This is a genomic window from Arthrobacter sp. SAFR-023 (assembly GCF_051965295.1).
Lineage (GTDB): Bacteria > Actinomycetota > Actinomycetes > Actinomycetales > Micrococcaceae > Arthrobacter.
This window is the reverse complement of record NZ_JBQCMF010000011.1, coordinates 54,518-167,533: the sequence shown is the minus strand read 5'-3', so window position 1 is coordinate 167,533 and position 113,016 is coordinate 54,518. Positions and strand designations below refer to the sequence as shown.

Genomic DNA, 113,016 nt, shown 5'->3' with positions numbered 1-113,016 from the left:
GCGCCGTGTCCAGGGCCTCGGCAAGGATTTTTTCTCGGGTGTCGGTGTCTTCGGACTGCACGCCGAGCAGCACGTTGTCCCGTACTGAGCTGGAGAACAGGGTGGTGTCCTCGAAGGCAACGGCCACCAGGGTGCGGAGTTCCTCGACGCTGAAGTCCCGAAGGTCCACGCCGTCGAGCTCAATGGAACCCGCCGTGACATCGTAGAGCCGTGGCACCAGCTGCAGCAGGGCACTCTTGCCGCTGCCGGTGATGCCTACCAGCGCCATCGTTTCGCCCGGACAGATGTCCAGCCGGACGTCCTTCAGCACCGGTTTGTCCGGGGCGTCGTCGAAGGCGAACGTTACGTTGTTGAAGCTCAGCGCGCCTTTGACGTCGGCAGGGCGGCGGGGTTCGGCCGCGCCAGTGATGGAGTTTTCGGAATCCATGACCTCGAAGTGCCGGTCCAGGGCGGTTTTCGCCGTCAGGGCCATGGCCAGCAGCATGCCGGAGAACTCGACGGGCGCGGCGACGACGGCGGCGGTGGCGAAAAAGGCCACCAGGGAGCCGATGCTGAGCTGGCCACTGGCTGCAAGCATGATTCCAGTGACCAAGCCGGCGCCCAGCGCCAGCTCCGGCAGGAGCGTCACCACCATGCTGAAGACGGCCTGGTGCCGGGCCTTGGCAATCTCCGTCTGGCGCAGTTCCTCGGCCTGGCCGTTGAAGGTTTCCAGGGCTTCCCGGCTGCGGCCGAAGGCCTTCAGGACGCGGATGCCGTGGACGGACTCCTCAACCGTGGTGGCAAGGTCGCCGGCCTGGTCCTGGCTGCGCCGGGCCACTTTGCTGAAGCGGGTCCGGAACCGGAAACCGTAGACCATCACGGGCCCGGCTGCGGCCAGGAAGATCAGGGCCAGCTGCCAGCTCATGGTGAACATGACGACGACGCCGATCACCACCGTCAGGGTGGTCACCACCAGCATGATGGCCCCGAATGCCATCCAGCGCCGAATGAAGTTGAGGTCCGTCATGGCGCGGGAGAGGAGCTGGCCTGAGCCCCAGCGGTCATGGAAGGAGACGGGAAGGTTCTGCAGGTGGCCGTAGAGCGAGACCCTCATCCGGGTCTCCACGGTGGTGGCGGGGTTGATCACGAAGGTGCGGCGGAGGGCAACCAGCACGGCTTCGGCGACGCCCAGGGCCAGGATGAGGCCGGCCGAGCCCCAGACGGCGTCCACGGTGGCCCCGGGCCGGAGGGAATCGTTGATGAGCACGCGCAGCACCTGCGGGATGGCAAGGGCAACCACACTGGCTAGGAGAGCCGAGAGCAGGCCCATAAACAGGCGCAGCAGGACCGGCTTCACGTGCGGATAGAGACGGCTGACGGATCGAAAAAATGAACTCTGCTTGGCCATGCCCGCTTCTTGAAATCAACTGTGTGAAGGCTCTGGTGTAGTTTCCCGTAGCAACTACCCTATGCCATGGGTGGCACCCTTCACAGGTGGCTGATCAGGCGCGCGGGGTGAGCGTCAGCAGGACGGCCTCGGGCTTGCAGGCGATGCGGACCGGCGCAAAGCGCGAGGTGCCGATTCCGCCCGAGACGTTGACCGGCGTCGTACGCCCGTTGCTGCTCCAGTCGTTGAGGCCCTTGGCCCGCCAGGTGGGGATGTCGCAGTTCGCGACGACGGCGCCGTACCCCGGGATGCACAGTTGTCCGCCGTGCGTGTGGCCGGCCAGGAGCAGGTCCGCGCCGTCATCGGTGAAGTGGTCCAGGACCCGCTGGTAGGGGGCGTGGATGACGGCGACGCGCAGGTGGTCCTTTGCGTTCTGGCCCCGGGTACCGCGCGGCCAGCCGGCGTACCGTTCACGGTTGATGTGCGGATCATCCACGCCCGAGAAGTCGAACCGCATGCCGTTGAGGACGATGGACTGGTGCCGGTTGGTCAGGTCGATCCAGCCACCCATGCCGAAGCCGGACCGCAGGCGGGGCCAGTCAAGTTCCTCCCGGTCCGATGCTGCTTTGGAGGGGCCCAGCAGGTAGCGGGCGGGGTTTTTCAGCTTGGGCGCGTAGTAGTCATTGGAGCCTGGAACAAACACGCCCGGGAAGTCCATGAGCGGTGCCAGCGCGTTGAGCAGCGGGTCCACGGCCTTGGGGTGGCTCAGGTTGTCACCCGTGTTGACCACCAGGTCCGGCCTAAGCGCGGCGAGCGACTGCAGCCACTCCGCCTTGGCCTTCTGGCCCGGCACGAAGTGGATGTCGCTCAGGTGCAGGATCCGGAATGGGGCCCTGCCGGCCGGAAGGATCGGGACGGTCTCCTCGCGGAGGACGAACTGGTTCTTTTCCCAGAGCCCGTAGGCTGTGGCGGCCAAGGCGGCCGCGGTTCCGGCACCGGCGGTGACGGCAAAGCCGCGCCCGATGCTACGGACGCGGCTCGCCACCTGTGAAAGGTCAGTCACGGTCAGCCATTCTCCTTGGTGCTGTTGCCGTTTCCATTGCTCTTGTTGTCATTGTTGCCTGTGCCCCCGGTGTTCCCACCGCTGTTGCCGGTGTCCGTGTTTCCGCCGGTGTTTCCGCCCTGGGACGGGATGTTCGGAACGTTCGGGACCGTGGGCTGCTCGAACTGCGGTGTGCCGTACAGCAGGTTCGACGGCGGTTCCGGGAAGGGCTCCGTGCCGTAGCCCGGCGCAATCTGGGACATGAAGTTCGAGAACATCGGCCCGGCGATCATGTAGCCGTCGATCCCGGTGTAGAACTTGCCATTGACCGTCACGTTCTGGCCCGCACGCTGCTGGCTACCCAGTGGATCACCGAACCAGGCCGCCGTCGCGAGGCCCATGGTGTGGCCAACAACCCAGGTGGAGCCGTTGTTGTTGGACGTACCGGTCTTGGCAGCGATTGGGAAGTTGGTCTCGGTGGAGATCCTGGGCTGGATGAGTGAACCGGATCCCTCGTTGAGTACCTTCTGCAGGGCGTAGTTCACGCCGCGCGCCACCTCGGGCTTGAGGGCGTCCCTGCACGCAGGGGACTGGGCGGGCAGCTGGGCTCCGGTCTGGTCGGTCACCGACGTAATGGCGATCGGCGCGCAGTACTTGCCGTCGTTCGCAAAGGTGGCGAAGGCCGCGGCCATGGTCAGCGGAGCCGTCTGCCGGGAGCCCAGCAGGTTACCGATGGTGGTCATGGTGATCTTCGGGTTCGGGTCCACCACCGCGTTGGTTTCCTTGTCGCGGGTGGGCAGGCCTTCGTGCAGTCCGACGGCGTCCACAACCTTCTGGATGCCGCACAGGTCTACCTGCGAGGCCGAGGCGAACGTCGCCGTGTTGATCGAGTTCTTCAGGCCGTCGAGCACGCTCATGGGCCGGTAATAGTTTTCCTCGGCGTTCTGCAGGTCCTCGGTGCCGTTGGTGCTGTCATACCAGCCCACTGTGGGGGTGTCGCAAGTGTTCTGCCACGGGAAATTCTGCGGGTAGCGGCGCTGGGAGGCGTCGACGATGGTGTTCATCGACTTGCCCTCATTCAGCCATTCGGCAAACGTGAACGGCTTCATGGTGGAACCGGGCTGTGCACCGCCCAGGCCGTTCAGGTCGTTGCCCTGCTCGTCATACTGATCCACGCTGAAGTTGATCTGGGAGTCGAACTTGCCCTTGCCCGCAAACCAGGAGGTGTTCTGGGCCATGTTGGTGATCTTGCCCGTGCCCGGCTCCAGGGAAACCAGCGCGGCGCCCCACTTGTCCGGGTTCGAGCCCGCAGCGCCGTTCACCTGGTCCTGCGCGGCCTTCTGCGCCTTCGGGTCCAGGGTGGTCTTGATGGTCAGGCCGCCGCGGAACACCTTCTTCTCGCGTTCGGTGGCGTCCGCTCCGTAGGCCGGGTTGTTCAGCAGGAGGTGCAGGACGTAGTCGCAGAAGTACGGGGCAGTGGGCGAGTACGCGCAGCCCTGACGTGCCGGCGTCACCTTGGGCGCGACGGGGGTGGCAACGGCGGCGGTGTACTGGGCCTTGGTGATCTTGTTGTGCGTGAGCATTGCACTCAACACCAGGTCCCTGCGCTTCTTGGCATTGTCCGGGTTGGTGATCGGGTCAAAGGCCGAAGGGCTGTTCACCAGGCCGGCAAGCAGTGCCGCCTGGGGGAGGGTGAGGTTCTTAGCGGTGGTGCTGAAGAAGAACTTGGAGGCGGCCTCAATACCGTACGCGTCACGGTTGAAGAAGACGATGTTCAGGTAGCCCTCAAGGATCTGCTCCTTGGTGAATTTCTTCTCCAGGGCGATCGCGAGCTTCATTTCGCGGAGCTTGTCGCCGACGCCCTTGTTAACGCCGTTGAGCTTGATCTCGTCGGAGTTGCCTTCGGCTTCGAGGTTGGCGTTGAGGACGTTATTGACGTACTGCTGGGTGATGGTGGAGGCACCCTGTTTGTTGCCCCGCGCCGTGCTGACCAGGGCGCGGAGGATGCCTGTGGTGTCCACACCGCCGTGCTCGTAGAACCGGCTGTCCTCAATGGCGATCACCGCGTCCTTCATGTACGGGGAGATCTGGTCCAGCGGAACGCGGGTACGGTTTTCCGCGTACAGGTTGGCGATCACACTCCCGTCGGCGGCCAGGACCTTGGTGGACTGGCTCGGCGGGTCCACCTGGAGCTCAGCGGGCAGAGTGTCAAAGAATTCGATCGAGCCGCTGGCCGTGCTGCCCGAAACGGCGGCTGCGGGAACCAGCAGGCCGGCCACGAGGACGCCACAAATAGCGCTCACGCCAAGGAAGCCAAAAATCTTTCCGAGGGTGGTGGCCGTGTCGAATATGGGGTTCTTACGAGTCGCCATGTTCTCCAGTTTACCGGCAACGATTAGGCTTTATTTCATGACCAAATGGGAGTACGCCACAATTCCGCTCATCATCCACGCCACGAAGCAGATTCTGGACCAGTGGGGAGACGACGGCTGGGAGCTTGTTCAGGTAGTCCCCGGACCCGACGGCAACGGACTTGTCGCCTACCTCAAGAGGGAGAAGCACTAGCATGACCACCCCCCACGAAACAGCTTCCAGCACTGATCTGACGCCGTCGTCCGCCGTCGAACAGCGTCTTTCCGAGCTCGGACTGACCCTCCCGGAAGTTGCCGCCCCCGTGGCCGCTTACGTGCCGGCGGTCGTAACCGGCAACCACGTTTACACCTCGGGACAGCTGCCATTTATTAACGGCAAACTCGAAGCTACGGGCAAGGTGTCCGCAGGCACCGAGGGCGGGTCGGACGAACCGACTGTGTCCCCGGAAGACGCCAAGGCATACGCCGCCGTCTGTGCCGTGAACGCCCTGGCCGCCGTGAAGAGCGTCATCGGCGACCTCGACCGCATCACGCGCATCGTCAAGGTTGTGGGCTTCGTCTCCTCCGACCCGTCCTTCACCGGCCAGCCCGGCGTCATCAACGGCGCCTCCGAGCTCCTGGGCCGCGTCTTCGGTGACGCGGGACAGCACGCCCGTTCCGCCGTCGGCGTATCAGTCCTGCCGCTCGACTCTCCCGTGGAAGTCGAACTGATCGCGGAATTCAGCTAAGGAGCAGTAGGTTCCTTTGCCCCACCTAGCACGCCGGCTCTTTGTTCTTCCTCCCGATCTTGAAGGGGCGGCACAAAGCTGGCTCGAACACGGCGAGCGGACCCCGCGCAAACCCCGTTTCGCGTCCTCCGTGGTACTCCTGCGGGATTCGCCCACCGGCCTGGAAACCTGGCTCGGGTACCGTCCCGGCTCGTCCCCGCTGGGCGTCCTCGCCTTCCCGGGCGGCTCCTTGGACGCCTCCGACGACGACGCCGTCGGCTGGCTGGGGCCCTCGCCCCAGCACTGGGCCGAGCAGATGGGGACGGACGACGTCGGCCTGGCCCGCCGCCACGTGGTGGGTGCAGTCCGGGAATTGTTCGAGGAGACCGGCGTGCTGCTGGCAGGCCCGGACCTGTCCTCCACCGTGGAGGCAACGTCCACGGTGGAGTGGATGAAGGCCCGCGAAGCGGTTGCGTCGCAGGAAAAGTCGTTCACCGCGGAGCTGGCCAAGCGGGGCCTGTCCCTGCGCACCGACCTGCTCAAGCCGCTCGTGAACTGGCTGAGCCCGGACTTCGCACACCGGCGCTTCAACACCCGGTATTTCGCCGCCACCGTCCCCATGAACCAGCAGCCCTCCATCCTGGAGAGCAAAGGCGTCTGGGGCCGGTGGGTGTGCGCCACCAAAGCGATCGCCGAGCGCGACACGACCGTCCTGGGTGACGAGGTGGGCCAGGAGAACACCGTCGGCCTCACCCTCGGCCAGCTCATGGTCCCAGGCTCGGAGATCATGCTGGAGAAGATGGCCAAAGCCAACGGCTGCATCGCCTACCTCAGCTACAAGCGCACCCCGCACGTCTACCAGCCCCGGCTCGTCGACGAAAACGGGACACTCATGCTCGAAGTCGAGGCAGCCAAGACAGTAGCCGGAGAGCCCCAGCGCGAGCGCTAAGCCTTTGCCTGTGGTTCCGTCTGCTTTGGTCACCTCCGCCGGGCGGCCGGCCCTTCGCCGTTGCCTTGTTCCGTCCGCTTTTGGTTCCGTCCGCCGGGCGGCCGGCCCTTCGCCGTCGCTTAGACACGACGCATAGGGGCCCCTGCGGTCGCTGAGCGACCTCCGGACCCCGATGCGCCGCGATGCGCTCCTACCCGAAGGCCCGCAGCCCCGCTCGCGGTTAAGTCACCAACCCTCTCGCAGTTTCTACCGGTTTTCCTGCAACCCTCTCGCAGATCCCGTCGCCTTTTCGCTAACGCGTCCTCAGGTCTTGTCGACTGTTCCCCAACGCTTCCTCAGGTCCTGTCGAGGTTTGGGCGACCCTTCCTCAGGTCTTGTCGAAATCCGGGCGACCTGTGGTTTCGACAAGCTCAACCAACGACCTTTCCCGACCACCGGCCGAGGCGGATTGCGGTTCTTCGGAAAGGAGCGCATCGCGACGCATCGGACCCTGGAGGTCGTTCAGCGACCGGAGGGGTCCCTGTGCGCCGTAAGCGCCGTCCCGAGGGCCCCGACGCGAGCTTGCGAGTGTTGGGAAGGGACCTGCGCGCTAAGCGACGCCGAAGGGCCGCCTTCCGCCGGTGGTGCGTTAAACGCAAAGGCCGCCCTGATATGTGCGCAGGGCGGCCTTTCGCGGGTGGGCTAGCGGGAGCGCTGGCGGAGGCGCTGCATGTCCAAAATCACGACGGCGCGGGCTTCCAGGCGCAGCCAACCGCGCTGGACGAACTCGGCAAGGGCCTTGTTGACGGTTTCGCGGGATGCGCCGACGAGCTGGGCCAGCTCTTCCTGGGTGAGTTCGTGTGCCACGAGAACGCCGTCGGTGGCGGGGCGGCCGAAGCGGTCGGCGAGGTCGAGGAGGGCCTTGGCCACGCGGCCGGGCACGTCGGAGAAGACCAGGTCGGAGAGAGAGTCGTTGGTGCGGCGGAGGCGGCGGGCCAGCGCCTGCAGCAGCTGCGCCGAGACCTCGGGACGGGTCCGCAGCAGGGAGTTCAGGCTCTCGTTCTTGAGGCCGGCCAGGCGGGTCTCCGAGACGGCGGTGGCCGTGGCGGTTCGCGGACTCGGGTCGAACAGGGCCATCTCGCCGAAGAGCTCACCCGGGCCGAGGATGGCCAGCAGGGATTCGCGGCCGTCGGGGGAGGTGCGGCCGAGCTTCACCTTGCCGGAGACGATGAAGTAGAGCTGGTCACCCTGGTCGCCCTCACGGAAGACAGATGCACCGCGGGACAGGTCGACCTCGGTCAGCTCGTCCGTCAGCAGACGGAACGCGTCGTCGTCCAGCGTGGCGAAAAGGGGTGCGCGTCGCAATACCTCGATGTCCATGAATTCTCCTGAGTAAAAGTGTCGTCTGGGGCGCTTGTGCCATTGTTTCAGAATTTTCAACGTTCTGTGACGTACTTGGCAGCTGAAACGCCCTAAAAGACGCCGCGAGACCAGCGCAGGCTCCGCGCATCCACGGCAAATTGTCAGACTTCGCCAGTAGAATCGGGGCTTAGCTGCTTGTGAGGAGACCCGGTGTTTGGCCTGACCGTTCTGGACCTTGCGTTGATACTGACGCTTTTGTCCTATCTGATCTACGGCCTGCGCAACGGCTTCCTGGTGACCGTCGGCGGCCTGGCCGGTTTCACGGCGGGCGCCGTGGCCGCTTTCCTCTCCGTCCCGCTGGTCAGCGACTTCGTTGAGGACAGTGGGTGGCGCCTGACCGCCATCATCGGCACCGCAGTCCTCCTGGTGGTCCTCGGCAACGCGCTCGGAACCATGATCGGGCGCAGTATCCGCAGCGCCGTTCGCATGCGGCCGCTCCGGGCTATGGACAGACTCATTGGCGGGGCCGTCAATCTGGTCGTGTCCGCTCTGGTCATGTCCATGCTGGCGTTCAGTATCAGCGCACTTGGTGTGCCCTTCGTCTCGCAGCAACTGGCCGAGTCCAAGGTGATCCGTTTCATAGACGGGCTGACGCCCAACCCGGTCAAATCGGCGATGGCGCAGCTGCGCTCGGCGGTTATGGGTGACGGCATCCCCACGCTCATTGAGGGCATCGGCCAGGACCAGCAGCAGCTCCCGGTTCCGGACGCCAGCACGGACACGCCGGCCCTGAACAGGGCAGCCGGTTCGGTCCTGAAGATCGCGGGGACCGCGTTCCAGTGCGGGCAGAACCAGACCGGAACCGGCTTCGTGGTGTCATCAGGACGCGTGGTGACCAACGCGCACGTCGTTGCGGGGGTGTCGCAGCCTGTTGTGGAGATTCCCGGCGGGGGTGCCATGCCGGGCCGGGTGGTCTACTTCGACAGCAAGCGCGACCTCGCAGTCCTGGCCGTGGACGGACTGCCCACCGCGGCGCTGCCGCTGAGCTCTGACCTGCCCGCGGGAACCGCCGCCGCATTTGCCGGCTACCCGCACGGCGGCCCCTACCAGTCCAAGCCGGCCACTGTGCAGGGCATTTCGACAGTGCTGGTGCCGGACATCTACGGCAACAACCCTGTTCCGGACGAGGTGTACAAGCTTGCCGGCGACGTCCAGCCCGGCAACTCCGGCGGGCCGCTTCTCACCACCAACGGAGAGGTGGCAGGCGTAATCTTCGCAAAGACAACTTCCAGCGCGGCCCTGGGGTTCGCGATTCCGATGATCGATCTCCGTCCGGTGGCCGCAGAGGCACCGGGCCTGTCCAGCCCCGTGTCGTCCGGGCAATGCATCCAGCAATAGCGGCTTCCAGCAATAGCGGCATACAGCAGTAGCGGCCTCCGGCAATCAGGCACCCTGCGAGAGGATCAGCCGGTTACAGCCAATCCAGGCTCTGGCCGTGCGGGCCGCTGATGGCCACCGGCTGGCCGTTGTGCAGCAGCAGGAAGTTGCCGCGGAGCCGTCCGGGATCCATCTCCGGGACAACCACCGAGCCGTCCTGCTGGATGATCACGGTCTCGCCCTCGTTGGACAGCCAGTGGCAACTCCGGTCCCTCGCCAGGCTCTGCATGCTGGACCGGAACCTGGCGCGACCGTCGGCGCTGACATAACCCATGACGGCACTGTGGAACACCACCAGCGCGGCGTCGGGAGGGGCCTGGCCGGCCAGCGACAGCAGCTGTTCGTTGAGGTCGCCGGCCACGAGAAAAGGCGGATCCTGGCGCGCAACGGCGATGGCCCGGCGCAGCCGCTCACGGCGGAACTCCTGCTCCGGCCAGATCAGCGCCCCAAGCCAGGCGACGTCGTCGGGATTCCGTACGTCCAAGGGATTGAGGTCGATCCCGGCCCGCCACACCACAGGAGGCAAGCTGTCCGGTAGGGGAACCGGGCCTGCTGTCCTGCAGCGCAGGACGGGAGGCTCCGGCCGATGGGCGGGAGGCCCGGACCGAGCGCCGGACCCGGCCTGCAGTTCGCCGGACGCGCCGGGGTCCAGCCGCGTGACTGCCGCGCCGTCGTCGAACTCGTAGCTGTAGCGGTCCGGGAACAGTGCGAGGCCCGCGGAGGCGCCCACCTCGATCAGCGCAAGCGGCCGGCCTTCAGCGGCCGCGATGGCCGCGAGCGACGGCAGCAGGGTGGCGCAGCGGCCCACTTCGTTCGTCTGGGTGGCGCGGGACATGACGGTGCGCGAGACCTCGGCCCAGTGCTCGTCCAGGAAGGCGCGGAACTCCGGGTACGGGGAGACCTGGGCGCCGAGGAAACGGGCGGCGGCGAGCATCAGCAGGGGCTGCCGCTTGTTGTACGGCCAGCGGTCGATTCGGGCGATCAGCCCGGGATCCTCGGCGATGCGCAGCGACCAGTCGGCGTAGCAGGGCGAGGAACCGGGGGCATCAACCGTGCCGAAGTGACGGTACCACTCTGCGGTGCCGAGGGCCGCCGCCGCCATGGTCAGGCCTTGCCGGCATTCAGGTCGGCGAGATACTCCACGGCGAACCGGTAGCCCAGAACCCCGGCACCGGCGATCACGGCCTTGCTGATGTCGGAGAGGTACGAGTGGTGGCGGAACTCCTCGCGGGCGTGCACGTTGGTGATGTGGACTTCCACTGCGGGGACCTGGACTGCCGAGATCGCGTCCCGGATGGCCACCGAGGTGTGGGTGTAGGCCCCGGCATTCAGAACGATGCCGATGGCCTTGCCGCGGGCGGCGTGGATGGCGTCCACCAGCGCGCCCTCATGGTTGGACTGGAAGCACTCAACGTCGAGCCCGTGGGCGGCGGCGGTGTCCTTGGCGAGCTGCTCGACGTCGGCCAGCGTGGCCGTGCCGTACTTTTCCGGCTCGCGGGTGCCGAGGAGGTTCAGGTTGGGGCCATTCAGGACGAGGATGGTGCCGCGGCTGGCTTCGGTGGCGGAGGGGGCTTCAGTCATGCCTGCAAATCTATCGCGTCGGGTTGCCGGGCTCCGAGGGCGGGGCTTTTCGTTACGGAAAACGCGGCGTCCCGCACCGCCAGCTGGAGGGCCGGCGGTGCGGGACGGACATGGTGCAGGATGGAGAACGACGGCGGGCGGCAGGGCCAGCAGTCGGCTCAGCTCAGAGGGCCGTGACTTTCAACACCAGCGCGTGCTCCGGGTTGAGGCTGGGCATAGGGAGCCCCACCTCGGCCAGGAAGCGGCCGCTGGCCTCCGCGCCGGAAGCCAGCCATGCCGGCGGCTGGACCTGGGTGAAGGTGTGGCCGTAATCGGCGTCCACCGGGGCCGGGAAGATGGCCTCCACCCGGTAGCGGGAATCCGCCTCGAGCCCGGGCAGGGCTACCCGTCCCAGCTGCTCGGCGCACGAGGTGCGCGTGCTCACCAGGGCGAACAGCGCCGCCGTCGTGCCCGCAGCAACGGCACTGGAGCCGGAACCGGATCCGGAACCGCCCACCACACCGTGGAGCATGAGCGATTCGTCGGGCACGTCGGCCCGGACCATCTGGCCAGTGTCCTGTTCGAACCTGAGCTGGCCGACCTGGAGGCCGCGGAGATCCCGTCGGTGCTCCTGAGCCACAGCGGGAGCCCGGCCGGCGTCACCACGGTGGGCGTGGACCTGGCCAAGGGGGCCCGCACCGCCGTCGAGCATTTGATCGGACATGGCCACACCAACATTGGCCTGGCCATGGGCACCACCACCGGCAACGAAGCTGACGCCCGCGAAGAGGGCTGGGTGCAGGCGCTCCGGCATGCCGGCCTGCCGGAGGGCCCCATTGCGCGCAGCGCCTTCACCCGGGTTGGCGGCTACGCGGCTGGGCAACGGTTTCTGGCGTCGGGGCACCGGTTGGAGCGGACCGGGGCGAGCCGGCCCAGCACCGCGTCTTCCCGACGAAGCTTCTGGTCAGGCAGTCTTGCGGCTGCCCGTAAGGCTGGCCGAACCACACCACCGGTGCTGGCTTAGACCAGCCGGCGCCTAAACCAGTCTCAGCCGGCCCACCCGGTCGCGGAGGATCCGCTGGGCGTCGGGGGACAGGCCCGAATCGCAGATCACCTCGTCGGCTTCCTCGAGCTTGGCGATGGTGCTGATTCCCTGCGTGCCCCACTTGGTGTGGTCCGCCAGGACCACCACCTTGCGGGACGCGGCGATAAAGGCACGGTTGGTTTCCGCCTCCAGCAGGTTCGGCGTGGTGTAGCCGGCCTCCGCGTCCATGCCGTGCACCCCGAGGAACAACAGGTCCAGATGGAGCTGGCGGAGCGCCGCCGTCGCGATGGGACCCACGAGGGCGTCCGACGGCGTGCGCTCGCCGCCGATGAGGATCACGGTGGAGGCGTGGCGCCCGGATCCCGCCGCGGAGGCATGGTGGAAGAGGTCGGCGATCTTCACCGAGTTGGTCACGGCGGTGATCCGTGGGCCGTTGGCGAGTTCCTTGGCCAGCGCCCAGGTGGTGGTGCCCGCGCTCAGGGCCACGGCCATGCCCTCATGGACCAGTGCGGCGGCCTCCATGGCAATGGCGCGTTTCTGCGCGGTCAGCTGGGTGGACTTCAGCTCGAACCCGGGCTCGTGCGTGCTGGCATCCCCGGGCAGCTTGGCGCCGCCGTGGATCCGCTCGACCTGGCCGCTTTCCTCCAGCATCTCGATGTCACGGCGCACCGTCATCAGGGACACGCCCAGCTGCTGCGCGAGGTCGGACACGCGGACCACCCGCTCGCGCCGGACGGCGTCCACTATGGACTGGTGGCGGGCCGCGGGAAGCATTGGGATCCTTTCAGTAGGTGAAACCTGGTACTGCCCATCATCGCCTAGCCCTTGCTGGAACCAAGAGTCAGGCCCGCAACAAACTGCCGCTGTAGGAGCAGGTAAACAATCAGGGTGGGAATTACCGTGATGACGGCGCCGGCCGCCAGCAGGTTGTAGTTGTTCAGGAACTCGCCCTGGAGATTGTTGATCGCGGTGGTGACGGGCAGCCGGTCACCGCTCTGGATGAACAGCAGGGGCCAGAAGAAATCGTTGTAGATGAAGATGACTTCCAGGGTTGCAAGGGCGGCAAAGGCCGGGCGGCACAGCGGCATGATGATCTCCCGGTACTGGCGCCAGATCCCGGCACCGTCCACGAGCGCGGCCTCGGTCAGGTCCGCAGAGAGCGCCTTCATGTAGTTGGACAGCACGAACGTGCAGAATCCCATCTGAAACGCCATGTTCACCGCAATGACGATGATGTACGTGTTCAGCATGTTGCCCGAGTCGCTGAAGGAGTAGGGCACCTGGAAGTGTTTGGCCATCTCGAACAGCGGCGCCGCCAGCACCTGGGGCGGCAGCAGGTTCCCCGCCGTGAACATGATGAGCAGGGTGACGTTGAACTTCCAGCTCACCCGGCTGACTGCGAAGGCCATCATGGAAGCGAAAAAGAGCACCAGCAGTACCGCCGGGACGCAGATGATCACCGAGTTCCAGAGGTACTTGGCAAAGCCGCCCTGGGACCAGGCCTGGATGAAGTTATCGAAGTTGAAGTCGCCGGCCAGGCTGAAGTAGCCGTGCTCGTTGGTGGAGGCGATCGGCCGCAGGGCGGTGAACACGGCCCAGAGCAGGGGGATCAGCCACATGACCGCCATGGCCGTCAGGAAGATATGCGTGCCGTAGTGCCGCTTGGGCCTGCTGCCGGAGCGGGTTGCCGGCCGACTCGTGGCCATGCCGGGGGAGACCGCGGCGCTCATGCCCTGTTCTCCCTGCCGAAGGTGCGGCTGAGGTAGAACACGATGGGCACGAGGGAGATGACCAGCAGGACCACGGCAAGGGCGGATCCGACGCCGATCACCTGGCCTTCGCCCACGAGGTTCTGGATCACCAGGGCGCTGAGGAGCTCCAGGCCGTTGGTGCCGCGGTTGATGACGTAGACAACGTCGAACGCCCGCAGCGACTCGATGATGGTGATGACGACGATGACGATGTTGATGGGCCGCATGGCCGGGAACACCACGCGGAAAAAGGTCTGCACCGCGTTGGCCCCGTCGATCGCTGCTGCTTCCTTCAGGCTGGGGTCCACGCCCTTCAGGCCCGCCAGGTACAGGAGCATGACATAGCCCGCGTGGCGCCACGTGGCCGCGATCATGGCTGCCCAGATGTTGATCGAGGAATCCCCGAACCAGTCAACGGCCTGCGGCGTTCCCGAGGTTCCGAGCAGGAAGTTCAGCAGGCCGTTGTCACGCTGGTAGAACAGCTGCCAGATGATGCCGATCAGTGCCAGCGACAGCATCACCGGCGTGAAGAAAATGCTCTGGTAGATCCTGCTGCCGCGGATCTGCTGGTCCAGCAGCACTGCCAGCAGCAGGCCCAGCGGGGTTGCCACCAGGGCCAGGAACGCCAGCCACAGCATGTTGTGCTGGATGGCGGGCCAGAACGGCGGGTAGTCCTGCGAGATGTACTGATAATTGTCGCCGCCTGCCGGCCTGATGTCGCTCAGTGCCAGCCCGTTCCAACGCGTGAAGCTCAGCGCGACGGACATCACCGTGGGCAGCCAGATAAAAATCAACTGGATCAGGGTGGGAATGCCCACCATGAGGGACAGAACCATCTTGTCCCGTCTGGAGAGCCGGCGGACCTTTCCGCTGCGGACCCGCTTTGCCGGCGCCCCGGACGGGGCCCGGGACTCCGGCGGGACGAGGTCTCTTGCTGTTGCGCTCATGGGAGTCCCCGGCTGCTACTGGGCGGCGTACAGTGACTTGGCCTGCGCCTCAAGGTTCTTGACGTCCATCTTGCCGTTCTTGAGGAAGGTCTGCAGGGCCGGAATCATGACGTTGTTGGCCATGGCGGGCAGGGCGTCGCGGTCAAAGAACTGGCTGATGGACTTCGCCTGTGCGATGGCGTCTGCGCATTTCTTGTTCAGCGGCGTAAATTTGGAAGTGTCCGCGCCCTTGGCCGTGACGATGTTGGAGGCGTCCACGGAGGCGTAGGTGTCCTGGCCCTCGGGGGTGCCGATGAATTCCATGAACTGGTGCGCGGCCGCGTTCCCGCCGCCTTTGGTGGACAGCAACAGCCCGTCGATCGGTGCCTCCACCGCGTCCCGCCCCTCGGTGGCGATCTCCGGGAACGCGAAGAAATCGATGTCCTTCAACACCGCCGGATCGGTGAACTGCTGCGTGACGAACGAGCCGAGCAGGTACATGCCTGTCTTCTTGGCAGCCAGCGCCCTTGCGGCGTCCTGCCAGGTCTGGCCCAGCGCCGCAGGATCCTGGAAGGGCAGCAGGGCGGACCAAGTGTCGAAGACGTCTGTCACCTTCTTCTGGTCCCAGGACTCCTTGTGGGCACACAGGTCCACGTGGAACTGGTAGCCGTTGAGGCGCATGTTGATGTAGTCGAACGTGCCCATGGCGGGCCAGCCGTCCTTGTCCGCAAAACCGATCGGGATGATGCCGTCGGCCTTCATCCTGGCCGCCAGGGCCTTGAGGGCATCGAAGGTTTCCGGCACCTCGTAACCCTTGCCGGCCCACACGCTCTTCCGGTAGAAGAAACCCCACGGATAGTTGTAGTTGGGGACGAAATACATCTTCCCGTCCGGGCCGGTGGACGCCTTCTTCAGAGCGTCCGAGAAGTTGCCCCCGATCTTGGCCCAGACGTCGTCAACCGGTGCCAGAAGTCCCTTGCTGGCATAGAACTGCATCCTGTAGCCCGCGAACCAGGTAAAGGCGTCGTCCGGCGAGCCCTGCAGGTACGAGTTGATCTTGTTCTGGAAGTCGTTGTGCGGCACCACATTGGTGCGGACCGTCTTGCCCGTCTTCTGGGTGAAGGCATCGGTGACTGCCTGGTACGCCTTCTTGGGAACTTCGTCCGAGGAACCTGAGCCGAACGACAGGCCGGAGGATTCCGAGCCGCCGGCGGACGGTCCGCTGCCTCCGGTGCATGCCGCCAACAGTGGCACGCCTGCCAGGCCGGCGGCACTCACGCCGAAAGTTTTGAGGAGCGTCCGCCGGGCTGGCCCGGCGCTGATGGACGCTTCCGGATGTGCTGCCATGATCTCTCCCGGGGGATGAGGCTCTGTGACATCTGTCACATATCACTGACTATAACCTCGCAAAAGGGAACAGGAAAGATCGCAAAATAACACGGAACGACGACGGCGGGACCTGCCAGGGGCGCGCGAAAGGAAGGGCCCGTCCGGTGTTCCGGACGGGCCCTCAGTTGGCTCCGCTACTTCTTCAGGGACGCGGCGATCTGCTGCATGACGGTGTTGTCTGCGAGCGTGGTGGCGTCTCCGACGTCCCGCCCCTCGGCGACGTCCTTGAGGAGGCGGCGCATGATCTTGCCGGAGCGGGTCTTGGGCAGTTCGGGCACCACCAGGATGGTCTTCGGTTTGGCGATCGGGCCGATTTCCTTGCCCACGTGGTTGCGGAGGTCCTGGACGATTTCGTCGCCGGAATCCACCGCATCTCCGCGGAGGATGACGAACGCGACGACGGCCTGGCCGGTGGTTTCGTCGGTGGCGCCCACGACGGCGGCCTCCGCCACGGCCGGGTGGCTCACCAGGGCGGACTCGATTTCGGTGGTGGAGAGCCGGTGCCCGGAGACGTTCATGACGTCGTCCACGCGGCCCAGGAGCCAGATGTCGCCGTCCTCGTCCTTCTTGGCGCCGTCGCCGGCGAAGTACATGGTCTCGAAGCGGGACCAGTAGGTGTCCTTGAACCGTTCCGGGTCGCCCCAGATGCCGCGGAGCATGGCCGGCCAGGGTTCGCGAATCACCAGGAAGCCGCCGTGCCCGTCAGGGACGGAGGCACCGTTCTCGTCCACGACGTCCACGGCGATGCCGGGCAGCGGCACCTGCGCGGACCCGGGCTTGGTCTCCGTGACGCCGGGCAGCGGGGCGATCATCTGAGCGCCGGTTTCGGTCTGCCACCAGGTGTCCACGATCGGGGCCTTGTTGCCCCCGATCACGTCCCGGTACCACATCCAGGCTTCGGGGTTGATGGGTTCGCCCACCGAGCCCAGGACCCGGATGGAGGAGAGGTCGTACTTGTCCGGGATGTCCCGGCCCCACTTCATGAAGGTGCGGATCGCGGTGGGGGCGGTGTAAAGGATGGAGACCTTGTACTTCTCCACGATCTCCCACCAGCGGCCCTGGTGCGGGGAGTCCGGGGTGCCCTCGTACATGACCTGAGTGGCGCCGTTGATGAGCGGCGCGTAGGCGACGTAGGAGTGGCCGGTGACCCATCCGACGTCGGCCGTGCACCAGTACACGTCCGTTTCGGGGTGCAGGTCGAAGACGGCCTTGTGGGTGTAGGCGGTCTGGGTGAGGTACCCGCCGGTGGTGTGCAGGATGCCCTTGGGCTTACCGGTGGTGCCGGAGGTGTAGAGGATGAACAAAGGGTGTTCGGAGTCGTGCCCGACCGCGGTGTGCTCGGCGGAGGCTGCCCCGACGGTGTCCGCCCACCAGTGGTCCCGGCCCTCGTGCCAGTCCACGTCCTGGCCGTTGCGCTTGACCACCACGACGTTCTGCACGGTGTGGCCCGCCTGCTCGAGGGCGGCGTCGACTGCTGTTTTCAGGGCGCTGGGCTTGCCGCGCCGGTAGGTGCCGTCCGCGGTGACCACGAGCTTGGCCTCGGCGTCCTCGATCCGGGACCGGAGCGCGTCAGCGGAGAACCCGCCGAACACCACCGAGTGCACAGCGCCGATCCGGGCGCAGGCGAGCAGCGTGATGACGGCCTCGGGGATCATGGGCAGGTAGACGGCCACGCGGTCGCCCTTGGCCACGCCGAGGGACTCGAACGCGTTCGCGGCCTTCTTCACCTCGTCGGTGAGTTCCGCGTAGGTGTAGGAGCGGGAATCGCCCGGCTCACCCTCGAAGTGGATGGCTACCCGGTCGCCCAGGCCGTTCTCCACGTGCCGGTCCAGGGCGTTGTATGCGGCGTTGACCTCGCCGCCGACGAACCACTTGGCGAACGGCGGGTTGGACCAGTCGAGGGCCTCGGTGAAGTCCTTGTTCCAGTTCAGCAGTTCGCGGGCCTGCTTGGCCCAAAAGGCGGGCCGGTCGGCTGCTGCCTCTGCGTAAACGCCGGCGCCCACGACCGCGTTCGCCGCGAACTCCTCGGAAGGGGCAAACTTGCGGTTCTCATGCAGCAGGTTTTCAAGAGCATCGCCCTGCTGGCTGGTGGTGGCAGCGGTGGCCGTCGAGCCGGGGGTGTCCTGGGACATGGTGAACCTCATCATTCATCGATCTTTCCTGCGCGGTGCGCCGGTCCCGGCCACTGCCCCGCCGCTGCACGGCGCCGGGCAACGGCCCGTCACGGATACACCGCAAAGAGCTGTTCCGAGACCAGACTAGCGCGTCAGGCATCTGCGCGTGGGCCCCGTCACATTAGGAGCCGCGAGCGGTGCCCATTTAGCGGTGAATGGTTCTGTGGGAGGCCTGTGCCGCTTCTGTGAGCACGCCGCACCGCGGCCAGTCAGCTAGTGAAGCACCCTCTACTTGGCTAGGCTGAGATGGACTCGTGACAGGGGCCGGAAGCAGCCAGACCGCTTGTCGGTCAGGCTCCGGCCGTAGGGCGGAACCACGCAGCGGACACCCGTCCGGGCGCCGCCACGCTAAGGAGAACAGAATGAATCAGCAAAGCCAGGGCCAGCCGGGCCCGGCCCGGCAAGACCCAGCCCAGCCGGGGCAGGGCCAGGCACCGCTTGGGGCGGGACCGTCCGGGCGGCCGGAAGCGCACAACGCGGCGCCGACTTTCATGAAGCAGCAGGGCGTGCGGAACGAGGCCGTTGCCGGACCTTTCACCGTCCGGGACCTGACCGTCTTCGCGGCCGCCCTTGTCCTCTTTATCGCATCCCTGATTCCGATGTTCGCTGTGCGCTACAACCTGTGGAACCTCGGAAGCCTGTTCTTCCTGGGGCTCGGTGTGGTGCTGCCGCTCATTGTTGCGGCGTTGTTTGTGGCCCGCCGGCTCGCCCCCGACACGAAGGTCCGCATCGGATCGCTTTCGGTGGACCAGTTCGGTTCTGTAGTGGCCTCGTTTGCGGTAGCCTTCTTCTTCCTGTCCGTTGCCGGCGCCTACACGCCCAGCCTGCTCGTGGGCCTGATCGGCTCGCTCGTGCTGCTGGCCGCCACAGTGCTGGCCAGGTTCATCCCGTTCTTCGCCGGTGACTTCCTGGACCGCTCCGACGTCCCGGCCCACGTCATGGCGCGTGACTCGGCCGTTCCCGTGCGGAAGCCGAAAGCCCCCAAGGAACCGAAAGCAGCCGCTTCTACGCCGGCTGCTGCCAAGCCGGGTACTTCTTCCGCCGGCGCTTCCGCTGGAGCCGCTTCGGCCGCTGTCTTCCCCGGCAGCGTTACTGGCGCAAGCGCGGGGCCAGAATCCCGCGGCCATGTGTCGCACGGTGCGACGGCGGTCGGCCAGCAGGGGCAGGGTGCGGCCCAGGCGGGAACTGCCGGCGCGGTAATTCCCGGTGCTACAGCTCCCATTGCCGGAGCAGCCGGAGCAGCCGGAGCAGCTGGTGTAGCGCCGGCGGCCGGAACATGGCCCGCGGCCAACGCGGCCAGCAGTGCCGCGGCGTCCCCGGAAACGGGACAGGCCGCCGTCGTGCAGGCAGGCGCAGAGCCCTCCGCGCAGACCGGGGGCGTCGCCGCGCAGACCGGGGGCGTCGCCGCGCAGACCGGGGGCGTCGCCGCGCAAACCGCGGCAGTGCCGTCCGCCAAGGCAGCCGGCGCGGACGTCCAACCGGCCACCCCGGAGGCCGAGCAGACCCGGCCGGACGCAGCCACGGTGCCCCCGGCGGCTGGCGCAGGAGCGGCCAGCCAAAAAGCTCCTGCAGCGGATGCTCCCGTGGCCGAGGCCAAGCCCGACGCTACCGCGCGGCAAGCAGAGGCGGCACGTGCAGCGGAGGCGGCACGTGAAGCAGAGGCGGCGCGGGCTGCCTCTGCCACGCCAGCCACCGCCGTCCACCCGAGGGTGGATGTGCAGCAGCAGGTGCGGTCGCAGGAGCCGATCGGCGCCACCGTCGACCCGGCAAGCCGGCCGGAGGAATCCGAACAGGAGCAGGTCCACGAGGCCTTCTGGTTCGCCGTCGCCCAGCACCGCACGGCCGTTGATGAGCGCACCGGCGCACCGCTGTTCGGCATCGAGCCGGGTGGCTGGGTCCTGGCACTGGAGGACCGCGGGGATGAATTCCTGGTCCAGCACACGGACGGCCGGGTGGGCGTCCTGCGCGACCTCAGCAACATCGAGCGCGGCTAGCCGGCCGCCGTGGCCGATTCCGCTTCGCGCCGGCGCGGCACGCCGGGCATCCCGGTGGCACCTGCTTCCGGGGACGCTCCCGCGGACGTCTCTGCGGAGACCCCCGCGGGCGTCTCCGGGGAGGCCCCCACGGAAATCATCGCCGCCGAAAGCGGGCCCGCGGCGAGCCCGCGGGCCCGCTCCGGCGAGTCGGCCCTGGCCCTGAAGCGCCGGGCGCGCAGGATCAACCGGGCCCTCGCCGAGCAATACCCGTACGCCCACGCCGAGCTCGACTTCCGGAACCCCTTCGAGCTCCTCGTGGCCACGGTGCTGTCCGCGCAGACCACGGACGTGACGGTCAACCTGATCACGCCGCTGCTCTTTTCCCGCTTTCCGGACGCCCGCGCCATGGCGGAAGCGGACACCGCCGAGCTGGAGGCCATCATCAAGCCGACGGGGTTTTTCCGCGCCAAGACACGGAACCTCCTCGCGCTGGCCAACCGCGTGGTGGACGAGTTCGACGGCGTGGTGCCCGGGCGGCTGGAAGACCTGGTGACGCTGCCGGGCGTCGGAAGGAAAACGGCGAACGTGGTGCTGGGCAATGCGTTCGGCGTTCCGGGGATTACGGTGGACACCCACTTCGGGCGACTGGCACGGCGCTTCGGCTGGACGGAATCGGACGACCCGGTCCGGATCGAGTCCGATGTGGCGGAACTGTTTGAGCCCAGGGACTGGACCATGCTGTCCCACCGGGTGGTCTTTCACGGCCGGCGGGTGTGCCATGCCCGCAAGCCGGCCTGCGGGGCCTGTGCCGTGGCCAACTGGTGCCCCAGCTTTGGGTCGGGCGAGACGAACCCCGCCAAGGCCGCGAAACTGCTGAAATACGAGCTGGCGCCCGGAAGCGAGGAGCTTCTGGCGAGGCTGCTGGCCGAGACCCACCGCGCCGCCGAGATCCGGATGGAATCACAGCGGAGGACGCCATGACGGCGCGCGAGGACCTGGTGGACCTCGTCGATTCGATCAGGGCGGGGACCGGTCCTGCCCGCAATCCCTACTGGCGCAAGCTGACCGTTGACGAGTCCGTTGCCCGTAAGGCGGCCGTCCTGATCCTTTTCGGCGCCTTGGACGATGTGCCCGCGGCCTCCGGCAAGCCGCTCGTGGCTGCCGACTTGGACGTCCTGCTCCTGGAACGCGCCCATACCCTCGATGACCATCCAGGCCAAGTGGCCTTTCCCGGCGGCGGCATCCATGTGGGGGAGACTCCGGTGGAGGCCGCCCTGCGGGAAGCGGAGGAGGAAACCGGGGTGGACCCCTCAGGCGTCGAAGTGCTGGGTGCCCTGCCGGAACTGGCCCTTCCGCGCGGAAACTTTCTGGTGACCCCGGTCCTGGCCTGGTGGGCCTCACCGTCGCCGGTCCGGGTGGTGGACTACGGCGAGTCCGCCCAGGTCTTCCGGGTGCCGGTCCGCGACCTGCTCGATCCCGAAAACCGCACCATGGCTGCCGTGACGCGCATGAACCAGACGTTCCAGAGCCCGGCATTCAACGTGAACAGCCTGGTGGTCTGGGGCTTCACGGGAATGATCCTGAACGAGCTGTTCGACCAGCTCGGCTGGGCCGTGCCCTGGGACAGGACCAGGCTTCACCCGCTGGATCTGTAGGCGGTACTGCCGACTTTGGCCGTTCCGGGCCGGTGCTTCCGCCGGCTACTCCGCCGCTGTCAGTGCTGCGATTTCCGCAGATCCACCACCAGGCCGGTGGCGGCGTTTTCGCGCAATGCGTTGATGCCTGCCACTACTCCGGAAACGCTCTTGAAGCGCGGCGACTCTGCCACGATGTTTCCGTCCCCATCGATGAGACGGAATTTGTAAGACTGATCGCTGTCCTGGTGAACTTCAAACTTGCCCGCCATTGGCGTGGAAACCCCCTGCTGATGCTTCGTCGCACGTGCCGGGCCAACTTATTGCCACTGCCCGGCCACCATAGAGCTTAGTGGCCACACCACACGAAGCGAACTACTCGCCGGTACATTACTCAGTACAACCGCACGTTCCATCTGTGACGGATGTGACTTCTGTTTCCCCTGGGAAGGAGCTATTGTCCTGCCGTCAGGCGGGCCGGCGGTGCCGCCGTGGGGCACTTTGGCGGTCCCGCCGTCGTCTATTACGACGGCGGGCGGCCTGTCCCGTGTCAAAGCGCCCCCCGTTTCGCTTCGGCTGGCTTCTCCGGGCGGGTGTCTGCGGCTACTTCGCGTTGTCGTAGGAATCGACGATGGCCACGCTCACGGGGAATTCGACCGGAATGGGGCCAAAGAGCAGCTCCTTGGCGGCGTTGGCGGCGTCCTCGATGGCCCGGATGCAGGCGTCCACGGCGGAGTCGGGGGCGTGGACCATCACCTCGTCGTGCAGGAAAAACACGAGTTCCCCCGTGGCTGAACCGTCGGCACGCATGGTGCGCAGCCGCCGTCGTAGTTCAGCCAGCCAACAGGCCGCCCAGTCCGCCGCGGACCCCTGGACAACGAAGTTCCGGGTGAACCGTCCGCGGGAACGCGCGATTGAGTCGGCACGGCGCTGTTCCTCTGCCGAGGTGGAGCGCTGGCTGAAGAACCACCGTTCCGACGGCGGCGGGCTGCTGCGTCCAAGGCGCGAGGTGACGGTCTTGCCGGCTTCGCCGTCGCGGGCGGCGCGCTCGACGAAGCCCACCGCGCGCGGGTAGGTCTTGGCCAGCTGCGGCATCAGGCGGCCTGCCTCGCCTGAGGTAGCCCCGTACATGGCGCCCAGTAGAGCCATTTTTGCCTTGCCCCGGTCGCCGCCGAACCCCTTGGCGGCGATCCCCGCGTACAGATCCTGGTCCCGGGCGGCCTCGGCCATGGACGAATCCTGCGCGAGCGCGGCGAGAACACGGGGTTCCAGCTGGGACGCGTCGGCCACGATGAGCTTGTGTCCCGGGTCTGCGTGCACGGCGCCGCGGACCTGGCGGGGGATCTGCAGTGCTCCGCCGCCGCGTGACGCCCAGCGGCCGGACACCACCCCACCCACCACGTATTCGGGCCGGAACCTCCCGTTCCGCACCCAGGCGTCCAGCCACGCCCAGCCGTTGGCGGTGTGCAGCCGTGACAGTTTCTTGTAGGCCAGCAGGGGCGCGATGGCCGGATGGCTGGATCCCTTCAGCTCCCATTGCCGGGTGGACTTCACCTCGATGCCGTTGCGGTGCAGGGCACGCATCAGCTCCTGCGGCGAGTCCGGATTGAGGCTCGGAGCGTTCAGCAGGCCCCGAAGTTCGGTGTTCAGGGCCTCGAGCTTGGCGGGGCGGTGGCCAAGCGGCGGCCGCGGGCCCAGGTGCTCGGCCAGGATGTGCTCGTGCAGTTCCTCCCGCCAGGGCACGCCGGCATGCTGCATCTCGGCCGCAACCAGGGCGCTGGCCGACTCGGCGGCGAGGAGGAGCTGGAGCCGCTGCCGCCGGTTGCCGTCACCTGCGCCGGCTGGTCCTGCGGCAACCGGTCCGGCGGCGGCTGCGAGGGCCTCCTGCTGGGCAGCGTATTCGGCGCGCAGCTCGGCCAGGGTCTGCCGCGGTTGGGTTGCCGTGCCCGGGTCGTCGAAGAGGGCGCCCTGGTCCGCGGGCGGAGGGGGCGGCTGGAGCATCCGGGGCGGCTGCAGCTCGTCGTCCTGCGTGAGTTTCTCGGCGTTTTTGGCGTACCGGGTGTGGGCCGTGAACTCGGAATGGGCCAGGATGGCGCCGCACAGGGAGAGGTCGTAGCAGCGTTCCACGTCGACGCCCGCCGCCAGCAGCGACGGGTACCAGTCCTGGGTGCGGTGCCAGATCCAGCGCGGGCGCCGCTTCTCGAGCTCGCGGACGACGGCGGCCAGCCCGGTTCCGCTGCCGGGCGCGGTTGGCGCTCCGGTCTCGGGCGCCGTTTGGGACGCCACCGGTGGCGGGGCTTCCTCGAGGGCTCCCGGCGGGGTCAGGCTGACGATCCGTGGCTCCGGATTGGCGGGGTGGGGGCGGCCTGCTGCCGTGAGTTCCTGTATGGCTGCGCCGTCAGGGTGGGCGGCGAGCAACAGATACATAGGTCCAATTCTGCCCTGCCGCCACGCTGTTTGGCGTCGTGCACGGCGTCTCGTGCGCCACCGGATTGTCCGCATGGTCCCCGCACTGTCCTCTGCCTCTTGTCCTCCACAGGGGCCGGGCCTTCCTCGCTCGATGCGGGAGCCGGTTTTTCCACATACACCCATCCGTCTCTGACGGGCGGCCGGTCTTTTGGGCACAGTTACTGCATGAGCAGGCACCACGCCCGTAACCGGCGACTCCCATCAGACCCGGATACCGCGCTGCCGCATACCACGCTGCCGGATGCTGCGCCCCCGGAAGTCAGGCCGCCCGGTGCTGCGACGCCCGGTGCTGCGGCGCCCGGTGCCGACGGTGCCGGTGCAGGGCCGGCGCGCGGTTTCCCGGACGGACCCTCACCGGCGCTTCGGAGCAGCCGGCGGCCAGCGGCCCGGCCCAGGCCCGCGCAGGCGGAGTCACTGACCGGCACTGAACCCCGAACCTGGCTCCCCGCTGACGCCGGCGACGTCCTGCTGGTCACGGTATCTGAGTTCCTGCGGGGTGAAGTGGAACGGATTGTTGCAGCTGCCGGAGGGCGGCTGCGGGTGGTGGACGACGTGGCGGAGGCTGCGCCATTCTGGGATTCCGCCGCCGACGTCCTGGTAGGCAGCGACGTCCGTGAACTGCCGCCCCGGCGCCGTGCCCCTGCCGTCCTCGTCGGGCTGAGCGGGGAAGGGGATACTCTCTGGCATCTGGGCGCTGCGCTGGGGGCACAACGCGTCGCCGTTCTTCCCGACGCTGCCGCCTGGCTGGCCGAGTACCTCAGCCGGTCTCGTTCACCGGAGGCCGGAGGCCTGGTGCTGGGCATCACCGGGGGCTGCGGAGGGGCAGGCGCCACCACCGCGGCGGCGTGGCTCGCGCAGGCCGCAGCTGAACTGGGTGCCAGGGTCCTGCTCGTCGACGCCGATCCCTGGGGCGGCGGACTCGAACTGGCTCTGGCCGCGGAGGAGTCCCCGGGTCTGCGCTGGCCGGACCTGGCCGATGCCAGTGGCAGCATTGATCCGCAGCAGCTTGCGGACGCCTTACCCGTCGCCGGCGGGTTCTCATTTCTGTCCTGGCCCGGAAGCAGGGAACGGCCTCCGCTCGTGGACCCAGTTACCGTGGGAAACGTCCTCGACGCCGCGCGGCGGGGCTACGAGGTGGTGATTGTCGATATTGGCCGCAACGCTGAGCCGCTGCGCACGTTCGCCTGGGATTGCGACCGCCTCCTCGTCGTCGTACCGGCCCAGCTGAAGGCTGCAGTCGCCGCCGCCAGACTGCTGGAGGAGCTTCCGCCGGTCGAATCGGCCCTGGTCATCAGGGGAAAGGCCGGGGTTGCCCTTGACGCCACGCTGGTTGCCGAATCCGTGGGGCTCCCCCTGCACGGAGTGATGCCGGAAGTGCGGGGGACGGCCTCGGCCACGGAGCTGGGCCGCCTGCTCGACCAGGGCAGGCGGAAGTCTGTTCGGCGTTTCGCGTCGTCGGTGCTGGGCCTCCTCGCCGGCGACCTGCAGGCAGAGGACCTCAGGTGAGTGCCCATCTGGGTGTGCCCCTGGCCGGCGCCGATGGCGGGCGTGCCGCCCCCGGGCTTCGTGGTGCATCGGCTTCCCGTGCCGCGGAGGCAGCCGGGCGCCGTCGTGCCACCCGGGTCTTGGATGCAGGGCTTCTCGAGACGGTCCGCGAGTCGGTCATGGCCGACGCCGGGCCAGTGACTCCGTCACGGGTGGCGGCCGCGGTGCAGGCCACCGGGAAACTGCTCGGCACAGCCGGCTCCCTCGCCGCCGCTGAACGCATCAGCGCTGAGCTCAATGGCCTCGGGCCGCTGCAGCACCTGGTCCGGGACCCGACGGTCACGGACATCTTCGTGAACGCCCCGGACTCCGTCTGGCTGGACAGGGGCCGCGGCATCGAACGGACAACCGTGACCTTCGCAGGGGAGGCCCAGCTCAGGGCTCTTGCCGCCAGGCTGGTGGCATCGGGCGGCAGGCGGCTCGACGACGGATCGCCGTGCGTGGATGTGCGGCTTGAAGGCGGCTACCGGGTCCATGCCGTCCTGCCGCCCATCTCGGCGGCGGGGACGCTGCTCAGCATCAGGATCCGGCGGGAACAGGTCTTCACCGTGGACGAGCTCCGGGACGGGGGCATGTTTGGGCCCCTGGTTCAATGCGTACTGGAACGGATGGTGGAGCAGCGGCTGAGCTTCTTGGTCAGCGGAGCCACCGGCTCCGGAAAAACGACCCTCCTGTCCACCTTGCTGGGGCTCTGCCATCCCGGGGAGCGGCTGGTCCTGATTGAGGACGCCTCGGAGTTGAATCCGGTGCACCCGCACGTGGTTTCCCTGGAGTCGCGGCACGGCAACCTCGAGGGAGGCGGCGCCGTGGACCTCGGGGAACTGGTTCGCCAGGCCCTGAGGATGCGGCCGGACCGCCTGATCGTGGGAGAGTGCCGGGGTGCCGAGGTGCGCGAACTACTGACGGCCATGAACACGGGCCACACAGGAGGTGGCGGCACCATCCACGCCAACGCCGCAGGTGCGGTTCCGGCCCGGCTCACGGCTCTCGGAGCCCTGGCCGGGCTTGGGCAGGATGCGGTCCGGCTGCAGGTTGCCAGCGCCCTTGACGTGGTGGTGCATGTGGCCCGGTCGAGGCGCGGACGCTACGTAGCGTGCATCGGCGTCCTGGCCGAGCGGCCGGGTGGCCTCGACGTCGCCGTGGCCTTGGACGTTTCAGCCGGCAGGCCAGTTCCCGGGCCTGCGTGGGAGGTCCTTGCCCAGCGCCTGGCCCTCGATCCAGGCTTAGCCCTGGATCCGGCTCTGGCTCCTGAGGCAGGCGCCGTCCCCGTTGCCGGCCTGGCCCGCGACTCCGTCCCCGGTGCAGCATGACCGGGGTCTTTGTGGGTGTCCTTGCGCTTGCCGCGTGGCTGATCCTGAGCCCTGCGCGTGGGCCACTTCGGCGGGCACGCAGCGCCTTCGGCCTGGGTGGCGCAACCGGCGGCGGTGTTCGCCGCGGCGGTAGGCCCGTCACGACGGGCCGGGGCGGTTTCGGCCTCGCCCGGGGCCGCCGCAGGGAGTCAACCGTGTCCCTGACGGTTGTGGTTCAGCAGCTGGCTGCCCTGCTGAAGGGCGGCCGGTCTCCTTCTCGCCTGTGGGACGAACTGTGGCGGCTTTACGTGGAGCAGGGGTCTGCAGGTGACGACGCCCGCCAGCCACGGCTCAGCCCCGGCTCGGCAGCCGCACTGTCAGCCGCCCGGGGAGCGGCCCTGCGGGGAGCGCCGGTGGCGGACGCAATACGGTCAGCAAGTTCGCCCTCGCGGCCTGGAGCCGGAGGCCGAGAGTCGCGGATATGGGCTGAGTTGGCAGCCTGCTTCGACATAGCGGCCGCCAGCGGCTGTCCACTGGCTGACGTCCTGACGCGCTTTGCGGCCCAGCTGGAGGTGGAAGACGACGCTGAAGCAGCCCGGCAGACGGCGCTCGCCGGACCGAAGGCGACGGTGGCACTGCTCACCTGGCTCCCTCTGCTGGGACTGGGACTGGGTGTCTGCCTGGGCGTGGACCCGCTGGCGATGTTGCTGGGCACGCCGTTCGGGATGGCTGCGCTGGTTGCGGGGATAGGACTGACCGCTGCTGGCCGCATTTGGTCCGCGAGGCTCGTCCGGGCAGCGGCCGGCGAGGCTGCGTCATGATCACCCGACAGCCGGGCATCCGCTGCATGACCGGAACTGTGCAATGAGCGGATCGGTTCTGGCTGCTGCCCTTGTCTCCCTGGCACTGGCTGCCGCCGCGGGCCTCGCTTTCAGCCGAACCGTTCACGGGAGATCAGGGCTCCTCCGCCAACGCGGCGATGCGGCGGGCAACGGTATTGCAGATGGGGAGGAGGATCCCCAAGAGCGCGCAGGGCAGTCCCCGGGATTGCGGGATATTGCCATGATGCTCGAGCTGATTGCCGCCATGCTCCATGCAGGTGCGGGTATCGGACGAGCCTTGGAACTGGTGGCCGCTGCGGCCGCACCTGAGTTCGGCCGCACCCTGCGGCCGGTCGTGGGGGCCATGGCCATTGGTGCCGACTGGGAGACGGCATGGCGGAGTACAGACGTGCGCTCGCCGGAGATACTGGCCCTGCGCGACGCCTTGGGCTTCGCCGCGCTGACTGGTGCGCCGTCGTCGTCCATCCTTTATGCCCAGGCGGCCAGAATGAGGCGGGAAGGCTTCCGGGCCGCGGAGAAGCGCGCGGCCTCCCTTGGAGTCAAGCTGGTGGTGCCGCTGGGGCTTTGTTCGCTGCCGGCGTTCATATGCCTCGGAGTCGTTCCAGTGCTGCTCGCACTGATGCCATCGGGCGGCTGAGTCCACTCAGGAAGCTGAGGCTTTTCACGCAGCGAAGCCCGGTTGGTGCGTGAGACCGCGCCGCTGTCGCCTGCGCCCGCGCGTCCCGCGGGCGCTCGCATATTGCTTCGCGCCACATCGTCCCGCGGGACTGGCACATTCTTCCGCAGTCGGAACTGACGCCACAAGCCTTTTGCACTGCCACGTGCGTAGCGCTGCCATGCATTACCGCCCTCTCGAATGTCGACGTTGCCGCGCGTGCAGACTGCCCGTGCGGCCACCGCGGATCCACCGGTACTCTCCCTCCACATGCGGCCGATCCGGTCGCTTTTCCACTTAGGAAAGGTCAACCCTTACCGGTCCCGGCGGCGGACGGGAGAGTCGAATGCACCGGCAACCCGCCGGGACTCCAGAAAGGAAATTTCATGTCCCTCAACCACCACAGCACGGGTGAAGCCGCCCGGCCCTTGCGCCAGGACTCCGAAGAAGCCGATGTGCTGGAGATCTACCCGGGAGCCAGCATGGCGCCGCGGGTGAAGCCACGGCCACGCGGGCGTTTCTTGGGCTCGGAGGCCGGCATGGCGACTGCCGAATATGCCATCGCCACGCTGGCGGCGGTAGGCTTCGCCGGGATCCTCGTGTTTATCCTGCGAAGCGACGAAGTCCGTGGCTTCCTGCTCAACCTGATCCGTACGGCGCTGGCCCTGCCGTGACACCCGCTCCGCAGACCCCGCAGGCGGCCGGACTTGTGTCCTGCCGGCAGCACAGGAACGCAACCGGAGATGAGGCCGGCAGCCGCGGACAGGGGAAGGCCCCCGGCGCTGAGAGCGATCACGGGAACAGCCGCGGCGCGGTGACCGCTGAGTTTGCGGTGGCTCTTCCGGCGGTCCTGCTGCTTCTGGCGATGCTGCTGGCGGGGTCTGCGGCGGGGATCACCCAGCTGCGGCTGGAGGATGCGGCCCGGGCCGCTGCCAGGGCACTCGCCAGAGGGGAGGACCCCGCCGCCGTCGACGGTATTGTCCGGAAGCTGGCCGGCCCTTCGGCGTCGTTGGCCGTCGTGCCCGGCGGCGAATGGATGAGCGTCACAGTCTCCGACCGGGCGGCGGGGCCTGTGGGCCGGATGGTGCCGTGGACGCTGTCCGCCAGGGCCGAGGCGCGCAGCGAAACGGCATCATCGGCTCCGGCTCCGGAAACGGCTCCGAGAACCGTGCAGCTGGTGCGGGCGGTGCCGGCCGAGCTTGGATACGGCCTTCCTGTCGGGCGGCCCCTATGAACCGGCGGCGCAAACAGCCCCTCGGCCAGCATAGGAATCCGGTGCCGGGAGTCGGGTCCGAACGCGGATCGGGCACTGTGCTGGCCGCGGGGCTCGGCATGGTGCTTGTCATGGTCATGTCCCTGCTCCTCCTGCTGGCGCAGGCGTCGGCAGCGGCATCCAAGGCAGCCGCGGCGGCCGACCTCGCCGCGTTGGCCGCGGCTGACGCGCTCCGGGGTGTTTCAGCCGGGGAGCCCTGCCTCGTGGCGGCCGAGGTGGCTGCCCGCCACAAGGCAACGCTCACCAGCTGCACCGCGGGAGGCGACCAGTCTGTCGAAGTCAGCACCGAGCTGCCTGCCGGGCCCGTCCTGGGCGTCGCCACCGGCCGCGCCAGGGCGGGACCGCCGCCCTAACTTAGCCGCCGTTCGTCGCCCGGACAGTGTTTGTTTCCCTGGACCGTTCGTTCCCTAGACCGCGTTCGGCGCCGCCGCGTCCGCCCAGGAATCCTCTGGAGCTGCCGCGTCACGCGCGTCTTTCAGCAGGACATCGATCAGCGTGACGGCGGCGTCCTTGTCCAACGGGTTGTTCTTGTTCCCGCATTTGGGAGACTGCACGCAGGAAGGGCAACCTGATTCGCACTCGCAGGCCTCGATCGCGTCCCGCGTGGCCGAGAGCCACACTTTGGCTTTCTCGAAGCCCCGCTCGGCAAAGCCAGCGCCGCCGGGGTGCCCGTCGTACACGAAAATCGTCGGCACACCGGTGTCGGCATGGATTGCGGTCGAAACCCCGCCGATGTCCCAGCGGTCGCTCGAGGCAACCAGTGGCAGCAGGCCGATGGCGGCGTGCTCGGCCGCGTGGAGGGCTCCGGGGAACTGCGCTTCGATAAGGCCGGCGCCTGTGAGTGACCGGTTCTCCACCACAAACCACACGGCCTTCGTAAACAGGTCCCTGGCTCCCAGTTCGAGGGGTTCCTCGCCCAGGACTTCATTGGAAATCAGGGCCTTCCGCTGAAAGGAAACTACTTGCGTTGTGACCTTGACGTCCCCGAAGTGCACGGCGACATCGCCCCACTGCTCCGTCCGTTGGGTCTCGAGCACCTCGATCTGCGTGATGTCCCGGGCAGTCGTGTAGTAGTCGGGGTTGGCCCGCCGTACAACCACGCAGTGATCGTCCTCGTCCAGGTCCTCCACCACATAGCTGGCGCCCTGATGGACGTACACGGCCCCCGTGTGCGCCTGGTAGTGCGTCTGCGGCGAATCCATGGTTCCCAGCAGCGAACCCGTGTCGGCATCCACGATGCTCACCGGCCCGCCGCCGTCGGCCCGCAGGTTCACCATGGCGGCCGCGCTCTGCGGGTGGGTCCAGAACCAGCCGGCCGGGCGCCGCCGCAGATATCCCTGGGCTACCAGCTGCCCAAGGAGTTTCTCTGCTGTGGCGCCGAACAGCGGCAGCTCGGCCACGCCGAGCGGGAGCTCAGCGGCGGCGGCACAGAGGTGCGGCCCCAAAACATAGGGGTTGGACGGATCAATGACAGTCGCCTCAACGGACACATCGAAGATGGCTTCCGGATGGTTGACAAGGTAGGTGTCCAGCGGATCATCGCTGGCCACGAAGGCGGCGATGGCGTCCTGTCCGGCACGGCCCGCCCGGCCGATCTGCTGGAAAAGGGACGCCCTGGTGCCGGGCCAACCGGCCACGAGCACTGCGTCGAGCCCTGAGATGTCGATGCCCAGTTCGAGGGCGGAAGTACTCGAAATGCCCAGCAACTGCCCGGTCCGCAGCGCCCTTTCCAAGGCGCGGCGTTCCTCCGGGAGGTATCCGGAACGGTAGGCCGCCACGCGTTGCGGCAGGCTTGGGTCGACTTCGTCCAGGAGCCGCTTGGTGATGGAAGAGATGGTTTCGGCGCCGCGCCGGGATTTGATGAAAGCGATGGTCCGGATCCGGGACGAGACAAGGTTGGCGAGAAGGTCGGCGGTCTCGGCCACTGCCGTCCGGCGTTCCTTCGCCCCGTTTTCGCCGCGCACCTCGCTGAGCGCGGGTTCCCAGAACGCCACCGTCGTGGACCCGTGCGGCGATGAGTCTTCCGATACTGCCTGGACGCCGGCGCCAATGAGCCGGCCAAAGGACTTTTCCGGTTCGGAAGCGGTGGCGGACGCCGCAATGAACACCGGTCCGGCGGAGCTGCCATCGGCCGCGTAGTAAGCGCAGATACGGCGCAGCCGGCGCATCAGGTTGGCCACATGGGAGCCGAAGACACCACGGTAGCTGTGCGCCTCGTCCACGATCACGTAGCGCAGGCGGCGGAAGAACCCCGCCCACCAGGCATGGTTCGGCAGGATGCCGAAGTGCAGCATGTCGGGGTTGGCCAGAATGAAGTTGGCGTGGTCGCGGATCCAGCGGCGGGAGGCCTGATCGGTGTCGCCGTCGTAGGTTTCAGCCCGGACGGTGGGCAGATTCAGGGACCGGATGGCCGCGAGCTGGTCAGCAGCCAGCGCCTTGGTGGGGGATAGGTAGAGCGTCACTGCGCCATCGTCGTGGATTTTTCCGGGGTCCGACAGGACACGTAGTTCGGACCGGTGGATCGCATCCAGCGCCGGCAGCTGGTAGGCCAGGGATTTCCCGGACGCCGTCCCGGTTGCAATCACCACGTGTCCGCCGCCGTGGGCAATGTCCGCCGCCCGGATCTGATGCCGGTAGGGCTGGTGGATGCCGAGTTTGCCGTAGGCTGCGACAAGGTCCGGGTGTGCCCAGGCCGGCCACGGTTCATGCACGGCGTTGCGGGCCGAGATGGTCCGCACGTGCCGTAGCTGCTCCGGGTCCGGGCCGCGGCCCAGCAACGGAATCAGCGAGTCATGGGGGTTCACCCCAACATTGTTTCATCCGCGCAAAAATCGCCTGCACAGAACAGTGCAACGGCGCAGAACAGTGAACCGGCAGTGGGGAGGGTCAGACCACGGAGAGGTCGGAGCCCTCATCGGAGGCGGAGAGCATCAGGACGTGGCACACCGAGGACCAGCCCAGATGTGAATACAGCTTCTGCCCGTCCAGGGATGCCAGCAGAAGACCGTCCTCCACATCGTGCGAAAACGCCTGCGCCGCCAGCGCCTTCATGATGAAGCTGCCCAGGCCCCGGCGCTGGAAGGAGGGTTCGGTGACGATCTTGTCGAACACCGCGGTGCCGTTGATGACCACCACGCGGCCGCTCACGGCCAGCGTGTCGCCGGACCGTACTTCGGCAAAGTGGACGCCATCGGACTCCCACGTCTTCAGGGACAGGTCGTCGTCCGAGAGCCACGGGTCCTCGGAATCCTGCGTTTCCATGTCCACTACCATCATGGTCTGGGACGCTGACGTGGCGTTGAGGTTGTATCGTTCAGCCAGGAGCTTGTAGCGCCCCACATCATTGGTCAGGATGGTCAGGACCCGCTGAGGGGCCTCGGCAGTCTTCGCCGCCAGGTCCGCGAACTCGGCGTCCGTCGGGTCAGAAGCGAAGTACTCCCAGTCCCCGGTCGTGTCCGCACGCAGGGCGGCGGGGAACCGTCCCTCGGTGCGCGTCTCATAGCCCCGGCAACCAGCCCAACCGGCTACCCAGACTTCAAGCAGATGAGTGATGTCTCCAACCATGGCTTCTGGCGTCATGTGATGAGAGTATTCCAGCGCTGTCATAAGCAACAGGGCTTGGGCGCTTGCTTATGCAATTGTGATAGGACGCTCTTCCCGGGTCCGAATCCGTCCCCGGCGGCCACCAAGTACCCTTAAATACGTGGCTTTGAACCGAATCGTACTCTTTTACGGCTTTACTCCCCTCGCAGACCCGGACGCTGTTCGGCTCTGGCAGCGTGCCCTATGCGAAAAGCTCGGCCTGACCGGACGGATCCTCATCTCCAAGGACGGCATCAACGCCACCGTCGGCGGGGAGATCGGGGCCGTCAAGCAGTACGTGAAAACCACCCGTGAATACCGGGGCTTCCACGGTATCGACGTCAAGTGGTCCGACGGCGGTGCGGAGGACTTCCCCCGCCTGAGCGTCAAGGTCCGCGATGAAATTGTCTCGTTCGGTGCGCCCGGCGAACTGAAGGTGGACGATAACGGCGTCGTGGGAGGCGGGACGCATCTGCTGCCCGAGGAACTCCACGAACTCGTCGACGCGAGGAAGGCCAGCGGCCAGGACGTCGTGTTCTTTGACGGCCGCAACGCCTTTGAAGCACAGATCGGCAAGTTCAAGGACGCCGTTGTCCCTGACGTCGCCACCACCCACGACTTCATCACCGAGCTCGACTCCGGCAAGTACGACCATCTCAAGGACCAGCCCGTCGTCACGTACTGCACCGGAGGCATCCGCTGCGAGGTGCTGTCCAGCCTCATGGTGAACCGCGGCTTTAAAGAGGTGTACCAGCTGGACGGCGGCATCGTGCGCTACGGTGAAAAGTTCAAGGACCAGGGCCTCTGGGAAGGCTCCTTGTACGTCTTCGACAAACGCATGCACCTCGAATTCAGTGAGGATGCCAAGACCATCGGCGAGTGCGTCCGGTGCCAGACGCCCACGAGCAAGTTCGAGAACTGCTCGAACCCGAGCTGCCGCACGCTCACCCTTTACTGCGCCGCGTGCGCGGCCAACCCCGAGACGCTGCGCTGCCCGGACGGCTGCGCGGCCTGAACTGCCGGGACGGCTAAAGCCGTTGCATCAGATCCGGCTGATCCGGTAGGCGAAATTGGCGTCCGATCGCACCTCCACCGTCACCCGAAGCACGGAGTCCTTGGACAGGTGCACCACATTGACGCGGGACGAGCCGCAACGGAGGCTCAGGTCAACCAGGGCGAACTCGGAGTCGCGGACAGTGAATGAGACCCGCCGCTTGCTCCGGCAGGCGAGGGTAAGGGAGTACGTGCCGCTCGGCAGCTGGCCGGTGGATTCCGTCTTGCTGTGTCCCCTCTCAACGCTGCCGTAGTTCGTCTTGAAAACCTGTCCCTCGGCGTCAGGCATGACTTCCTTCGCCCATTCGGTGAGCTCCTCGCCCGACACCGGCACGTTCTCCAGCGGGTCCCGGGGCAACACGGGATCGGTCACCACAGGGGCCTCTGGAAGTTCGCCGCGGCCGTCATCATAGCTGTATTCACAGCCGCCCAGGACGGTGGCAACCAGCACAAAGAAAAGCACGACGGCGGCTGCCGGCGCCCGCAGCCAAAGCGTGCGTTGCGCCCGCCCCGGGAAACGATGCGCGGAGGCCATCCGCACCGTGGGCATACCCCGACTTTAGGCCTGCCGGAGGCGCCGGTACAGATGGCAATCCTCGGCGGAGCAAATTATGCCGGGCTGTCCCGGAGCGGCGGGTCCGTGCGGCCCGCTGCCGATTGCGGCCCGGATTAGCGCGCTGGAACCAGATGGTAGGCGTACAGGAGCGGGGCGTCCACGCTGGAGGCGCTGATTTCCATCCGCCCGGCCTTCGGTACCCTGATATCCGCGGTTTCTCTGCTGCCGTTGCAGGCCGCTCCGGCTTCCGCCAGCTCCTTGCCCGCGAGCGTCACCGCGAAGAACGCCTTCCCGCCGCCGTCGCAGGTAATGGTCAGTGTGTACTCGCCCGCCGGGACGCTGGCCGCCGTCTGGATGATCCGGTCCCGGTTGAGGATCTTGCCGGAGTCCTCCAGCACTGCCTGGCCGTCGGAGGGCAGGGCGGTGGCCCGCCACTGCGGAACATCGGCATTTTCGATCGACACCACGGGGGAGCAGGCAACAGTTGCCAGCAGTATGACGGCGGAGGCGGCCGCCCCGCCCAGGGCACTGGAAATCAGAGGAGAACGGTCAGGCATGACTTCAAACTTACCGGTTTGCGGTGCCGCCGGATTCCGGTCCTCTCCTCCCGCTCCGCTGCAAGGCCACAAAAGAGACAAGTCTGTCTGCCTCGGTCAGGACTTTGGCCATGCCCCCCGAGGTCACCATTACCCGTTCGCCCCGGGACTCCAGGGTCACGGGGATGACCGTGCGATGCCCCGAGCCGGTCGGCACTGCAGTCTCGTGGTGCGGGGGCGGTTCGGGCCGCTGCGGTTCCGCGGGTGGGGGTTTCGCGGCCTCGCGCCTGGCGCTCTCGCCGGACAGGGTTAGGGCATCGATCTTGGCGCCGCCGATCTTGTCCAGCATCTCGTAGTCCTCGTCGGTGCACAGATCGCTGGCCGCTAGGTGCTTCAGTGCGACGAGGCCCACGATGGCCCTGCTGAAATCCCGGTCCATCGCAAGGCCGATGGCCCACTGGGTGCGCTTCCACCACTGGTCCCGCCGGTCCGCCTCGCGGCGCTGGGCGAGCGTGCGCCAGGCGATCCAGCCGGCAATGACGGCGGCCAGCAGTGGTGCGAATGCCGCCGCGTATCGCAGCCAATCGGGATCGGCCGCCACTGCCTGGGTTCCGAGCATGGCCCAACTGTAGCTTCAGGCGCCGACAATAGTCAGGCGGGGACAATAACGCGGCACCACGCGCCGTGCCAGGGTCCTCGGACCGCTGCGCCCGGCGGAGCCGGAAGGGCATGACCGGCACACAGCCATGGCCGGGAAATAGACTTGGCCGGTGACCGAACCAATGCACTTCACCACCGGCAACACCCCCGACGCACCGCGAAGCGACCTGCCCGATCTCCTGCAGGCGCTGGCCTCGGACCTCCGCGCAGTGGGCTACACCCTCGAGGGTGTGGCGGATCTGCTGGGGGACTCGGCGTACGCGGCCCTGAACCGGGACCAGCTCATCCCGGCACTGATCGCGACTGAAGCAGCAGCCGACGGCGAGCCGGCCACCGCGGCGCTGGCCGCCGTCGTGCGTTTCTGGCTTCTGGCCGTTCCGCAGGAAGCGGAGGTGCTCGACGCCGCGCTGCCGCGGACGCGCGCCGAGGGCCTGGTGGCTCTTGGCCTGGCGAAAACCACCGGGACCGAGGTGGCCGCCGAAGCGGACCTGCGGCCGTACGGTTGGGAGTCGGGCGCGAACGGCGGCGTCGAAATCTGGGTGGCCAGCGACCTCGCCGCGCACCAGCGGCCCGGCGTCCTCCGGCACGACCACGTCCTGGGCATCGGGCAGGCATCCACTACCCTTGTCCAGACCACCATCCGCCGCCCTGCCGATAGAGCGCTGGATCTGGGCACCGGCTGCGGCATCCAGACCTTCCATCTCCTGCAGCACAGCGGCCACGTCACGGCCACTGACATCTCGGAGCGCGCCCTCGCATTCACGCGCTTCAACCTCCTGCTCAACGCAGAAGCCCTGGCCATTGATCCGGCACGGCCGGAGGAGCGGGTGAGCCTGCGGATCGGATCGCTCCTCGAGCCTGTTGCCGGCGAGGTCTTTGACCTCGTCGTGTCCAATCCGCCCTTCGTCATTACGCCGCGCACTGCGGGGGAGGCCGCGGCGGACCAGTTCACCTACCGCGACGGCGGCCTGCCGGGGGACGACATCGTCGCGTCGCTCGTCCGCTCCCTGCCCGAGGTGCTCGCCCCGGGCGGAACGGCCCAGCTTTTGGGTAACTGGGAAATCCCGGACGGCTCGGCATGGGATGAGCGGCCGCAAAGCTGGGCCGGTCCGGACACGGACGCCTGGTTCATCCAGCGCGAACAGTTGGGGCCGGAGCAGTACGCCGAGACCTGGCTGCAGGACGCCTCCGAAACCCGGGACCGCCGGCACTACCAGGAGGCCTATGCCGCGTACCTGGCGGACTTCGCGTCGCGGAATGTCGGCGGGATCGGCTTCGGCATGGTCTTCCTGCGCCGGCCGGCCGGTGAACGGCGGATCCGCCGGTTCGAGGAGATCACCTATCCGATAGAACAGCCCGTCGGCCCCCACCTGGCAGCAGCGGTGGAACGGGCCGACTGGCTGGCGGAGCACGACGTGTCCGCGGCCCACCTTCTTGTGGCCGAGGACGTCACCGAGGAGCGCCACCAGCGCCCCGGCGCGGAACACCCCGGCGTCATCCTGCTGCGCCAGGGAGCCGGCCTCCGCCGCACCAACCTGCTGAGCACCGAACTGGCGGGCTTTGTCTCCGCGTGCGACGGCGACCTGACCGCCGGGCAGATTATCGGCGCCCTTGAAGCGCTGCTGGGAGGAGCGGAAGGGTTCGACGGCGAGACGTTCCGGGCTGGTCTGCTCACCGAAGTGGCCAATCTGGTTGGGGACGGATTCCTGCTGCCCGCTTCTCCGGACTGACGCCGGCCCCCATAGCGCGAACGGACAGCTACGGCCCCGGATCCCACCGGATCCGGGGCCGCAACTGTCCGTTCGCGCTGGACTCTTCGCGCTGGGAGCGTGGAGGCGCTGTCAGTTAATCAGGGCGCGGCCCATCCCGGGAGCAGGGACGTCAATGGTGAAGCCGCACATGCACCGGTAGGTCACGGCGTCGGCGGTGCCCACGGCTTTCATGGAGCGGATGAGGCGCTGGCCTTCCACCCTGATCGCCATTTCCAGGGAGAATTCCTGATCCAGACGCTTCATGGACCGCCGGCAGTGCCGCGGGATGCCAGTTGCCGCCGGCAGGCTGTCGGTGGCCGCGCCCGCGTCCAGGCTGGCGCCTGTCGGTTCTCCGGCGGGCCGGGCTGCAGCCAGCAAAGCGTCTTCGTTGAGGGTAATCATGGTCATCCTTTGGGCTTCTCACGGGGCTGCCAACGTCGGCGGCCCCGCCGCGAACTGCTTGCGGGAGGTCTGTTTACGCATGTAAGCAAAGCATGCTTAGTATTTCCGGGGCAAGCCGGGCCGGCCATGGACCGTGGATATCAAGCATTTCTTTCAGAACTTCCTGGTGCTGCGTAAACTGATGAAGTGAGTACTGACACGCCGTCCCCGGGACCGGCGCCGGAAGCCGCGCCGCGCCGCAGGAACCGGCCGGAAAAGAAGGTGGAAATCACCGACCCCAAGGCGATCCGGGCCCTGGCCCATGCCGCCCGCCTGGAGGTCATCTCCGAGCTGTACTCCACCCAGTCCAGCCGCACCGCCACGGAACTTGCCCAGCAGACCGGGCTCACCCCCAGCGCGATGAGCTACCACCTGCGGGCACTGCAGAAGTGGGGCATCGTGGTCCCGGCCGAGGCGTCTGCGGACGCCCGCGAACGCCGGTGGAAGGCGGCGGGCACGGACTTTGCGATCAACTCCGGCGGGGCGGTGGCCGGTCCGGACTTCGCGGTGATCGACCTCGAACTGGACGCATTCCGGCGCCGCGCCAGTTCCTATGCCCGGGCCCGTGACGAACAGCGCAAACGCGGCGAGTCCGCCGAGCCGGCGTCGGCCGTGCTGCTCGCCAACAACCTTCTCTATTTGACCGCCGAGCAGTGCAGTGAACTGACGGAAAGGGTCTTTGAGCTGCTCCGGGACTACGAGCTGGAGGATCCTAACTGCATTCCGCCGGGCGCCGAGCGGATCGCCACCATGTGGTCGATGATTCCGGACGACCGTCCCCTGCCGGGTGCCTCCGGCGGCCAGGGCAGCACCTGACGGGCGCGGCGGACGGGCCTGTGCCGGCCGGCGGGGACCCGACCGGGCGGCAGGCTGCGGCGGCCGTGACGGGGGCCACCGTTTTCCACATGACAGCGCAGAATTCTGCAAAATATGGTGAACTAGGCCAGTATGGGCTGATCTGCCCGAGCAACCTTTTTCTGTAGGAGCACTGTGCCAAGCAAGGCCAAAACCGGCAAGAAACTCGTGATCGTGGAGTCTCCGGCCAAGAGCAAGACCATCGCCAAGTACCTGGGCGAGGGCTTCATCGTTGAGGCCTCCATCGGTCACATCCGCGACCTGCCGCAGCCGTCCGAGCTCCCCGCGGACCTGAAGAAAACCTCCCTGGGCAAGTTCGCCGTCGACGTCGAAAACGACTTCAAGCCGTATTACGTGGTGTCCCCGGACAAGAAGAAGAAGGTGGCCGAGCTCAAGGCCCAGCTCAAAGACGCCGACGCGCTCTATCTCGCAACCGATGGGGACCGCGAGGGCGAAGCCATCGCGTGGCACCTCCTGGAGGTCCTGAAGCCCAAGGTTCCCGTGTACCGGATGACCTTCGGTGAAATCACCAAGGAAGCCATCCACCGCGCCATGGACAACCTCCGCGACGTCGACGCCGCATTGGTTGATGCGCAGGAAACCCGCCGCATCCTTGACCGCCTCTACGGCTACGAGATCTCCCCGGTGCTGTGGCGCAAGGTGGCGCGCGGACTGTCCGCCGGCCGCGTGCAGTCCGTGGTCACGCGCATGGTGGTGGACCGCGAACGCGAGCGGATGGCGTTCAGGTCCGCGTCCTACTGGGACCTGACCGGGCAGTTCGGTGCCGACGCCGGCTCGTTCAAAGCGAAACTCGCCGCCGTTGACGGCGCCAAGGTTGCCACCGGCCGGGACTTTAGCGACGACGGCGAACTCACCTCGCGCAATGTTGCGCACCTCAACGAGGAACTCGCCACCTCGCTGGCCGCCGCCCTGCAGGACGCGGACTTCCGGGTCCGCTCGGTGGACACCAAGCCGTACACGCGCCGACCCGCCGCGCCCTTCACCACCTCCACGCTGCAGCAGGAGGCCGGCCGCAAGCTGCGGTTCTCGTCCAAGAGCACCATGCAGATCGCCCAGCGGCTGTATGAGAACGGCTACATCACCTATATGCGTACGGACTCCTCGGCGCTGAGCGACGAGGCCGTCACGGCCGCGCGCCGCCAGGCTGCCGAGCTGTACGGTCCCGAGTACGTTCCGCAGTCGCCCCGCGTCTACACCAGCAAGGCCGCCAACGCGCAGGAGGCCCACGAGGCCATCCGTCCCGCCGGTGACTCGTTCCGCACTCCGGCCCAGGTGGCCAAGCAGCTCAGCGGCGACGAATTCCGCCTGTATGAGCTGATCTGGAAGCGCACCGTCGCCTCCCAGATGGGTGACGCCAAGGGATCCACCGCCACCATCCGGCTGGGCGCAGTGGCCGCCGACGGCCGCGACGCCGAGTTCTCCGCCTCCGGTACGGTGATCACGTTCCCCGGCTTCCTGGCCGCCTATGAAGAGGGCAAGGACGAAAGCCGCGGCGACGACGACTCCGACGAGGCCCGCCGCCTTCCGAACGTCGCCAAGGGTGACGGCCTGACCGCCTCGGAGATCATCGCCGTCGGCCACGAGACCTCGCCGCCGCCGCGCTACACGGAAGCTTCCCTGACCGCCGAGCTGGAAAAGAAGGGCATCGGGCGCCCGTCCACCTATGCCTCCACCATCTCCACCATCCAGGACCGCGGCTACGTGCGGAAGCAGGGCTCGGCGCTGGTGCCGAGCTGGATCGCGTTCTCCGTGGTGCGGCTCCTTGAGCAGCACTTCACGGACTATGTGGACTACGAGTTCACGGCCGACATGGAAGGCGACCTGGACAAGATCGCCAACGGCCAGGCCGCCGGTGCTGCCTGGCTCAAGCACTTCTACTACGGTGAAGACGCCGACCCCGGCCTGCTGAGCATCGTGAACAACCTGGGCGAGATCGACGCCCGCGAGATCAACTCCGTGCCCATCGCGGAGGGCATCACGCTGCGCGTCGGCAAGTTCGGTCCGTACCTGGAGAGCTCGCTGCCCACGGTCGACCCCAAGACCGGCGAAGTGGTGGAGTCCGCCCGCGCCAACGTGCCGGAAGACCTCGCTCCGGATGAGCTCACTGCGCAGAAGGCAGTGGAGCTCATGGAAACGGCCGCCCCTGAGGAACGGGTCCTGGGCGCCGATCCCCACACCGGCCACACGGTTGTTGCCAAGAACGGCAGGTACGGCGCCTACGTCACCGAGATCATCCCGGAGATGACCGAGGAACAGCTGGCCAACCAGCCCGTGGAGTACTACAAGAACGGCAAGCCGAAGCCGCCGAAGAAGCCCGTCAAGGCCAAACCGCGCACCGGCTCGCTGTTCAAGTCCATGACCGTGGACGCTGTCACCCTGGACGAGGCGCTGCAGCTCATGAGCCTTCCCCGGGTGCTCGGCGAGGACGCCGAGGGCAATCCGATCACGGTGCAGAACGGCCGCTTCGGCCCGTACCTGAAGAAGGGCACGGACTCCCGGTCCATCGGCTCGGAAGAGGAGATCTTCACCATCACGCTGGAGCAGGCACTGGAGATCTACTCCCAGCCCAAGCAGCGCGGTGCCCGCGCGGCCGTGCCGCCGCTGGCCGAGTTCGGTCCGGACCCGGTGTCGGAGAAGAACATCGTGGTGAAGGAGGGCCGCTTCGGTCCGTACATCACCGACGGCATCACCAACATCACCGTGCCCCGCGACACGTCGCTGGAGGAACTGACCCGGGAACGCGCCGTCGAACTCCTTGCCGAAAAGCGGGCCAAGGGCCCGGTCAAGCGCACCACCACGCGCAAGGCCCCGGCGAAGAAGGCCACAGCGAAAAAGTAGTCGGACCTGCGGGAATTGCGCCGTGCCGTGCAACGTGGTCGAGTAGATGCATGACTGAACAGCCGGAACCCGCAGACACCACGCCGCTGAACGACCTTGAGGAGAAGCTGGCCCTGGGCGGCCAGCCGGACGCCGATCCGGTGGACGTCATCCTGTCTTTCCTCAACAACGAGGTCTACATCATCAGTTCCGACGCTCTCGAGGGCGAGGATTCCCAGGTGGAGCCGCTGGTGCTGGGCAATGCCGACGGGCAGCCTGTCCTTGCGGTGTTCTCGCACCCCAGCCGGGTTGATTCCCAGTACCTGGAGGCCGCTCCGAACGTGCTGGGCACGCAGGGCGCGGCCATCATCGCCAACATCGGCGATGAGCTGGGAATGGTCATCAATCCGGGTGCGGCCTACGGCTTCGAGATCAATCCCGAGGGCATCGCCAACATCAAGCGCGACTTCAAGCGCGCCGATGAAGTGGACCCCAACCCGGCGGGCCTCGAGGGCGAGTAACCCCGCGCGGCCGTCCGCGCACCAAAGCCCGCAATGTAAGCGCCAGGTTGCGTCCGCTGCGCCGGCGGGAGGAATAATGGCAGGATGCGGCTAGGCGTCCTCGATATCGGTTCAAACACTGTCCACCTCCTGCTGGTGGATGCCCACCCCGGCGCGCGGCCTGTGCCTTTCGCCTCGCACAAGCGACCCCTCTCGCTGGTGCAGTACCTCGACGGGGACGGCAACATCACCGACGCCGGCCAGCATGAGCTCACGGAGTTCGTGCTCGAGGCCTGGGAGTTCGCGGCGCGCCACAAGGCCGATGACCTGCTGGCTTTCTGTACGTCAGCCATTCGCGAGGCCACCAACGGACCCGCGGTGCTGGCGCGGGTGAAGCACGAAACCACAGTGACGCTGCAGGAACTCACGGGCAGCGAGGAGGCGTCCATGACGTTCTTCGCCGTCCGCCGCTGGTATGGCTGGGGAGCCGGCACCGTCCTAAACTTCGACATTGGCGGCGGTTCCTTCGAAATGGCCCTGGGCCAGGATGAATTGCCGGAACTGGCAACCTCCGTGCCCCTCGGCGCGAGCCGGCTGACCCGGGACTGGCTGCACGAGGATCCGCCCTCCGCGAAGAGTGTCAAGGAACTGCGCCGCTACATCAGGGCCACCCTCAAACCGGTGGTGCGCAACTTCAACGAGGTGGGGAGGGCGAACGTCCTGGCCGGCACCTCGAAGACCTTCCGCTCCCTGGCGCGGATTGCCGGGGCCGCACCCAGCGACGCCGGCCCGTATGTGAAGCGCGACCTCAACCGCACGGACCTCGGCATCTGGGCGCAGCGCATTTCTGCCATGAAGACCGAAGACCGGCTGCACCTGCCGGGCGTCTCCGAGGCCCGCGCCAACCAGCTGCTCGCCGGTGCGCTGGTGGCCGAAGCGGCCATGGAGCTCTTTGAGTACAAGAAGATCAAGATATGCCCTTGGGCGCTGCGCGAGGGCCTCATCCTCCGCCGGCTCGACCAGCTGGTCGTCGACGGCCCGCTTGAACCTGCACCGCACGTGGGCGTCCAGCGGGCCTCCGCGCTGCCTGCGCTCTAGGGTTCGCCTCGCCACCGCCGCCTTCGCCGGCCGCTTTAAACGAGTAAGCGCCAGCCGGTTACGCAGAAGAAGCTGGGGGGAACTCTTCTGCAACCGACCGGCGCCGCGCCGGTCCCGAAGGAACCGGCTCCATCACTCGCACCTGTGAGGCGTTTCCTACTCTAACGGGGGAGTATGGGTGTTCTGGGGGAGTTACCTGAAAGCAGGCTGGGAATCCGCCAGCCGCCGGGCGGGATTGCAAAGCGCACGGGTTTAAAGCAAAGACACCGACGGCCTGCTGCAGAAAAATGGGCAAAACCGCTGCAGTCCGTCGGTGCCTGACAAGCATCCCCATGCTTGCTTCATCACTCGCACCCTCAATGAGGTATTACCCAAGTTAGGGGCCGAAGGTGTGTGAATGCTTCAACCAACATGTGAGCTTCCTGTGAATAGCCCCCGGCCTGCATCCGGCACGATGAACTGCAATGATGGAGCAATGAGCAACCGAATCGCATTTCTTGGCTGTGGATCAATGAACGAGGCCATCCTGGGCGGCCTGCTGGAGAGCGGCACGGATCCCATGGAGATCGTGGCCACCGTCCGGCGCGCGGAACGGGCTGCCGAGCTGGCCGAACGGCACTCCGGCATCACGGCCATCGCCGGCAGCGAAGAACCCGACAACAACAAGCAGGCGGCAAAGGGGGCCGGCATCGTGATTCTCGGCGTGAAGCCCGTGGGGATCGCCGAACTGGCCCGCGAAGTCAGTGGCTCACTTTCCCCGGACACGATCGTCATCAGCGTTGCTGCGGCCGTTTCCATCGCCCAGCTCGAAGCTGCCCTGCCCGCGGGCCAGCCGGTGATCAGGACGATGCCCAACACTCCGGCGAAGCTTGGCCGCGGCGTGGTCTCGGTGTCTGCGGGCACCCACTGCTCGCCGGAGCAGCTCCAGCGGGCGAAAGACATACTCGGCGCGGTGGGAACCGTCGTTGAAATCCCGGAGGAGCAGGTGGACGCTCTCGGCGCCATCAGCGGTTCCGGTCCGGCTTACGCGTTCTACCTGGCCGAGGCCATGGCCGCCGCCGGCGTTGAACTGGGCCTTGACGGGGAGCTGGCGCTGCTGCTGGCCCGCGAAACCGTGGCGGGAGCCGGCCTCATGCTGGCGGAACCCGGCGCCGAACCGGCGGCCCTGCGCAAAGCCGTGACGAGCCCGAACGGCACCACTGAGCGGGCCATCGCCACGTTCGATGACCGCGGCCTGCCGGCCATCATCGCCGCGGGCGCCCGCGCCGCGGCGGACCGCTCCGCCGAGATCACCAAGCAGCTCGGCTAGTCCCCACCCGCCCCCTTACCTCGCAAGCTCGGCCAGGGAACCCTGCGGGCGTGGGCCCACCACCCGCACCTCTTGCATTGGAGTTTTTGTCCAGATACCGCGACCTAAAGGCCCTTTTGGGCCCACTATCTGGACAAAAACTCACGACGGCGGGTGGTGCGTTGGGCACGACGGCGGGCCGCGCCGTCGTCGGGCGTGTTACTTGCCTCGCCGCCGCTACGGCCGGGCGGCGAACCGCTCCAGCAGGTCCACATGGCCGGACACGATCAGCATGTCGCGGGCGGACACCTTGGTCTCGGGGCGGGCGTACGTAAAGTCTTCGCCCGGGGACTTCACGCCCACGATGGTCACACCGTACTTGGACCGGACCTTGGACTCGTCCAGCGTGAAACCGACCGTTTCGCGCGGGGGATACATCTTCACGATCGCAAAGTCGTCGTCGAACTCGATGAAGTCCAGCATGCGCCCGGAGACCAGGTGCGCCGCGCGGACGCCGGCGTCGGCCTCCGGGTAGATGACGTGGTTGGCGCCGATGCGGGTGAGGATCTTGCCGTGCGAGGGCGTGATGGCCTTGACCCACAAGTGCTCGATGCCCAGGTCCACCAGGTTCACGGTGATGAGCACCGAGGACTCGATGGACGTCCCCACACCCACCACGGCCGAGCTGAACTCCTGTGCGCCCAGCTGGCGCAGCGCGTCGATGTTGGTGGCGTCCGCCTCCACCACATGGGTCAGAACGGGTGACCATTTCTGGACCAGGGACCTGTCGCGTTCGATGGCCAGCACCTCACGGCCCTGCTTGACCAGCTGCTCGGCCGTGGAGGAACCGAAGCGGCCCAGCCCGATCACCAGTACCGGCGCGTTGTGGGCGGGGCGGTTGGGAGCGCCTGACGAATTAGCCAATGATTGGCCTCTCTTCCGGGTAGTGGTACAGCTGGCTGCGCTGGCGCAGGGCCAGGGCAGCGGCCAGCGTGACGGTGCCGACGCGGCCTGCGAACATCAGGGCCGACAGCACATACACGCCCTCCGGCGGCAGTTCGGCGCTGAGGTTTGTACTGAGGCCGACCGTGGCGAAGGCTGAGATCGTTTCGAACAGCACCCGGTCCAGGGATGCGCCGCTGATGTGCAGGAGCAGGAAGGCAGACGCGGACACCAGCGTTGCGCCGGCCACGATCACGGAGATGGCCACGCGCATGGTGCCCTCCGGGATGGTCCGGCCGTAGACCTTGACGTCGGCGTCGCCGCGGGCTTCGGCGATGATGGCCAGGAACATGACGGCGATGGTGGTGACCTTGATGCCGCCGGCCGTTGAAGCGGAGCCGCCGCCGGCGAACATGAGGGCGTCCGTGAGCAGCATGGTGGTGGATTCCATCTGGTTCTGGTCCACCAGGTTGAAGCCGCCGGAGCGCGTCATGACGGAGGCGAAGAGCGAGTGCGCGATCTTGTCGCCGAGATCCATGCCGCCGATGGTCCGGGCGTTGTCCCACTCCATGAGCGCCCACAGCACGGTTCCGGCCGCGAGCAGGATGAACGAGACCTGAATGGTGAGCTTCGTGTGGAGGTTCCACTTTTTCCAGTTCAGCCCGTTTTGCTGCAGCACCATGACGACCGGGAAGCCGAGGCTGCCCAGGAACACGCCGAGCATGAGCGGGATGAGGATCCAGAGGTCTGTTTCGTAGGGGACGATGCCGTCCGAATGCGGGGTGAATCCGGCGTTGTTGAAGGACGAGATCGAATAGAAGACGCCGTGCCAGACGGACTGCCAGAAAGGCTCGCCGAGCACCATGAAGCGCGGGATCAGGGCGATGGCGAGGGCGGCCTCGATGACCACCGAGGTGGTGATGACGATCCGCAGCAGCGTACCCACCTCACCCAGGCGGCCGGCGTTGTTCATGGCCTCCTGGGCGATGAGCTTGCCCCTGACCCCCAGCTTCTTGCTCACCATGAGGGCCAGCAGCGAGGCCAGCGTCAGCGTGCCGAGGCCGCCGACGAAAATGCCGACCAGGATGATCAGTTGGCCGAAGAAGGACCAGTGCACGGCGGTGGACACCACGGTCAGGCCCGTGACACAGACGGCCGAGACGGCGGTGAAGAGGGCCTGGTGGAGTGGCGTGAAGTCACCGGTTGCTGAGGAGGCCGGCAGCGACAGGAGAGCGGTGAAGAGGACGATGACCACCACGAAGGCGCTCAGGGCAAGGCGGGCCGGCGATGTGTTGGCAATGTCATCGATGAAGTCACGGATGCCCGTGAATATCCACAGGCCCTCACGCTCCGGCGCTGCGGGTTGCCAGCTGGCCGGGCTCTTGGACCTCGACTGGCTTTGGGTCATGTGCGGCTGTTCCTCGATTGGCTCTGCTTCCTCCAGTAGTAAACCACTAAACACCTTGCCGTGGCCGGGCTTGGGAACAGACGGGGCTCCGGTAGCCTGTGAGTGATGACACTCCAGCCCGGACTCAGCCTCCCCGCACTGCCAACGACGGTGGTGTGGGACGCCGCCATGACGGCGTACAACTTTGGCCTGGGCCACCCCATGGCGCCCGAGCGCCTGGACCTGACCGCGCGGCTGGCCGGGAGCCTGGGCCTGCTCGACCTAAAGCACGTCACCTTGGTTGCCCCGGACGTGGCCGACGACGGCGAGCTCACCACCGTGCATAGCCCCGACTTCGTGGCCGCGGTGCGCCAGGCCAGCGACAACCCCGCCGCCGCGGACGAGTCCTACGGGCTGGGCACCGAGGACGACCCCGCGTTCGCCGGGATGCACGAGGCTGCGGCGCGCCTGGCCGGCGGCTCCCTCCTCGCGGCGAGCTCCATCCTGGACGGATCGGCGGTGCGGGCCGTGAACTTCGGCGGCGGCCTCCATCACGCGTCACGGGACCGGGCCAGCGGCTTCTGCGTCTACAACGACGCCGCTTTGGCCGTCCGGAAACTGCTCGACGGCGGTGTACAGCGGGTGGCATATATCGACGTCGACGCCCATCACGGGGACGGGACGCAGAGCATCTTTTGGGACGACCCCCGCGTCCTCACCATCTCGCTGCACGAAACCGGCATGTCCCTGTTCCCCGGCACCGGCTTCGCCAACGAGATCGGCGGCCCCGAGGCCCTGGGCAGCGCGGTGAACGTGGCACTGCCTGCGGGAACGGGTGACGCCGGCTGGCTGCGGGCGTTCCACGCCGTGGTCCCGCAGCTGGTGGGCGCGTTCGCGCCCGAGGTCATCGTCAGCCAGCACGGCTGCGACTCGCACCGGCTAGATCCCCTGACCCATTTGAACGTGAGTGTGGACGGACAGCGCGAGGCCGCCACCGCCGTCGCAAGCCTGGCCGCCCGGTACTGCGGGAACCGCTGGATCGCCACCGGCGGCGGCGGGTACCACATCACGGGCGTGGTGCCGCGGACGTGGAGCCACCTGATCGGCATCGCTGCCAACCGTCCTGTGCCGCTGCGTACCCCCGTGCCGGAGGCGTGGCGGACGTACGTGCAGGAGCGCTACGGCGTGGACACGCCGGAGAGCATGGGCGACGACGCCGACGTCTGGTGGCGGTCGTGGGAGGTGGGCTTCGATCCCAACGACGACATCGACCGCACCGTGATGGCCACGCGCAAGGAAGTCTTCCCGCTGTATGGCCTGGACCCCTGGTTCGACTAGTCCCTGGTTCGACCGGTTCCTTGGTTTGGTTGGCTCAGTTTCTTCACGGACCAGCCTCGGGCGAAATAGTAGATGCCATTCGGCGTATATGTCGCTAGGGTGGGTCTCATGGTGACAGACGACGTATTTGCCGTCATTGCGGAGGCAACGCGGCGCGACATTCTCGTGTCCCTCCAAGCGGGGGACAAAGCAGTGGGGGAGCTGGTCGAGGAGCTCGCCGCCAGCCAGCCCACCATCTCAAAACACCTAAAGGTGCTCCGCGAAGCCGATCTGGTGAGCATGCGCGCGCAGGGCCAGAAGCGCTACTACGCGCTCAATCGGAAACCGCTGGCGGGCGTGGCCAGCTGGCTGGAGACGTTCGACGTCGGACGCGCGGCTTCCGCCGCAGCGACAAGGGACGCCGCACATCAGGAGGCCGCGGATGCCCAGGCGGGTACTGCACGTGCGGCCTCAGCCGGAACATCGACCGGAAGTCTCACGCCCGCCGCGGGCAGCCCTTCCGCGGACGTCCCGGACGCCTTCGCTGCAGCCGCCGCGGCACATGCTGGCACGGCGGACGACGCGACCCACGCACCCGGGCGGCCGGCGAGCGGCCAGCTGAGTCCCGCCGTCGTGGTTCCCGGCGGACAGGTGCCAAGCGGTCAGATCCCAGGCACCGCCGGCCAGGACGACACCGTCCCGCAGCAGATCGGCCGCACCGTGGGCCGCGCCGCGACGAAGGCCGCCGACCTGCTGGCCAACCTGCCCAAGTTCGGCCGCAAGAAGTAGCCCGGCACCCAACTAACTCGCAGTTGTTGTCGTTTTGAAGCCCCAAAACGACAACAACTGCGAGTCAGTGAGTAGAGCAGGCTACTTGCGCAGGATCCGCACGTGGTCCGGGGTCAGCTCGGAAATGCTGCTGACGCCGAGGAGCGCCATGGTGCGTGCCATGTCCTTTTCGAGGATCTGCAGGACGCGGTCGACGCCAGCCCGGCCGCCGGCCATGAGCCCGTACAGGTAGGCGCGGCCGATGAGCGTGAAGTCGGCGCCGAGGGCCAGCGCGGCGATGATGTCTGCACCGCTCATGATGCCCGTGTCCAGCATGACCGCGGCCTTGCTGTTGTCCGCCTTGAGCGCCTGGGAAACTTCCGGGAGCAGGTGGAAGGGAATGGGCGCGCGGTCCAGCTGGCGGCCGCCGTGGTTGGACAGCACGATGCCGTCGGCGCCGTGGTCCACCACCTTGCGGGCGTCGTCCACGGTCTGGATGCCCTTGACCACGAGCTTGCCCTTCCAGGTCTCGCGCAGCCAGTCCAGGTCCTCGAAGGTGAGGGTCGGGTCGAACATCGAGTTGATGAGGTCGGCCACCGTGCCCGTGTACCGGGAAAGCGAGGCGAAGGTGAGGGGCTCGTGGGTGAGGAAGTTGAACCACCAGGCCGGCCGGTAGGATGCGTCCAGGACCGTCTTCAGCGTCAGTGCCGGCGGGATGGTCATGCCGTTGCGGACATCGCGCAGGCGTGCGCCGGCGACGGCGGTGTCCACCGTGACCATGAGGGTGTCGTTCCCGGCCTTGGCTGCCCGCTCGATCAGTTCGAGGGAGCGGTCCCGGTCCGTCCAGAGGTACAGCTGGAACCAGTTCCGACCGTTGGGTGCCGCCGCGGCCACGTCCTCGATGGAGGCCGTGCCCATGGTGGAGAGCGTGTAGGGGATGCCGGCGGCCTCGGCGGCCTGCGAGCCCGCGTATTCACCCTCGGACTGCATCATCCGGGTGAAGCCGGTGGGCGCGATGCCCACGGGAAGCCGGGAGGACCGGCCCAGGATGTCGGTGCTCAGGTCGATGCTGGACACATTCCGCAGGATGCCCGGGCGGAACTCGATGTCCAGGAACGCTTCGCGGGCGCGCCGCAGGGTGATCTCTTCCTCCGCCGCGCCGTCGGTGTAGTCAAACGGGGCCTGGGGTGTGCGGCGCTTGGCGATGTCGCGCAGTTCCCAGACGGTGCTGGCGCGCTTGAGCCGTGCTTCCTTGCTGAACTCGGGCTTCTTGAACTGCATCAGCGGGGCGAGGTCCGAGTACTTCGGGATGCGGCGCTTCAGGGCGGCCGGAACGGCTGCTGCGGCGACGCCGGTGGCGGGCCGCGTGGCAGGAATGTCCGTCGCGTCCGGGGCCGGGGTGGTCTCGGGGTTGCTCGGCTGGATGGTGTGGGTCATGGCTTTCCTCCGTGGGCATGCCGGGAGATGCTGAACAGGAGCCTCCCCGCTGTGGTCTAACCACACTCTAAAGCATGTGGTCCAACCACATCAAGTACCATGGGCTCATGCGCACGCACCAACTTGTCCTGCGGTGGATCGAGGACCAGCTCTCCGGCGGCCAGCTCGCCGTCGGCGGCCGACTTCCGGCCGAGAGGACGCTGGCCGAACAGCTCGGGGTTTCCCGCACCTCGGTCCGCGAGGCCATCCGTGTCCTCGAGGCCATGGGTGTGGTCCGGGCCGGCGTGGGTTCCGGGCCCGAAGCGGGAACGGTCGTGATCTCGGATCCGACGGCGGCCCTCGGCTCAGCGCTGCGGCTGCACGTGGCCACGCAGCACCTGCCGGTGGAGGACGTCGTGGAGACCCGCGTTCTGCTCGAGTCCTGGGCGGCCGCCCGGGCAAGGCGGGATGCCCCCGAACTCGACCTCGCCGGGGCCCTGCTCGACGACATGGACGAGGACCACGGCATCGACGACTTCCTTGCCATGGATGTCCGCTTCCACCTGGCCCTGGCCGACGCCGCGGGCAACGCCGTCGTGAGCGCCATGATGGGGTCGCTGCGGGAGGCCATCCAGGGCTACGCGGGGCAGCTGACCGCGAACCTGCCGGACTGGGACGCCACCGCCTCGCGGCTGCGGGCCGAGCACCGTGAGATCCTCGCGGCCATCCGGAAGGACGACGGCGGCGGGGCGGCGGAGCTTGTTGCCGCCCACATCCGGGGGTACTACAAAGAAGCCGGGCTGGGCCCGAAGGAATCGGACCCGGCCCGGCCGTAGCTGACTTTCCCAACTGGCTCGCAGTTGATGCCGTTATGAGCGGTCAAAACGACATTAACTGCGAGTCAGTTGGGTTGACGGGTCAGCGGACCTCGACCTCCAGCGCCTGGAAGTCGTCGGCCGCGTGCCGGCCCACCAGCAGGCGGAAGGTGCCGCGCTCAACCTGCCAGCCGCCGTCGTAATGGCCAAACGCGCGGGCCGGGATCCGCACCTCAACGGTGTCCGTGCCGCCTGCCGCCAGGTGAGTCCCCGCGTACCCCGCCAGCCAGCGGACGGGCCGCTCCACCGCCGAATCCTCACGGGACAGGTAGACCTGGACCACTTCGCGGCCGGTGCGGGTGCCGGTGTTCCGGACGGGGACGTGCACCACGAGGTCCTGGCCCGCCGGAACGGACTGCGGCGCGTGCGCGGAGCCGAGTTCGAACGTCGTGTAGCCGAGGCCGAAACCGAACGGCAACAGCGGAGCGGCCCCGCCGGCGGCCTGCTGCTTGAGCCAGGCGCGGTAGCCGACGTGAATGCCCTCGCTGTAGACCACCTTGCCGTCAACGGGCGTGGTGCTCAGCACGGGAACGTCCTCGAGCGCAGCCGGCCAGGTGGTGGGAAGCCGGCCGCCGGGCTCCTCCTTGCCGAGCAGGATATCCGCCACGGCGGTGCCGAACTCCTGGCCGCCGAACCAGCCCAGCAGCACCGAACTGACCCGGTCCAGCCACGGCATCAGCACCGGCGAACCGGCGTTGACCACCACGACGGTGCGCGGGTTGACCGCGGCCACGGCCTCGACAAGCTCGTTCTGGTGGCCCGGGAGGTCCAGGTCCTTGCGGTCAAAGCCCTCGGATTCGATGGCGGCGTTGGTGCCCACCACCACGACGGCGACATCGGCCGTCCGTGCCGCCTCGACGGCCGCCCGGATCTCGGCCTGGGGGTCGGTGACCATGGCCTCCTCGCCGAGCAGGATGGCGGTCAGCGGAATCTCCTGCTGCTGCGGCAGCTGGTACAGCGCGTCGATGACGAACCGCTGGCCGGCGGCGGCCTCGAAGGCGTGAATGGTCTGGGGCGGATCGAACAGGGCGGCGCCCAGGACGTCGGTGTCGTCCTCAAGTTCGCCGTTGAAGACCTCGGTGCCGCCGATGGAGAGGGCGATGGGGCCCACCGTGCCCACGCCGAGGTGGTGGACGCCGGCGGTTTCGGCTGTCCATTCGGTCTGCATGCGGATGGCAGCCGCGCCCTCCGGAATGCCGACGCCGAACCAGATCAGGTGCGACGCCAGCCGGTCTTCGCCCGAGATCTCCGTGCCGTCGGCCGCCAGGAAGGTGACGCGCATGCCCGGCACGCCGCTGACCGGGTTGTGCAGGGCCTTGCGGGCGAACGGCTGCAGCCCCTCGGCCACCTTGGCGCCGCGGGCGTAGGTGACCGTGACGTCGTCGGGCAGTGCCTTGCGCAGGCCCTCCAGCGGCGAGACCGTGTACCGCGGCATGACGGTGGCGCTGCCGCCGCCCTGCGTGCGGGCCTCCTCGGCGTTGTGGCCGATGACGGCAACGCTGCTGAGCGAATTGGCGTCGAGCGGGAGGAGGCCGCCCTCGTTGCGGACCAGCACGGCTCCGCGGACTGCCACCTCGCGGGCCACCTGGGCGCCGTCGAGTTCCATGGGGAAGGCGGTGGCTGCGGCATCGAAACCTTCGAGCGAACCGACCCTGGCGGCCAGGCGCAGAATGCGGGTGACCTTTTCCAGGATCGCGTCCCCGCTGACGCGGCCGTCCTCGACGGCGGCAAGCAGCTTGGCGCCCCAGTGGCCCACCGGGCCGGGCATCTCCAGGTCCTGGCGGGCGTTGGCGGCATCCACCGAACGGACGCCCGTCCAGTCCGAGACTACGACGCCGTCGAAGCCCCACTCGGTGGACAGCGGGGTTTCCAGGAGCTTGTTCTCGCTGGCCGTGGTGCCGTTGATGGAGTTGTAGGAGCTCATGACCAGCCAGGCGCGCGCCTCGGTGACGGCATCCTCGAACGCGGCCAGATAGAGCTCCCGCAGGGGCCGCTCATCGACGACGGAATCGGCGGTGAAGCGGTCAGTCTCGGCCTCGTTGGCGAGGTAGTGCTTAGGGGTGGCGCCCACGCCCATGGACTGCACGCCGGAAACGTAGCCGGCGGCCAGGGTGGCGGTGAGGCGCGGATCCTCACTCATGCATTCGAAGTGGCGGCCGCCCAGCGGGGAGCGGTGCAGGTTGATGGTGGGTCCCAGGACGGCGTGGACGCCCTTGCGGCGGGCCTCCTGGCCCAGCACCTGGCCGTAGCGGCGGGCGATGTCCACGCTCCAGGTGGCGGAGAGGGCGGACGACGACGGTAGGGAAACTGAGTCGTGGCGCTCGTCGAAGTCTTCACCGCGGACGCCGGCGGGGCCGTCGGACAGCACGATCCGGCTCAACCCGATTTCCGGCAGTGCGTGCGTGGACCAGACATCCGCGCCGGTGAGCAGCCTGACCTGCTGCTCCAGGCTCAGGCTTCCGGCCAGCTCGCGCAGGCGCGCCTCGGCCTCCGCCGGCAGTTCCGCGTTTGCGGCGCGGAAGGACTTTTGTGCGGACAGGGTGGGGTTCACTTACTTGACTCCTTTGATGCGGGTGACGAGGACGGCGCCGATGATTCCGACGGCGGCCCCGCCGAGGAAGAGTGCGGGGTAGCCCCCGAGCGCGATGACGGGGAAGGCGACGGCGGGCACGATGGACTGGGGGAGCGCCTGGGCAATGTTGAAGACACCGAAGGTCTTGGCATTTTCCGTCTGGCCGCTGGGCAGCAGGTCGGCGATGAGGGCCACATCTACGGCGCCGAAGCAGCCCAGGCCGAGGCCTACGATCGCCTGGCCCACGAGGACCTGGCCCGTGCCGGGGCTCATGGCGATGACGATCAGGCCCGCCATGATAATGAGGCTGGAGGCAATCACCAGGGCCTTGCGCTTGCCGATCCGGTCGCTGATCCAGCCGCCCGCGATGCTGGTGACCACGGTGCCCGCGGAGCTGACCAGGGTGGCCTGGAAGACCAGCGAGGGGATGCTTTCCTCGGCCACATGGAGCTGGTCGGCGAAGAAGTACGGCAGGTAGAGCAGGCCCGCGCAGTAGCCGATGTAGACCATGAACTTGGTCAGCCAGGCCCAGCCGAGGCCGGGGTGGAGGCGCGGATCGAAGTAGAACGAGCCCAGGATCTCCTTCAGGTCAAGGGGCGCCGGCCGCTCGGTGAGGACCCGGTCCTTGAAGGTGAAGGCGAAGCCGATGGCCAGCGCGGTGCCCACAATTCCGGGAACCACCGCCATCTGGAAGGCATTGTCGAAGAGCTGCGCGAAGTAGGCCGCGGCCACGAGGCCAATCGGCAGGGTCATGCCGATGAGGCCGGAGAGTCGGCCGCGCTCGGCCGGGCCGGCCTGGTCCGGGAGCGTCGCAACTAGGGCGGCCAGCGCGGCGTTGAATCCCAGCTGCGCCACCACCCAGGCACCCAGGACGCCGGCTACATCGCCGGCGAGGCCCAGGAAGAAGAGTGCGGCGAGTCCGATCAGCGAACCGCCAACAATCCACGGCTTGCGCATGCCGAACCGGGAGGTAGTGCGGTCGCTCAGGCGCCCGAAGAACGGGTTTGCCAGCAGGGCGATGACGGCCCCGGCACCGGCCACCAGGCTCAGTGCTCCGGCCCTGGTTTCCGGAGTGGTGATCTCGGAGACCTTGATGGCGAGGACGACGAGGGCCGGCGCGAGCAGGGCCATCCACAGGCCGGCGCTGGCGATGGGCATGCCGATGACGTAGGCCCGGGGTGCCTTGACGGACGGTCCTGCGGTTGAAGAGAGTGCGGGCGGTGCCGCGGTCTCCTCGGAGAGGGATTCGATGGCCACATTGCCTCCTGACGAAAAAGTGACCCACCGTTGGGCCGCAGAGTAAGCCTAGCGCCGAAAACCGAGTCTGACTAGGTTTTGCTAAATTTTGACTTGTCCACCGGCGGCCGGAGCCGTGAAATAAACTGGCGAAATGTCTCCCTCCAAGCCCCGCGGGCAGTACGCCAAAGGCGCCGAACGCCGCGAGCAGATCATCCAGACCGCCACAGATGTATTTGCCAGCGAAGGCTTCGAGGGCGCTGCCCTCAAGCGCGTGGCCGAGCTTGTGGGGGTCAAGGAAGCAACGCTCTTCCACTACTTCAGCGGCAAGCAGGAGCTGCTGACGGCGGTGCTTGCCGAGCGCGACCGGCGCAGCAGGGACATCGGGGGATTGGCCGAGTTTGGACTGTCCATGCTGGCCTCGGTCGCGGAGCGGAACGAGAAAGAGCCCGGGCTGACCACGCTTTACGCCGTGGCATCGGCTACGGCCAATGATCCCGGGCACGCTTCGCACGGCTACTTCCAGGACAGGTACTCCCAGCTGGTCGAGGAGCTGGCGCTCGACATCGTCCGGCGCCAAGACGCGGGGGAGGTCCGGTCCGACGTCGCAGCGGAGTCACTCGCGCGGCTGGTCATCGCAGCCTTCGACGGCCTCCAGCTGCAGTGGCTGTACGACAAGAAAGTGGACATGGCCGGCGGCCTGACGGAGCTCGTCGACGTGCTCCTGGTCCCGGCCAAGCCCTAACCCCCCGGCGCCCCTAAAGCGCCCGAGGCAAGGAGTTTTTGTCCACTTGTCACGACTTCGGGGGCGGTAGCGGCCATCATCTGGACAAAAACTCCGGACCCGGCGGCTACTTTGCCGCGGGGCCGGTGCTTCCCCGGATTTCAAGGCGGGGTTGGAAGGTACTCTCCTCTTCGGGTGCCTCGGCGTTGCGGATCAGGGCCCGCAGGCTGTGCCAGGCGTGTTCGCCGAGCTCCGTGATCGGCACTGCGGCGGTGGTGAGCGGCGGGGTGGTGTATCGGGCAAAAGGGATGTCGTCGAAGCCCGTGACGGAGATGTCCCCAGGAACGCGGACCCCGCGCTCGTGCAATCCGCTCAGGAGCCCCATGGCCACGAGGTCGTTGAACGCGAGGACTCCGGTGGCCCCGCTGGCCAGCACCTCGTCCACCGCTTCATGGCCGGTTTCGAAGCTGGAGCCGCCCTCGAGCATCCGGAGCTCGACGCCGGGATGTGCGGCCCGGAACTTGTCCAGCCCTGCCATGCGTGCCCGGTTGGAGGCGCTTCGGGCGGGGCCGGCCAGGAAGGCGATGCTGGTGTGCCCCAGGTCCACCAAATGTTCCGCGAGCTCCTGGACGCCCTGGCTGTAGTCCACCTCAAGGCTTGGCACGCGGGTTTCCGTGGTGCTGCGGTTGATCAGGACCACGGGGTGAAGCGAGGGGGCTAATTCCTCGAGTTCGGCGTCGCCCATACGCGGCGCACACAGCACGAGCCCGTCGCAGCGGCGCCGCGCTTCCCCGGCCAGAATCGCCTCCTCGCTGGAGACTTCCGAGGAGTCCGCGATGAGCACGCGGTAGCCGTCCTGGGCCGCGGCCATGCTCAGCCCGCGCAGGATGGCCTGGAATGTGGGGTTGGCGAGGTCGGGCACCACGATGCCGATGGTGTCGGTCTTGCCCAGGGCAAGGCTGCGGCCCACGGGATTCGGCTGGTAGTTCAAGTCCGCCGCGGCATCCCGCACGCGCTGGGCAATGGCGGGATCCACGGTGAAGTTGCCGTTCATCACGCGGGAAACGGTGGCGTGCGAGACGCCGGCCTTGAGAGCGACGTCCGCGATGCCGACACGCCGGGTGCCGGTTCTCCTGCCCATATGTTTCCTTCCTGTCCTCCTCCGTCAGTCCGCTGCCACGGAACTAACACGGTCCGCTGCTGCTGCACGCCCGGCTTTCGAAGGATGGTTGACGCGCTCGCCGGAGTCTTGATACAAAGCTTATAACGTTTCGAGAAAACGCTTTCTCAGGATTCTTCCTTCACGTGGGCAGGGCGTCAGGCCGCCCGCGTACCGCCTTTGGAAAGGGGCCCACCCATGGTCAATGTCGACACCGCCCGGCAGCCACAGCCTGAAACGGAAACACCGGTGACGCGGTCCCGGATCGCCCTGATCGGCACCGGCGGCCGCTCGGAAATGTACATCCGGGCCATCCTCGGCCAGCACGCCGATGTGGCCGAACTGGTGGCCCTCTCGGACGCCAATCCGGGCCGCGTGGAGTACTACCAGCGGCTCATCCGGGAACTCGGCGCGGAGGCGCCGGCCGACTCCTTCGACCCCGGCAACCTGACCGAATACATCAGGGCAAACGCGATCGACCGCGTCATCGTCACCACCCCCGACTACACCCACGCGGACTACATCGTCGAGGCGCTGGAGGCGGGTGCCGATGTCGTCGTCGAAAAGCCGCTGACCATCGACGCCGAGGGCTGCCGCCGCATCACCTCAGCCGTTGCAGCCACCGGCCGCAACGTGGTGGTCACCTTCAACTACCGCTACTCGCCGCGGAACAGCGCGCTGAAGCAGGTCATCCAGGACGGCGTGATCGGCAAGGTCACGTCCGTAGACTTCAGCTGGGTCCTGGACACGGTCCACGGAGCCGACTACTTCCGCCGCTGGCACCGCGACAAGCAGAACTCCGGCGGGCTGCTCATCCACAAGGCCTCCCACCACTTCGACCTGGTCAACTGGTGGATCGACGACGTGCCCGAGCGGGTCTACGCCTCCGGCGGCCTGCGGTTCTATGGCGCCAAAAATGCCGCGGAGCGCGGCCTCGGCGCCCGGCCCGAGCGCGGCACCACAGATGATGGCACCCTGGAGAACGGCTCCCAGGGCAGGGACCCCTTCGCACTGGACCTCCGCAAGGACGAGCGGCTGCGTGAGCTGTACTTCGACAACGAGAAGTTCGACGGCTACCGCCGGGACCAGGACGTCTTCACCGAGGGCATCACCATTGAGGACAACCTGGCGCTCACGGTGGACTACGACGGCGGGCCCACGCTCAACTACTCCCTGAACGCCCACAGCCCGTGGGAGGGCTACCGGGTTGCCGTTAACGGAACCGAAGGCAGGGCCGAGTTGGAGGTGGTGGAGCGTGCCGCCGTCGTCCACAGCACCGACAAGAAGACGGTGGTGGACCCCTCCGCCACGCCCGTTGAGGAGGACGACGCCGTACGCCGCAACGGCGAACGGCTCGTGGTCCAGCGCCACTGGGAGCCCGCCTATGAAGTGCCCATCGTCAACGGCGAGGGCGGCCACGGCGGCGGCGACAACCTGCTGCTTTCCGACCTTTTCAACGGCCCGGGCGAGGATCCGCTGGGGCGCCCGTCCGGTTACCTGGACGGCTTGCGCTCGGTATCTGTCGGCATCGCAGGCAACGCCTCGCTGGAAACCGAACTTCCCGTCCGCATCAGTGAGCTTGGCCTGGGCGTGGAACTGCGCCGCGGCCGGGCCTGAACGCAGCAGGAACAGGAAAACACCATGAGCAGAATTCTTGTCACCGGCGGCGCCGGGCGGCTGGGACGCAGCGTCGTCGCTGGCCTCGCCGGAGCGGGCCACGAGGTCATCTCGGCGGACCGGGACGCTGTCCCGGACGGCACATTCCCGGCCGGCGTCGCACAGGAAACGGCGGACCTGCTGGTCCCCGGCGAGGCGTTCCGCCTCCTGGAACGCACAGCGCCCGACGCCGTCATCCACCTCGCTGCTATCGCCGTGCCTTTCAGTGCACCCGAGGAGGTCATTTTCAGCACGAATACGCGCCTCGCGTTCACGGTGGTCAGCGCGGCCACCGAACTCGGCATCGGGAAGATCATCACGGCCAGCAGCCCCACGGTCCTGGGCTACGGCTCGCCCGCCGGCTGGCTGCCGGACACCTTCCCGGTGGACGAGGCCACGACGCCCCGCCCCTGGAACGCCTACGCGCTGTCGAAGCTGATTGCCGAACAGACCGTGCAGATGTTCGCAGCTGCCCAGGGGGACCGCATCCGCTATGCGGCCTTCCGTCCCTGCTACGTCATCTCGCCGGAGGAATGGGAGGGCGCTCCCACCCAGCAAGGGCACACCGTCCGCGAACGCCTCACCGACCCCGCCCTGTCCGCGCCGGCCCTCTTCAACTACGTGGATGCCCGGGATGTGGCCGACTTCCTGGATGTGCTCCTGCGGAACATGGAGTCCATCCCCAACGGCGAGACCTTCTTCGTGGGGGCCGCCGATGCGCTGGCCACCGAACCGCTGGCCGCGCTTCTCCCCCGGTTCCTGCCCGGCAGTGCCGGCCACGCCGCCGGACTCTCCGGCACCAGTCCCGCCTTTTCCATCGCCAAAGCCAAGCGGCTGCTCGGCTGGGAGCCCCGGCGCACGTGGCGCACTGAACTCGCCTGGACCGGGGAAGCCCGGACCGAGGAAACCCTGACCGGGGAAACCTTGGTCGGCGCCGCCGCAGGACCAGCCAGCCCAGGATCAGCCACACCCGGACCACAGGAGACCAAATGAACCTCGACGGCGTGCTTTTCTTTCCCGTCACCCCCTTCGGCGCCGACGGAACCGTGGACGTTGCGGTCCTGAAGGAACACATCGCCTCGCGCCTGGCGCACCGTCCTGGCGGGGTGTTCCCGGCCTGCGGCACCGGCGAATTCCATGCCCTGAGCATTGATGAGGTGCGCACCGTGGTGGCGGCCGCCGTCGAAACCGTCAACGGCCAGGTGCCGGTCATCGCCGGCGCCGGCGGTCCCCTGGGCCACGCGCTCGCCGCAGCCCGCGCGGCCGAGGAGGCGGGCGCGGACGCGCTGCTGGTTCTGCCGCCGTACCTGGTGTCCGGTCCCACCGACGGCGTGGTGGCCTACATTGAGGCGGTGGCGGGCGCGAGCAGCCTCCCGGTGATCGTGTACCACCGCGGCACGGCAAAGTTCACGGCAAAGGCCATTGCACAGCTGGCCGCCAACCCCAAGGTGATCGGCTTCAAGGACGGGATCGGCGACGTCGGCCTGGCCCAGGAGATCGTCTCCGCCGTCAAGGCCAGCGGCCGGAAGGATTTCCTGCTCTTCAACGGCCTGCTGACCGCCGAGCTGACGCAAGGCGCCTACCGCGGACTCGGCATCCCGCTGTACTCCTCGGCGGCCTTCGCCATGGCACCGGAAATCGCCACCGCCTACTACGACGCCTACGCCAGCGGCGACGAGGCCCGCCGGGAGGCCCTGATCGACGGCTTCTACGCGCCCCTCGTGCGCCTGCGGGACCAGACGCCGGGCTTTGGCGTCTCCCTGATCAAGGCGGGGCTGCGCCTCAGCGGCCTGGCGGTGGGACCGGTCCGGCCCCCGCTGGTGGACCCCACCGAGGACCAGCTCGTGGAGCTCAAGGCAATCCTGGCCAAGGGCCACGAACTGGCCGGCCGCTGATGGCGGCCAAGATCGCGGGACTCCACACGCGCCTGATCACGGTGCCGCTGCGGCGCAGCTGGGGTGCTGATGCGCCGGAGAACCACATCATCGCCACCAGCCTTTTTACGGACGACGGCGGTGCGGGGCACGGTTTTTCCTGGACGCCCACCATTGGGCCGCAGGCCGTCAAGGCCCTCCTTGACCACGACATCGCGCCGTTCATCACCGGGCTCGACGCCAACCCCGAGGTCGTCTGGGACCAGCTCTGGAAAAGGCTGCACGAGGCCGGCGGCGGCGGGCTCACCACCATTGCCATGGCCGGCGTCGACCTTGCCCTCTGGGATCTGGCAGCCCGCACCGCGGGCGTGCCAGTGGCCGGGCTGCTGGGCCAGCGGCAGGAATCGGTGGACGTCTACGGCTCGGGCGTCAACCTGCATTACTCGCTTGAGGAACTCGTGGCGCAGACCGAACGGTGGGTGGCCGCCGGCCACCAGGCCGTGAAGATCAAGGTGGGCAAACCGGACCTGGCCGAGGACGCCGAACGCGTGGCAGCCGTCCGCTCGGTGCTCGGCCCGGACCGCCGGCTCATGATCGACGCGAACCAGCGCTGGGACCTGCCCGCCGCCCTCCGTGCCCTGGACGTACTGGGCCAGTTCGGCCTGGACTGGCTGGAGGAACCGCTGCGCGCCGATGACCTCTCGGCCTACCGCCGCCTGCGGAAGCAGTCGCCGGTGCCCATCGCCCTGGGCGAGAACGTCCACACCATCTACCGCTTCCGGGACTTCATCGAGGCCGAGGCCGTCGACATCATCCAGCCCAACATCATCCGCGTGGGCGGTATTACGCCCTTCCGGCGCATCGTCGAGCTGGCCCGGGCCAACAGCATCCGGGTGGCACCGCACCTGCTGCCCGAGCTGTCCGGCCAGCTGGCCCTGACCCTCGCCGAGTCCGTAAGCGTGGAGGACGTGGAGGACGCCTCCTTCGAACAGCTGGGCATTCTGGCCGGCCAGTCGCCGGTTCGGATCCGGAACAGCCGCCTTTACGGCACGGGCCTCCCGGGACTGGGGTTCAGCTTCACCGCGGCGCTCCTGCCCGAGCCGCGGGACCGCGCCTTCGACCTGCCGGCCGACCCCGCGTTCCGGCTCTCGTAGGTCCCGCGGTCAACGAAGTAAGTACGCGCACCCCAAGTAAGTAGCAGCACAGGGCGTTCCCAGGTCTGGGAACGCCCTGTGCTGCTACCTGGATGGGTAGGCCCGGGCTACAGCTGCAGTGTCAGCGGCCGGGGGAGTCCGTTGATGTCCGAGGCCGGCCACCGCGGGTCGAGCGTCAGGACGCTGGTTCCCGCCGCCGTCAGCTGGACCGTGTCCTCGATCTTGACGCCCGGGCCGGACGGATTCCAGGTGAAGGCCTGGTTGGGCACCACGACGTCGTCCGTGGCGGCGGTGGCGCGCGGATCGCGGCCTGCGTAGCCGGCGGGTCCGCCCTGGTGGTGCAGCATCCACTGGTCGGTGCCGAAGCCGTGCCGGGCGTAGGCGGCCTGGATCTCGGCGAAGATGCCGCCGAGCCGGGCGCCCGGAACCGTGGCAGCGAAGATGTCCGCCTCAACCGCCGCGATGCGTTTCTCGGCGTCCAGCTCGTCGGGGGTGCCGGCGTCGAACCTCACCCACCTGGTCACGTTGGCCACCAGGCCGTGCCGCCGGGCGCAGACCACGGCCATGGCGCGGCGGCCCAGGGGCGAGTGGGTGGCCAGCGGGTGCCGGAACGCGCTGCGCGAGCTGCCGTTGCAGAGAAGGACCAGGGGCTCCGCGCCCGCCGCGACGATCTGCGCGGCAAGCGCGGAGGCGACCTCGAACTCGGTAGTGTCCGGCCTTGCCCGGGACAGGACGTCGGTCATGGCGCCTGCGGCATCCGCGCACAGCTGCGCGTAGCGGGCACTCTCGCCGGGCAGCATGGGCTGCCGGGCTGCCCGCAATTCCGCGGCCACGGCATTCTCTGCCAGCGGCTCTCCGGGTCCGGCCAGTGCAGCGGCGGCGTCCGCGAGCTGTCCGTGCCAGGGAACCGTGTGAAGTTCGACGCCGGGTGGCAGCTCTTCGGCGGCGAGCCGTTCCGCCTCATTGTTGAAGGTGATGAGGCGGTCGCCGGTCCGGTCCACGAGGAGCGCCGCGATCGGGTCGCCCGCCAGGCTGATGTGCATCCGGCTGCCGTCCAGGTACCACGTGAGGGCGGTGTTGCTGGTGAGGAGGAGCGAGTCGCGTTCCGCGGCCTCGAGAATGTCCAGCACCCGCCGCCGCTTTAGCGCCCGGTCCGCCGGCGTCCCGGGGGCGGTGCTGCCCGCGGGACACTCCCAGTCGGGCCCTGCCGCCAGCGCTTGGCCGACCTGCCCGGCGTTCATGAGCTGCCCTCCATGCCCGTCACCAGTGCGTCAATGTCAGCGGTTCCGAGCCGCGCATCGGACACGAACACGGTGACACTCCTGGTGACCGATTCTCCGGGCTGCAGGAGTGCCGGCTCCTCCCAGGCGAGCGATTGTCCGACACCCGGATAACTTCCCACCCGCACGAACCACGGATCGTCGCAATCCGCCGGGGATGTGAAGACCAGCGTGGCCGGATTCCCGCCGAAGGTTCCGCTCCACGCGAGCCACTGGCTCACGGATCCATGCACCGCGGCCTCCCCTGATCCCGCCGGGGACCAAACTCGGGCGTCGTCGCAGGAAGCCAGGCGCCAGAAGAACCCGCCGTAGCCGCCTAGCCGCCGCCCGTTGGAACCGGGACTGCCCAGGCTGACGGCAGCGTCACCCGCCGGCGTCAGGGTGAAGTCCAGCGTCAGGCGCCAGGTCTGAAGGTCGACGGCGGCCCATGTCCAGTTGCGCTGCTCCCGCAGAACCGGGGCGCCGTCGGGTCCGTTCCAGGACAGTACCTCAGAGAGCGCACTGCCGGATGAGTCACTGCTCGTTGAGGTGCGCACAATCCTGCCGTGATCCGGGCGCCAGACGTAACGGCCGGCGTCGCGCGTGTACGTCCGCCCGCCCCAGAAGTTGATGCCGTTGACGTCCTGTACTGCCACTCCGACGCCAAGGTGCCACACGTGATCGGTGGGCTGGTGGTCAGTCACCACGGTGCCTGCCAGCGTACGAACCGGATGCAGGTAAGGCCGCGGGGATGAGGCGGGGCGGATGCGGCTCCCGTCCTGATAACTGGCTACTTCGCGTCCGCCGACCGTGCAAGTGGCGGCTGGCTCCAGCGGTCTGGCCCACGGTGCGCCCAGTTCGGAGAAGGTTGCCTGCGCGAGGGTGGCGCGTTCGATCAGTTCAGCGATTCCCTCTACGACGGGGTGGGAATCATCGCCGCTGCCTTCCCACTTGATGTACCTGTCGTCAATCTGTTGCGGTGCGGGTGCCGTGCGGATTGCTTCGAGCACAGCCATAAAGGCTCCCGAGCCGGACAGCGGGCTGAGCAGCTCTCCGCCCGAGGCGCGTACCTCCAGCAGATTCTCCAGCAGATCCGTGCGGGGGAATAGTTCCCGGCGTTCGCCGTGGTCAGTGCTCACCACCAGTTCATCCTCCGTGTAAAAGAGCTCTGCCTTGCCTGCCGTGCCGAAAACAGTGATGGAAGGACGTGTCTGCCGGGCGGCGCAAAGGGTCAGTGCGCAGGTGAGGACCTGTCCCGCGGAGGTGCGGACCCGGATCACCGACGTGTCGTCGCTTTCAGTAGGGTGTGCGCGATAGAGATCGGTGTCCACGCAGGCCACATCATCAAGGGTGCGGGCAGCGGCGATGCTGAGACCCGTCACCACGGCGTGTGCCAGCGCGTTGGTGGCGACGCCGTCAACCACATCGGTTCCGTTGATGGCCCGCTTGCCGGCCCAGCGCGAGCGCTTGAAGTAGCCGCGAGTCCGTAGCCAGGCTCCCGCGGCGCCCAGTCCGAGCACGTCCCCGATCTCCCCGTCCGCGATAAGCCGCCGGATCGCGGGCAACGCGTCGGATCCCAGGCTCTGGAAGCCAACCTGCACGAGCCGGCTTGCTGACTCTGCGGCCGCCAGCAGTTCCTGGAACTGCTGCAGGGACGCTGCGGGGGGCTTCTCCACGTAAACGTCCGCGCCAGCGGACAGGGCAGCCATGGCGAGGGGAACGTGTGTCTGGATGGGGGTAGCCAGGATGACGACATCCGGAGCGGTCCCCGCCTGAAGGAGGTGATCGAGAGTCTGGAAGACGGCTACGGAGTCTTCCAGGACTCCGTCTGCGGGAGGGCGGGGGTCCGCTATTGCCACGAATTCGAGCACTCCGGACGCCTCCAGCCGGGCCAGGTTGGCCAGGTGCCGCGCGCCGAAACCGTGTACGCCGACGAGGGCGATCCGGGGGACCGGGGTCTGTGCCCTGTGGGGGGCGGGAGAGGGAGCGTAAGCGGAAGGTAGCGACATGCGGGTTGATCCTTGCGTGGGAAGTACTGCTGGACAGGGAGGGAAACGCAGGCAGTAACACCGTACCTGAGAAAGCGTTTTCTGACACCTGCCTGCTGGTGGCCTCCCTTGGCTTGGCCGGACGTGGAAAGCGTTTTCCTAAATTTACGAAATAATCTATACATCGCCTTGGAAAGCGTTTACCGTTGTAGCGACGGCTTCACGAGAGTGACGGAGGGCACAAAGCACTCCTGCCGAATGAAGCATTAATCCGCGGCAGAGGCGTTCCTGAGTATCTGGGACGGAACGCCCGCGCGGGAATGGCCACGATGACCAAAGGAGACCGCATGGCCGCTCAACACATACCTAAGCCGCAGCGAGCGAGGTGCGCGCCGTGAGTGCCATTACCGAACTCACGTCCCTCTCGCGCCGCAAGGGGCCGAAGACTGCCGAAGAGAAGAAGGCCAGCGGGCGGGACAACAAGGCCGCCTACATCTTCCTGCTTCCGTGGCTGGTGGGACTGGTGGCTATCACCGTCGGTCCCATGGTGATGTCGCTGTACCTCTCTTTCACCGACTACAACCTGATTCAGGCCCCGGAGTGGGTGGGCCTGGAGAACTTCCAGCGGATGTTCACCGACGCGAGACTGCACAATTCGCTCGGGGTGACGTTCACGTATGTACTCGTCGGCGTTCCGCTGCAGCTGGCGGTTGCCCTGCTGATCGCGCTGGTACTGGATAAAGGCCTTCGTGGCCTCCCGTTCTACCGTTCTGTCTTCTACTTGCCGTCGCTGCTGGGCGGCTCGGTGGCCATCGCGATCCTGTGGAAGCAGATCTTCGGCACCACCGGCCTCGTGAATCAGGTACTTGCCCTTGCCGGCATCGAGGGTCCGGGGTGGATTTCTGACCCGAGTACGGCGCTGGGGTCGATCATCTTGCTCCACGTCTGGACTTTCGGCGCTCCGATGATCATCTTCCTTGCCGGCCTGCGCCAGATACCCAACATGTACTACGAAGCCGCCGAGGTGGATGGTGCCACCAAGCTCCAGCAGTTCTGGCGCATCACCCTGCCGCTCCTGAGCCCCATCATCTTCTTCAACCTGGTGCTGCAGATCATCGGATCATTCCAGTCGTTCACGCAGGCGTTCATCGTCTCCGGCGGCAACGGCGGCCCTTCGGATTCGACGATGTTCTTCACGCTCTACCTTTACCAAAAGGGCTTCGGCCAGTTCGATATGGGATACGCCTCCGCCATGGCCTGGTTCCTGCTGGTCATCATCGGCGCCTTCACCGCCATCAACTTCATCGCTGCAAAGTATTGGGTTTTCTATGACGACTAAGCTGGAGACGCTGCCCGCCCCGAGTAAGAAAGCTCCGGCCGGCAAGCCAACGAACCCCCGAGGGCCACGCAAGAGCCGCGAATCACGCGGCGGCCTTGCCTTTAGCCGCAGCGCACGTACCAAGGCACTGATCAAGCATGCGATCCTGATAGTCACCGGCGGAGTCATGATCTACCCGCTGCTGTGGATGGTTGTTTCCTCGCTGCGCGCCAACGAACTCATCTTCCGCGAACCCGGTCTGTGGCTGAACAGCCTCGAGATGGGCAACTACACGGACGGATGGTCGGCGCTGACCCACCCGTTCGGCCACTACATGCTCAATTCCGCGGTGGTTGTGCTGGGATCAATCCTCGGCAACCTGATCTCCTGCTCCATGGCCGCTTACGCCTTCGCCAGGCTCCAGTTCACGGGGCAGAAGATCTTCTTCGGCATTATGCTGCTCACCATCATGCTGCCGTTCCACGTGGTGATTGTCCCGCAGTACATCCTGTTCTCGCAGATCGGCTGGGTGAACACCTTCTGGCCGCTCATCGTTCCGAAGCTCCTGGCCACCGACGCGTTCTTCGTGTTCCTGATGGTCCAGTTCATCCGGGGCATCCCAAAGGAACTTGATGAGGCCGCAAGGATCGACGGCGCCGGCCACCCGCGGATCTTCCTGCGCGTAATTCTGCCGCTGATGGTCCCCGCGCTGGCCACCACCACCATCTTCACCTTCATCTGGACCTGGAACGACTTCTTCGGTGCCCTCATCTACCTGACGGACCCTGACATGTTCACTGTGCCCGTTGCGCTCCGCGCGTTCGTGGATTCGCAGTCCGCTACCAGCTGGGGCTCACTCTTCGCCATGTCCATCGTTTCGCTTCTGCCCGTGTTCCTGGTTTTCCTCTTTGGGCAAAGGTTCCTCATCAAGGGAATCGCCACGACCGGCATCAAGTAGGCCGCGAACGAACACCGGGGCCGCTGGCTTCCGGCGCAATCGGGCACAAATGCTTGTAATACAAGATAAGTACTTATAACATTAGTTGGAAAGCGTTTTCCATCTCCTTCAAGATCAACGAAGATCGGAGTGAACTGTGCAACTGTTCCCCAAACCTGGCCCTGATGCCGAGGCCCGCCGGCCCCAGGTATCCAAGACCCCGCGACGGCTCCGGAAGGCGGGAGTGGTTGCTGCCGCAGCCGCCGTCGTCCTTGCGCTCAGCGCCTGTGGCGGCGGATCTGCCGCCCAGAGCGCCGACGGAACGGTTGAACTCCGTTTCTCCTGGTGGGGCAGCGACAAGAGGGCGCAGGTCACCCAGGAAGCCATCAAGGCCTTCGAAGCCGAAAACCCGAAGATCAAGATCAAGCCGGAGTACGGCGACTGGAGCGGTTACTGGGACAAGCTGGCCACGCAGGTGGCTGCGAACGACGCTCCCGACATCATCCAGATGGACGAAAAGTACATCACCGAGTACTCCAGCCGCGGAGCCCTGCTTGACCTCTCGAAGTACGGCATCGACACATCCAAGCTCGACGAGGCCACGCTGAAGGCGGGGCAGAGCGAGGACGGCCTGACGGGTATCCCCGCCGGCATCAATGCAGCCACCATCCTTGCGAACCCGGCCGTGTTCAAGGCAGCAGGTGTGGCATTGCCCGACGACGCGACCTGGACCTGGGAAGACTTCGAACGGATCTCCGCCGAGGTGACGGCTAAATCCCCGAAGGGCACTTACGGGGCGGCCGCCTACGGGACCGATGAGGCATCCCTGGGCGTATGGCTGAGGCAGAACGGAAAGTCCCTCTACACCGAAGACGGCAAGCTCGGCTTTGAGCCGGCGGACATCGCCGCCTGGTGGGCCTTCCTGAAACAGATGAGTGAGGGCAAGGCAGTTCCCTCGGCGTCGGAGGTTGTTGAGGCCGAAGCAGCACCCCTGGACCAGAGCGGCCTCGCAACGGGCAAGAATGGACTCGCCTTCTGGTGGTCCAACCAGCTTCCCGCCCTGGAAAAGGCCGCAGGCTCGGAACTGAAGGTTCTGAGGTTCCCCACCAAGACCGGCTCCGCTGCTGATGCCAAGCTCTGGTACAAGGCCTCGCAGTTCTGGTCGGCATCCTCCAGAACCAAGCACCCTGAGGAAGTCGCCAAATTCATCAACTTCCTGGCGAACGACGCCAAGGCCGGCGAGGCACTCCTGGCCGACCGTGGTGTCTACCCGAACACCGATGTGCGCGCGGCGATCTCCGCCAAGCTGACCCCTGCGGACGTCAAGGTTGTGAAGTTCATCGACCAGATCAAGAACGAACTCGGTGAGGCTCCTGCCCCGCCGCCGAAGGGCGCGGGTGCCATCCAGGAAATCATCAAGCGTTACACCTCCGAGGTGCTGTTCAACAGGCTTTCCGCAGATGAAGCCGGTAAGAAAGCGGTGGATGAGATGACGTCAGCCATCAGCAGCTAGCTCCACCACGGAAAGGAAATCCCCGGGCCGTCTCCCACCAGAGATTGCCCGGGGTTTTCCGCGCGTGGGGTCAAAAACTCCAGAGAACCGGTCAGTCCTCGGCGATCACGGCCACAGCTCCGCCGGGGACAATGCCGCCGAAACGCCCGCCGCCCAGCAGTTCCTCGCCGTCGGCCTTCACTTCCGCGTCCTCCCGGCCGTGATTGATGGCGAAGAGGAAGCGGCGCCCGTCCGCCGTGACCCGCCGGGTCAGTTCGACGCCGGCGGCGGCTTCCGCGGAGGCCGCCACTCCCGCTTCGGCCAGGAGCCGGTCCAAGAGGCGTTCGATGCCGTCGCGATCGAGGAGGGTGGCCAGGTACCAGGCGGCGCCCAGGCCGGCGCTCCTCCGGGTCAGTGCGGGCACGCCGGAGAGCGGGTAGCCGGTGAAGGTGGCCACCGCCTCGGCCCCGGCAAGGTGGACGTGTTCGCTCCACACCCGGCCAATGGTGCCGTCGCTCAAAGTCACCCGGCCGCCCTCGAGCAGCGGGTGGAACTCCTCGGTCCTGATGCCCAGCAGCTCCCGGAAGGCTCCAGGGTAACCGCCCAGCCTGATGTGGTCGCGCTCGTCGACGATGCCGCTGAAGTAGCTGACCAGCACCGTGGCTCCGGCCTCGGCAGCGGCGGCAACATTGGCCGCTGCGTCATCGTTGACGCAGTACAGCGTGCACACCAGGACCAGGCGGTAGCCGGAGAGGTCCGCGGCCGGGGGGACGAAGTCCACGCTCACGCCGCGCAGGAACAGCGAGCGGTGGAACGCCCTGATCAGGTCCAAATACTTCACGTCCTCGCTCGGGTGCGAGTCCAGTTCGCTGGCCCACCAGGCCTCGTAGTCGAACACGATGGCCACCCGGGATTCCACGGTGGAGCCTTTGACCGGCCCAAGCCGCTTGAGAGCCTCGCCGAGGGCCACCACCTCCCGCCACACCCGGGTGTCGCGGCCGCCGTGCGGCACCATCGCCGAATGGAACTTCTCGGCGCCGGCAACGCTCTGCCGCCACTGGAAGAACATGACGGCATCGGCGCCGCGGGCCACGTGGGCCAGCGAGTTGCGGAGCATTTCACCGGGCATCTTCGGCTGGTTACGGGCCTGCCAGTTCACCGCCGACGTCGAGTGCTCCATCAGGATCCAAGGCCTATTGCCCGCGACGCCGCGTGTGAGGTCCGCGCTGAACGCCAGCTCGATTTCGCGCTCCGGATCCGCGGCCACCAGGTAGTGGTCGTTGGCCACCACGTCCAGGTCCTTCGCCCAGTCGAAGTAGTCCAGGGACTTGGTGGCGCTGGACACCATGAGGTTGGTGGTGGCCGGAACGTTGGGCGTCACCTCGCGGATCACCGCCAGCAGACTCCGGTAGTAGTCCATCAGCGCCCACGAGCTGAACCGCTGGAAGTCCAGCCGCTGCGTCGGGTTGAGGGTGGTGGGGGCGGCCCGAGGCGGGATGACCTCCTCCAAAGAGGCGTAGTGCTGGGACCAGAAGGCCGTGCCCCACGCCTCGTTCAGCGCCTCGATGCCGCCGTAGCGCCGTTCCAGCCAGCGCCGGAACGCCGCGGCGTCCTCCGCGCCGTAAAACTCGGAAACGTGGCAGCCCAACTCGTTGTCCACGTGCCACAGCGCCAGCGCCGGGTGGTCCTTGTACCGTTCGGCGAGCTTCCGTGTGATGCCCGCGGCATACCGGCGGTAAACAGCGGACGACGGCGAGTAGTGCCGCCGGGAGCCGCGTTCCAGGACGGTGCCCTCCGCTGTCACCGGCAGGACTTCCGGATGCTTCCGCACCAACCAGGCTGGGGGAGCGGCCGTGGCCGTGGCGAGGGCCACCTTGATGCCTGCGCCGTCCAGGTTGTCCAGGACCTCGTCCAGCCAGCCAAAGTCGTACTCCCCTTCGCGCGGCTCCAGGAGAGCCCAGGAGAAGATGGCCACGCTGAGCAGGGTCACCCCGGCCTCCTTCATGAGACCGATGTCCTCCAGCCGGACCTCGGCCGGCCACTGCTCGGGGTTGTAGTCACCTCCGTAGGCCAGGCCCGGGCCGTTGTTCCAGAGGGGAGCTTGAGGAGAGGCTTCTTGCTCGGGCATGGGGCTCCTTTGCCGGGACGGTGCTGACCCTGTCTTAGGCTAGCGCCGCGCCAGGAGGGATGCGACGGCGGCCGGCGACAGTTCGCCGTCGCACACCCACACGCTCAGGCTCCGCCGAAGCGATTCCCCTGCGGCCAGCGTCACTGGCCGGTCCCAAGCCAGGGCCGACCCGACCCCGGGGTACCCGGAGCGGCGGACGAACCACGGATCGGCTGCCTCGGCCGGGGCCCCGAACACGAGGGTCGCAGCCTGCCCGGAACGGGTGCCGGGCACCTCGCCGAAGGAGGCGGTCCATGCCAGCCACGGCGCCACGGAGCCGTGGACGGCGGGTTCGCCCTCGGCGTCGGACGTGAAGATGCGGGCACCGCTGCAGGCCGGAAGGCGCCAGAAGAAACCGCCGTAGCCGCTGCCGGCTGCGCCGTTGGAACCGGGGCTCCCCAGTGAAACGTCGACGACGACGGTCAGCTCCGTGCCCAGGTCCAGGCGCCACACGCTCTCTCCCAGGACCTCGCGGCTGGCAGTCCGCTGTTCGGTGAGCAGGGGCTGTCCGTCCGTGCCGAGCCACCGGAGCTCCCGGGTGTCGAATCCGTCCGGATCACCCGCAGCGGCGGGGAGCAGTTCGATCCGGCCGTGGTCCTGCCGGGAGACGTACGCGCCGGCGTCGCGCCTGTACGTTTTGCCGCCCCAGAAGTTGGTGCCATTGACGTCCTGGAGCGCGAAGCCGGCGCCCAGATGCCACGGGTGGTCGGCGGGGAGATGGTCCGTCACAACGGTCCCGCCGAGTGTGGCGACCGGGTGCAGGTAGGGCCGCGGCGATAACCGCGCGTTGAGCCGCGCGCCGGTGCGCCGGACGGCCAGCGGACGGCCGCCGTCGTCGAACAGCACAGTGGCGGCGCCAGGCTCAGCGGCGCGCGCCCACGGCAGGGCGAGTTCGCGGAAGGTGGCGTGGGCGCCGATGGCCCGCTCCAGGGCGTCCTCGATGCCGGGAATCACCGCATGGGCGGCATCGCCGTCGCCCTCCCAGCGCACGAAGCCAGGAGTGACCGGCGCCGGCGGCTCGGCGGTACGGACGGCCTCAAGCACCAGCATGAACGCGCCGGAGTCGTTGAGGGCGCTGGTGAGTTCTGTGTCCCCAGCGAGGTATTCCAGCAGGTTCTCGGTGAGGTCGTCGCGGCCGAACTGCAGCGAGTGCTCTCCGTCGGCGTTGCTGACGTGCAGCCGGTCTTTCGTGTAGTGGAAAACGGCCGTTCCCTCGGAGCCCTGCAGGGTGATGTACGGCTCCACGGACTCCGAGGCGCAGAGCGTCAGGGCGCATGTAATCGGCAGGCCGGCGGAGGTCCGGATCCGAATGACCGACGTGTCGTCGGCCTCGATGTCATTCGCGCGGTACAGGTCCGTCTCCACGGAGGCCACATGCTCCACGGTTCGGGCACCGGCGATCCGCAGGGCGGTGGCGATGGCGTGTGCCAGGGGATTGGTGGCCACGCCGTCCACCACGTCCACGCCGTCCATGCTGCGCTTGCCGGCCCACCGGGAGCGCTTGTAGTAGGCGCGGTCCCGCACCCAGCGCCCGGTTGCGCCGATCCCCTGCAGCGTGCCGATGGTCCCGTCGTTGAGGAGCCCGTCAATGGCCGCCAGCGCCTGCGATCCGAGGCTCTGGAATCCGATCTGCACGCTGCGTCCGGATGCTTGAGCGGCCTCCTGCAGTCGGCGGAAGTCGGCCAGCGAAGCCACCGGGGGCTTCTCCAGGTAGAGGTCGGCGCCGGAGGCCAGGGTGGCCAGGGCAAGCGGCGCGTGGGTCTGGATGGGCGTGGCGATAATGACCACGTCGGGCCGGTGGTTGCCCGCGAGGAGGGACTCCAGGTCGGGGTGGATCACGGTGGTGTCCGGCAGCGCGCCCGGGGCCGGTGGATTCGGGTCGGCCACGGCCACGAGTTCCACTGCGCCGGCCTGGGTCAGCCGTTCGAGGTTCTTCAGGTGGTGGGCGCCGAAGCCATGGACGCCGATCAGGGCCACACGTGCCGGGCCGGTGCGGTGCGGGGAAGCGGCTTTGGCGGCTGGCAGGCCTGACGGGCCTGACGGGCCGGGCTGCGTCAGAGGGATATCCATGGTGCTCCTGTCCGGCGCTGCGGTGCTGCGCGACGCCATCGTCAACCGTTACACGGGAGCGTGCATGCGTCCTTGGCAAGCGCTTTCCCGGGTGGTCTGCCACCAAGTGTACTCCCTGACCGGAAGTGCCGGTCCGGTGGGAGTCGTGCCGAGCGCAGGCCGGCTTAGTGGGGCGCGGCGGCGCCGGCGGTACTTTGCCTGACCACCAGTTCGGGCGTGAACACGACGGCACGGTGCCGCGGGTGCTGGGCGTCCAGTTCCTCCGTCAGGAGCTCGATGGCAGTCCTGCCGATCGCGTCGGTGGGCTGGCGGATGGAGGAAAGCGGCACGACGGCGGACACGGCGAAGTCGATGTCGTCGTAGCCGATCAGGGCCACGTCGTCCGGAATGCTGACGTTGTTCATCATGGTCAGGGACTGCATCACTCCGAGCGCCAGCAGGTCGTTGGCGCAGAAGATGCCGTCCGGCATGTTGGTTGCGCCTCGCTCCATGAGGCTGTTGCCCACCTCCCGTCCGGCGAGAACGGACTGGCCGTCGGAGTCGAGCACCTCCAGTGCTGCGCCGTCCACCTCGGCCACGGCGCGGCGGGCGCCCAGAAGGCGGTCGGATACCTGGCGGATGGACAGTGGGCCGCCCACGAAGGCCAGCTTCCGACGCCCCAGGTCGAGGAGGTGACGGGCGGCGAGGTAGCCGCCGGCGTCGTCATCCACGGAGACGGAGCTGAAGCGGTCCTCATCGGCCAGCCGGTCCACCAGGACCGTGGGAACACCGCGCTGCCGGAGGGCCTCCAGCCGGTCGGCGACGTCGCCCACCGGGGAGATCAGCAGGCCCTGGACCCGCTGTTCCTGGAAGAGGTCGATGTAGTGCGATTCCCGGTTCGCGTCGTGGCCGCTGTCGCCCAGCAGCACGGCGCTGCCGTTAACAGCGGCAGCGTCCTCCGCGGCGCGGACCAGCGACGTGAAGAAGGGGTTGCCAACGTCCAGGACCACGACGCCGATGGTCCGGCTGTGCCCTGCGCGCAGCTGCCGTGCGGCGTCGTTGCGGACGAAGCCGAGCTCGTCGATCGCTTGGAGCACCTTGTCCTTGGTGCGCTTGGAGACGCGGTCCGGATTGTTGAGGACGTTGGAGACCGTCCCCACCGCAACCTGCGCGTGGTTGGCGACGTCCTTGATGCTTGCTGCCCGCGACATTCTGCTGATCCTCCGAAGATCGATTTGCCTGTCCGGGTGAAAACGCTTGACACCCTTCTTCCGTCCAGAGTACTTTGAATCGTAACAATGAAACGATTCAACTTCGGCAAACATTCAAAGCCGAACGAGTTCGCTTCCTCTCCCTTCGCAGCAACCGAAACGTCCACAGGAGTACAACATGAGGGTTTGCTTCCGATCCTCCGTCCAGCCGGAGCTGCTGGGGGAGTACCGCCGGCGCCACGCTGCCGTCTGGCCGGAGATGCTGGCCGTGCTCAAGGACGCGGGCTGGAACAACTATTCGCTGTTTCTTGACGACGACGGGCTGCTGATCGGCTACCTCGAATGCGACGACTTCGACGCGGTCCGGGCCCGGATGGCCCTCACGGACGTCAATGCCCGCTGGCAGGCGGACATGGCCACACTTTTCCGGGACAGCGATGTTCCGCCCGACGTGGGCTTCCGCGTCCTCGACGAGGTGTTCAACCTGGACGGGCAGCTGGCCGCCGCCGGCAGCAGCGCCGACGCCGCCGTCGTCGAACACTAAAGCTTTCAAGCACTAAATCTTCCAAGCACTTTCACTGCCACACACTGACGAAAGACTGATCATGAACAACACAGCATCGGCACTGGGCCGGCTTTCGGAGCTTGCTATTGAGGTTCCGTCGTGGGCTTACGGCAACTCGGGCACCAGATTCAAGGTGTTCGGCACGCCCGGTACCCCGCGCACCGTCCAGGAGAAACTGGCGGACGCCGCCAAGGTCCACGAGCTCACCGGCCTGGCGCCCACTGTTGCGCTGCACATCCCGTGGGACAAGGTGGACGACTACGCGGCCCTGAATGACTACGCGGCCGGCCTGGGCGTGGGGCTGGGCACGATCAACTCCAACACCTTCCAGGATGACGAGTACAAGTTCGGCTCGCTGACGTCCTCGGACGACGCCGTCCGGCGCCGCGCGATCGACCACCACTTTGAGTGCATCGACATCATGCACGCCACCGGCTCCCGGGACCTGAAGATCTGGCTCGCGGATGGCACCAACTACCCGGGCCAGGATGACATGCGCGGCCGCCAGGACAGGCTGGCCGAGTCCCTGCAGGAGATCTATGGACGCTTGGGCGAGGACCAGCGCCTGGTGCTGGAGTACAAGTTCTTCGAGCCGGCTTTCTACCACACGGATGTTCCGGACTGGGGCACCTCCTACGCGCAGACTCTGGCGCTGGGTGAGAAGGCCTTTGTCTGTTTGGACACCGGCCACCACGCCCCCGGCACCAACATCGAGTTCATCGTCATGCAGCTGCTGCGCCTGGGCAAGCTGGGCTCGTTCGACTTCAACTCCCGCTTCTACGCGGACGATGACCTGATCGTGGGTGCCGCGGACCCGTTCCAGCTGTTCCGCATCATGCACGAGGTGATCCGCGGCGGCGGCTTCGGCAAAGAGTCCGGCGTTGCGCTCATGCTGGACCAGTGCCACAACCTGGAGGAGAAGATCCCGGGCCAGATCCGCTCAGTCCTGAATGTGCAGGAGATGACCGCACGCGCCCTGCTGGTGGACACGGCCGCGCTGGCCGAGGCTCAGCGTGCCGGGGATGTGCTGGCCGCAAATGCGGTGTTCAACGACGCTTTCTACACCGACGTCCGGCCGCTCCTGGCCGAGTGGCGTGAAGCCCGCGGCCTGCCCGCGGACCCGCTGGCGGCGTACAAGGCCAGCGGCTACCAGAAGAAGATCAACGAGGACCGCGTGGGCGGCCAGCAATCCGGATGGGGCGCGTAAGGGGCATGAACATGCAGAACACAACAAACAAGACTGTTGAAGACCTGATCGCCCGTTCCAACCGCCTTGGCGCGGACAAGCGGAACACGAACTTCGCCGGCGGCAACACCTCCGCGAAGGGCGCCGAAAAGGACCCGGTCACTGACGAGGACGTCCAGCTTCTGTGGGTGAAGGGCTCCGGCGGTGACCTCGGCACGTTGAAACCGGGGAACCTTGCGGTGCTGCGGCTGGACCGGCTGCAGGCGCTGAAGAACGTCTACCCGGGCGTGGAGCGTGAGGACGAGATGGTGGCCGCGTTCGATTACTGCCTGCACGGCAAGGGCGGCGCCGCCCCGTCGATCGACACCGCCATGCACGGCCTCGTGGACGCCGCCCACGTGGACCACCTGCACCCCGACTCGGGCATCGCCGTCGCCACGGCCGCCGACGGTGAAGCATTGACCGCCAAGATCTTCGGCGACAAGGTGGTCTGGGTGCCGTGGCGCCGGCCAGGGTTCCAGCTGGGCCTGGACATCGCTGCGATCAAGGACGCCAACCCGCAGGCCATCGGCACCATCCTGGGCGGGCACGGCATCACCGCCTGGGGCGAGACCAGCGAGGAAGCCGAAGCCAACTCGCTCTGGATCATCGAACAGGCCGAGCAGTACATCGCCGCCAACGGCAAGGCCGAGCCCTTCGGCCCGAAGCTGCCCGGCTACGCCCCGCTGCCCGAGGCTGAGCGGCGCGCCAAAGCTGCCGCGCTGGCCCCGGTGATCCGCGGCCTGGCCTCGGCGGACAAGCCGCAGGTGGGCCACTTCAGCGACGAGGCCGCGGTGCTTGAGTTCCTTGAAGCCGCCGAGCACCCCCGCCTGGGCGCGCTGGGTACCTCCTGCCCGGACCACTTCCTGCGCACCAAGGTCAAGCCGCTCGTCCTGGACCTGCCCGCGGACGCCTCCATCGAGGACTCCGTGGCCCGGCTGAAGGAACTGCACGCCGCCTACCGCGAGGACTACCAGGCGTACTACGACCGCCACGCGGATGCGAACAGCCCAGCGTTGCGCGGCGCAGACCCCGCCATCGTCCTGGTCCCCGGGGTGGGCATGTTCTCCTTCGGCAAGGACAAACAGACCGCCCGGGTGGCCGGGGAGTTCTACCTGAACGCGATCAACGTGATGCGCGGCGCCGAAGCGATCTCCACCTACGCCCCGATCGATGAGGCCGAGAAGTTCCGCATCGAGTACTGGGCCCTGGAGGAAGCCAAGCTGGCCCGGATGCCCAAGCCCAAGTCCCATGCCACCCGCATCGCCCTGGTGACCGGGGCGGCGTCGGGCATCGGCAAGGCCATCGCCACCCGCCTCGCCGCGGAGGGCGCCTGCGTGGTCATCGCGGACCTGAACCTCGAGAACGCCCAGGCCGTCGCCGCCGAACTCGGCGGCCCGGACGTCGCCGTCGGCGTCCAGGCCGACGTGACCAACGAGGCCCAGGTGGCCGCCGCGATCGACGAGGCCGTGCTGGCCTTCGGCGGCGTGGACCTGGTGGTCAACAACGCCGGCCTGTCCATCTCCAAGCCGCTGCTGGAAACCACCGAGAAGGACTGGGACCTCCAGCACAACGTCATGGCCAAGGGCTCCTTCCTCGTGGCCAAAGCCGCCGCGAAGGTCATGATCGACCAGGGCCTGGGCGGGGACATCATCTACATCTCCTCCAAGAACTCCGTGTTCGCCGGCCCGAACAACATCGCCTACTCCGCCACCAAGGCCGACCAGGCCCACCAGGTCCGCCTGCTCGCCGCGGAACTGGGCGAGTACGGCATCCGCGTCAACGGCATCAACCCCGACGGCGTGGTCCGCGGCTCCGGGATCTTCGCCGGCGGCTGGGGCGCCAAGCGCGCCGCCGTCTACGGCGTGGACGAGGAGAAACTGGGCGAGTACTACGCCCAGCGCACCCTGCTCAAGCGCGAGGTCCTGCCCGAACACGTCGCCAACGCCGCGGCCGTGCTCACCAGCAACGAACTTTCGCACACCACCGGCCTCCACATCCCTGTCGACGCCGGCGTCGCGGCAGCGTTCCTGCGGTGAACACCGTACCTGCATCCCCTGTAGGGGGAGATGTCGACGGCGGCCTGTTCGCCGGCAGTGTGTTCGCCGCTGTCGATATTGGCGCCTCCTCGGGACGCGTCATCCTGGGACGCATCAGCACTGGAGGAGAGGCCGACGGCGGCCGGCGGGCGGCGCTCGACGTCGTGCACCGTTTCCCCAACGGTGTGGTGGAGTCCGACGGCGGCCTGCGCTGGGACTTCGACGCCCTCTTCGCCGAGGTGCTCACCGGCCTCGCTGCCGCGGCCCGCATTGCGGGCGAGCGTGGGGAAACCATCATCAGCATCGGCATCGACACCTGGGCGGTGGACTACGGCCTGGTCAATAAGGCCGGCGAACTCACCGCACAGCCCTACAGCTACCGGGACGAGCGCAGCCGCGCCGCCGTCGCCCGCGTGCACCAGAAGCTGGACCCGGCACGGCTCTACGCCACCACGGGGCTGCAGTTCCTGCAGTTCAACACGCTCTACCAGCTCGCCACCGAACCGGATTTGGGCGGGCTGCAGGCCCTGCTGATCCCGGACCTGATCGCGTTCCTGCTCACCGGGGTCCGCCGCGCCGAGGCCACCAACGCCTCCACCACAGGGCTGTTCGATGCCGTCGCGGGGGAGTGGGCCAGCGAGCTGTTCGGACCCCTGGGCCTGCCCCAGGATCTGTTCCCGCCGCTGATCCAGCCCGGCGAAACCCTCGGCACCCTGCTGCCCGGAATCGCCGAGCGGACCGGGCTGCCTGAGGCAACGAAGGTGGTGGCCGTCGGCTCGCACGACACCGCCTCGGCCGTCGCCGCCGTCCCCGCGACAGCGGACAGCAACGAGGAAAACTTCGCGTACATCTCCTCCGGCACCTGGTCCCTCGTCGGGCTAGAGCTGCAGCACCCGGTGCTGACCGAAGCCAGCCGGGCGGCGAACTTCACCAACGAGCGCGGCGTGGACGGCACCACCCGGTACCTGCGCAACGTCGGCGGCCTCTGGCTGCTCAGCGAATGCCAGCGCACCTGGGCCGGCGCCGGTTACCGGCCGGCGATCGGGGACCTCCTCGACGCAGCCGCGGCCCTGCCGCCCGGCGGGCCACGGATCAACCCCGACGACCCCGCCTTCATCGCCCCGGACAACATGCCGGACCGCATCCGCGCAGCAGTCCGCAACACCGGCGCCGTCCTTCCCGACGAGCCTGCAGCAATTGTCCGCTGCATCCTGGACAGCCTGGCCGCCGGCTACGCACGCACCATCGCCGACGCCGAACGCCTCGCCGGTGTTGCCGTCGACGTGGTGCACATCGTCGGCGGCGGCTCGCAGAACACGCTGCTGTGCCAGCTCACGGCCCAAGCCACCGGCAAACCGGTCATCGCCGGCCCGGTCGAGGCCACGGCCCTCGGCAACGTGCTTATCCAGGCCCGCGCCGCAGGTGCGGCCGCCGGCGGGTTGCCGCAACTCCGCAAAATAGTCGGTGCCGGAACGGCCCTGCGCCGCTACCAACCCCTGACACTCGATGCGGCGATCTGACGTCGTCGCGCCATTCTTGAAACGTATCAAAACAGGGCACGCCCAACGCGGCTGCCCGGCGCCAACGGCGTCGCCAGAGAAAGATCCAGAATGACCAAAACCCCAGAGATCGGCGGCTGGAAGGCCACTGTCGCTGTGTCCATGTCCAACTACATCGAAGCCGGATCCATCATCGCCCTGGCCACGAGCCTGACGCTGTGGCAGGAATATTTCGGGTTCAGCAACCTCGTCGTCGGCCTTATTGCCGCCCTCAGCGCCAACGCCTTCGGTGCCGCAGTCGGGGCGATGGTCGGCGGCCCGCTGGGCGACCGCTACGGCCGCAAGTTCATCTATACCTACGACCTCATCCTCTACATGATCGGCACGGCCCTGGTGATTTTTGCCGTGGCACCGTGGATGCTCGTCGTCGGCGTGATCCTCACAGGGATCGCCGTCGGAGCCGGAGTGCCCGTTGCCTGGACCTATATCGCGGAAGAGGCGCCCTCCGAACAGCGGGCCCGGCACGTGGGCACCGCGCAGTTTGCGTGGTCGCTCGCTCCGGCCCTGGTCTTCCTCCTTGCCACCGTCGTCGTTCCGCTGGGGCTGCTGGGAAGCCGCCTGGTCTTCGCCCACCTGTTCGTCATCGCCTTCATCACCTGGTGGATCCGCCGCCGGCTGTCCGAGTCCCACACCTGGAAGAAGTCGAACGAAGCGCGCCTGCTGGAGGAAGCCTCCGGCATTAAGCGGCGAAACTACCGCGAGCTGCTGACCAACGCCACCAACCTGAAGGCCATCCTTTTCCTCGTGGGCGTCTACGCCCTCTGGAACCTGGTTGCCGGGCAGATGGGCATCTTCATGCCGCGGGTCTACGAGTCGTCCGGGGTCGAATCGTCCGCTGAGCAGAACCTGCTGCAGGTGCTGCTGTGGACGCTTACCGTCGCGGCCACGTACTTCGGCTTCATGAAGTACGGCGACCGCGTCGACCGCCGCCTGCTGTACGGGATCGGCGCCGTGCTGGGCCTTGCCGCCTGGGTCCTGCTGGTCTTTGTCCACGTCACAACGCCGGTACTGATTCTCTTCGCGGCGCTGTGGGGCATCTCGGCCGGCATCGGCGCGCAGGCCTTCTATGCGCTGTGGGCGGCAGAGATGTTCGCGACGCGCTACCGGGCCAGCGCGCAGGGTGTCCTCTTTTTCGTGGCCCGGATCGTTGTGGGCCTGCTGAGCTACTGGTTCCCGACGCTGCTCGCCGAGCGCGGCGTGCCCTTTGTCGGCGCCATCATGATTGGGGCCTTGGTGGCGGCCCTGCTCATCGGGGTCATCTGGGCTCCGGACACCCGCGGCAAGAGCCTTGAGCAGATCGAGGAGGAACGCTACGGAGAGCCCGCCAAGCAGCGGGTGGAACAAACCACAGCGTAAACACGGTCAGTCCAGCGCGAACGTACACTTGTGGCTCCTGGGAAACGCTTCCTAGGGGCCACAACTGTACGTCCGCGCTCCTCGCCGGTCTGCGGTGCTGCATGGTCCGAATGTGACGCAGTTGATTTGGTGATCCGTCAGTGCGGGCTTATGGTCGTTTCCATGACTAACCGTTGGTATGCGTATTTTTCGTTGGCTCTGGAGGGGCCCGCGTCTAACTGACACGCATCCAACTTTCCTTCAGAGCCAACAGGGCAGAGATCATTCTCTGCCCTTCGCCATTTCTACGGCGGGTTCTGATCAGGGGCCCGCTCCCACCCGGAACAGGACCCCCGAAAATGAGCGCAACAGCCACCGAAACCCAGCAGCCGTCGTCGAAACGCCAGTCCACGTCGAACCTGAGGGTCAGCGAGTTCACCGCCCTGCCCACGCCCCAGGAGATGATCGCGGAACTGCCGCTGGACGCGAAGGCGGCCGACGTCGTCGAACGCGGCCGGGATGAAGTCCGGGCCATCATGGACGGCGTTGACGACCGCCTGCTGGTGATCGTGGGCCCCTGCTCCATCCACGACCCCAAGGCCGGCCTGGAATACGCCCGCCGGCTGGTGAGCCAGGCCGAGAAGCACCGGGAAGACCTGCTGATCGTCATGCGGACCTACTTCGAGAAGCCCCGCACCACCGTGGGGTGGAAGGGCCTGATCAACGATCCCCGGCTGGACGGCAGCCACGACATGGTCACCGGCCTGCGAGCGGCCCGCAGCTTCTTGCAGCAGGTCACCGCCCTGGAACTCCCCACCGCCACCGAGTTCCTCGAGCCCATCAGCCCGCAGTACATGGCCGACCTCATCTCCTGGGGCGCTATTGGTGCGCGGACCACGGAAAGCCAGATCCACCGGCAGCTCGCTTCCGGCCTCTCCATGCCTATCGGGTTCAAGAACGGGACCGACGGCGACCTCCAGGTCGCGGTGGACGCGTGCAGCGCCGCGGCCGCAGCCCAGGCTTTCCTCGGGATCGACGGCGACGGCCGGGCCGCGCTGGTGTCCACCGCGGGCAACCCCGACACCCACGTGATCCTCCGCGGCGGCCGCAAGGGGCCCAACTACTCCGCCGCCGACGTCGAAGCGGCCTCCGCCAAGCTCGCCGCCAAGAACCTCAATCCGCGGCTGATTGTGGACGCCAGCCACGCCAACAGCGGCAAGAGCCACCACCGCCAGGCCGAGGTGGCGCTCGAGATCGGCGCCCAGCTGGAGGACGCTGGAACGGCTGCCGGGGCCATTGCCGGCGTCATGCTGGAGAGCTTCCTGGTGGGCGGCGCGCAGAACCTCGACGTGGCCGATCACGCCGCCGGCCGCTCGGACCTGGTCTACGGCCAGAGCGTCACGGATGCCTGCATGGAGTGGGATGTGACGGCGTCCGTGCTCGAACAACTGGCGGCATCCTCACGGAAACGCCGGGCTTTCACAATGGCCACGTGAGCATCTAGAGTAACTAGCACACGGTTGTTCGATGGCTCAGCATCGGCGCACACCGCAGATAGACCGGCGTCGTTGCTGAGAGCAAAGGAATATGGGTAATGTCCGCAGAGTCGAACTTCTCGAACGCCAAGTTCTTGACCGTGGCCGAGGTGGCTGAGGTAATGCGTGTCTCCAAAATGACCGTGTACCGCCTTGTCCATTCGGGGGAGATGCCCGCCGTCAGGTTCGGCCGCTCCTACCGCGTCCCGGAGACCGCCGTCGAACAGTACCTCAAGGGTGCTGTCGTGGACGGTCATACGGGCACCGCCTAACCGGACCGACTGACCGCACCGATCCCGTGGTTGCTGCAGCCGCCTTGGGGGCCGCTGCACGCCACGGAGTGTGCTGGTCAGGGGATGCTCCGGATAAGCGGTACCCTGTTAAGGAACGTTTTACGTCATTGTAAGAATCTGTCAGTTGTTCAGTCTGTTGCTCAGTCCACGGACCTTCTCCATCAGACAGGTACTGCATCTAGTTTGTAAGGAACTTTCGTGGGTTCAGTTATTAAGAAGCGTCGCAAGCGTATGGCCAAGAAGAAGCACCGCAAGTTGCTTCGTAAGACCCGCCACCAGCGCCGCAATAAGAAGTAGAGTCCGCTCTACGCTTCAATGCCCGTTCCCTTTCGAGGGTGCGGGCATTTTTGCGTCCGGCGACGTTCCTGGCTGACGACGCGCGTGCCGCCCAGCGACGCGCAAAATGCCTGGCGCAGGGGGAATTCCCGCGTCGTGGGGGAATTTGCGCGTCGCGGGGAAAGAAGCGCGTCAGGCGCGGGGGCCGCGGAAGCGTGTGTAGCCCCGCCACAGGCCGTAGACGGCTCCGCCTGCCGTGGCTGCCTTGAGGCCCAGGGTGGCGGCCCGGCGGCCCGAGCGGAAGTCGTAGACCGGCCAGTTGTGCTCGCGGGAGTGCTTGCGCAGGCGGGCGTCCGGGTTGATCGCCACCGGGTGGCCCACCATCGTCAGCAGCGGGATGTCGTTGTAGGAGTCGCTGTAGGCCCAGCAGCGCTTCAGGTCCAGGCCGTGCGCATCCGCGATGCCCTGTACCGCCACGGCCTTGGCTGCGCCGTGCAGAATGTCCCCGACGAGCCTGCCCGTGTAGAAGCCGTCCTTCGTCTCACCGACCGTGCCGAGGGCGCCGGTGAGCCCCAGCCGCGTGGAAATCACCGTGGCCACCTCGATCGGCGTCGCAGTGACTAGCCATACCTTCCGGCCCACCCGCAGGTGCTGCTCGGCCAGGGCTTTCGCCCCCGGCCAGATCCGGGAGGCGATCATCTCGTCGTAGACTTCCTCGCCCAGCGCCCGGATGTCCTCCTCCGTGATGCCGGCGGCGAGCCTCAGCGCTGAATCCCGCACCGCGTGGACGTCATTGAGGTTCTCGCCCCGGAGTACGAACTTGAGCTGCTTCCACGCCATCCCCGCAGCCTGCGCCAGCGTGAAGGCTCCGCGCTGGTGCATTTTCCTGGCCACGTGGAACAGGCTCGCCCCGCGCATGAGGGTGTTGTCGACGTCGAAGAAGGCTGCCTCGCCGTGTTGCTGCTTTGCAACCGGACGGTGGGCCACAGCGACGTACTTCTCCTCGGGCATGCCACTGAGTCTAGTCAATGCAGTACCCCGCGGCTGACTGCCGCCGCGTCGCTCACCGCCGGGAACGGCGATACGGTTGAAGCATGGCAAACCCCGACGTCGTTCTCCTCACCAAAGCTGACTGCCACCTGTGCGCAGCGGCGCGCGACGCCGTCGGGCGGGTGACTGCCCGGCTGGGACTTTCGTGGTCGGAGCGGCAGTTGGACTCCGACGACGAACTGCGCGACCGCTATGCCGAGGAGATTCCGGTGGTGCTGGTTGACGGGATCCAGCGCGACTTCTGGAAGATCGACGAGGCCCGCCTGGAGCGTGTCCTGCGCCGCGCCATCGCAGGGGATTAGCCGATTTCGAACAATGGCGCTTGCTTTGTTGACTTAACTGATGGGGATCTAGAGTGGACTCACAACGCGACGCAACGGAGCAGATAGTGACTTCGCTCGATTCACCACCCCAGGCCGTGCCCGGGCCGGCCGGCCCAACTGCGCCCACGGGGGCTGCCGGTAAGCAGATTCCGCCGGCAGCCGTGGCCCGGCTGACGATCTACCTGCGCGCCCTGAACTCCCTGCTGGCCGAAGGCACCGAGCGGGTCTCCTCCGAATCGCTGGCTGAGCTTTCCGGGGTGAGCTCCTCAACGCTCCGCAAGGACCTGTCTCACGTGGGCTCCTACGGCACCCGCGGCGTGGGTTACGAGGTGCAGTACCTGAGCCGCCACATCGCCGCCGCACTGGGCCTGACGCATGACTGGAAGGTCGCGATTGTCGGTGCCGGCAACCTGGGCAAGGCGCTGGCTCGCTACGGCGGCTTCGAATCCAGGGGCTTCGACGTGGTTGCCATCTTCGACGCCGACCAGATGGTGGTGGGCAACGAGGTGGGCTGGCTGCGGGTCAGTGACGTTGCGGACCTGGAAGCGGTCCTGGAGCGGACCGGCACCAACATGGTGGTGCTGGCGCTGCCTGCCGCAGTGGCCCAGAGTATCTGTGACCGGGTGGTGGGCGCCGGCGTGCGCAGCATCCTCAGTTTTGCTCCCGTGATGCTCCAGGTGCCCGACGGCGTGACGCTGAGGAAGGTGGACATGGCCACCGAGCTGCAGATCCTGGCCTACCATGCGCAACGGGCGCAGACGCCCGGCCAGCCGGAGTAACTCCGGCCTTTCAGGAATCCGCGCCCGTTGGCGGCAAGGAACTTGTTGCTTTGCAGGTGCCTGGCGGCTTGCCCGTAGCTGGCAGTGTGGGCTTTGCCTAGCGGCCGTATGGACCGCCCGGCTGCGAGTAGGGGTTGGCGAACGGCTGTGGCTTCTGGAAGTACGGTGCCGCTCCCGGCAGGTACAGCATGATGATCGCGGCGATGCCGAGGAGGCCCACCAGGGTGTTCAGGCCCGCCGGGAAGAGGGTGAACACGGACAGAGCGGCAAAGACGGTGCCTAGAATGCGGGCCCAGTTCTTGCCCTTCCGGACGTTGAACGCCACCAGCGCGTAGAGGCCGGCGCCGATCAGGGCAAAGACCACCATGGTTCCGATGATGAAGCCCTTGACGTCCTCGAACGCGATATCCTGGCCGCTGCCGCGCAGCTGCTCTTCGAACGTGCTCCGCATGGCCGGGTCATCCAGGGTGGGAATCGTGATCAGGATGGACAGGATCCACAGGACGCCCGCAGCGATGATCATCCAGAAGGAATAATTCACCAGCTTCGGGACGCCGTCGCCGGTGGCTGCCTGGGCCTGTTCCGACGGGTACTGCCCGTAGGGGGACTGGCCGTAAGGGCTCTGGCCGTAGGGCGACTGGCCGGACTGCGGCTGTCCATACTGCGGCGGGTTCTGGCCATACTGGGGCTGTCCGTATTGTGGAGCACCCTGTCCGTACTGGGGCGAATTCTGGCCGTACTGTGGTGCGTTCTGGCCGTACTGTGGTGCGTTCTGGCCGTACTGTGGGGTGCCCTGCTCGCCCTGGCCGTACTGCGGTGCGTTCTGCCCGTACTGGGGCGCGCCCTGACCGTAGCGGGGCTGCCCGCTGCCCGGCTGGGATCCGTCGTTGGGCTCGTTGGAGCCGGGGTCATTGGAGTGGGGGACTGGAGGATTGCTCATGAGCGGTCCTTTGCGTAGTGACGTTCTGAATCGGCTACCGGTTCAGACGCCTGCCCTCCCCAGCATGGTTCACTTCCCACCGTACCCCTCAGCAGGTCCGCGGCGGATCATTCCGGAGAGGTATTCCAAAAGGCGGGCCAACCTGCGGAAACGCTGCCAACAGGGGATTCTCCGCTGTGAATATCGGCGGCGTCGCCGGGAAGCGTTGCCGTCGAGAGTTGGCGGGTGTCGATCAGGGTCGGCCCCGTGCCGCGGCGAGCAGTTCTGCGAGCTGGGGACCCACATCAGCGTCGTGGCCAACGCCGAACGCCCCGCCTGCGGAAAATCCGCGGACGGGGCGTTTCGGGGCCAGTAGCCGTGGCTGCGGGACGGGCCCGGGAGACCTACGCTGCAGGTGCGATGAAGGCCAGTTCCAGGTTGATGGCAACCTTGTCGCTGACCAGGACGCCGCCGGCTTCCAGCACGGCGTTCCAGGTCAGGCCGAAGTCCTTGCGGCTGATGGTGGTCTCGGCGGAAACACCGGCGCGGGTGTTGCCGAAGGGGTCAACGGCAACGCCGTTGAATTCGGTCTCGAGGGAGACGGGGCGGGTGACACCCTTGATGGTCAGGTCGCCCTGGAGCTCGTAGCTGTCGCCGTTGGCAACGAGGCCGTTGGAGACGAAGGAGATCTCCGGGAACTTTTCGACGTCGAAGAAGTCTTCGCCGCGGACATGGGCGTCGCGGTTGGCGTCGCCGGAGTCGAAGCTGGCGGTCTTGATGGTGGCCTCGACCTTGGTGGCCGTTACGTCCTCGGCGAGGTCCAGGGTTGCGGCGGCGTCCTTGAACTGGCCCCGGACCTTGCTGATGCCGGCGTGGCGGACAGTGAAGGCGATCTCACTGTGGGAGTTGTCGAGGGTCCAGGTGCCGCGGGTGAGTTCGGTGGAAAGTGCCATGGTGGTTCTCCTTGTATCAGTGGGTCAATCGGGTGATCATTGAAGCTTTCGTTGAAGCCTCAACTAACTGCTGCATCCAGTATAAACATGCATTTGCATCTTTTATTCCACCGCCGGGGAACTTTTTGAAAAATTTCTGAGTTCTACTTGATGTAGAAGATTTCGTCATTACCCCTGCCTTTGAGAAACTGGTAGACATGCCCCAAGCCACTGTCCATTTGCTCCGCCACGGCGAGGTCCATAACCCCACAGGTGTCCTGTACGGCAGGCTGCCTGAATTTCACCTCTCCGAACTTGGCCGGCAGATGGCGCAGACGCTCGCCGAGCACTTCCGCGAACGCGTTTCCCAGGGCGCCAACATCGTGTACCTGGTGGCGTCGCCGCTCACCCGCGCCCAGGAAACTGCCCAGCCCGCCTCGGAAGCTCTCGGGCTGGACATCCACACCGACGCCCGCATTATCGAGGCGGAAAACTACTTCGAAGGGCTGAAGGTCACCAAGGCCGAGCTGCGCAAACCCAAGCACTGGCCGCACCTGATCAACCCTTTCCGGCCCTCGTGGGGCGAGCCCTACAAGCAGCAGGCAGCCCGCGTGACGGAGGCGGTCCAGGAAGCGCGCGCGAAGGCGGTCGAACTGGGCGGTGACGGTGCCGAGGCCATCCTGGTCTGCCACCAGCTTCCGATCTGGGCCACGCGGCTCAGCGCCGAGGGCAAGCCGCTGTGGCACGATCCGCGGAAACGCGAATGCACGCTGACCTCCCTCACCTCCTTGGTTTTCGGCGACGACGGCGCCCTGCTGCGCGTGGAGTACAGCGAACCCGCCGCCGCCCTTCTTCCCGGTGCCTCGAGCACCCCCGGAGCCTAAGTTATGACTGAAACACCCAAAAGTTCCCGCCGCAGCGTCCTCGCCGCCGGCGGACTGGCCCTCACCGCGATCACGCTGGGCCTGTCTGCCTGCGCCCAGGAGGACGCCCTGGCCAAGCAGGCCAAGGCCGGGGACAACAAGAACTACGTGGCAGGCGACGGTTCGGTGACCGAGTTCGCCGCAGCCGAGCGCAAGTCCGGCATCCAAATCCAGGGCACCCTGTTCAACGGCACGGCCGTTGCCCCCAAGGATTTCCTGGGCAAGGTCACCGTGCTGAACTTCTGGTTCGCCGGCTGCGCGCCCTGCCGGGTGGAAGCGCCATCCCTGCAGGCCCTCCACCAGGAGTTCAAGACCAAGGGCGTCCAGTTCTTCGGTGTGAACCTGCGCGATGAGAAGGCCACAGCCGACGCCTTCGACAAGACCTTCGGCCTCACCTACCCGAGCTTCGATGACAAGGACGGCAGCGTGCTGCTGGCCGTGTCCGGCCTGGTGCCCCCGGGCGCCGTTCCCACAACGCTCGTGGTGGATAAGCAGGGCCGGGTGGCGTCGCGCGTTCTGGGGGAGATCGAGAAGGGCACACTCAAAGCTCTCATCCAGTCCGCCGTGGCAGAGTAACCTCCCGTGAACAGCCCCTTCGCCGAAGCCATCCTGAACGGTTCGCTGCTGCTCGCCATCCCCGTGGCGCTGCTGGCCGGACTCGTGTCCTTCCTCTCGCCGTGCGTGCTCCCGCTGGTGCCCGGATACCTGGGCTACGTCACGGGGCTCACGGGCGTGGACCTGCAGAAGCAGAAGCGCGGCCGCATGCTCGCCGGCATCGGCCTGTTCGTTCTCGGCTTCTCGGTGATTTTCGTGTTGCTCGGCGGCGCGTTCGGGCAGCTGGGCTCGCTGATCTCGGGCGGGCAGAACGCCTGGGTCACCCAGATCCTTGGGGTCCTGGTGATCCTCATGGGCGTGGTGTTCATGGGCGGCTTCTCCTGGTTCCAACGCGACGCCAAGATCCATGCGAAACCGCCTGCAGGCCTCTGGGGCGCGCCGCTGCTGGGAATCACGTTCGGCCTCGGCTGGGCACCCTGCATCGGCCCCACCTACTCCGCGGTCCAACTCCTGAGCCTCTCCGGCGGCTCCTCCGCCGCGAAGGGCGCGTTCCTGGCCTTCGTCTACAGCCTTGGGCTGGGCATCCCGTTCCTTCTGATCGCCCTGGCAGTGCGCCGCGGCGCGGGCGTGATGTCCTTCTTCCGCAAGCACCGGCTGGCCATCCAGCGCACGGGCGGCGGAGTCCTGATTGTTCTGGGCATCCTGATGGCCACGGGTCTGTGGGGAGCCTGGGTCACCGAATTGCAGTACTGGTTCCAAACCGACGTGAAGTTGCCGATCTGATGAGCGAGCGTGTGAAGTCAACCGAGAAATCCCCGGCCGAGGACGCCCCGCAGCCCGGGCCTGCCCATAAAAACGGCGCGCCCAAGGACGCCGTAAAGGCCGCCAAGGCCGGGGCCGCCCTCCCCTCCCTGGGCATCGTGGGCATGCTCCGCTGGGCCTGGACCCAGCTGACCAGCATGCGCACCGCGCTGTTCCTCCTGCTGCTGCTGGCGGTGGCCGCGGTGCCCGGATCGCTGTTCCCGCAGCGGCCTGCCAACCCCTCCGTGGTGACGCAGTACATCAAGGACCACCCCGACTACGGCAAGCTGCTGGATTCGGTGCAGCTGTACGACGTCTACTCCTCGGCCTGGTTCTCGGCCATCTACATCCTGCTGTTCATCTCGCTGATCGGCTGCGTGGTGCCCCGCGCCATCGCCCACTACAAGGCCATGCGTTCGCAGCCGCCGCGCACCCCGAAGCGACTGTCCCGCCTGCCCGAGTACGGCACCCTGGTGGTGCCCGCGGACGCCGGGATCCCGGCCTCGGACGCCATTGACGAGGCAGCGGCGCTGCTGAAGAAACGCGGGTACCGCGTTGAAGTAAGGCACGACGACGGTGCGCGGCCGTCTTTGGGCGCCGAGCGCGGCTTCCTGAAGGAAGTGGGAAACCTGGTCTTCCACACCTCGCTGATCGGCGTGTTGGTGTCCGTGGCCGCCGGCGGACTGTTCGGCTACAGCGGCCAGCGGATCCTCGTGGAGGGCGACACCTTCGTGAACACCCTGGTGGGCTACGACCAGTTCAACCCCGGCACCAACTTCCAAAGCAGCCAGCTCCAGCCCTACTCCATTCAGCTGGACAAGTTCCAGGCCACATTCGACCGCGAATCGCAGGGCAAGTTCGGCCAGCCCATCGACTTCACCGCGGACGTCACCACCAAGGAAAACCCCGGGGCGCCGGCCAAGAAGGAAGTCCTCAAGGTCAACGACCCCGTCACACTCGGCGGCACCAGCATCTACCTGACGGGCAACGGCTACGCCCCAGTGGTCACGGTCCGCGACGGCAAGGGCAACGTGGCCATGCAGGGTCCCGTGGTGGCCAAGCTGCAGGGCGAGAACTACTACTCCTCCGTGGTGATCAAGGTTCCCGACGCGAAGCCCGACCAGCTGGGCTTCGCCGGCTTCTTCCTGCCGACGGCGTTCGTGACCGAGCAGGGCATCTCCTTCAGCGGCGACCCGGACCTCATTAACCCGCAGCTGAGCCTGAACTCGTACTACGGCGACCTCGGCCTGGACAAGGGTGCGCCGCAGAACGTGTTTGAGCTTGACGTCAAGGGCCTCAAGGAGCTCAACAGCCGCAAGGCTGAGGCAGGTGGCATCACGCTCGCACCGGGCAACACCTACACGCTGCCCGAAGGCAAGGGGTCCATCACATTCGACGGTGTGAAGAAGTACGTGGGCCTGGACATCCACCACAACCCCGGGCAGCTTTCGGCACTGATCTTCGCGCTCCTTGCCGTGGCCGGCCTTATCGTCTCGCTCTACGTCAACCGGCGCCGCGTCTGGGTCCGCACCGGCACCCACGAAGACGGCCGGACCATGGTGGAATACGGTCTCCTGGCCCGCGGCGAGGACCACCGGCTGGCCGGCGAAGCCGCAACGCTGCGCAGCCTGCTGTCGCGCCAGTGGAACATCGACCCCGACCCCGAAACAGCACCTTCCAACTCCTCACCAGCCGGCTCGCCTGAGCCGAAGAAGGACCAGTAATGTTTCCCATCAACGAGACCATGGGCCAGTACAGCGAGCTCTTCATGCTGCTGGCGGCCGGCACCTACACCGTCGCCTTCATCGCGTTCGCGTGGGACCTGGCCAGGAGTAGCAAGTCCCTGAAGGCGATTGACCTCAAGGCCGCAGCTGCAGATGCGTCGGCGGCTACGTCCGCCAAGGTTCCGGTGGCGGCGGGCGCGTCCGCAGGAGCAGCCACGCCGCGGGCCGCGGGCAGCGGTGAGGGCCGCCTGTCCGGACCGGCAGACCGTGCCGAGCGGCCGTCGTCGTACGCCTCCTCCGCGGACGGCGCCGCCGGGCAGACCGCCGACGACAGCATGCGCTACGGCGAACGCCGGGCGCCCGCACGCGTTGCCGTGGCCCTGACCGTCCTGGGCGCCGCGATCCACGCCGCAGCCGTGCTGACCCGCGCTGTCGGCGCCGGCCGCGTGCCGTGGGGCAACATGTACGAGTTCCTCACCACCGGCGCGTTCGTGGCTGCCGCCGTGTTCCTCGTGGTGCTGATCCGCCGCGACCTGCGCTTTCTCGGCACGTTCGTGGTGGGCCTGGTGGTCATCATGCTGGTGGCCGCCTCCGTTGCGTTCTGGACGCCCGTCGGCCACCTGGTGCCCGCGCTGCAGAGCTACTGGCTGATCATCCACGTCTCCATCGCCGTGCTGTCCTCGGCGCTGTTCACGCTGACCTTCGCCATGTCCGCGCTGCAGCTGGTGCAGTCGCACCGGCAGAGGACCATTGCGGCCGGCGGCGCCGACAAGCTGGGCTTCATGCGCCTGGTGCCGTCCGCGCTGAGCCTCGAGAACCTGTCCTACCGCATCAACGCGATCGCCTTCATCGGCTGGACCTTCACCCTCATGTTCGGTGCGATCTGGGCAGAGAAGGCCTGGGGCCGGTTCTGGGGCTGGGACACCAAGGAAGTGTGGACCTTCGTGATCTGGGTGGTTTACGCTGGCTACCTGCACGCCCGTGCCACGCGCGGCTGGACGGGGACCCGCGCGGCCTGGCTGTCGATCGTGGGCTACCTGTGCGTGGTCTTCAACTTCACCATCGTGAACCAGTTCTTCAACGGCCTGCACTCATACTCCGGGCTTTAGGCGCTGCCGAACCATCAATACGGGCCGCTTGGCCCTCCGATTCACCAAGAAGGGCCGCTCAGCTTGCTGCTGGGCGGCCCTTCTTGGCGAAACGCTCGAACTGCTGTTTCCCGCCCGTGCGGGTACGAGCTAGGGCGCGGGATCGACGTCGCGTTTCGTTGGCTGAGGTCCGGCGGCTGCGGCGCGGACGTCTCCGTCCCCGTGCCCGCCCTTCTCCTTGCCGAAGGGCAGCACTTTCATCAGCGGGTGCATGACAGCCACGACGACGAGACCCCACGCGATTCCGAGGACGGCCGAGCACAGCGTGTTCACGAGCCAGGCCAGGAAGCCGCCCACCACCGGGATCCCGGCGAAAGGTGTCTCGAGGGCATGGACCAGGTCATACGGCGCGTGCCAGCCGAGGTCGTGTGCCCCCTGCAGCATGATGTGGCCGCCAACCCAAAGCATGGCGATCGTCCCGACGAGGGTTATAGCGCCCAGCACCGCGGGCATCCCCTTGACGAGCAGCTCGCCGAAGCGCTGGGAGCCCGCTGAGTCCTTGGTGGTCAGGTGCAGGCCGACGTCGTCCATTTTGACGATGAGCGCCACCGCACCGTACACGGCGATGGTGATCACAAACGCCACGACCACCAGGATGAGCGCGCGGACCCACAAGGACTCAGTGGCCACCTCGTTCATGGCGATGACCATGATCTCGCAGGACAGAATGAAGTCCGTGGTGATGGCGCCCTTGACGACCTTGGCCTCCGCCCCCGGCCCCCGATCGACCGCCGGCGCGTCTTCCTCCGCTGAGTGGTGGCCGCGGAGCTTGTGCCAAACCTTCTCGGCACCCTCGTAGCAGAGGTACGTGCCGCCCAGCATGAGAATGAACGGAATGATCCCGGGGACGAAGGCGCTGACGAGCAGCAGCGCCGGCAGGATGATCAACAGCTTGTTCCGGAGCGAGCCCCAGAAGATTTTCTTGATCATCGGCAGTTCGCGGGACGGATCCGCCCCGGACACGTACTGCGGGGTGACGGCAGCGTCGTCGATGACCACGCCGGCGGCCTTGGCCCCAGCCTTGGCAGCACCGGCAGCGACGTCGTCCGCCGACGCGGCGGCTATCCGGGCCAATGCGGCGACGTCATCCAGCAGTGCGACCAGACCGCCGCTCACAGGTCGCTCCCGCACGGTTCGACGGCGGACGGCTGGGCGTGGAGGGCTCGACTAAGGCGCGTGATTGGCATGTTCGGAGTATACGTGGCAGGCATGAACAGGCAGGATCCAAGCGCCTGTACCCTCAACATCGTGATGGGCTTCGGGGGTGCTACTTCGCCTCGGGGTTACCTTCGGCGTTGGCCTCGCCGGCGGCGCCCGGCTTGCGTGGACCCGGCTCACCAGCGGCCGGGCCGCCGGCATCCGAACTGCCGCTGGTGGCTCCCGGAGCGGCAGTGCCCGTAGTTCCCGTGCCTGCAGCTCCCGTGCCTGTGCTGCCCGAGCGGTGGGGGCCGCCGTCGGCCTGGGTCTTCCGCGCGGCGTCATCCCTCAGCTTGCGGAGGCGTTCCGCCTCGGCCTGGCGGCGACGCTGCTCGAGGTTCCGCAGGAAGTCGGGGTCGTCGTCGGGGGCGGTGGGGCGGTGCTGGTAGACCGGCTGGGCCACCGCCGATGCGCGGGGGCGGCCGATCAGGAACCACAGCGCCGCGCCGATGAGCGGCAGGAGCGCAACCATGATGATCCAGGTTGTTTTTGAGAACCCGCGCGTGAAACGGCCATCGGTCCGGATAACGTCCACCAGTCCATAGACGTAGATGGCGAGAACGGCGACTGCGATGGCGACACGAGGCATGCAATCAGTCTAGCCGCCGCGTGCCCCGGCGGAGATTACAGTATGCCCACAGTAAGGCGCCAGCAAAACGCCGAACGGCAGTCCCACGTGACATCCGACCTGCGCCGGGCCACGTGCCCGGAGACGGCCGGAGCAAGGGGAACAGGGCGCCCTTGCCACCGGCAGGATACGTTCAGGCAGGACGGCTAAACTTGGATCGTGGCTTTTCTGAAATACTCCCTGATCCGGTTCGCAATCTTCCTGCCCCTGTTTGTGCTGTTCGTCTTCCTGCAGCTGGGGTGGTTTCTTGCCGTCATCTGTGCAGGGCTGATTTCCTTCGCCATCAGCTACCTCTTCTTCCAGAAGCAGCGCGATGCGGCAACGGCGTCCCTGCATGCCCGTTTTTCCGGCCGAGCCAAGCCCATCCGCACCGCCGGCGAAGTAGACGATGCCCAGGCCGAGGACCGCCTCGTCGACACGCACCCGGACGTCACCATCCGCAACGACGCCAAGAACCGCGAACCCCGCGGCGAGGGCGCCTAGCCTCCAGCGACGCGCCCAGGCTTACAGCCCGCTGCTCAGCACGAGTCCCAGCGAGAACAACACGGCGTAGCCGAGGTTGATGAGGCCCGTCTGCTTCAGGACCGGGATGAGGCTCTTGCGCTTCCGCCCGTTGATCATAAGCCAGGCCGGCATCAGGCAGGCCGGGATCAGGAGCAGCACGATCAGCATCCACGGCCGCGTGGGCGCCAGGATCACCACCAGCAGGATGGCCACGGCCAGCATCAGCACGTAGCTCTCGCGCGCGTGCTTGTCGCCCAGCCGCACCGCCAGGGTTTTCTTCCCGGCCTCGATGTCCGACGGGATATCCCGCACGTTGTTGGCCATGAGCAGGGCGCACGCGATGAGTCCCGTGCCGATGGCGCCAATCACTGCAGGCAGGCCGATCTGCCCGGCCTGGGTGTACGTGGTGCCGAGTGTGGCCACGAGGCCGAAGAAGACAAACACGAAAACATCGCCCAGGCCCATGTAGCCGTACGGGTTCTTTCCGCCGGTGTAGCCCCATGCCGCCATCACACAGCCCGCGCCCACCAGCAGCAGCCACCAGGTCTGGGTGATGATGACCAGCACCAGCCCCACGAGCATCGCCAGGCCGAAGGCGCCGAACGCGGCATATTTCACGTGCTGGGGGCGGGCGGCACCGGAACCGACAAGACGCAGCGGCCCCACCCGGTTCTCGTCCGTCCCGCGGATCCCGTCCGAGTAATCGTTCGCGTAGTTGACGCCGATCTGCAGCAGCAGCGCCACGAGGGCCGCCAGAACCGCATTGAGCGGACGGAAGGAAGCCATCTCGTAGGCTGCCGCCGAGCCGATCAGGATAGGGGCGATCGCGGCCGGCAGCGTGCGGAGCCGGGCGCCTTGGATCCATTGTGCGGCTGTTGCCACGGTAAGTACCTCGCGTTGGGTCGGTGATGCGTTCAAAAAAACATGGGCGTGCGCTGGGCACACGGAAGCCGCAGCGGCGCGGCAGGACTACTCTATTTTCCCTGATGGAGCGCGTTGAGCCGTTCAATCATGGCCAGCCGGTCCGGCTTGCCGTTGGGCAGCATGATCAGTTCACCGGCCGGAAGAACAGTCTTGGGGGCCAGCAGCCCCAGCGTCCGGTGCCATTCCTCGGCCCACGCGGCCCCGTCGCGTGCAGCGCCACCGGCGCCGTCCCCGGACGCGGTTCCGGCGACGGCCACATAGGCCGCCACGGCCTGGCCCCATTTTGCGGACTCGACGCCCGCAACAAAAGCCGCGGACACGCCGTCGGACTTTTCCAGCTCCGCCTGCACGTGCGCGGCGGACACCTTGACGCCGCCGGTGATGATGACGTCGTCGGCGCGGCCCAGCACGGTGAGCCGGCCATCGGAATCGAGGGTGCCGAGGTCGTTGGTGCGGTACCAGCGGGTGCCGTCCTCCTCGACGAAGGCCTCGGCGGTCTGCCGCGGCGGGCCCAGGTAGCCGGCCGCGAGCGTGGCCCCGCCGAGGTGGATCCGCCCGTCTTCGGCGAGCCGCAGGGCCACGCCCTCGAGCGGATAGCCGTCGTACACGCAGCCGCCGCAGGTTTCCGCCGCCCCATAGGTGGTGACCACCCGGAGGCCGGCGTTGCGCGCTGACTCCAGGAGCTCGGCAGAGGCCGGGGCGCCGCCGAGCAGGATGCCGTTGAAGCGGCGCAACACAGCGAGCGTGTCAGGCGACGGGTCGGCGAGCAGGCGCTGCAGCTGCGTGGGCACCAGCGACGTGAAGCGGATGTTGTCCGTCAGCTCCAGCGCGGCCGCGGTGAAGCCCTCGGCCGTGAAGCCCCCGGACAGGTCCATGGCCCATGGCCGGGTGCCGGCGAACAGCGACCGGACCAGCACCTGCACACCGGCCACGTACTGCAGCGGCAGGGCCAGCAGCCACTGACCCTCGCCCTTGAGCGCGAAAGCGGTGGCCATCGACGACGCCGCCAGCGCATCCACGGTCAGGACCGTCGCCTTGGGCGTCCCGGTGGACCCGGAGGTGCGGACCACGGCGACGGCGTCCTCGAACCCGGGGGTCGGGACAGGCGTCACCACAGGCTCGCCGTCGGGGCCCACTGAGAGTTCGACGGCGGGGCCCTCACCGTGGAGGGCGGCCGCCAGCGCCTTGAGGGCCGGCTCGATATTCACTGCGTGCGCCCGCGTTGTGCGGACATACGATGCGGGGGCCTGGGGAGCATGGGGTGCCTTCCGACGGGTGCGGGCTTTTAGAAGTAGTACGGGAACCGGGACCAGTCGGGGTCGCGCTTTTGCAGGAAGGCCTCCTTGCCCTCCACGGCCTCGTCCGTCATGTACGCCAGCCGGGTGGCTTCGCCGGCGAACACCTGCTGGCCGGCCAGGCCGTCGTCGGCGAGGTTGAAGGCGAACTTGAGCATCCGGATGGCCTGCGGGGACTGCCGGGCGATGTCCGCGGCGTACTCCAGGGCCACCTCCTCCAGGCGCTCGTGGTCGACGGCCTCGTTCACGGCCCCCATCCGGACCATGTCCTCGGCGGAATACTCACGGGCAAGGAAGAAGATCTCCCGGGCGGCCTTCTGGCCGATCTGCCGGGCAAGCAGCGCCGAGCCGTAGCCGGCGTCGAAGCTGCCCACCGTGGCGTCCGTCTGCTTGAACTTTCCGAACTGGCGCGAAGCGATGGTCAGGTCCGAGACCACGTGGAGCGAGTGCCCGCCGCCGGCCGCCCAGCCGTTGACGACGGCGATGACCACCTTGGGCATGGTCCGCATGAGCCGCTGGACTTCCAGGATGTGGAGCCGCCCGGCGCGGGCCGGGTCGATGGTTTCCTGCGTCTCGCCGTCGGCTGTGTTCTGTACTACGTACCGATAGCCGTCCCGTCCCCGGATCCGCTGGTCCCCACCCGAGCAGAACGAGTGCCCGCCGTCCTTGGGGGAGGGGCCGTTGCCGGTGAGCAGCACGGTGGCCACGTCCGGCGTCATCCTGGCATGGTCCATGGCGCGGTAGAGCTCGTCCACGGTCCCCGGACGGAAGGCGTTGCGCACCTCCGGCCGGTTGAACGCGATGCGGACCGTGGGCAAGTCCCGTGCCACAGTGCCGTCGTCGGACCGCTCCACCTGCCGGTGGTAGGTCAGGTCCTGGAAGTCGTCGAAGCCGGACACGGTGCGCCAGCGGGACGGGTCAAAGACGTCCGATACCTTGGCGGGGAATTCGTTGCTCACCGTCCAAGTCTAGTAATCGGCTCAGCTGATGCAGAACTCGTTGCCCTCGGGGTCCGCCATGGTGTGCCATTCGTGGGGCCCCTGGCTGGCAGTCCAGAGGAAGGTGGCGCCGCGGGCCTCAAGTTCGGCGCGGACGTCGTCCTTGTCCCGGCCGTCGAGCCTGACGTCCCAGTGCACCCGGTTCTTGATCGTCTTCTGCTCCGGCACGGTCTGGAACAGCAGCCGCCGGGCGGGTGCCTTGGCGTCGAGTTCCTCGGTGGGCCTGATCGCCGCGCCGTCCTTCCACACCAGCCTGCCGTTGTGCGTCGTGGTCTGGTCGTCCGTCGCGAAGCCCTGGCTGATCATGGACCGGATGAATCCCTCATCCTGCGGCTCCACTGACCAGTCCAGCGTTTCGGCCCACCAGTCGGCGAGGTCATGCGGGTGCTTGCAATCGATGGCGATCTGAATGTTGAGTCCCATGGCACCAAACTACGACGGCGGCGCCGCCTCCGGATAGGGGCGGGTCTTCCGACGGGTGCGGGCGATTCTAGCCCTGGGCCCGCTGCAGCTGGTCCAGGAGCTCCGGCGGGATGGTGTACAAAAAGACCACAGCGAGCAGGTTCTTGGCGGCATGGACGAAGTAGGAAAACATCAGGTTCCTCCCTGTCCACACATAGACGAACACCAGCGTGGCGCCCATCGCCAGGTACGGCATGAGCGCGGGGAGGGTGATCGCTTCCTGGCCCACGATGTGCAGGGCGGCAAAGAGGACCACGGACAGCCCGCAGCAGAGCCAGATGTTGACCCGACGGCTCAGTTTCCCGATCAGCAGGTGCCGGAACACGTACTCCTCGACGAACGGGCCCACCACAACGATCAGCGGCACCATGAGCCAGGCCGGCACCTGCCGCATGAGCGCCTGCAGCCCGGCCTGGTTGGCGGACGTCTCGGTGGTCCCGCCCACGGCCACCAGGATCGCGGTGACAATCATCATGGCGACGACGGCCAGCGGCACCATGGCGAGCGTGAACCAGGGCCGCGTGGCAAGCACTTTGAGGTCCCGGGACACCACCCCGCGGGCGGCAAACAGCGCCAGGGCGCCGATGCCTGCGTAGAAGAGGAGGTTCACGCCATAGGATGCGACGGCCGGCGTCGGGGCCAGTTCGCGCAGCAGCGGCAGGATCAGTTCCCCGGCCAGCGCGAAGAAGGCCGCAACGGCGACATAAAGCCCCACGGCGGTGAGGTCCAGCGGCGAAAACCGGTAGAGATCCGGCCGCGGGGTCGGGAGCATGCGTCTGGTATTCACCATGCTTCCAGCGTAATGCGCCGGCGCCCGTGCGAACCTTGACGGGGCCGCCCGCAGCCGGGCAGGCTTGACCCATGAAGTCCTAGACCCCGACGTCGGCATCCACCGGCGTCGACATGGCCATAGACCAGGCCCCGAAGAGCATCGAGCTCCGGGGCCGCCCTTTGGACTGCGAGGACTCCCATGACTGAACCGAATTTCCGCACCGAACAGCTGCACCTGTCCGGCGTCTCCCACGGCTACGGGGACCGCGAACTCTTCACCGGCGTCGACCTGGTGATCGCCGCGGGGGAGCACGCCGCCGTCGTGGGCGAGAACGGTGCCGGCAAATCCACCCTGCTGCGGATCCTGGCCGGAATCGAGGCGCCGGCAGGCGGCACGGTCCGGCGGCACGGCCGGGTGGGATACCTGGCGCAGACGTCGGGGCTGCCCGCCCGGCTGACCGTGGCCGACGCGATCGACAATGCACTCCTCGCGCTCCGGGAAATGGAATCCGAGCTGGAACGGCTGGAGGACGGTCTGGCGGCGGCCGGGCCGAACGAACTCGAGGCGTACGGGAACCTGCAGACCCAGTACCAGCTGCGCGAGGGCTACACGGCGGAATCCCGTGTGGACGCGGCATTGGACAAGCTGGGCCTGGGCGGGGTGGACCGAGGCCGGGCACTGGGGTCGCTGTCGGGCGGGGAGCAGGAGCGCGTCGCCCTGGCCTGCTTGCTGGCCGACCCCGCGGACATCCTGCTCCTGGATGAGCCCACCAACCACCTGGACGCCGGCGGCACCGCCTGGCTGGAAGCACGACTCGCCGCGCACCGCGGAGCCGTGGTGGTGGTCTCCCACGACCGCGTGCTCCTGCGGAAAATCGCTGCCGCTGTCATCGAGGTGGACGCCGAGCGCCACACCGTGAACCGCTACGGCAACGGCTATGACGGCTACCTGAAGGAGAAACGGGCCGAACGCCAGCGCTGGGTGCAGCAGTACCACGGCTGGCTGGACGCCATGGCCTCGGAACGGCGGCAGGCGGACACCGTGGTGGACCGGATGGGCTATGCGCGCCGACGGGACAACGACAAGGCGGGCTTCGACTTCAAGACGGGAACGTGGGAGCGCGCCGCCGCCAGCAAGGTCCGCAATGCCCAGGAGCGACTTCGCCGTTTGGAGGACAACCCGGTGGAGCGCCCGCCGGAACGCCTGAAGCTCGACGCCGGGCTGAACGGCGCAGGGCCGGACGGCGCAGGTTCGGACAGCGCGGGGCCGGACCTGGGCGGTGAATCCCGGGACACGGCCAGCCGGGTCCTGCACGCCCGCAACGCCCGGGTGCCCGGCCGGCTGGACGTGCCCGAGTTCCGTGTGGACCGGGGGCAGAAAATCCTCATCACCGGTCCCAACGGCGCCGGCAAGTCCACGCTGCTCTCCGTTCTGGCTGGCACCCTCGAGCCGGCCGCGGGCCAGGTGGTGCGGCACGGCCGGATCGGTTATCTGCAGCAGGAGCTGGAGCTGCCCGAGCAGCCATCCCGGCGGCTGCTGCCGGCCTTTGCTGCCGGGCTGGGCGGGAACATCGACGACCACGCCGAGGCGCTGCTGCGGCTGGGCCTCTTCCGCACCAGCGAGTTCCATGTTCCGGTGGGCTCCCTTTCCGCGGGACAGCAGCGCCGGCTGTCGCTCGCCCGGCTCCTGCTCGGCCACAACGAGGTCATGCTCCTCGACGAGCCCACCAACCACCTGGCTCCCGTGCTCGTGGAGGAACTGGAATCGGCGCTCGCGGACTTCAGCGGAACCGTTGTGATGGTCAGCCACGACCGGGCCCTGGGCGAATGGTTCGACGGCTGCGCGGACAGGTCCCGCGGCCGGGCCGGCGAAGGGACGCCGGGCACGTGGCTCAGGTACACGATGGCGGAGGGCGCGCTGGAAAAGGTGGCGCTGCCCGCCTGAACCTCCGCATGCTGGCAGAAAAAACCCAGGCCCCGCGGGTGTGCCGCGGGGCCTGGGTTGTTGACCGCCTGGGTTTCGAACCGCCTGGGTTCCAGCCTCTCGGAAGAGTGGTTACCGGAACAGGGCGCCGTAGGTTCCCATGATGATCCGGTCGCCCGGCTTCGACTTCTTGATGTAATCCACCACGGCCCAGTCGTCGAGCGAGATGCAGCCTGCCGTCGGGACCTTGTTCATGTGCAGGAAGATGGCGAAGCCGGCGTCCTGCACAATGTTGGGACGGTTGTAGTTGATGACCACGCCTTGACGGTAGTCATGCGAGGCGCGTGTGGCGAAGTACCACATGTTCTCGTCCCAGCCCACCCAGGACGAGGACTCGAAGTACTTGTTGTACGTCGCGGTCCACGGGTTGCCGCCCCAGCGGGAGCGGGGGTTCAGCGTGCGGTAGGGGAGCTGCGTTCCCGGGTTGCCCAGGCCGAATGCCTCGGTTACCGAGTACGACCCCGTGGGTGAGTACAGGTTGCGGGTGGGGCCGGACGGCACTCCCGGCGCCTTGAAGCCCGAGGCGCCCACATAGCCGTCCGTCTTCCAGTCCGGGAGGTACATGCCGGCGATCCGAACGCAGTAGACGTTGGTTGCGCGCGACTGCTTGTAACCCTGGGTGAACGTGAGGAGCACTCGGTTGGCACCGTACGCCGAGTACCTGGACCGTCCGTTGTTCAGTTTCTGGCATTCGGTAATGCCGTAGCTGCGGGTACCTGCCCTGGAAATCCAGCTGATGAAGCCGCGCTGGAACGACTGCACACACTGCCCCGAAGTGCACTTCTCATTGCTGACCGGGTACCCGAGTGAACCGCGGGTGGCGCCGGTGGCTGCGAACTTGCCGCCGATTGCCCCTCTGATGATCCATGCCCCGGAGGTTGGCGACCAATAGATGCGGCCGCCCTGGAAGCGCTGCACGCAACCCTTGCCCGGCTGGCCGCAGATCTCGCCGGTTACCGGGTATCCCATGCTGCTGTTCTGCGCACCGCTGGCAGTCCATCTGGTTCGGACTGCGCCACGGACAAGCTGGGCTCCTGTTGCCGGTGACCAGTAGACCGATCCCTTGGCGAATGTTTGGGAGCACCCCCGGTTCTTCAGTCCGCAGGCTTCCTTGGTGGCAGGCAGGCCCAGGCCGTTCACACCTCCCAGCGCGGTCCACCGGGCACCTATGGCGCCCCTCGTCCAGACCGGCAGTACGCCGTTGCCGGACGAGGTGAGGAGCCGCCCGCTTGAGAATTTCTGGGTGGTTCCTCCCGCCACCGCCACTTCGTCGGTAACGGGGTAGCCAAACGCCGCCAGCCGGCCGTTGCCGTACCAGTATGGTCCGGTCCTGCCGGAGACGTGCAGGACAGGGTGGGCGCCGCTAGCGGGCGTCCAGTAGACGGAGCCGGCTTTGAAGTTCTGGACGCACATGCCAGCCGAGCACCGCTCATTGGAGATTGGCTCGCCGAGGACCCCGGTTGCGCCTCCCATTCGCGTCCACTTTCCGCCGATGGCGCCATGGGTCACGAATTTTGGTTCGGGTTCTGGCTCCGTTACGGGCGGGTCCGCCGGCGGCGACGGTGCCGCCGGGTCGGTCGTTGCTGGTTCAGTGACCGGGTCAGCCGCGGCGCCTGTGGCGGCGTCCGTCGCCGGATCTGTCGTGGCGCCCGTGGCTGGTTCCGTTGCTGTCGTAGCCCCCGGCGATTCCGAGGTAGTCGAGCCGGGACTTGGCGTCATCGTGGCGGTGCCAGTTGTTTCCGCGCCTGACGTGGAAGCATCCGCAGTTTCCGTTGCCTGGGCCGGCGGCGAAGGGGTGGAATCAACCGCGAGGGCGGGCGAGGACGCAAGGGACCCGGCCACCAGGCTCAGGAGCAGGGCAGCCGCAAATATTGGTTTTTTCACGAAGCGTCCTCCACCGAGACAACGGGTTCGCACGTGCCGCCCTGGCCCGTGGTTTTGGCGAAGTTCTCAGCAGAAACCTCAGCCGATTTCCCTGCCGGGACGGTTTCCGTGATCAGGGTGTGGCCCTGGACTGCCGCGCCAACGGTGACCGCGATGGCCACGGTGTAGGTCTTGGCTTTGTCCGAGGAGTTGACCAGGGTTCCCTTGAACGTCCACTGGCCGTCCGCGCCGGCCGCGCAGGTGTGCGCCTGCAGGGCATCGATCGCGTTCAGCGATGTGGACACATCGGTGGGAAGGACAGGGGCCGTAGTGGGTGGTGAGGATTCCGGCGGCGGCTGGGACGCCGGCGTCGTACTGGCTGGTGATGCGCTGGGGCTGGGTCCGGAAGGGCCAGTGCCCCCGCCGGAACACCCCGAGGCTGCCAGCAGCAAGGCAGCCGGCAGCAGTAGAGCTCTCTTTCTCATAGTTCCCCCTGAACAAATGGCGCAAGTGCCGGCGCCGCATGAGACGGTGCGGTGCCATGGCCGGAAACGGATCCCCGGCCATGGTGCTCACAGTAGCCGCAACAGGGCCCCGCCGGGAGCCTTTTCTCCATTCGAATTAGAGCCGGGGTCTCGCGGGTGAGAGACGGCATCCCGCGGGTTCCGAATGTGCTGCCCACCGCAAGGCGTCTCCGTACACTGAAGTCCATGGCTTGCCGAATCAGCGAACTTGTCCTCAACTGTGCCGACCCCGAACTGCTCGCGCTGTTCTGGAGCGAGGTGCTCGGCTACGTCGAACTCGGCCGGGAGGACGGTGCGATCGAGATCGGCCCGCCCGGTGCCGGCTTCGGCGGCCTGCAGCCCACCATTATCCTGAGCCCCAGCAGCAACCCGCGGAGCGGAAAACTCCCGCTGCACATCGACGTCAACCCGGTCGACCGGGACCAGGACTCCGAACTGGAACGGCTGCTCGCCCTCGGTGCCCGTGCCGCCGACGTCGGGCAGACCGGCGACGAACAGTGGCACGTCCTGGCCGACCCCGAGGGCCATGAGTTCTGCCTCCTGCGCAGGCGGCTTGAGCCCTGATCTGACGACGTCCCGATAGCGCCGCTCGCACCATGCCCGGCACCCGTTCCGGCGGGGAATGTTGTCCCCGTCACGCACCACCCCGGGGAATCTTGTACGATGGATAGGCCGTGCGAACCTTCGATGCTCCACGAGTTTTTGTACACATACGGTCCTCAAGAGGGGCATGAAGTCGAATTATCTGTACAAAATCTCCAGGTTCCGGAACCGGCAGTGCCCTATCCAAGGCAACCCCCGACCTACAAGGAACAGTTGTGCCTCAAAGTACCCCAACAGAACTTATGAGCCCGACGGCTCCATCCGCCGCCGTCGACTCGACCCTCAGCGCCGAGGGCTACAAGAAGACCCTGGGCCGGCGCCACGTCACCATGATCGCCATGGGCGGCGCCATCGGCGTCGGCCTCTTCATGGGCGCGGGCGGCCGCCTGGCCTCCACCGGCCCCGCGCTGATTTTCTCCTACGCCATCGCCGGCGTCATCGCCTACCTGCTGATGCGCGCCCTCGGTGAACTCGTCATGTACCGCCAGACCTCCGGCTCCTTCGTCAGCTACTCCGGTGAAATGTTCGGCAAGAAGGGCGCCTACCTCTCCGGCTGGATGTACTTCATCAACTGGGGCATGACCGGGATCGCGGAACTCATCGCGATCGGCCTCTACTTCCAGTTCTTCTTCCCGAACGTACCGGTGGAAGCCTCCGCCATCGCCGCGCTGGCCCTGCTGGTGGCGGTCAACCTGCTCAGCGTCAAGGCGTTCGGCGAATTTGAGTTTTGGGCGTCCTGCCTGAAGGTGGGCGCCATCCTGATCTTCCTGGCCGTGGGCACCTTCATGGTGGTCACCAACGCCAGGGTCGGCGACGGCCATGCCTCGGTCGCCAACCTCTTCGCGGCCGACGGCGGGCTGTTCCCCAAGGGCGCCCTGGTGATGGTCCTGGTCCTGAACGCGGTCATCTTCGCGTACAACGGCATCGAGCTCGTCGGCATCACCGCCGGTGAGATGCAGAATCCGGAACGCGAAGTGCCCAAGGCGATCCGCGCCGTCGTGCTCCGCATTGTGGTGTTCTACGTCGGTTCCGTCACCCTGTTGGCCATGCTTCTCCCGTCCGACCAGTACAAGGCCGGCACCTCCCCGTTCGTCACCGTCTTCGGCCAGATGGGCCTGGGCTGGGTGGGCGACGTGATGAACATGGTGGTCATCACCGCCGCCCTGTCCTCCTGCAACTCGGGGCTCTACTCGATCGGCCGCGTGTTCCGCACCATGGCCAACAACGGGCACGCCCCGCAGTGGCTCACCCGGATGTCCAAGCGCCACGTACCGTACGCCGCGATCCTGGCCATCGCCGCGTTCTACCTGGTGGGCATCCTGCTCAACATCTGGCTGGGCGGCTCGCACGCCTTCGACCTCGCGCTCAACACCGCCTCCATCGGCGTCATCTTCACGTGGGGCGCCATCTTCGCGAGCCAGATCGCGCTGCGGCACCGCAAGGGCCAGGTTTCGAGCCTGCCGATGCCGGGCTCGCCCTGGACCAGCTGGGCCGGGCTCGTGGGCCTGCTCGCCATCACGGTGCTGATCGGCTTCGACACCATGACCAGCAAGACCGGCGAGGTCTTCCACCTCGGCCTGTGGACCCTTGCCACCGTTCCGTTCTTCGCCGTGGTTCTGTGGCTCGGCTGGCAGAAGGTCAAGAACAACGAGCCGAAGAGCGAACTCTTCAGCTAGCCTTCTGTTTTGATTACGACGGCGGGCCCTCCTTTTCGGAGGCGCTCGCCGTCGTCGTTCGCGCTGGAGGTTTAGTCCCGCAGGTACCGGGCGAAGTGGTCCTCGATCCGGCGCCATGCCTCGGGGGCGGCGGCCGGATCCGGGCCAATTCCCATTACGCGCGCCAGCGGGCGCATTGCCCGGGGGCCTTCCTCCTGGTCGTTCAGGAAGGAGTGCCCCGCCGTCGGGAATTCCTTGACGTCGTGTTCAATGCCCCCCACGGCCAGGGCGGATTCCAGCCTGGCCGCCGCGCCCCGCAGGGTGCGGTCTTGCGCGCCGTAGTTCGCCACGAGCGGGCACGCGCCCCGAAGGGCCGGCTGGAGGTCGCGGGGAAGGCGGCCGTAATTCACTGAAGCGGCGTCGAAGCCGTCATTGGCCGCCAGCAGCGCGAACCCGCCGCCCATGCAGAAGCCGATGACGCCCGTCCGGCCGTTCGAGAGCTGCGATGCCTGCAGCCAACTCCGCGCCGCGGCGATGTCGGCAAAGACCCGTCCTTCGCCCGTCATCATGGATTTCATGGTGCCGATCAGGCAGCGGCGCGGGCCGCCGTCGCTGTAGAGGTCCACGGCGAGCGTGAGGTAGCCGGCAGCGGCCAGCCGGTCGGCATGGCGGCGGATCTGGTCGGTGAGGCCGAACGCCTCGTGGATCATCACCACGCCGGGAAAGGGACCGGTGCCGGTAGGGGTGGCTAGGTAGCCGCGAAGGTTCTTGGATCCGGCGGCAGTGGCAGTCCCGCTCAGGTCTACATGCGTCATGGGCCCAGTGTTGCATGGGTGCAGTGTTGCATCGGCCGACTCTGGGCTTCAACACGGCCGGCATGCAAAAACGGCGACGCCGGGCTCCCCCCAAGGGAGTCCGGCGTCGCCGTTGAGCGGGGGTACTAATCCCGCTTAAGTTCGTCCTTGACGTCTTCGCCGACCTTCTTGGCGTCGGCGACCACCTGGTCCTTCTGGCCCTCTGCCTTCAGGCGGTCATTGTCCGTCGCGTTGCCTGCTGCTTCCTTCGCCTTACCGCCGAAGTCCTCTGCAGCGTTCTGGATCTTGTCTCCGATACCCATGGTGGGAACCACCTTCCGTCGCCGGTTGAACTGACAAATCCGTTTCAGCCTAACACGAAGCATGCTTACTATTTCAAGTCCCGGTCCAAAACGTCTGCCGCCGCGGCTAGGCTCGAAGGATGGATCACAGCATCAGCCTGAGTCAGCACGTGAACGCCACTCCGGAGAAAGTTTGGCGGGTGATCTCGGATATTCCGGGGTCGGCCGCCACGCTTTCCGGCGTCGAATCCATCCAGATGGTCAGTGAAGGGCCGTACGGCGAAGGGACCCGCTGGAAGGAGACGAGGTCCATGATGGGCCGGCGCGAAACCGTGGAAATGTGGGTGTCGCAGGCAGATCCGCCACGCAGCACAACCGTCAAGGCGCTGCAGGGCGGAGCAGACTACACGTCCAGGTTCACGCTGGAAGAACGTGGCAGCGGGACCGACCTGACCCTGACCCTCGGCGCGGAGCTCCTCAGGCCCACCGTGTTCAGCCGGCTGATGCTGGCCCTCTTCGGGCGGCTGGGCATGAGCATGACGCGCAAGGCCCTGGCGAAGGACCTCGCCGAGATTGCCGCGAAAGCGGAGCAGCTGTAGTGGCGGGACGGTCCGCGGGGAAACCCCGGCAGGGTGCCGCCTCGAAGATCACGCCGCCAAGGCTGGTACCGGTCCGGCTGGAGGGCCTCCGGGAGGACGATGAGCCGGACTTTCGGCGCGCCGAGCGGTACGACGGCATGCGCTATACCCGGGCGGCCGCCGACGGGCTGGAGCTCAGCGGTGTCACCTTCGCCGAGTGCGAATTCGCCGGTGTCTCCTTCAATGAAGCCCAGCTGCGCGGTGCCAGCTTCCGGGACTGCGTCATCGAGGAGGCCTTTGCCCCCGTCCTGAACCTGGCCCGGTCCACCATGCACGACGTCGTCATCAGCAACCCGAGATGGGGCTCGGCGGAGCTCTACGAGAGCGGCTGGCAGTCGGTGCGGATTGACGGCGGCAAGCTGGACTACCTGAACCTGCGCGGTTCGCGGCTGGCGGACGTGCAGATCAGCGACTGCATCATCAGCGAGCTGGACCTGGGTTCCGCAACCGCCGCCCGCGTGGCCCTGAAGAACTGCACCATCGGAACCCTGGACCTGGCGGGCGCCAAGCTGAAGGACTTCGACCTGCGCAGCACGGACTTCCGGAGCATCAGCGGTCTGGGCAGCCTGGCCGGCGTCGTGATTGACGAGTACCAGCTGGGACTCCTGGCTCCACTCCTGGCGGCCCACCTGGGCGTGGTCGTCGCCTGACGAAGTCGTGCCCGAAAACTCCGGTTCCGTTGACCGGTTGCCCGCACCGTGTAATCTTTATAGAACGAACGGTCGGTAATTTATTCGCTGCCGGCCCAGCTTCTGCGAAAAGGATGTTCTCATGGTCGAGGCTTTTCTGGTCGGCGGTGCCCGCACCCCGGTAGGACGATACGGCGGGGCGCTCTCGGCGGTCCGGCCCGATGATCTCGCCGCGCTGGTGGTCCGCGAGGCCGTGGCCAGGGCGGGAGTTGATCCGGACGCGATCGACGAGGTCATCCTCGGCAACGCCAACGGCGCCGGCGAGGAGAACCGCAACGTGGCGCGCATGGCCACCATCCTCGCCGGCCTCCCGCTGCACATCCCCGGCATCACCGTGAACCGGCTCTGCGCCTCGGGCCTGAGCGCCATCATCATGGCCAGCCAGATGATCAAGTCAGGCGCCGCGGACATCGTGGTGGCCGGCGGCGTCGAGTCCATGAGCCGCGCGCCCTGGGTCCAGGAGAAGCCGCAGGCTGCCTTCGCCAAGCCCGGCGACATCTTCGACACCTCCATCGGCTGGCGCTTCGTGAACCCCCTGTTCAAGAAGGGCGAGCTGTCGCGCGACGGCAAGATGACGTTCTCCATGCCGGAAACCGCGGAGGAGGTGGGCCGCGTGGACAACATCTCCCGCGAGGACGCCGACGCCTTCGCGGTCCGCTCGCACGAAAGGGCGCTCGCGGCCATTGACGCTGGCCGTTTCAAGGACGAAATCGTCCCGGTGACGGTCAAGAGCCGCAAGGCCGAGACGGTGGTGGACACCGATGAGGGACCCCGCGCCGGCACCAGCATGGACGTGCTGTCCGGCCTCCGTCCGGTGGTTCCGGGCGGCTCGGTGGTCACCGCCGGCAACTCGTCCTCCCTCAACGACGGCGCCTCCGCGATCATCGTCGCCTCCGAGGCCGCAATCCAGCGGCTGGGCCTGACGCCCCGCGCCCGCTTTATCGACGGCGCGTCCGCCGGCTGCGAGCCGGAAATCATGGGCATCGGCCCGGTTCCGGCAACCCAGAAAGTGCTCAAACGGAGCGGGCTCAGCGTCGGCGACCTTGGCGCCGTCGAACTTAACGAGGCGTTTGCCACCCAGTCCCTTGCGAGCGTGCGTCGCCTTGGGCTGGACCCGGACATTGTGAACAACGACGGCGGTGCGATCGCTTTGGGGCACCCGCTGGGTTCCAGCGGCTCCCGGATCGCCATCACCCTGCTGGGCCGGATGGAGCGCGAAGACGCGCGGATCGGCCTGGCCACCATGTGCATCGGCGTTGGCCAGGGAACAGCCATGCTGCTGGAGCGCGTGTAGTGCCGGGACAGGACAGCGCGGACGGACACTTGGGCACCCTGCAATTCAGCACCATCCTGGTCGAAGAGCGCGCCGACCGGGTGGTGGTGCTCCTCAACCGGCCGGACGTCCGCAACGCCATCGACCAGCAGATGGTGGACGAGCTCCATGCCGTGTGCGCCGCGCTCGAGAAGGAGCCCAAGGTCCTCATCATCGCCGGCACCGAGGGCGTGTTTGCCTCCGGCGCGGACATCGCCCAGCTGCGGGAACGGCGCCGCGACGACGCGCTGCAGGGCATCAACTCCACCATCTTTGTGCGGATCGCCAAACTGCCCATGCCGGTGATCGCCGCGCTGGACGGCTACTGCCTGGGCGGCGGCGCCGAACTGGCCTACGCTGCCGACTTCCGGATCGGCACCCCGGCGGTGCGGATCGGCAACCCGGAAACCGGCCTGGGCATCCTGGCCGCTGCCGGCGCCAGCTGGCGGCTGAAGGAGTTGGTGGGGGAGCCCTTGGCCAAGGAAATCCTGCTGGCCGGACGGGTGCTGAAGGCGGAGGAGGCCCTCGCCGTCAACCTGGTCACCGAACTCCACGAGGCTGCCGAGCTCATGGACGCCGCCCACCGGCTGGCCGACCGCATTGCGCGCCAGGACCCGCTGGCCGTCCGGATCACCAAGTCGGTGTTCCACGCCCCGGCCGAGGCACATCCGCTGATCGACCAGCTGGCGCAGGGAATCCTGTTCGAATCGCAGGCCAAGTTCGACCGGATGCAGAACTTCCTGGACAGGAAAAGCACAGACAGGAAGAACTCAGACAAGAAAAACGACAAGAACACCACAGACGGGACCAAGTCATGACCGCCATTCCCCAGCACGTCGGAGTCCTCGGCGGCGGCCGGATGGGCGCAGGAATCGCCCACGCCTTCCTGATCAAGGGCGCCACTGTGGTGGTGGTGGAGCGCGACGGCGATGCTGCCGCCGGCGCCCGCACGCGGGTCGCCGACGCCGTGGCCAAGTCCGCAGCCCGCGGCGCTTTGGACGGAGCCCCGGAGGATGTCCTGGCCCGTTTCAGCACGGCCACCGACTACTCGGCCTTCGCTGGCTGCGGCCTCGTGGTGGAGGCGGTGCCGGAGGACTTCGAGCTCAAGGTCAGCGCCCTGAAGGCCGTCGAGGAACAGCTTGCCCCCGAGGCGTTCCTGGCCTCGAACACCTCATCGCTCTCGGTCACCGACCTCGCGGCCCAGCTGCAGCGGCCGGCCAGCTTCGTGGGGCTGCACTTCTTCAATCCCGTGCCCGCATCCACCCTGATCGAGGTGGTGGTGGCCAAGGAGACGTCACCCGCGCTGGCGGACCAAGCGAAAGGCTGGACGGAAGCGCTGGGCAAGACCGCCGTCGTCGTCAATGATGCCCCGGGGTTCGCGTCCTCGCGGCTGGGCGTGGCCATTGCGTTGGAAGCGATGCGCATGGTGGAAGAGGGCGTGGCGTCGGCGGAGGACATCGACGCCGCCATGGTGCTCGGCTACAAGCACCCCACCGGCCCGTTGAAGACCACCGATATTGTGGGCCTGGACGTCCGCCTGGGCATCGCCGAGTACCTGCACTCAACGCTGGGGGAGCGTTTCGCCCCGCCGCAGATCCTTCGAGACAAGGTGGCCCGCGGCGAACTGGGCCGCAAGACCGGCAAGGGGTTCTTCGAGTGGGCTGACTGAGCGACTGAACCTGATCCGGTCAGCCTGCCCCTGCCGCCGTCGGCCGCGGCCCGCCTACAGCAGCGTGGGCCTAGAGCAGTCCCACGAAGTAGCCGACGAAGAACAGCAGGCACAGCAGCACCACAATTCCGATGACGATCAGCACCGCCACCTGGGTTCCCCGCGGCGGTCCGCCCTCGTCGTGCCCCTGCGGTCCGCCGGTTGAAGCTTCAGCAGGCGGCGTTTCCCCGGGCGGTACTCCGCCGCCCGGTTCCAACCCGGTCAGGTGGTCTTCAAGGGGGTCGGGGTTCTGGCTGCTCATGGGGTCCTCCTGTGCTGAAGTGCGGCTGGGACGGTTACAGCGACTCGAGTTTCTGCCGAAGCCCGTTCAGGGCCGGATCGCGCAGCTTCATGAACTGCGGCTTGAGGAACGGCTGCAGCAGCTTGTAGGGCCAGTTGATGCTGAACTGGGCCGTGTACAGGATCTCGGAACCGGAACTGAGCGACCGCACGTCGATTGAGTCAAAGGCCACGAGATTGCGGTGCTCGCCCCGGAGCTTGATGTGGTTGTCGAAGAGCTCGATGACCTCATACTCGATGGGCTGGCGCTTGTCCCGGAACAGCGCCTCGGCATGGTAGCGGTGGCCGACGGCGACGGGCCCCTCGGTCAGCTTGTCCATCACCGCCGTGCCCGGGTCCCACTCACTGGTGTGTTCGAAGGCGGACAAGTAAGCGAACGCAGTCCGCGCCGGCAGGGAAGAACTGACAGTGCCCGAGACTGTGATCATGATCCCAGCCTAGCCACACGGGCCGGAGGGCACACCCCCGGCCGGCATTCGGAGCCAGCCTGCGGCTAGGGCACCAGCCCGGTGAGGGCAGGCACGTACCCGTAGCGGTAGCCTGTGGCGGTCGGGTGGAACACATCCCCCAGCCGATCGGCCGGCGCGCAGGTGTATGAGAGCTTGCAGGCCGGCAGGGGTCCGACGATCCAGGGATCGGCCGATCCGACGCCATGGTTGGTGAACTGGTTCGTGACGCTGACGTACTTCACCCGGTTGGCCAGCGCGGAGAGGGCGATGGTGCCGTTGAGGAGGTCCGCGGCGGAGTTCAAGGTGCGGACGGTGGTTTTCTGCTCCTCGGGCATCGAGGCGTTCGCCGTGAACAGCCGGGGGTATCCGGTCAGCACAATCCTGGCCCGGGGAGCGTACTTCTTGATCACTGCCACCATGGCCTTGATCTTGCCGGGGAGTTGGGGGAGCTTAACGGCCAGCGAATTCACCAGGGCGGCCTTGCAGATTGCTGTGGCGGTGGAGCCCGCGCATTGCGCAGCCGCAGTTCCAGCCTCGATGTCGTTTCCGCCCACCGTGACTGTGATGACGGAGGCGTTCGCCAGGTACGGCGCCGTGGTGCGGTTGTAGGCAGCAGCCGTCACGACGGCGGACACGTCTGCCGTGGTCGCCCCCGAACAGGCCAGGTTCTTACCGTGCAGCATGGTGGAATACGCCACCGCTGTTTGAACACAGTCCTTCGGAGTCCAGTCGGGCCCAGCCTGATATGCCCCGCCGCCGATTCCTGCTGCATAGGAGTCGCCAAACCCGAGGTAGATGGGCGGCGGATCGGCGGCTGTGGCGGGTGCGGCGGTAAGACTGGCGGTGAGCGCCAAAGCGGCCAGGGCGCCGGCCAGTCGGGCTGTGCGGCGTCGGATCGGTTCGTTGGTCAACACGATGAAACCCCCTCATTCAGGGAAAACCACGGAAACGGATGCAGGGAAGGCTGCGGAGAATCGGCAAGCGATGAGCCAGGCCTGCCGTGGGCGGCAGGCCTGGAAACGGACGGCGCAAAG

At 67.2% G+C, this 113,016-nt stretch carries 105 protein-coding genes (1 of these 105 running past the window's edge); 57 read left to right on the top strand and 48 right to left on the bottom strand.

Annotation, left to right across the window (positions count from 1 at the left end; translation table 11 throughout):
* From ACTHQX_RS13575 to ACTHQX_RS13565, 3 genes are all read right to left on the bottom strand, one after another.
* A protein-coding gene (locus tag ACTHQX_RS13575) for an ABC transporter ATP-binding protein (RefSeq protein WP_440157690.1) crosses the window boundary here: on the bottom strand, window positions 1–1,387 show its 5' portion. Its footprint begins 431 nt before the window's first position; 1,387 of the gene's 1,818 nt are visible here — the first part of the coding sequence; it begins with the start codon at window positions 1,385–1,387; the stop codon falls past the left edge of the window.
* A 94-nt stretch (window positions 1,388–1,481) separates the two neighbouring features.
* Entirely contained in the window at window positions 1,482–2,429 is a 948-nt protein-coding gene (locus ACTHQX_RS13570; protein ID WP_440157691.1) for a metallophosphoesterase, read from the bottom strand.
* A gap of 2 nt (window positions 2,430–2,431) precedes the next feature.
* Window positions 2,432–4,780, bottom strand: a complete 2,349-nt coding sequence (locus ACTHQX_RS13565; protein WP_440157692.1) for a transglycosylase domain-containing protein — start codon at window positions 4,778–4,780, stop codon at window positions 2,432–2,434.
* Window positions 4,781–4,817: 37 nt separating this feature from the next.
* On the opposite strand from ACTHQX_RS13565, the gene ACTHQX_RS13560 reads away from it, so the two are divergent.
* From ACTHQX_RS13560 to ACTHQX_RS13550, 3 genes are read left to right on the top strand one after another with little or no spacing between them, the layout of a single operon-like run.
* Window positions 4,818–4,973 (top strand): DUF4177 domain-containing protein, encoded by a 156-nt coding sequence (locus ACTHQX_RS13560; RefSeq protein ID WP_236805066.1) that lies wholly within the window; start codon window positions 4,818–4,820, stop codon window positions 4,971–4,973.
* 1 nt (window position 4,974) lies between these two features.
* Window positions 4,975–5,508 carry a RidA family protein gene (locus tag ACTHQX_RS13555; protein ID WP_440157693.1) on the top strand — a complete coding sequence of 178 codons (534 nt, stop codon included), beginning with the start codon at window positions 4,975–4,977 and terminating at the stop codon, window positions 5,506–5,508.
* A 16-nt stretch (window positions 5,509–5,524) separates the two neighbouring features.
* Window positions 5,525–6,436, top strand: coding sequence for an NUDIX hydrolase (locus ACTHQX_RS13550; protein WP_440157694.1), 912 nt, complete (start codon window positions 5,525–5,527; stop codon window positions 6,434–6,436).
* 681 nt (window positions 6,437–7,117) lie between these two features.
* Here ACTHQX_RS13550 and ACTHQX_RS13545 read toward each other — a convergent pair.
* Window positions 7,118–7,795, bottom strand: coding sequence for a Crp/Fnr family transcriptional regulator (locus ACTHQX_RS13545; protein WP_003797871.1), 678 nt, complete (start codon window positions 7,793–7,795; stop codon window positions 7,118–7,120).
* 192 nt (window positions 7,796–7,987) lie between these two features.
* Here ACTHQX_RS13545 and ACTHQX_RS13540 point away from each other — a divergent pair, with 192 nt between their 5' ends.
* On the top strand, window positions 7,988–9,175 hold the full coding sequence (locus ACTHQX_RS13540) for a MarP family serine protease (RefSeq protein WP_440157695.1): 1,188 nt from the start codon (window positions 7,988–7,990) through the stop codon (window positions 9,173–9,175).
* 73 nt (window positions 9,176–9,248) lie between these two features.
* Here the strand turns inward: ACTHQX_RS13540 and ACTHQX_RS13535 are convergent, their stop codons facing one another.
* The 3 genes from ACTHQX_RS13535 to ACTHQX_RS13525 all read right to left on the bottom strand — a co-directional run bounded on the left by ACTHQX_RS13535 (window position 9,249) and on the right by ACTHQX_RS13525 (window position 11,324).
* Window positions 9,249–10,316, bottom strand: coding sequence for a DUF2332 domain-containing protein (locus ACTHQX_RS13535; protein ID WP_440157696.1), 1,068 nt, complete (start codon window positions 10,314–10,316; stop codon window positions 9,249–9,251).
* A gap of 2 nt (window positions 10,317–10,318) precedes the next feature.
* The gene (gene aroQ, locus ACTHQX_RS13530; RefSeq protein WP_440157697.1) at window positions 10,319–10,795 is read right to left on the bottom strand and encodes a type II 3-dehydroquinate dehydratase; all 477 of its coding nucleotides are present in this window, start codon (window positions 10,793–10,795) and stop codon (window positions 10,319–10,321) included.
* Between the two features lie 163 nt (window positions 10,796–10,958).
* Window positions 10,959–11,324, bottom strand: coding sequence for a GH36 C-terminal domain-containing protein (locus ACTHQX_RS13525; protein WP_440157698.1), 366 nt, complete (start codon window positions 11,322–11,324; stop codon window positions 10,959–10,961).
* Between ACTHQX_RS13525 and ACTHQX_RS13520 the strand changes: the two genes are divergently transcribed.
* Window positions 11,298–11,798: a substrate-binding domain-containing protein gene (locus ACTHQX_RS13520; RefSeq protein ID WP_440157699.1), complete on the top strand. Its 501-nt coding sequence runs from the start codon at window positions 11,298–11,300 to the stop codon at window positions 11,796–11,798. The genes ACTHQX_RS13525 and ACTHQX_RS13520 overlap by 27 nt on opposite strands.
* Before the next feature lie 12 nt (window positions 11,799–11,810).
* Here the strand turns inward: ACTHQX_RS13520 and ACTHQX_RS13515 are convergent, their stop codons facing one another.
* The 5 genes from ACTHQX_RS13515 to acs form a co-directional block, all read right to left on the bottom strand.
* On the bottom strand, window positions 11,811–12,593 hold the full coding sequence (locus ACTHQX_RS13515; protein WP_236805061.1) for a DeoR/GlpR family DNA-binding transcription regulator: 783 nt from the start codon (window positions 12,591–12,593) through the stop codon (window positions 11,811–11,813).
* A 44-nt stretch (window positions 12,594–12,637) separates the two neighbouring features.
* Entirely contained in the window at window positions 12,638–13,549 is a 912-nt protein-coding gene (locus tag ACTHQX_RS13510) for a carbohydrate ABC transporter permease (RefSeq protein ID WP_440157700.1), read from the bottom strand.
* The gene (locus tag ACTHQX_RS13505) at window positions 13,546–14,517 is read right to left on the bottom strand and encodes a carbohydrate ABC transporter permease (RefSeq protein WP_440157701.1); all 972 of its coding nucleotides are present in this window, start codon (window positions 14,515–14,517) and stop codon (window positions 13,546–13,548) included. The genes ACTHQX_RS13510 and ACTHQX_RS13505 overlap by 4 nt, the downstream gene beginning before the upstream one ends.
* A 15-nt stretch (window positions 14,518–14,532) precedes the next feature.
* Window positions 14,533–15,843: an ABC transporter substrate-binding protein gene (locus ACTHQX_RS13500; RefSeq protein ID WP_440157702.1), complete on the bottom strand. Its 1,311-nt coding sequence runs from the start codon at window positions 15,841–15,843 to the stop codon at window positions 14,533–14,535.
* 176 nt (window positions 15,844–16,019) lie between these two features.
* The gene (gene acs / locus ACTHQX_RS13495; RefSeq protein WP_440157784.1) at window positions 16,020–18,017 is read right to left on the bottom strand and encodes an acetate--CoA ligase; all 1,998 of its coding nucleotides are present in this window, start codon (window positions 18,015–18,017) and stop codon (window positions 16,020–16,022) included.
* Window positions 18,018–18,421: 404 nt separating this feature from the next.
* Here acs and ACTHQX_RS13490 point away from each other — a divergent pair, with 404 nt between their 5' ends.
* The 3 genes from ACTHQX_RS13490 (at window position 18,422) to ACTHQX_RS13480 (ending at window position 21,690) form a co-directional block, all read left to right on the top strand.
* Entirely contained in the window at window positions 18,422–20,053 is a 1,632-nt protein-coding gene (locus tag ACTHQX_RS13490; RefSeq protein WP_440157703.1) for a hypothetical protein, read from the top strand.
* 138 nt (window positions 20,054–20,191) lie between these two features.
* A complete protein-coding gene (gene nth, locus ACTHQX_RS13485) occupies window positions 20,192–21,016 on the top strand; it encodes an endonuclease III (protein WP_440157785.1) in 825 nt (274 codons plus the stop codon).
* Complete coding sequence (locus ACTHQX_RS13480; RefSeq protein WP_440157704.1) at window positions 21,013–21,690, top strand: NUDIX hydrolase; 678 nt, start codon at window positions 21,013–21,015, stop codon at window positions 21,688–21,690. The genes nth and ACTHQX_RS13480 overlap by 4 nt, the downstream gene beginning before the upstream one ends.
* Window positions 21,691–21,749: 59 nt before the next feature.
* Here the strand turns inward: ACTHQX_RS13480 and ACTHQX_RS13475 are convergent, their stop codons facing one another.
* Complete coding sequence (locus ACTHQX_RS13475; RefSeq protein WP_111902112.1) at window positions 21,750–21,941, bottom strand: YegP family protein; 192 nt, start codon at window positions 21,939–21,941, stop codon at window positions 21,750–21,752.
* A 331-nt stretch (window positions 21,942–22,272) separates the two neighbouring features.
* Window positions 22,273–24,096, bottom strand: a complete 1,824-nt coding sequence (locus ACTHQX_RS13470; protein WP_440157705.1) for a bifunctional 3'-5' exonuclease/DNA polymerase — start codon at window positions 24,094–24,096, stop codon at window positions 22,273–22,275.
* A gap of 207 nt (window positions 24,097–24,303) precedes the next feature.
* On the opposite strand from ACTHQX_RS13470, the gene ssd reads away from it, so the two are divergent.
* From ssd to ACTHQX_RS13435, 7 genes are all read left to right on the top strand, one after another.
* Window positions 24,304–25,644, top strand: coding sequence for a septum site-determining protein Ssd (gene ssd, locus ACTHQX_RS13465; RefSeq protein WP_440157706.1), 1,341 nt, complete (start codon window positions 24,304–24,306; stop codon window positions 25,642–25,644).
* A 119-nt stretch (window positions 25,645–25,763) separates the two neighbouring features.
* Window positions 25,764–26,993: a TadA family conjugal transfer-associated ATPase gene (locus ACTHQX_RS13460; RefSeq protein WP_440157786.1), complete on the top strand. Its 1,230-nt coding sequence runs from the start codon at window positions 25,764–25,766 to the stop codon at window positions 26,991–26,993.
* Between the two features lie 194 nt (window positions 26,994–27,187).
* Window positions 27,188–27,793: a hypothetical protein gene (locus tag ACTHQX_RS13455; RefSeq protein WP_440157707.1), complete on the top strand. Its 606-nt coding sequence runs from the start codon at window positions 27,188–27,190 to the stop codon at window positions 27,791–27,793.
* A 43-nt stretch (window positions 27,794–27,836) separates the two neighbouring features.
* Entirely contained in the window at window positions 27,837–28,451 is a 615-nt protein-coding gene (locus ACTHQX_RS13450; protein WP_440157708.1) for a type II secretion system F family protein, read from the top strand.
* A 404-nt stretch (window positions 28,452–28,855) separates the two neighbouring features.
* Window positions 28,856–29,143 carry a DUF4244 domain-containing protein gene (locus ACTHQX_RS13445; RefSeq protein WP_236805052.1) on the top strand — a complete coding sequence of 96 codons (288 nt, stop codon included), beginning with the start codon at window positions 28,856–28,858 and terminating at the stop codon, window positions 29,141–29,143.
* 140 nt (window positions 29,144–29,283) lie between these two features.
* Window positions 29,284–29,703 carry a TadE family type IV pilus minor pilin gene (locus tag ACTHQX_RS13440; RefSeq protein WP_440157709.1) on the top strand — a complete coding sequence of 140 codons (420 nt, stop codon included), beginning with the start codon at window positions 29,284–29,286 and terminating at the stop codon, window positions 29,701–29,703.
* 41 nt (window positions 29,704–29,744) lie between these two features.
* On the top strand, window positions 29,745–30,095 hold the full coding sequence (locus tag ACTHQX_RS13435) for an Rv3654c family TadE-like protein (RefSeq protein ID WP_440157710.1): 351 nt from the start codon (window positions 29,745–29,747) through the stop codon (window positions 30,093–30,095).
* A gap of 54 nt (window positions 30,096–30,149) precedes the next feature.
* On the opposite strand, the gene ACTHQX_RS13430 is transcribed toward ACTHQX_RS13435, so the two are convergent.
* Window positions 30,150–32,546: a DEAD/DEAH box helicase gene (locus ACTHQX_RS13430; RefSeq protein ID WP_440157711.1), complete on the bottom strand. Its 2,397-nt coding sequence runs from the start codon at window positions 32,544–32,546 to the stop codon at window positions 30,150–30,152.
* 82 nt (window positions 32,547–32,628) lie between these two features.
* Entirely contained in the window at window positions 32,629–33,321 is a 693-nt protein-coding gene (locus ACTHQX_RS13425; protein ID WP_440157712.1) for a GNAT family N-acetyltransferase, read from the bottom strand.
* A gap of 124 nt (window positions 33,322–33,445) precedes the next feature.
* Here ACTHQX_RS13425 and trhO point away from each other — a divergent pair, with 124 nt between their 5' ends.
* Window positions 33,446–34,339 carry an oxygen-dependent tRNA uridine(34) hydroxylase TrhO gene (gene trhO / locus ACTHQX_RS13420; RefSeq protein WP_236805047.1) on the top strand — a complete coding sequence of 298 codons (894 nt, stop codon included), beginning with the start codon at window positions 33,446–33,448 and terminating at the stop codon, window positions 34,337–34,339.
* Between the two features lie 27 nt (window positions 34,340–34,366).
* On the opposite strand, the gene ACTHQX_RS13415 is transcribed toward trhO, so the two are convergent.
* From ACTHQX_RS13415 to ACTHQX_RS13405, 3 genes are all read right to left on the bottom strand, one after another.
* Window positions 34,367–34,927 carry a hypothetical protein gene (locus ACTHQX_RS13415; protein WP_440157713.1) on the bottom strand — a complete coding sequence of 187 codons (561 nt, stop codon included), beginning with the start codon at window positions 34,925–34,927 and terminating at the stop codon, window positions 34,367–34,369.
* A 119-nt stretch (window positions 34,928–35,046) separates the two neighbouring features.
* Entirely contained in the window at window positions 35,047–35,490 is a 444-nt protein-coding gene (locus tag ACTHQX_RS13410; protein WP_440157714.1) for a hypothetical protein, read from the bottom strand.
* A gap of 10 nt (window positions 35,491–35,500) precedes the next feature.
* Entirely contained in the window at window positions 35,501–36,088 is a 588-nt protein-coding gene (locus ACTHQX_RS13405) for a hypothetical protein (protein WP_236805044.1), read from the bottom strand.
* Between the two features lie 163 nt (window positions 36,089–36,251).
* Between ACTHQX_RS13405 and ACTHQX_RS13400 the strand changes: the two genes are divergently transcribed.
* The gene (locus tag ACTHQX_RS13400; protein WP_440157787.1) at window positions 36,252–37,859 is read left to right on the top strand and encodes a DUF7059 domain-containing protein; all 1,608 of its coding nucleotides are present in this window, start codon (window positions 36,252–36,254) and stop codon (window positions 37,857–37,859) included.
* Between the two features lie 111 nt (window positions 37,860–37,970).
* Here the strand turns inward: ACTHQX_RS13400 and ACTHQX_RS13395 are convergent, their stop codons facing one another.
* A complete protein-coding gene (locus tag ACTHQX_RS13395; RefSeq protein ID WP_236805043.1) occupies window positions 37,971–38,282 on the bottom strand; it encodes a hypothetical protein in 312 nt (103 codons plus the stop codon).
* A gap of 186 nt (window positions 38,283–38,468) precedes the next feature.
* Between ACTHQX_RS13395 and ACTHQX_RS13390 the strand changes: the two genes are divergently transcribed.
* The 5 genes from ACTHQX_RS13390 to proC all read left to right on the top strand — a co-directional run bounded on the left by ACTHQX_RS13390 (window position 38,469) and on the right by proC (window position 44,921).
* On the top strand, window positions 38,469–39,137 hold the full coding sequence (locus ACTHQX_RS13390) for an ArsR/SmtB family transcription factor (protein WP_236805042.1): 669 nt from the start codon (window positions 38,469–38,471) through the stop codon (window positions 39,135–39,137).
* A 174-nt stretch (window positions 39,138–39,311) separates the two neighbouring features.
* Complete coding sequence (topA, locus tag ACTHQX_RS13385; protein WP_440157715.1) at window positions 39,312–42,035, top strand: type I DNA topoisomerase; 2,724 nt, start codon at window positions 39,312–39,314, stop codon at window positions 42,033–42,035.
* A 50-nt stretch (window positions 42,036–42,085) separates the two neighbouring features.
* Complete coding sequence (locus ACTHQX_RS13380) at window positions 42,086–42,535, top strand: SseB family protein (RefSeq protein ID WP_236805040.1); 450 nt, start codon at window positions 42,086–42,088, stop codon at window positions 42,533–42,535.
* A gap of 84 nt (window positions 42,536–42,619) precedes the next feature.
* Window positions 42,620–43,612 (top strand): Ppx/GppA phosphatase family protein, encoded by a 993-nt coding sequence (locus ACTHQX_RS13375; protein WP_440157716.1) that lies wholly within the window; start codon window positions 42,620–42,622, stop codon window positions 43,610–43,612.
* Between the two features lie 475 nt (window positions 43,613–44,087).
* Window positions 44,088–44,921 carry a pyrroline-5-carboxylate reductase gene (proC, locus tag ACTHQX_RS13370; RefSeq protein ID WP_440157717.1) on the top strand — a complete coding sequence of 278 codons (834 nt, stop codon included), beginning with the start codon at window positions 44,088–44,090 and terminating at the stop codon, window positions 44,919–44,921.
* A gap of 216 nt (window positions 44,922–45,137) precedes the next feature.
* Here the strand turns inward: proC and ACTHQX_RS13365 are convergent, their stop codons facing one another.
* Window positions 45,138–45,824, bottom strand: a complete 687-nt coding sequence (locus ACTHQX_RS13365; RefSeq protein ID WP_003797805.1) for a potassium channel family protein — start codon at window positions 45,822–45,824, stop codon at window positions 45,138–45,140.
* On the bottom strand, window positions 45,817–47,250 hold the full coding sequence (locus tag ACTHQX_RS13360; RefSeq protein ID WP_440157718.1) for a TrkH family potassium uptake protein: 1,434 nt from the start codon (window positions 47,248–47,250) through the stop codon (window positions 45,817–45,819). Before ACTHQX_RS13360 ends, ACTHQX_RS13365 begins: the two co-directional genes overlap by 8 nt.
* A 105-nt stretch (window positions 47,251–47,355) precedes the next feature.
* On the opposite strand from ACTHQX_RS13360, the gene ACTHQX_RS13355 reads away from it, so the two are divergent.
* Both ACTHQX_RS13355 and ACTHQX_RS13350 read left to right on the top strand, forming a co-directional pair.
* On the top strand, window positions 47,356–48,567 hold the full coding sequence (locus ACTHQX_RS13355) for an acetoin utilization protein AcuC (RefSeq protein ID WP_440157719.1): 1,212 nt from the start codon (window positions 47,356–47,358) through the stop codon (window positions 48,565–48,567).
* Window positions 48,568–48,675: 108 nt separating this feature from the next.
* Window positions 48,676–49,335 (top strand): ArsR/SmtB family transcription factor, encoded by a 660-nt coding sequence (locus ACTHQX_RS13350; RefSeq protein WP_440157720.1) that lies wholly within the window; start codon window positions 48,676–48,678, stop codon window positions 49,333–49,335.
* Window positions 49,336–49,416: 81 nt separating this feature from the next.
* Here the strand turns inward: ACTHQX_RS13350 and ACTHQX_RS13345 are convergent, their stop codons facing one another.
* Window positions 49,417–50,751 carry an alpha-hydroxy acid oxidase gene (locus ACTHQX_RS13345; protein ID WP_440157721.1) on the bottom strand — a complete coding sequence of 445 codons (1,335 nt, stop codon included), beginning with the start codon at window positions 50,749–50,751 and terminating at the stop codon, window positions 49,417–49,419.
* Between the two features lie 107 nt (window positions 50,752–50,858).
* Between ACTHQX_RS13345 and ACTHQX_RS13340 the strand changes: the two genes are divergently transcribed.
* Window positions 50,859–51,566, top strand: coding sequence for a FadR/GntR family transcriptional regulator (locus tag ACTHQX_RS13340; protein WP_440157722.1), 708 nt, complete (start codon window positions 50,859–50,861; stop codon window positions 51,564–51,566).
* An 82-nt stretch (window positions 51,567–51,648) separates the two neighbouring features.
* On the opposite strand, the gene ACTHQX_RS13335 is transcribed toward ACTHQX_RS13340, so the two are convergent.
* Together ACTHQX_RS13335 and ACTHQX_RS13330 are read right to left on the bottom strand one after the other, a co-directional pair.
* Window positions 51,649–54,156 carry a beta-glucosidase family protein gene (locus tag ACTHQX_RS13335; RefSeq protein ID WP_440157723.1) on the bottom strand — a complete coding sequence of 836 codons (2,508 nt, stop codon included), beginning with the start codon at window positions 54,154–54,156 and terminating at the stop codon, window positions 51,649–51,651.
* Window positions 54,157–55,434, bottom strand: coding sequence for an MFS transporter (locus tag ACTHQX_RS13330; RefSeq protein ID WP_440157724.1), 1,278 nt, complete (start codon window positions 55,432–55,434; stop codon window positions 54,157–54,159).
* A gap of 133 nt (window positions 55,435–55,567) precedes the next feature.
* On the opposite strand from ACTHQX_RS13330, the gene ACTHQX_RS13325 reads away from it, so the two are divergent.
* Entirely contained in the window at window positions 55,568–56,158 is a 591-nt protein-coding gene (locus ACTHQX_RS13325) for a TetR/AcrR family transcriptional regulator (RefSeq protein WP_440157725.1), read from the top strand.
* A 106-nt stretch (window positions 56,159–56,264) separates the two neighbouring features.
* Here the strand turns inward: ACTHQX_RS13325 and ACTHQX_RS13320 are convergent, their stop codons facing one another.
* Window positions 56,265–57,278: a LacI family DNA-binding transcriptional regulator gene (locus tag ACTHQX_RS13320; RefSeq protein WP_440157726.1), complete on the bottom strand. Its 1,014-nt coding sequence runs from the start codon at window positions 57,276–57,278 to the stop codon at window positions 56,265–56,267.
* A 216-nt stretch (window positions 57,279–57,494) separates the two neighbouring features.
* Between ACTHQX_RS13320 and ACTHQX_RS13315 the strand changes: the two genes are divergently transcribed.
* Genes ACTHQX_RS13315 through ACTHQX_RS13300 form a run of 4 tightly spaced genes read left to right on the top strand, consistent with a single transcriptional unit; the run spans window position 57,495 to window position 61,980 of the window.
* Window positions 57,495–58,913: a Gfo/Idh/MocA family protein gene (locus ACTHQX_RS13315; protein WP_440157727.1), complete on the top strand. Its 1,419-nt coding sequence runs from the start codon at window positions 57,495–57,497 to the stop codon at window positions 58,911–58,913.
* A 24-nt stretch (window positions 58,914–58,937) separates the two neighbouring features.
* Window positions 58,938–59,945, top strand: coding sequence for an NAD-dependent epimerase/dehydratase family protein (locus ACTHQX_RS13310; protein WP_440157728.1), 1,008 nt, complete (start codon window positions 58,938–58,940; stop codon window positions 59,943–59,945).
* Window positions 59,942–60,847 (top strand): 5-dehydro-4-deoxyglucarate dehydratase, encoded by a 906-nt coding sequence (locus tag ACTHQX_RS13305; protein ID WP_440157729.1) that lies wholly within the window; start codon window positions 59,942–59,944, stop codon window positions 60,845–60,847. The genes ACTHQX_RS13310 and ACTHQX_RS13305 overlap by 4 nt, the downstream gene beginning before the upstream one ends.
* Window positions 60,847–61,980 carry a mandelate racemase/muconate lactonizing enzyme family protein gene (locus tag ACTHQX_RS13300; protein WP_440157730.1) on the top strand — a complete coding sequence of 378 codons (1,134 nt, stop codon included), beginning with the start codon at window positions 60,847–60,849 and terminating at the stop codon, window positions 61,978–61,980. Before ACTHQX_RS13305 ends, ACTHQX_RS13300 begins: the two co-directional genes overlap by 1 nt.
* Before the next feature lie 107 nt (window positions 61,981–62,087).
* On the opposite strand, the gene ACTHQX_RS13295 is transcribed toward ACTHQX_RS13300, so the two are convergent.
* Window positions 62,088–63,221, bottom strand: coding sequence for a M24 family metallopeptidase (locus tag ACTHQX_RS13295; RefSeq protein WP_440157731.1), 1,134 nt, complete (start codon window positions 63,219–63,221; stop codon window positions 62,088–62,090).
* Window positions 63,218–65,248: a DUF6807 family protein gene (locus tag ACTHQX_RS13290; RefSeq protein ID WP_440157732.1), complete on the bottom strand. Its 2,031-nt coding sequence runs from the start codon at window positions 65,246–65,248 to the stop codon at window positions 63,218–63,220. Before ACTHQX_RS13290 ends, ACTHQX_RS13295 begins: the two co-directional genes overlap by 4 nt.
* 373 nt (window positions 65,249–65,621) lie before the next feature.
* On the opposite strand from ACTHQX_RS13290, the gene ACTHQX_RS13285 reads away from it, so the two are divergent.
* From ACTHQX_RS13285 to ACTHQX_RS13275, 3 genes are all read left to right on the top strand, one after another.
* Window positions 65,622–66,566: a carbohydrate ABC transporter permease gene (locus tag ACTHQX_RS13285; RefSeq protein WP_440157733.1), complete on the top strand. Its 945-nt coding sequence runs from the start codon at window positions 65,622–65,624 to the stop codon at window positions 66,564–66,566.
* Window positions 66,556–67,503 carry a carbohydrate ABC transporter permease gene (locus tag ACTHQX_RS13280; RefSeq protein ID WP_440157734.1) on the top strand — a complete coding sequence of 316 codons (948 nt, stop codon included), beginning with the start codon at window positions 66,556–66,558 and terminating at the stop codon, window positions 67,501–67,503. The genes ACTHQX_RS13285 and ACTHQX_RS13280 overlap by 11 nt, the downstream gene beginning before the upstream one ends.
* 142 nt (window positions 67,504–67,645) lie before the next feature.
* On the top strand, window positions 67,646–68,995 hold the full coding sequence (locus ACTHQX_RS13275) for an ABC transporter substrate-binding protein (RefSeq protein ID WP_236809423.1): 1,350 nt from the start codon (window positions 67,646–67,648) through the stop codon (window positions 68,993–68,995).
* Window positions 68,996–69,086: 91 nt separating this feature from the next.
* On the opposite strand, the gene ACTHQX_RS13270 is transcribed toward ACTHQX_RS13275, so the two are convergent.
* From ACTHQX_RS13270 to ACTHQX_RS13260, 3 genes are all read right to left on the bottom strand, one after another.
* Window positions 69,087–71,102 carry a beta-galactosidase gene (locus ACTHQX_RS13270; protein ID WP_440157735.1) on the bottom strand — a complete coding sequence of 672 codons (2,016 nt, stop codon included), beginning with the start codon at window positions 71,100–71,102 and terminating at the stop codon, window positions 69,087–69,089.
* 39 nt (window positions 71,103–71,141) lie between these two features.
* The gene (locus tag ACTHQX_RS13265) at window positions 71,142–73,211 is read right to left on the bottom strand and encodes a DUF6807 family protein (RefSeq protein WP_440157736.1); all 2,070 of its coding nucleotides are present in this window, start codon (window positions 73,209–73,211) and stop codon (window positions 71,142–71,144) included.
* A 164-nt stretch (window positions 73,212–73,375) separates the two neighbouring features.
* Window positions 73,376–74,401 carry a LacI family DNA-binding transcriptional regulator gene (locus ACTHQX_RS13260; RefSeq protein WP_236805019.1) on the bottom strand — a complete coding sequence of 342 codons (1,026 nt, stop codon included), beginning with the start codon at window positions 74,399–74,401 and terminating at the stop codon, window positions 73,376–73,378.
* A 178-nt stretch (window positions 74,402–74,579) separates the two neighbouring features.
* Between ACTHQX_RS13260 and ACTHQX_RS13255 the strand changes: the two genes are divergently transcribed.
* The 8 genes from ACTHQX_RS13255 (at window position 74,580) to ACTHQX_RS13220 (ending at window position 83,249) form a co-directional block, all read left to right on the top strand.
* Window positions 74,580–74,945, top strand: coding sequence for an L-rhamnose mutarotase (locus ACTHQX_RS13255; protein ID WP_440157737.1), 366 nt, complete (start codon window positions 74,580–74,582; stop codon window positions 74,943–74,945).
* A 61-nt stretch (window positions 74,946–75,006) separates the two neighbouring features.
* Complete coding sequence (gene rhaI / locus ACTHQX_RS13250) at window positions 75,007–76,173, top strand: L-rhamnose isomerase (protein ID WP_236805017.1); 1,167 nt, start codon at window positions 75,007–75,009, stop codon at window positions 76,171–76,173.
* An 11-nt stretch (window positions 76,174–76,184) separates the two neighbouring features.
* A complete protein-coding gene (locus ACTHQX_RS13245) occupies window positions 76,185–78,230 on the top strand; it encodes a bifunctional aldolase/short-chain dehydrogenase (protein ID WP_440157738.1) in 2,046 nt (681 codons plus the stop codon).
* Window positions 78,227–79,750, top strand: a complete 1,524-nt coding sequence (locus ACTHQX_RS13240; RefSeq protein ID WP_440157739.1) for a rhamnulokinase — start codon at window positions 78,227–78,229, stop codon at window positions 79,748–79,750. Before ACTHQX_RS13245 ends, ACTHQX_RS13240 begins: the two co-directional genes overlap by 4 nt.
* A 90-nt stretch (window positions 79,751–79,840) precedes the next feature.
* Entirely contained in the window at window positions 79,841–81,145 is a 1,305-nt protein-coding gene (locus ACTHQX_RS13235; protein WP_236805015.1) for an MFS transporter, read from the top strand.
* A gap of 338 nt (window positions 81,146–81,483) precedes the next feature.
* Window positions 81,484–82,620, top strand: coding sequence for a 3-deoxy-7-phosphoheptulonate synthase (locus tag ACTHQX_RS13230; protein WP_440157740.1), 1,137 nt, complete (start codon window positions 81,484–81,486; stop codon window positions 82,618–82,620).
* Window positions 82,621–82,718: 98 nt separating this feature from the next.
* Window positions 82,719–82,931 carry a helix-turn-helix domain-containing protein gene (locus tag ACTHQX_RS13225; protein ID WP_003797758.1) on the top strand — a complete coding sequence of 71 codons (213 nt, stop codon included), beginning with the start codon at window positions 82,719–82,721 and terminating at the stop codon, window positions 82,929–82,931.
* A gap of 219 nt (window positions 82,932–83,150) precedes the next feature.
* The gene (locus tag ACTHQX_RS13220; RefSeq protein WP_003792170.1) at window positions 83,151–83,249 is read left to right on the top strand and encodes a 30S ribosomal protein bS22; all 99 of its coding nucleotides are present in this window, start codon (window positions 83,151–83,153) and stop codon (window positions 83,247–83,249) included.
* Between the two features lie 171 nt (window positions 83,250–83,420).
* Here the strand turns inward: ACTHQX_RS13220 and ACTHQX_RS13215 are convergent, their stop codons facing one another.
* Entirely contained in the window at window positions 83,421–84,239 is an 819-nt protein-coding gene (locus ACTHQX_RS13215) for an HAD family hydrolase (RefSeq protein WP_440157741.1), read from the bottom strand.
* Window positions 84,240–84,322: 83 nt separating this feature from the next.
* Between ACTHQX_RS13215 and ACTHQX_RS13210 the strand changes: the two genes are divergently transcribed.
* Window positions 84,323–84,580 (top strand): glutaredoxin family protein, encoded by a 258-nt coding sequence (locus ACTHQX_RS13210; protein WP_236805012.1) that lies wholly within the window; start codon window positions 84,323–84,325, stop codon window positions 84,578–84,580.
* 86 nt (window positions 84,581–84,666) lie between these two features.
* On the top strand, window positions 84,667–85,380 hold the full coding sequence (locus ACTHQX_RS13205; RefSeq protein ID WP_236805011.1) for a redox-sensing transcriptional repressor Rex: 714 nt from the start codon (window positions 84,667–84,669) through the stop codon (window positions 85,378–85,380).
* A 97-nt stretch (window positions 85,381–85,477) separates the two neighbouring features.
* Here ACTHQX_RS13205 and ACTHQX_RS13200 read toward each other — a convergent pair whose 3' ends face one another.
* Window positions 85,478–86,320 (bottom strand): hypothetical protein, encoded by an 843-nt coding sequence (locus ACTHQX_RS13200; protein ID WP_440157742.1) that lies wholly within the window; start codon window positions 86,318–86,320, stop codon window positions 85,478–85,480.
* 383 nt (window positions 86,321–86,703) lie between these two features.
* Window positions 86,704–87,252 carry a YceI family protein gene (locus ACTHQX_RS13195; RefSeq protein WP_440157743.1) on the bottom strand — a complete coding sequence of 183 codons (549 nt, stop codon included), beginning with the start codon at window positions 87,250–87,252 and terminating at the stop codon, window positions 86,704–86,706.
* Between the two features lie 197 nt (window positions 87,253–87,449).
* Here ACTHQX_RS13195 and ACTHQX_RS13190 point away from each other — a divergent pair, with 197 nt between their 5' ends.
* The 5 genes from ACTHQX_RS13190 to ccsB are packed head-to-tail and all read left to right on the top strand — an operon-like array spanning window position 87,450 to window position 92,343.
* Window positions 87,450–88,115: a histidine phosphatase family protein gene (locus ACTHQX_RS13190; RefSeq protein ID WP_440157744.1), complete on the top strand. Its 666-nt coding sequence runs from the start codon at window positions 87,450–87,452 to the stop codon at window positions 88,113–88,115.
* A 3-nt stretch (window positions 88,116–88,118) separates the two neighbouring features.
* Window positions 88,119–88,730: a TlpA family protein disulfide reductase gene (locus ACTHQX_RS13185; protein WP_440157745.1), complete on the top strand. Its 612-nt coding sequence runs from the start codon at window positions 88,119–88,121 to the stop codon at window positions 88,728–88,730.
* 6 nt (window positions 88,731–88,736) lie between these two features.
* Window positions 88,737–89,492, top strand: a complete 756-nt coding sequence (locus tag ACTHQX_RS13180) for a cytochrome c biogenesis CcdA family protein (protein ID WP_236805006.1) — start codon at window positions 88,737–88,739, stop codon at window positions 89,490–89,492.
* Window positions 89,492–91,234, top strand: a complete 1,743-nt coding sequence (gene resB / locus ACTHQX_RS13175; RefSeq protein WP_440157746.1) for a cytochrome c biogenesis protein ResB — start codon at window positions 89,492–89,494, stop codon at window positions 91,232–91,234. Before ACTHQX_RS13180 ends, resB begins: the two co-directional genes overlap by 1 nt.
* Window positions 91,234–92,343: a c-type cytochrome biogenesis protein CcsB gene (gene ccsB / locus ACTHQX_RS13170; RefSeq protein ID WP_236805004.1), complete on the top strand. Its 1,110-nt coding sequence runs from the start codon at window positions 91,234–91,236 to the stop codon at window positions 92,341–92,343. The genes resB and ccsB overlap by 1 nt, the downstream gene beginning before the upstream one ends.
* 129 nt (window positions 92,344–92,472) lie before the next feature.
* Here ccsB and ACTHQX_RS13165 read toward each other — a convergent pair whose 3' ends face one another.
* Window positions 92,473–93,498, bottom strand: a complete 1,026-nt coding sequence (locus tag ACTHQX_RS13165; RefSeq protein WP_440157747.1) for a DUF808 domain-containing protein — start codon at window positions 93,496–93,498, stop codon at window positions 92,473–92,475.
* 151 nt (window positions 93,499–93,649) lie between these two features.
* Complete coding sequence (locus ACTHQX_RS13160; protein WP_440157748.1) at window positions 93,650–94,168, bottom strand: PLD nuclease N-terminal domain-containing protein; 519 nt, start codon at window positions 94,166–94,168, stop codon at window positions 93,650–93,652.
* 198 nt (window positions 94,169–94,366) lie between these two features.
* On the opposite strand from ACTHQX_RS13160, the gene ACTHQX_RS13155 reads away from it, so the two are divergent.
* Complete coding sequence (locus ACTHQX_RS13155; protein WP_214852757.1) at window positions 94,367–94,690, top strand: DUF4229 domain-containing protein; 324 nt, start codon at window positions 94,367–94,369, stop codon at window positions 94,688–94,690.
* Between the two features lie 21 nt (window positions 94,691–94,711).
* Here the strand turns inward: ACTHQX_RS13155 and ACTHQX_RS13150 are convergent, their stop codons facing one another.
* The 5 genes from ACTHQX_RS13150 to ACTHQX_RS13130 all read right to left on the bottom strand — a co-directional run bounded on the left by ACTHQX_RS13150 (window position 94,712) and on the right by ACTHQX_RS13130 (window position 99,180).
* Window positions 94,712–95,593 (bottom strand): 1,4-dihydroxy-2-naphthoate polyprenyltransferase, encoded by an 882-nt coding sequence (locus tag ACTHQX_RS13150; protein ID WP_440157749.1) that lies wholly within the window; start codon window positions 95,591–95,593, stop codon window positions 94,712–94,714.
* Between the two features lie 92 nt (window positions 95,594–95,685).
* Complete coding sequence (locus tag ACTHQX_RS13145; RefSeq protein ID WP_440157750.1) at window positions 95,686–96,843, bottom strand: AMP-binding protein; 1,158 nt, start codon at window positions 96,841–96,843, stop codon at window positions 95,686–95,688.
* 77 nt (window positions 96,844–96,920) lie between these two features.
* Entirely contained in the window at window positions 96,921–97,889 is a 969-nt protein-coding gene (locus ACTHQX_RS13140) for a 1,4-dihydroxy-2-naphthoyl-CoA synthase (RefSeq protein ID WP_236804999.1), read from the bottom strand.
* 21 nt (window positions 97,890–97,910) lie between these two features.
* Window positions 97,911–98,351 carry a VOC family protein gene (locus ACTHQX_RS13135; protein WP_236804998.1) on the bottom strand — a complete coding sequence of 147 codons (441 nt, stop codon included), beginning with the start codon at window positions 98,349–98,351 and terminating at the stop codon, window positions 97,911–97,913.
* A 67-nt stretch (window positions 98,352–98,418) separates the two neighbouring features.
* A complete protein-coding gene (locus ACTHQX_RS13130) occupies window positions 98,419–99,180 on the bottom strand; it encodes a lysostaphin resistance A-like protein (protein WP_440157751.1) in 762 nt (253 codons plus the stop codon).
* 180 nt (window positions 99,181–99,360) lie between these two features.
* Here ACTHQX_RS13130 and ACTHQX_RS13125 point away from each other — a divergent pair, with 180 nt between their 5' ends.
* Window positions 99,361–101,106, top strand: coding sequence for an ABC-F family ATP-binding cassette domain-containing protein (locus ACTHQX_RS13125; RefSeq protein WP_440157752.1), 1,746 nt, complete (start codon window positions 99,361–99,363; stop codon window positions 101,104–101,106).
* A 111-nt stretch (window positions 101,107–101,217) separates the two neighbouring features.
* Here ACTHQX_RS13125 and ACTHQX_RS13120 read toward each other — a convergent pair whose 3' ends face one another.
* Together ACTHQX_RS13120 and ACTHQX_RS13115 are read right to left on the bottom strand one after the other, a co-directional pair.
* Window positions 101,218–103,029, bottom strand: coding sequence for a hypothetical protein (locus ACTHQX_RS13120; protein ID WP_440157753.1), 1,812 nt, complete (start codon window positions 103,027–103,029; stop codon window positions 101,218–101,220).
* On the bottom strand, window positions 103,026–103,313 hold the full coding sequence (locus ACTHQX_RS13115) for a hypothetical protein (protein ID WP_440157755.1): 288 nt from the start codon (window positions 103,311–103,313) through the stop codon (window positions 103,026–103,028). Before ACTHQX_RS13115 ends, ACTHQX_RS13120 begins: the two co-directional genes overlap by 4 nt.
* A gap of 405 nt (window positions 103,314–103,718) precedes the next feature.
* Here ACTHQX_RS13115 and ACTHQX_RS13110 point away from each other — a divergent pair, with 405 nt between their 5' ends.
* Together ACTHQX_RS13110 and ACTHQX_RS13105 are read left to right on the top strand one after the other, a co-directional pair.
* Window positions 103,719–104,096, top strand: coding sequence for a VOC family protein (locus ACTHQX_RS13110; protein ID WP_440157756.1), 378 nt, complete (start codon window positions 103,719–103,721; stop codon window positions 104,094–104,096).
* 254 nt (window positions 104,097–104,350) lie between these two features.
* The gene (locus ACTHQX_RS13105; protein WP_440157757.1) at window positions 104,351–105,811 is read left to right on the top strand and encodes an amino acid permease; all 1,461 of its coding nucleotides are present in this window, start codon (window positions 104,351–104,353) and stop codon (window positions 105,809–105,811) included.
* A 71-nt stretch (window positions 105,812–105,882) separates the two neighbouring features.
* Here the strand turns inward: ACTHQX_RS13105 and ACTHQX_RS13100 are convergent, their stop codons facing one another.
* Both ACTHQX_RS13100 and ACTHQX_RS13095 read right to left on the bottom strand, forming a co-directional pair.
* Window positions 105,883–106,605: a dienelactone hydrolase family protein gene (locus ACTHQX_RS13100; protein ID WP_440157758.1), complete on the bottom strand. Its 723-nt coding sequence runs from the start codon at window positions 106,603–106,605 to the stop codon at window positions 105,883–105,885.
* A gap of 125 nt (window positions 106,606–106,730) precedes the next feature.
* A complete protein-coding gene (locus tag ACTHQX_RS13095; protein ID WP_236804990.1) occupies window positions 106,731–106,907 on the bottom strand; it encodes a CsbD family protein in 177 nt (58 codons plus the stop codon).
* A gap of 119 nt (window positions 106,908–107,026) precedes the next feature.
* On the opposite strand from ACTHQX_RS13095, the gene ACTHQX_RS13090 reads away from it, so the two are divergent.
* From ACTHQX_RS13090 to ACTHQX_RS13070, 5 genes are all read left to right on the top strand, one after another.
* Window positions 107,027–107,485 carry an SRPBCC family protein gene (locus tag ACTHQX_RS13090; RefSeq protein ID WP_440157759.1) on the top strand — a complete coding sequence of 153 codons (459 nt, stop codon included), beginning with the start codon at window positions 107,027–107,029 and terminating at the stop codon, window positions 107,483–107,485.
* Entirely contained in the window at window positions 107,485–108,174 is a 690-nt protein-coding gene (locus ACTHQX_RS13085; RefSeq protein WP_236804988.1) for a pentapeptide repeat-containing protein, read from the top strand. The genes ACTHQX_RS13090 and ACTHQX_RS13085 overlap by 1 nt, the downstream gene beginning before the upstream one ends.
* A 121-nt stretch (window positions 108,175–108,295) precedes the next feature.
* Window positions 108,296–109,507: a thiolase family protein gene (locus tag ACTHQX_RS13080; RefSeq protein WP_440157761.1), complete on the top strand. Its 1,212-nt coding sequence runs from the start codon at window positions 108,296–108,298 to the stop codon at window positions 109,505–109,507.
* Complete coding sequence (locus ACTHQX_RS13075; RefSeq protein ID WP_440174602.1) at window positions 109,507–110,343, top strand: enoyl-CoA hydratase/isomerase family protein; 837 nt, start codon at window positions 109,507–109,509, stop codon at window positions 110,341–110,343. The genes ACTHQX_RS13080 and ACTHQX_RS13075 overlap by 1 nt, the downstream gene beginning before the upstream one ends.
* Entirely contained in the window at window positions 110,340–111,194 is an 855-nt protein-coding gene (locus ACTHQX_RS13070) for a 3-hydroxyacyl-CoA dehydrogenase family protein (protein ID WP_440157763.1), read from the top strand. The genes ACTHQX_RS13075 and ACTHQX_RS13070 overlap by 4 nt, the downstream gene beginning before the upstream one ends.
* A gap of 70 nt (window positions 111,195–111,264) precedes the next feature.
* On the opposite strand, the gene ACTHQX_RS13065 is transcribed toward ACTHQX_RS13070, so the two are convergent.
* From ACTHQX_RS13065 to ACTHQX_RS13055, 3 genes are all read right to left on the bottom strand, one after another.
* The gene (locus ACTHQX_RS13065) at window positions 111,265–111,495 is read right to left on the bottom strand and encodes a DUF6480 family protein (RefSeq protein ID WP_236804985.1); all 231 of its coding nucleotides are present in this window, start codon (window positions 111,493–111,495) and stop codon (window positions 111,265–111,267) included.
* Window positions 111,496–111,529: 34 nt separating this feature from the next.
* Window positions 111,530–111,961 carry an SRPBCC family protein gene (locus ACTHQX_RS13060; RefSeq protein WP_236804984.1) on the bottom strand — a complete coding sequence of 144 codons (432 nt, stop codon included), beginning with the start codon at window positions 111,959–111,961 and terminating at the stop codon, window positions 111,530–111,532.
* Between the two features lie 65 nt (window positions 111,962–112,026).
* The gene (locus tag ACTHQX_RS13055; protein ID WP_440157764.1) at window positions 112,027–112,896 is read right to left on the bottom strand and encodes an SGNH/GDSL hydrolase family protein; all 870 of its coding nucleotides are present in this window, start codon (window positions 112,894–112,896) and stop codon (window positions 112,027–112,029) included.
* Between the last annotated feature and the right edge of the window lie 120 nt (window positions 112,897–113,016).

Coding starts and splice junctions, on each gene's coding strand:
- ACTHQX_RS13565 (WP_440157692.1), bottom strand. CDS start 4,780: ATGGCGACTCGTAAGAACCCCATATTCGACACGGCCACCACCCTCGGA.
- ACTHQX_RS13560 (WP_236805066.1), top strand. CDS start 4,818: ATGACCAAATGGGAGTACGCCACAATTCCGCTCATCATCCACGCCACG.
- ACTHQX_RS13555 (WP_440157693.1), top strand. CDS start 4,975: ATGACCACCCCCCACGAAACAGCTTCCAGCACTGATCTGACGCCGTCG.
- ACTHQX_RS13545 (WP_003797871.1), bottom strand. CDS start 7,795: ATGGACATCGAGGTATTGCGACGCGCACCCCTTTTCGCCACGCTGGAC.
- ACTHQX_RS13535 (WP_440157696.1), bottom strand. CDS start 10,316: ATGGCGGCGGCGGCCCTCGGCACCGCAGAGTGGTACCGTCACTTCGGC.
- aroQ (WP_440157697.1), bottom strand. CDS start 10,795: ATGACTGAAGCCCCCTCCGCCACCGAAGCCAGCCGCGGCACCATCCTC.
- ACTHQX_RS13515 (WP_236805061.1), bottom strand. CDS start 12,593: ATGCTTCCCGCGGCCCGCCACCAGTCCATAGTGGACGCCGTCCGGCGC.
- ACTHQX_RS13510 (WP_440157700.1), bottom strand. CDS start 13,549: ATGAGCGCCGCGGTCTCCCCCGGCATGGCCACGAGTCGGCCGGCAACC.
- ACTHQX_RS13505 (WP_440157701.1), bottom strand. CDS start 14,517: ATGAGCGCAACAGCAAGAGACCTCGTCCCGCCGGAGTCCCGGGCCCCG.
- ACTHQX_RS13500 (WP_440157702.1), bottom strand. CDS start 15,843: ATGGCAGCACATCCGGAAGCGTCCATCAGCGCCGGGCCAGCCCGGCGG.
- acs (WP_440157784.1), bottom strand. CDS start 18,017: ATGTCCCAGGACACCCCCGGCTCGACGGCCACCGCTGCCACCACCAGC.
- ACTHQX_RS13490 (WP_440157703.1), top strand. CDS start 18,422: ATGAATCAGCAAAGCCAGGGCCAGCCGGGCCCGGCCCGGCAAGACCCA.
- ACTHQX_RS13480 (WP_440157704.1), top strand. CDS start 21,013: ATGACGGCGCGCGAGGACCTGGTGGACCTCGTCGATTCGATCAGGGCG.
- ACTHQX_RS13475 (WP_111902112.1), bottom strand. CDS start 21,941: ATGGCGGGCAAGTTTGAAGTTCACCAGGACAGCGATCAGTCTTACAAA.
- ACTHQX_RS13470 (WP_440157705.1), bottom strand. CDS start 24,096: ATGTATCTGTTGCTCGCCGCCCACCCTGACGGCGCAGCCATACAGGAA.
- ssd (WP_440157706.1), top strand. CDS start 24,304: ATGAGCAGGCACCACGCCCGTAACCGGCGACTCCCATCAGACCCGGAT.
- ACTHQX_RS13450 (WP_440157708.1), top strand. CDS start 27,837: ATGAGCGGATCGGTTCTGGCTGCTGCCCTTGTCTCCCTGGCACTGGCT.
- ACTHQX_RS13445 (WP_236805052.1), top strand. CDS start 28,856: ATGTCCCTCAACCACCACAGCACGGGTGAAGCCGCCCGGCCCTTGCGC.
- ACTHQX_RS13425 (WP_440157712.1), bottom strand. CDS start 33,321: ATGACGCCAGAAGCCATGGTTGGAGACATCACTCATCTGCTTGAAGTC.
- ACTHQX_RS13415 (WP_440157713.1), bottom strand. CDS start 34,927: ATGCCCACGGTGCGGATGGCCTCCGCGCATCGTTTCCCGGGGCGGGCG.
- ACTHQX_RS13410 (WP_440157714.1), bottom strand. CDS start 35,490: ATGCCTGACCGTTCTCCTCTGATTTCCAGTGCCCTGGGCGGGGCGGCC.
- ACTHQX_RS13405 (WP_236805044.1), bottom strand. CDS start 36,088: ATGCTCGGAACCCAGGCAGTGGCGGCCGATCCCGATTGGCTGCGATAC.
- ACTHQX_RS13400 (WP_440157787.1), top strand. CDS start 36,252: ATGCACTTCACCACCGGCAACACCCCCGACGCACCGCGAAGCGACCTG.
- ACTHQX_RS13395 (WP_236805043.1), bottom strand. CDS start 38,282: ATGATTACCCTCAACGAAGACGCTTTGCTGGCTGCAGCCCGGCCCGCC.
- ACTHQX_RS13380 (WP_236805040.1), top strand. CDS start 42,086: ATGACTGAACAGCCGGAACCCGCAGACACCACGCCGCTGAACGACCTT.
- ACTHQX_RS13375 (WP_440157716.1), top strand. CDS start 42,620: ATGCGGCTAGGCGTCCTCGATATCGGTTCAAACACTGTCCACCTCCTG.
- proC (WP_440157717.1), top strand. CDS start 44,088: ATGAGCAACCGAATCGCATTTCTTGGCTGTGGATCAATGAACGAGGCC.
- ACTHQX_RS13360 (WP_440157718.1), bottom strand. CDS start 47,250: ATGACCCAAAGCCAGTCGAGGTCCAAGAGCCCGGCCAGCTGGCAACCC.
- ACTHQX_RS13355 (WP_440157719.1), top strand. CDS start 47,356: ATGACACTCCAGCCCGGACTCAGCCTCCCCGCACTGCCAACGACGGTG.
- ACTHQX_RS13350 (WP_440157720.1), top strand. CDS start 48,676: ATGGTGACAGACGACGTATTTGCCGTCATTGCGGAGGCAACGCGGCGC.
- ACTHQX_RS13345 (WP_440157721.1), bottom strand. CDS start 50,751: ATGACCCACACCATCCAGCCGAGCAACCCCGAGACCACCCCGGCCCCG.
- ACTHQX_RS13340 (WP_440157722.1), top strand. CDS start 50,859: ATGCGCACGCACCAACTTGTCCTGCGGTGGATCGAGGACCAGCTCTCC.
- ACTHQX_RS13325 (WP_440157725.1), top strand. CDS start 55,568: ATGTCTCCCTCCAAGCCCCGCGGGCAGTACGCCAAAGGCGCCGAACGC.
- ACTHQX_RS13320 (WP_440157726.1), bottom strand. CDS start 57,278: ATGGGCAGGAGAACCGGCACCCGGCGTGTCGGCATCGCGGACGTCGCT.
- ACTHQX_RS13315 (WP_440157727.1), top strand. CDS start 57,495: ATGGTCAATGTCGACACCGCCCGGCAGCCACAGCCTGAAACGGAAACA.
- ACTHQX_RS13310 (WP_440157728.1), top strand. CDS start 58,938: ATGAGCAGAATTCTTGTCACCGGCGGCGCCGGGCGGCTGGGACGCAGC.
- ACTHQX_RS13305 (WP_440157729.1), top strand. CDS start 59,942: ATGAACCTCGACGGCGTGCTTTTCTTTCCCGTCACCCCCTTCGGCGCC.
- ACTHQX_RS13300 (WP_440157730.1), top strand. CDS start 60,847: ATGGCGGCCAAGATCGCGGGACTCCACACGCGCCTGATCACGGTGCCG.
- ACTHQX_RS13295 (WP_440157731.1), bottom strand. CDS start 63,221: ATGAACGCCGGGCAGGTCGGCCAAGCGCTGGCGGCAGGGCCCGACTGG.
- ACTHQX_RS13290 (WP_440157732.1), bottom strand. CDS start 65,248: ATGTCGCTACCTTCCGCTTACGCTCCCTCTCCCGCCCCCCACAGGGCA.
- ACTHQX_RS13280 (WP_440157734.1), top strand. CDS start 66,556: ATGACGACTAAGCTGGAGACGCTGCCCGCCCCGAGTAAGAAAGCTCCG.
- ACTHQX_RS13270 (WP_440157735.1), bottom strand. CDS start 71,102: ATGCCCGAGCAAGAAGCCTCTCCTCAAGCTCCCCTCTGGAACAACGGC.
- ACTHQX_RS13265 (WP_440157736.1), bottom strand. CDS start 73,211: ATGGATATCCCTCTGACGCAGCCCGGCCCGTCAGGCCCGTCAGGCCTG.
- ACTHQX_RS13260 (WP_236805019.1), bottom strand. CDS start 74,401: ATGTCGCGGGCAGCAAGCATCAAGGACGTCGCCAACCACGCGCAGGTT.
- ACTHQX_RS13255 (WP_440157737.1), top strand. CDS start 74,580: ATGAGGGTTTGCTTCCGATCCTCCGTCCAGCCGGAGCTGCTGGGGGAG.
- rhaI (WP_236805017.1), top strand. CDS start 75,007: ATGAACAACACAGCATCGGCACTGGGCCGGCTTTCGGAGCTTGCTATT.
- ACTHQX_RS13245 (WP_440157738.1), top strand. CDS start 76,185: ATGCAGAACACAACAAACAAGACTGTTGAAGACCTGATCGCCCGTTCC.
- ACTHQX_RS13235 (WP_236805015.1), top strand. CDS start 79,841: ATGACCAAAACCCCAGAGATCGGCGGCTGGAAGGCCACTGTCGCTGTG.
- ACTHQX_RS13230 (WP_440157740.1), top strand. CDS start 81,484: ATGAGCGCAACAGCCACCGAAACCCAGCAGCCGTCGTCGAAACGCCAG.
- ACTHQX_RS13225 (WP_003797758.1), top strand. CDS start 82,719: ATGTCCGCAGAGTCGAACTTCTCGAACGCCAAGTTCTTGACCGTGGCC.
- ACTHQX_RS13215 (WP_440157741.1), bottom strand. CDS start 84,239: ATGCCCGAGGAGAAGTACGTCGCTGTGGCCCACCGTCCGGTTGCAAAG.
- ACTHQX_RS13210 (WP_236805012.1), top strand. CDS start 84,323: ATGGCAAACCCCGACGTCGTTCTCCTCACCAAAGCTGACTGCCACCTG.
- ACTHQX_RS13200 (WP_440157742.1), bottom strand. CDS start 86,320: ATGAGCAATCCTCCAGTCCCCCACTCCAATGACCCCGGCTCCAACGAG.
- ACTHQX_RS13195 (WP_440157743.1), bottom strand. CDS start 87,252: ATGGCACTTTCCACCGAACTCACCCGCGGCACCTGGACCCTCGACAAC.
- ACTHQX_RS13190 (WP_440157744.1), top strand. CDS start 87,450: ATGCCCCAAGCCACTGTCCATTTGCTCCGCCACGGCGAGGTCCATAAC.
- ACTHQX_RS13185 (WP_440157745.1), top strand. CDS start 88,119: ATGACTGAAACACCCAAAAGTTCCCGCCGCAGCGTCCTCGCCGCCGGC.
- resB (WP_440157746.1), top strand. CDS start 89,492: ATGAGCGAGCGTGTGAAGTCAACCGAGAAATCCCCGGCCGAGGACGCC.
- ccsB (WP_236805004.1), top strand. CDS start 91,234: ATGTTTCCCATCAACGAGACCATGGGCCAGTACAGCGAGCTCTTCATG.
- ACTHQX_RS13160 (WP_440157748.1), bottom strand. CDS start 94,168: ATGCCTCGTGTCGCCATCGCAGTCGCCGTTCTCGCCATCTACGTCTAT.
- ACTHQX_RS13135 (WP_236804998.1), bottom strand. CDS start 98,351: ATGGGACTCAACATTCAGATCGCCATCGATTGCAAGCACCCGCATGAC.
- ACTHQX_RS13130 (WP_440157751.1), bottom strand. CDS start 99,180: ATGGTGAATACCAGACGCATGCTCCCGACCCCGCGGCCGGATCTCTAC.
- ACTHQX_RS13125 (WP_440157752.1), top strand. CDS start 99,361: ATGACTGAACCGAATTTCCGCACCGAACAGCTGCACCTGTCCGGCGTC.
- ACTHQX_RS13110 (WP_440157756.1), top strand. CDS start 103,719: ATGGCTTGCCGAATCAGCGAACTTGTCCTCAACTGTGCCGACCCCGAA.
- ACTHQX_RS13100 (WP_440157758.1), bottom strand. CDS start 106,605: ATGACGCATGTAGACCTGAGCGGGACTGCCACTGCCGCCGGATCCAAG.
- ACTHQX_RS13095 (WP_236804990.1), bottom strand. CDS start 106,907: ATGGGTATCGGAGACAAGATCCAGAACGCTGCAGAGGACTTCGGCGGT.
- ACTHQX_RS13090 (WP_440157759.1), top strand. CDS start 107,027: ATGGATCACAGCATCAGCCTGAGTCAGCACGTGAACGCCACTCCGGAG.
- ACTHQX_RS13080 (WP_440157761.1), top strand. CDS start 108,296: ATGGTCGAGGCTTTTCTGGTCGGCGGTGCCCGCACCCCGGTAGGACGA.
- ACTHQX_RS13070 (WP_440157763.1), top strand. CDS start 110,340: ATGACCGCCATTCCCCAGCACGTCGGAGTCCTCGGCGGCGGCCGGATG.
- ACTHQX_RS13065 (WP_236804985.1), bottom strand. CDS start 111,495: ATGAGCAGCCAGAACCCCGACCCCCTTGAAGACCACCTGACCGGGTTG.
- ACTHQX_RS13060 (WP_236804984.1), bottom strand. CDS start 111,961: ATGATCACAGTCTCGGGCACTGTCAGTTCTTCCCTGCCGGCGCGGACT.